General features: G+C 46.7%; 102 protein-coding genes and 2 pseudogenes. 59 read left to right on the forward strand and 45 right to left on the reverse strand.

Annotated features, from left to right (window positions below):
- Positions 1-329: 329 nt before the first annotated feature.
- Positions 330-527 (reverse strand): helix-turn-helix domain-containing protein, encoded by a 198-nt coding sequence (locus CRO03_RS15850; protein ID WP_097112616.1) that lies wholly within the window; start codon positions 525-527, stop codon positions 330-332.
- A gap of 149 nt (positions 528-676) precedes the next feature.
- Between CRO03_RS15850 and CRO03_RS15855 the strand changes: the two genes are divergently transcribed.
- The 4 genes from CRO03_RS15855 (at position 677) to CRO03_RS15870 (ending at position 3840) form a co-directional block, all read left to right on the forward strand.
- Positions 677-913, forward strand: a complete 237-nt coding sequence (locus CRO03_RS15855; protein WP_097112617.1) for a hypothetical protein — start codon at positions 677-679, stop codon at positions 911-913.
- Positions 906-2084 carry a site-specific integrase gene (locus CRO03_RS15860; protein ID WP_097112618.1) on the forward strand — a complete coding sequence of 393 codons (1179 nt, stop codon included), beginning with the start codon at positions 906-908 and terminating at the stop codon, positions 2082-2084. The genes CRO03_RS15855 and CRO03_RS15860 overlap by 8 nt, the downstream gene beginning before the upstream one ends.
- Positions 2081-2368 (forward strand): hypothetical protein, encoded by a 288-nt coding sequence (locus CRO03_RS15865; protein ID WP_097112619.1) that lies wholly within the window; start codon positions 2081-2083, stop codon positions 2366-2368. Before CRO03_RS15860 ends, CRO03_RS15865 begins: the two co-directional genes overlap by 4 nt.
- Positions 2369-2679: 311 nt before the next feature.
- Entirely contained in the window at positions 2680-3840 is a 1161-nt protein-coding gene (locus tag CRO03_RS15870) for a GGDEF domain-containing protein (RefSeq protein WP_097112620.1), read from the forward strand.
- A gap of 456 nt (positions 3841-4296) precedes the next feature.
- Here the strand turns inward: CRO03_RS15870 and CRO03_RS15875 are convergent, their stop codons facing one another.
- From CRO03_RS15875 to CRO03_RS15885, 3 genes are read right to left on the reverse strand one after another with little or no spacing between them, the layout of a single operon-like run.
- Positions 4297-4503: a hypothetical protein gene (locus CRO03_RS15875; RefSeq protein ID WP_141397759.1), complete on the reverse strand. Its 207-nt coding sequence runs from the start codon at positions 4501-4503 to the stop codon at positions 4297-4299.
- Between the two features lie 12 nt (positions 4504-4515).
- Positions 4516-5376 carry a hypothetical protein gene (locus tag CRO03_RS15880; RefSeq protein ID WP_097112622.1) on the reverse strand — a complete coding sequence of 287 codons (861 nt, stop codon included), beginning with the start codon at positions 5374-5376 and terminating at the stop codon, positions 4516-4518.
- Entirely contained in the window at positions 5352-6047 is a 696-nt protein-coding gene (locus CRO03_RS15885) for a hypothetical protein (RefSeq protein WP_097112623.1), read from the reverse strand. The genes CRO03_RS15880 and CRO03_RS15885 overlap by 25 nt, the downstream gene beginning before the upstream one ends.
- Positions 6048-6359: 312 nt before the next feature.
- On the opposite strand from CRO03_RS15885, the gene CRO03_RS15890 reads away from it, so the two are divergent.
- The 4 genes from CRO03_RS15890 (at position 6360) to CRO03_RS15905 (ending at position 8008) form a co-directional block, all read left to right on the forward strand.
- Positions 6360-6713, forward strand: coding sequence for a hypothetical protein (locus CRO03_RS15890; RefSeq protein ID WP_097112624.1), 354 nt, complete (start codon positions 6360-6362; stop codon positions 6711-6713).
- Positions 6713-7333 carry a hypothetical protein gene (locus tag CRO03_RS15895; protein WP_097112625.1) on the forward strand — a complete coding sequence of 207 codons (621 nt, stop codon included), beginning with the start codon at positions 6713-6715 and terminating at the stop codon, positions 7331-7333. Before CRO03_RS15890 ends, CRO03_RS15895 begins: the two co-directional genes overlap by 1 nt.
- Positions 7334-7505: 172 nt before the next feature.
- A complete protein-coding gene (locus tag CRO03_RS15900; RefSeq protein ID WP_170949038.1) occupies positions 7506-7796 on the forward strand; it encodes a hypothetical protein in 291 nt (96 codons plus the stop codon).
- Positions 7793-8008, forward strand: coding sequence for a hypothetical protein (locus CRO03_RS15905; protein ID WP_097112627.1), 216 nt, complete (start codon positions 7793-7795; stop codon positions 8006-8008). Before CRO03_RS15900 ends, CRO03_RS15905 begins: the two co-directional genes overlap by 4 nt.
- 289 nt (positions 8009-8297) lie before the next feature.
- Here CRO03_RS15905 and CRO03_RS15910 read toward each other — a convergent pair whose 3' ends face one another.
- The 5 genes from CRO03_RS15910 to CRO03_RS15930 form a co-directional block, all read right to left on the reverse strand.
- Positions 8298-11489 (reverse strand): site-specific integrase, encoded by a 3192-nt coding sequence (locus tag CRO03_RS15910; RefSeq protein WP_097112628.1) that lies wholly within the window; start codon positions 11487-11489, stop codon positions 8298-8300.
- Positions 11486-13906 carry a hypothetical protein gene (locus CRO03_RS15915; RefSeq protein ID WP_097112629.1) on the reverse strand — a complete coding sequence of 807 codons (2421 nt, stop codon included), beginning with the start codon at positions 13904-13906 and terminating at the stop codon, positions 11486-11488. Before CRO03_RS15915 ends, CRO03_RS15910 begins: the two co-directional genes overlap by 4 nt.
- Entirely contained in the window at positions 13881-14366 is a 486-nt protein-coding gene (locus tag CRO03_RS15920; RefSeq protein ID WP_097112630.1) for a hypothetical protein, read from the reverse strand. The genes CRO03_RS15915 and CRO03_RS15920 overlap by 26 nt, the downstream gene beginning before the upstream one ends.
- Positions 14367-14778: 412 nt before the next feature.
- Positions 14779-15180, reverse strand: a complete 402-nt coding sequence (locus CRO03_RS15925; RefSeq protein ID WP_212682439.1) for a HipA domain-containing protein — start codon at positions 15178-15180, stop codon at positions 14779-14781.
- Positions 15162-15416, reverse strand: coding sequence for a helix-turn-helix domain-containing protein (locus CRO03_RS15930; protein ID WP_097112631.1), 255 nt, complete (start codon positions 15414-15416; stop codon positions 15162-15164). Before CRO03_RS15930 ends, CRO03_RS15925 begins: the two co-directional genes overlap by 19 nt.
- Positions 15417-15901: 485 nt before the next feature.
- Here CRO03_RS15930 and CRO03_RS18705 point away from each other — a divergent pair, with 485 nt between their 5' ends.
- From CRO03_RS18705 to CRO03_RS15955, 5 genes are all read left to right on the forward strand, one after another.
- Positions 15902-16015 carry an AlpA family phage regulatory protein gene (locus CRO03_RS18705; RefSeq protein ID WP_097112632.1) on the forward strand — a complete coding sequence of 38 codons (114 nt, stop codon included), beginning with the start codon at positions 15902-15904 and terminating at the stop codon, positions 16013-16015.
- Between the two features lie 317 nt (positions 16016-16332).
- Complete coding sequence (locus tag CRO03_RS15940; protein WP_097112633.1) at positions 16333-17205, forward strand: ATP-binding cassette domain-containing protein; 873 nt, start codon at positions 16333-16335, stop codon at positions 17203-17205.
- Positions 17205-20408: a M1 family aminopeptidase gene (locus CRO03_RS15945; RefSeq protein WP_097112634.1), complete on the forward strand. Its 3204-nt coding sequence runs from the start codon at positions 17205-17207 to the stop codon at positions 20406-20408. Before CRO03_RS15940 ends, CRO03_RS15945 begins: the two co-directional genes overlap by 1 nt.
- Before the next feature lie 131 nt (positions 20409-20539).
- On the forward strand, positions 20540-21526 hold the full coding sequence (locus CRO03_RS15950) for a tetratricopeptide repeat protein (RefSeq protein ID WP_097112635.1): 987 nt from the start codon (positions 20540-20542) through the stop codon (positions 21524-21526).
- A 67-nt stretch (positions 21527-21593) separates the two neighbouring features.
- Positions 21594-23036: a family 14 glycosylhydrolase gene (locus tag CRO03_RS15955; protein ID WP_170949039.1), complete on the forward strand. Its 1443-nt coding sequence runs from the start codon at positions 21594-21596 to the stop codon at positions 23034-23036.
- Positions 23037-23094: 58 nt separating this feature from the next.
- Here the strand turns inward: CRO03_RS15955 and CRO03_RS15960 are convergent, their stop codons facing one another.
- Together CRO03_RS15960 and CRO03_RS15965 are read right to left on the reverse strand one after the other, a co-directional pair.
- Positions 23095-23502 carry a hypothetical protein gene (locus tag CRO03_RS15960; RefSeq protein WP_097112637.1) on the reverse strand — a complete coding sequence of 136 codons (408 nt, stop codon included), beginning with the start codon at positions 23500-23502 and terminating at the stop codon, positions 23095-23097.
- An 81-nt stretch (positions 23503-23583) separates the two neighbouring features.
- Entirely contained in the window at positions 23584-24000 is a 417-nt protein-coding gene (locus CRO03_RS15965; protein WP_170949040.1) for a VOC family protein, read from the reverse strand.
- A 298-nt stretch (positions 24001-24298) separates the two neighbouring features.
- On the opposite strand from CRO03_RS15965, the gene CRO03_RS15970 reads away from it, so the two are divergent.
- Positions 24299-25177: an NAD(P)-dependent alcohol dehydrogenase gene (locus CRO03_RS15970; RefSeq protein WP_170949041.1), complete on the forward strand. Its 879-nt coding sequence runs from the start codon at positions 24299-24301 to the stop codon at positions 25175-25177.
- Between the two features lie 120 nt (positions 25178-25297).
- Here CRO03_RS15970 and CRO03_RS15975 read toward each other — a convergent pair whose 3' ends face one another.
- From CRO03_RS15975 to CRO03_RS15990, 4 genes are all read right to left on the reverse strand, one after another.
- On the reverse strand, positions 25298-26497 hold the full coding sequence (locus CRO03_RS15975) for a sensor histidine kinase (RefSeq protein WP_170949042.1): 1200 nt from the start codon (positions 26495-26497) through the stop codon (positions 25298-25300).
- A gap of 37 nt (positions 26498-26534) precedes the next feature.
- Positions 26535-27227, reverse strand: a complete 693-nt coding sequence (locus CRO03_RS15980) for a response regulator transcription factor (protein WP_097112641.1) — start codon at positions 27225-27227, stop codon at positions 26535-26537.
- 64 nt (positions 27228-27291) lie between these two features.
- On the reverse strand, positions 27292-29727 hold the full coding sequence (locus CRO03_RS15985) for an ABC transporter permease (RefSeq protein ID WP_097112642.1): 2436 nt from the start codon (positions 29725-29727) through the stop codon (positions 27292-27294).
- A gap of 12 nt (positions 29728-29739) precedes the next feature.
- On the reverse strand, positions 29740-30429 hold the full coding sequence (locus CRO03_RS15990) for an ABC transporter ATP-binding protein (RefSeq protein ID WP_097112643.1): 690 nt from the start codon (positions 30427-30429) through the stop codon (positions 29740-29742).
- Positions 30430-30666: 237 nt separating this feature from the next.
- Here CRO03_RS15990 and CRO03_RS15995 point away from each other — a divergent pair, with 237 nt between their 5' ends.
- The 17 genes from CRO03_RS15995 to CRO03_RS16075 all read left to right on the forward strand — a co-directional run bounded on the left by CRO03_RS15995 (position 30667) and on the right by CRO03_RS16075 (position 47202).
- On the forward strand, positions 30667-31887 hold the full coding sequence (locus tag CRO03_RS15995) for an EAL domain-containing protein (protein WP_097112644.1): 1221 nt from the start codon (positions 30667-30669) through the stop codon (positions 31885-31887).
- 96 nt (positions 31888-31983) lie between these two features.
- Complete coding sequence (locus CRO03_RS16000) at positions 31984-32634, forward strand: DsbA family oxidoreductase (protein ID WP_097112645.1); 651 nt, start codon at positions 31984-31986, stop codon at positions 32632-32634.
- Positions 32631-33638, forward strand: coding sequence for a cyclase family protein (locus CRO03_RS16005; protein ID WP_097112646.1), 1008 nt, complete (start codon positions 32631-32633; stop codon positions 33636-33638). The genes CRO03_RS16000 and CRO03_RS16005 overlap by 4 nt, the downstream gene beginning before the upstream one ends.
- Positions 33635-34264 carry an NAD(P)H-dependent oxidoreductase gene (locus tag CRO03_RS16010; protein ID WP_097112647.1) on the forward strand — a complete coding sequence of 210 codons (630 nt, stop codon included), beginning with the start codon at positions 33635-33637 and terminating at the stop codon, positions 34262-34264. The genes CRO03_RS16005 and CRO03_RS16010 overlap by 4 nt, the downstream gene beginning before the upstream one ends.
- 2 nt (positions 34265-34266) lie before the next feature.
- The gene (locus CRO03_RS16015; protein WP_097112648.1) at positions 34267-34698 is read left to right on the forward strand and encodes a DMT family transporter; all 432 of its coding nucleotides are present in this window, start codon (positions 34267-34269) and stop codon (positions 34696-34698) included.
- Between the two features lie 4 nt (positions 34699-34702).
- A complete protein-coding gene (locus CRO03_RS16020; RefSeq protein ID WP_097112649.1) occupies positions 34703-35407 on the forward strand; it encodes a GNAT family N-acetyltransferase in 705 nt (234 codons plus the stop codon).
- Between the two features lie 12 nt (positions 35408-35419).
- Positions 35420-36307, forward strand: a complete 888-nt coding sequence (locus CRO03_RS16025; protein ID WP_097112650.1) for a LysR family transcriptional regulator — start codon at positions 35420-35422, stop codon at positions 36305-36307.
- Between the two features lie 172 nt (positions 36308-36479).
- The gene (gene yjeH / locus CRO03_RS16030) at positions 36480-37715 is read left to right on the forward strand and encodes an L-methionine/branched-chain amino acid transporter (protein WP_097112651.1); all 1236 of its coding nucleotides are present in this window, start codon (positions 36480-36482) and stop codon (positions 37713-37715) included.
- A complete protein-coding gene (locus CRO03_RS16035) occupies positions 37712-38302 on the forward strand; it encodes a flavodoxin family protein (protein ID WP_097112652.1) in 591 nt (196 codons plus the stop codon). The genes yjeH and CRO03_RS16035 overlap by 4 nt, the downstream gene beginning before the upstream one ends.
- Positions 38303-38514: 212 nt before the next feature.
- Complete coding sequence (locus CRO03_RS16040; protein ID WP_097112653.1) at positions 38515-39612, forward strand: alpha/beta hydrolase-fold protein; 1098 nt, start codon at positions 38515-38517, stop codon at positions 39610-39612.
- A 113-nt stretch (positions 39613-39725) separates the two neighbouring features.
- Positions 39726-40823, forward strand: a complete 1098-nt coding sequence (locus tag CRO03_RS16045) for a type 1 glutamine amidotransferase domain-containing protein (RefSeq protein ID WP_097112654.1) — start codon at positions 39726-39728, stop codon at positions 40821-40823.
- A complete protein-coding gene (locus CRO03_RS16050) occupies positions 40813-41514 on the forward strand; it encodes an ABC transporter ATP-binding protein (protein WP_097112655.1) in 702 nt (233 codons plus the stop codon). The genes CRO03_RS16045 and CRO03_RS16050 overlap by 11 nt, the downstream gene beginning before the upstream one ends.
- Positions 41511-42929: an FtsX-like permease family protein gene (locus CRO03_RS16055; protein ID WP_097112656.1), complete on the forward strand. Its 1419-nt coding sequence runs from the start codon at positions 41511-41513 to the stop codon at positions 42927-42929. Before CRO03_RS16050 ends, CRO03_RS16055 begins: the two co-directional genes overlap by 4 nt.
- A 21-nt stretch (positions 42930-42950) precedes the next feature.
- Positions 42951-44429 carry an FG-GAP repeat domain-containing protein gene (locus CRO03_RS16060; RefSeq protein WP_097112657.1) on the forward strand — a complete coding sequence of 493 codons (1479 nt, stop codon included), beginning with the start codon at positions 42951-42953 and terminating at the stop codon, positions 44427-44429.
- 38 nt (positions 44430-44467) lie between these two features.
- Positions 44468-45364, forward strand: a complete 897-nt coding sequence (locus CRO03_RS16065; protein WP_097112658.1) for an alpha/beta hydrolase — start codon at positions 44468-44470, stop codon at positions 45362-45364.
- Between the two features lie 126 nt (positions 45365-45490).
- Positions 45491-46561, forward strand: coding sequence for an alpha/beta hydrolase family protein (locus CRO03_RS16070; protein ID WP_097112659.1), 1071 nt, complete (start codon positions 45491-45493; stop codon positions 46559-46561).
- 134 nt (positions 46562-46695) lie between these two features.
- Entirely contained in the window at positions 46696-47202 is a 507-nt protein-coding gene (locus tag CRO03_RS16075) for a P-loop NTPase family protein (RefSeq protein WP_097112660.1), read from the forward strand.
- Positions 47203-47298: 96 nt separating this feature from the next.
- On the opposite strand, the pseudogene CRO03_RS18655 reads toward CRO03_RS16075, so the two are convergent.
- Together CRO03_RS18655 and CRO03_RS16085 are read right to left on the reverse strand one after the other, a co-directional pair.
- Positions 47299-47430, reverse strand: a pseudogene (locus CRO03_RS18655) (transposase); the annotation flags it as partial.
- Between the two features lie 194 nt (positions 47431-47624).
- Complete coding sequence (locus CRO03_RS16085; protein WP_097112661.1) at positions 47625-48266, reverse strand: peroxiredoxin; 642 nt, start codon at positions 48264-48266, stop codon at positions 47625-47627.
- A 279-nt stretch (positions 48267-48545) separates the two neighbouring features.
- On the opposite strand from CRO03_RS16085, the gene CRO03_RS16090 reads away from it, so the two are divergent.
- From CRO03_RS16090 to CRO03_RS16115, 6 genes are all read left to right on the forward strand, one after another.
- Entirely contained in the window at positions 48546-49829 is a 1284-nt protein-coding gene (locus CRO03_RS16090) for a sensor histidine kinase (RefSeq protein ID WP_097112662.1), read from the forward strand.
- Complete coding sequence (locus CRO03_RS16095; RefSeq protein WP_097112663.1) at positions 49826-50350, forward strand: response regulator transcription factor; 525 nt, start codon at positions 49826-49828, stop codon at positions 50348-50350. The genes CRO03_RS16090 and CRO03_RS16095 overlap by 4 nt, the downstream gene beginning before the upstream one ends.
- Positions 50351-50436: 86 nt before the next feature.
- Entirely contained in the window at positions 50437-52503 is a 2067-nt protein-coding gene (locus tag CRO03_RS16100; protein ID WP_097112664.1) for a TonB-dependent copper receptor, read from the forward strand.
- Between the two features lie 245 nt (positions 52504-52748).
- Complete coding sequence (locus CRO03_RS16105; protein ID WP_097112665.1) at positions 52749-54032, forward strand: NAD(P)/FAD-dependent oxidoreductase; 1284 nt, start codon at positions 52749-52751, stop codon at positions 54030-54032.
- A 39-nt stretch (positions 54033-54071) separates the two neighbouring features.
- On the forward strand, positions 54072-55112 hold the full coding sequence (locus CRO03_RS16110) for an efflux RND transporter periplasmic adaptor subunit (RefSeq protein WP_097112666.1): 1041 nt from the start codon (positions 54072-54074) through the stop codon (positions 55110-55112).
- A gap of 7 nt (positions 55113-55119) precedes the next feature.
- On the forward strand, positions 55120-58323 hold the full coding sequence (locus CRO03_RS16115) for an efflux RND transporter permease subunit (protein ID WP_097112667.1): 3204 nt from the start codon (positions 55120-55122) through the stop codon (positions 58321-58323).
- Between the two features lie 57 nt (positions 58324-58380).
- Here CRO03_RS16115 and CRO03_RS16120 read toward each other — a convergent pair whose 3' ends face one another.
- On the reverse strand, positions 58381-59712 hold the full coding sequence (locus CRO03_RS16120; RefSeq protein WP_170949043.1) for an NAD(P)/FAD-dependent oxidoreductase: 1332 nt from the start codon (positions 59710-59712) through the stop codon (positions 58381-58383).
- Positions 59713-59928: 216 nt separating this feature from the next.
- Here CRO03_RS16120 and CRO03_RS16125 point away from each other — a divergent pair, with 216 nt between their 5' ends.
- Positions 59929-61557 (forward strand): methyl-accepting chemotaxis protein, encoded by a 1629-nt coding sequence (locus tag CRO03_RS16125; RefSeq protein ID WP_097112669.1) that lies wholly within the window; start codon positions 59929-59931, stop codon positions 61555-61557.
- Positions 61558-61626: 69 nt separating this feature from the next.
- Here CRO03_RS16125 and CRO03_RS16130 read toward each other — a convergent pair whose 3' ends face one another.
- Complete coding sequence (locus tag CRO03_RS16130) at positions 61627-61812, reverse strand: YgaP family membrane protein (protein WP_097112670.1); 186 nt, start codon at positions 61810-61812, stop codon at positions 61627-61629.
- Between the two features lie 185 nt (positions 61813-61997).
- Between CRO03_RS16130 and CRO03_RS16135 the strand changes: the two genes are divergently transcribed.
- The 10 genes from CRO03_RS16135 (at position 61998) to CRO03_RS16180 (ending at position 74797) form a co-directional block, all read left to right on the forward strand.
- Complete coding sequence (locus CRO03_RS16135; protein ID WP_097112671.1) at positions 61998-63398, forward strand: cytochrome ubiquinol oxidase subunit I; 1401 nt, start codon at positions 61998-62000, stop codon at positions 63396-63398.
- Complete coding sequence (cydB, locus tag CRO03_RS16140) at positions 63398-64399, forward strand: cytochrome d ubiquinol oxidase subunit II (RefSeq protein WP_097112672.1); 1002 nt, start codon at positions 63398-63400, stop codon at positions 64397-64399. Before CRO03_RS16135 ends, cydB begins: the two co-directional genes overlap by 1 nt.
- A 23-nt stretch (positions 64400-64422) precedes the next feature.
- Positions 64423-66147 (forward strand): thiol reductant ABC exporter subunit CydD, encoded by a 1725-nt coding sequence (cydD, locus tag CRO03_RS16145; protein ID WP_097112724.1) that lies wholly within the window; start codon positions 64423-64425, stop codon positions 66145-66147.
- Complete coding sequence (locus tag CRO03_RS16150) at positions 66137-67867, forward strand: ATP-binding cassette domain-containing protein (protein ID WP_097112673.1); 1731 nt, start codon at positions 66137-66139, stop codon at positions 67865-67867. The genes cydD and CRO03_RS16150 overlap by 11 nt, the downstream gene beginning before the upstream one ends.
- A 53-nt stretch (positions 67868-67920) precedes the next feature.
- On the forward strand, positions 67921-68496 hold the full coding sequence (locus tag CRO03_RS16155) for a rhodanese-like domain-containing protein (RefSeq protein WP_097112674.1): 576 nt from the start codon (positions 67921-67923) through the stop codon (positions 68494-68496).
- A gap of 35 nt (positions 68497-68531) precedes the next feature.
- Positions 68532-68972, forward strand: coding sequence for a DsrE family protein (locus CRO03_RS16160; protein ID WP_097112675.1), 441 nt, complete (start codon positions 68532-68534; stop codon positions 68970-68972).
- A gap of 117 nt (positions 68973-69089) precedes the next feature.
- Positions 69090-69953, forward strand: a complete 864-nt coding sequence (locus tag CRO03_RS16165) for an MBL fold metallo-hydrolase (RefSeq protein WP_097112676.1) — start codon at positions 69090-69092, stop codon at positions 69951-69953.
- A gap of 121 nt (positions 69954-70074) precedes the next feature.
- A complete protein-coding gene (locus tag CRO03_RS16170) occupies positions 70075-72138 on the forward strand; it encodes a S9 family peptidase (RefSeq protein ID WP_097112677.1) in 2064 nt (687 codons plus the stop codon).
- Between the two features lie 163 nt (positions 72139-72301).
- Positions 72302-73903 carry a thymidine phosphorylase family protein gene (locus tag CRO03_RS16175; RefSeq protein WP_212682440.1) on the forward strand — a complete coding sequence of 534 codons (1602 nt, stop codon included), beginning with the start codon at positions 72302-72304 and terminating at the stop codon, positions 73901-73903.
- 3 nt (positions 73904-73906) lie between these two features.
- Positions 73907-74797: a ribose-phosphate diphosphokinase gene (locus CRO03_RS16180; protein ID WP_097112678.1), complete on the forward strand. Its 891-nt coding sequence runs from the start codon at positions 73907-73909 to the stop codon at positions 74795-74797.
- A 53-nt stretch (positions 74798-74850) separates the two neighbouring features.
- Here CRO03_RS16180 and CRO03_RS16185 read toward each other — a convergent pair whose 3' ends face one another.
- From CRO03_RS16185 to CRO03_RS16215, 8 genes and pseudogenes are all read right to left on the reverse strand, one after another.
- Positions 74851-75708, reverse strand: coding sequence for a DUF6544 family protein (locus tag CRO03_RS16185; protein ID WP_097112679.1), 858 nt, complete (start codon positions 75706-75708; stop codon positions 74851-74853).
- Positions 75709-75738: 30 nt separating this feature from the next.
- A complete protein-coding gene (locus CRO03_RS16190) occupies positions 75739-76158 on the reverse strand; it encodes a hypothetical protein (protein WP_097112680.1) in 420 nt (139 codons plus the stop codon).
- An 84-nt stretch (positions 76159-76242) separates the two neighbouring features.
- Entirely contained in the window at positions 76243-76680 is a 438-nt protein-coding gene (locus tag CRO03_RS16195) for an OsmC family protein (protein WP_097112681.1), read from the reverse strand.
- Positions 76681-76792: 112 nt separating this feature from the next.
- Positions 76793-77212, reverse strand: coding sequence for a hypothetical protein (locus tag CRO03_RS16200; protein ID WP_097112682.1), 420 nt, complete (start codon positions 77210-77212; stop codon positions 76793-76795).
- A gap of 84 nt (positions 77213-77296) precedes the next feature.
- Positions 77297-77854, reverse strand: a complete 558-nt coding sequence (locus CRO03_RS18710; RefSeq protein WP_425427027.1) for a methyl-accepting chemotaxis protein — start codon at positions 77852-77854, stop codon at positions 77297-77299.
- Positions 77828-78592: pseudogene (locus CRO03_RS18715) on the reverse strand (PAS domain-containing protein); the annotation flags it as partial. The gene CRO03_RS18710 and the pseudogene CRO03_RS18715, both read right to left, overlap by 27 nt.
- Positions 78593-78770: 178 nt before the next feature.
- A complete protein-coding gene (locus CRO03_RS16210; protein ID WP_097112684.1) occupies positions 78771-79052 on the reverse strand; it encodes a hypothetical protein in 282 nt (93 codons plus the stop codon).
- 277 nt (positions 79053-79329) lie between these two features.
- A complete protein-coding gene (locus CRO03_RS16215) occupies positions 79330-80124 on the reverse strand; it encodes a hypothetical protein (protein WP_097112685.1) in 795 nt (264 codons plus the stop codon).
- 235 nt (positions 80125-80359) lie between these two features.
- Between CRO03_RS16215 and dptF the strand changes: the two genes are divergently transcribed.
- The 7 genes from dptF (at position 80360) to CRO03_RS16250 (ending at position 91598) form a co-directional block, all read left to right on the forward strand.
- Positions 80360-81973, forward strand: a complete 1614-nt coding sequence (gene dptF / locus CRO03_RS16220) for a DNA phosphorothioation-dependent restriction protein DptF (protein ID WP_097112686.1) — start codon at positions 80360-80362, stop codon at positions 81971-81973.
- Between the two features lie 4 nt (positions 81974-81977).
- A complete protein-coding gene (gene dptG, locus CRO03_RS16225) occupies positions 81978-83288 on the forward strand; it encodes a DNA phosphorothioation-dependent restriction protein DptG (RefSeq protein WP_141397762.1) in 1311 nt (436 codons plus the stop codon).
- A complete protein-coding gene (dptH, locus tag CRO03_RS16230; RefSeq protein ID WP_097112688.1) occupies positions 83269-88344 on the forward strand; it encodes a DNA phosphorothioation-dependent restriction protein DptH in 5076 nt (1691 codons plus the stop codon). The genes dptG and dptH overlap by 20 nt, the downstream gene beginning before the upstream one ends.
- Positions 88341-89165 carry a restriction endonuclease gene (locus tag CRO03_RS16235; protein ID WP_097112689.1) on the forward strand — a complete coding sequence of 275 codons (825 nt, stop codon included), beginning with the start codon at positions 88341-88343 and terminating at the stop codon, positions 89163-89165. Before dptH ends, CRO03_RS16235 begins: the two co-directional genes overlap by 4 nt.
- A 104-nt stretch (positions 89166-89269) precedes the next feature.
- On the forward strand, positions 89270-89770 hold the full coding sequence (locus CRO03_RS16240; protein ID WP_097112690.1) for a hypothetical protein: 501 nt from the start codon (positions 89270-89272) through the stop codon (positions 89768-89770).
- Between the two features lie 15 nt (positions 89771-89785).
- Positions 89786-90289: a hypothetical protein gene (locus tag CRO03_RS16245; protein WP_097112691.1), complete on the forward strand. Its 504-nt coding sequence runs from the start codon at positions 89786-89788 to the stop codon at positions 90287-90289.
- Positions 90290-90296: 7 nt separating this feature from the next.
- Complete coding sequence (locus CRO03_RS16250) at positions 90297-91598, forward strand: DNA sulfur modification protein DndB (RefSeq protein ID WP_097112692.1); 1302 nt, start codon at positions 90297-90299, stop codon at positions 91596-91598.
- A 30-nt stretch (positions 91599-91628) separates the two neighbouring features.
- Here the strand turns inward: CRO03_RS16250 and CRO03_RS16255 are convergent, their stop codons facing one another.
- The 6 genes from CRO03_RS16255 to dndB all read right to left on the reverse strand — a co-directional run bounded on the left by CRO03_RS16255 (position 91629) and on the right by dndB (position 98274).
- On the reverse strand, positions 91629-92585 hold the full coding sequence (locus CRO03_RS16255; RefSeq protein ID WP_141397763.1) for a hypothetical protein: 957 nt from the start codon (positions 92583-92585) through the stop codon (positions 91629-91631).
- A 105-nt stretch (positions 92586-92690) separates the two neighbouring features.
- Entirely contained in the window at positions 92691-93203 is a 513-nt protein-coding gene (locus CRO03_RS16260; RefSeq protein WP_097112694.1) for a hypothetical protein, read from the reverse strand.
- 33 nt (positions 93204-93236) lie between these two features.
- On the reverse strand, positions 93237-93575 hold the full coding sequence (gene dndE / locus CRO03_RS16265; protein ID WP_170949044.1) for a DNA sulfur modification protein DndE: 339 nt from the start codon (positions 93573-93575) through the stop codon (positions 93237-93239).
- A gap of 2 nt (positions 93576-93577) precedes the next feature.
- The gene (dndD, locus tag CRO03_RS16270; RefSeq protein ID WP_097112696.1) at positions 93578-95536 is read right to left on the reverse strand and encodes a DNA sulfur modification protein DndD; all 1959 of its coding nucleotides are present in this window, start codon (positions 95534-95536) and stop codon (positions 93578-93580) included.
- Positions 95526-97193 carry a DNA phosphorothioation system sulfurtransferase DndC gene (gene dndC / locus CRO03_RS16275; RefSeq protein ID WP_097112697.1) on the reverse strand — a complete coding sequence of 556 codons (1668 nt, stop codon included), beginning with the start codon at positions 97191-97193 and terminating at the stop codon, positions 95526-95528. The genes dndD and dndC overlap by 11 nt, the downstream gene beginning before the upstream one ends.
- Positions 97183-98274, reverse strand: a complete 1092-nt coding sequence (gene dndB / locus CRO03_RS16280) for a DNA sulfur modification protein DndB (protein WP_097112698.1) — start codon at positions 98272-98274, stop codon at positions 97183-97185. The genes dndC and dndB overlap by 11 nt, the downstream gene beginning before the upstream one ends.
- Before the next feature lie 132 nt (positions 98275-98406).
- Here dndB and dndA point away from each other — a divergent pair, with 132 nt between their 5' ends.
- A complete protein-coding gene (gene dndA, locus CRO03_RS16285; protein WP_097112699.1) occupies positions 98407-99531 on the forward strand; it encodes a cysteine desulfurase DndA in 1125 nt (374 codons plus the stop codon).
- Between the two features lie 325 nt (positions 99532-99856).
- Here dndA and CRO03_RS16295 read toward each other — a convergent pair whose 3' ends face one another.
- Together CRO03_RS16295 and CRO03_RS16300 are read right to left on the reverse strand one after the other, a co-directional pair.
- Positions 99857-102673, reverse strand: a complete 2817-nt coding sequence (locus tag CRO03_RS16295) for a bifunctional diguanylate cyclase/phosphodiesterase (protein ID WP_097112701.1) — start codon at positions 102671-102673, stop codon at positions 99857-99859.
- Between the two features lies 1 nt (position 102674).
- On the reverse strand, positions 102675-104255 hold the full coding sequence (locus CRO03_RS16300; RefSeq protein ID WP_170949045.1) for a methyl-accepting chemotaxis protein: 1581 nt from the start codon (positions 104253-104255) through the stop codon (positions 102675-102677).
- 362 nt (positions 104256-104617) lie between these two features.
- Here CRO03_RS16300 and CRO03_RS16305 point away from each other — a divergent pair, with 362 nt between their 5' ends.
- Complete coding sequence (locus tag CRO03_RS16305; RefSeq protein WP_097112703.1) at positions 104618-105235, forward strand: DUF642 domain-containing protein; 618 nt, start codon at positions 104618-104620, stop codon at positions 105233-105235.
- A 121-nt stretch (positions 105236-105356) separates the two neighbouring features.
- On the opposite strand, the gene CRO03_RS16310 is transcribed toward CRO03_RS16305, so the two are convergent.
- On the reverse strand, positions 105357-106688 hold the full coding sequence (locus CRO03_RS16310; protein ID WP_097112704.1) for a choice-of-anchor F family protein: 1332 nt from the start codon (positions 106686-106688) through the stop codon (positions 105357-105359).
- A 439-nt stretch (positions 106689-107127) separates the two neighbouring features.
- Here CRO03_RS16310 and CRO03_RS16315 point away from each other — a divergent pair, with 439 nt between their 5' ends.
- Positions 107128-108900, forward strand: coding sequence for a GGDEF domain-containing protein (locus tag CRO03_RS16315; protein ID WP_097112705.1), 1773 nt, complete (start codon positions 107128-107130; stop codon positions 108898-108900).
- A 59-nt stretch (positions 108901-108959) separates the two neighbouring features.
- Here the strand turns inward: CRO03_RS16315 and CRO03_RS16320 are convergent, their stop codons facing one another.
- The 6 genes from CRO03_RS16320 to CRO03_RS16345 all read right to left on the reverse strand — a co-directional run bounded on the left by CRO03_RS16320 (position 108960) and on the right by CRO03_RS16345 (position 112189).
- Positions 108960-109256, reverse strand: a complete 297-nt coding sequence (locus CRO03_RS16320; RefSeq protein WP_170949035.1) for a hypothetical protein — start codon at positions 109254-109256, stop codon at positions 108960-108962.
- Complete coding sequence (locus tag CRO03_RS16325) at positions 109240-109719, reverse strand: polymorphic toxin type 46 domain-containing protein (RefSeq protein WP_097112707.1); 480 nt, start codon at positions 109717-109719, stop codon at positions 109240-109242. The genes CRO03_RS16320 and CRO03_RS16325 overlap by 17 nt, the downstream gene beginning before the upstream one ends.
- Before the next feature lie 211 nt (positions 109720-109930).
- Entirely contained in the window at positions 109931-110383 is a 453-nt protein-coding gene (locus CRO03_RS16330) for a hypothetical protein (protein WP_097112708.1), read from the reverse strand.
- A gap of 1 nt (position 110384) precedes the next feature.
- Positions 110385-110648, reverse strand: a complete 264-nt coding sequence (locus CRO03_RS16335) for a hypothetical protein (protein WP_097112709.1) — start codon at positions 110646-110648, stop codon at positions 110385-110387.
- 39 nt (positions 110649-110687) lie between these two features.
- Positions 110688-111008 (reverse strand): hypothetical protein, encoded by a 321-nt coding sequence (locus tag CRO03_RS16340; protein WP_097112710.1) that lies wholly within the window; start codon positions 111006-111008, stop codon positions 110688-110690.
- Positions 111009-111040: 32 nt separating this feature from the next.
- A complete protein-coding gene (locus tag CRO03_RS16345; RefSeq protein ID WP_097112711.1) occupies positions 111041-112189 on the reverse strand; it encodes a hypothetical protein in 1149 nt (382 codons plus the stop codon).
- 163 nt (positions 112190-112352) lie between these two features.
- Between CRO03_RS16345 and CRO03_RS16350 the strand changes: the two genes are divergently transcribed.
- The gene (locus tag CRO03_RS16350; RefSeq protein WP_097112712.1) at positions 112353-112793 is read left to right on the forward strand and encodes a CBS domain-containing protein; all 441 of its coding nucleotides are present in this window, start codon (positions 112353-112355) and stop codon (positions 112791-112793) included.
- 18 nt (positions 112794-112811) lie between these two features.
- Here the strand turns inward: CRO03_RS16350 and CRO03_RS16355 are convergent, their stop codons facing one another.
- The 3 genes from CRO03_RS16355 to CRO03_RS16365 form a co-directional block, all read right to left on the reverse strand.
- Entirely contained in the window at positions 112812-113210 is a 399-nt protein-coding gene (locus CRO03_RS16355) for a PAS domain-containing protein (RefSeq protein WP_097112713.1), read from the reverse strand.
- Positions 113211-113361: 151 nt separating this feature from the next.
- Positions 113362-114426, reverse strand: a complete 1065-nt coding sequence (locus CRO03_RS16360) for a DUF3083 family protein (RefSeq protein ID WP_097112714.1) — start codon at positions 114424-114426, stop codon at positions 113362-113364.
- Positions 114427-114577: 151 nt separating this feature from the next.
- On the reverse strand, positions 114578-115066 hold the full coding sequence (locus CRO03_RS16365; protein ID WP_097112715.1) for a TspO/MBR family protein: 489 nt from the start codon (positions 115064-115066) through the stop codon (positions 114578-114580).
- Positions 115067-115268: the final 202 nt, after the last annotated feature.

Raw genomic sequence — 115268 nt, forward strand, 5'->3', positions numbered from 1 at the left:
TAATTGCAGAGGATTGCCCTGCTAACCAAGCGCTGCTGTCGGACAAGTTCTCCGATGCGCTTCAAATTTAACGTAGAGTGCCTGCAGCCGGCCACAAGATTGCCGCAGTGTGGCGGGTTTCACAGGCACGTCTTGGTTGCAAGTCCAGTAACTGCGGGTGGTGTTCCAGATTCGTTTAGTAATGTTTCGATGATGCAGCGGCTTACCGGCGCCGTTGCAAAACACATGTTCATACTGGCCGGTAACTTCTTTTTGCGCTAGCTAATAGTGCAGTCAATTCCAGTTTAGACAGGGTTGCTGAGCGAATCAGACATGTCTACTCCTCAGATTCAAACCTTCTCAAACAGATCTTCCACTTTGCAATTAAACAAATCACACAGCTTTTCCATGGTTTCAAAGTCCACTCGAACTGCAGTTTCTTTGTATAGCAAAGTAATAGTATTGCGGTTAAGCCCGGTTTCACGGGCAACATCAACCACCTTTAATTTGTGCTCACCCATTAGTCTGGCTAAGTGACACTTAATCAAAATACACCTCAAATATCAAAATGCCATCTAAAATGGCAAAAAATGTTTGCAAATGTCATTTCTCGATGCTAAATTGCATTTAGGATGACATTTTGAGCTTTAGAATGTGATTCTGTTATCTAGACTAATTCAACATTGGAATTAATGCTATGAAAAACACAGCAACTTACCTCACTACCGATGAGCTATCTGAGCTCATCAAATATGACCCCAGGACAATCCGCGAAACGCTGAAAGATCGCGTCTTGTTAGAAGGAGTCCATTACATACGTCCTTTCGGCGGACGCAAAATTTTGTATATCTGGGAAGCCATTCAGAAAGACATCGGCAAACCACAAAACTCGATGTTAATTCCGATGGCGAATGGGGGGCACGCTCATGGCTAGTATCCGTAAACGAGAGGGTTCGCCTAACCTGTTGATTGACTTTAAATACATGGGCACACGCTGTCGCGAGCAGACAGCCTTGCCAGATACGGGGGCTAATCGCAAAACGCTGGAAAAACTTATCCAGAAAATTGAAGCAGAAATTTTGCTTGGCTCTTTTGTGTATAGCAATTATTTCCCTAGCAGCAAAATGGTTGCTCGGTTTGAGAAACAGCAACAACGTTTATTGGCTGGTAACCGGGCGACCAGGCTGCCAACTTTCGCAGAGTTTGCCAATATCTGGCTGGATGAAATGCAGGTTAGCTGGCGCGTGTCATACGAAAAAACGATGCGGTTAATAATTCAGAACCGCCTGAACCCATATTTTGGGGCAATGGAGGTCGACCACATCACCAAGGCTGATTTGATCCAATTCCGCGCCACACTCGGCAAAGTTCGTCGCGAAAACGGAGAGCAGATTTCAGCAGGTTATATTAACCGTCATCTGAAGGTTATCCAGATGATCCTTTGCGAAGCAGCCGACCGGTATCAGTTTACTGCGCCAGTGCGTTTAAAACCATTGAAAATGAAAAAAAGTGATGTGGATCCCTTTACCCTGGATGAGGTGGAACGCTTCCTGATTCAGGTTCCCGCAGCGTTTGTTGATTACTACATTGTGCGATTTTTTACCGGGATGCGCACCGGCGAAATCGATGGCTTGAAGTGGCGCTTTGTTGATTTCGACCGGGGTATCATTTTGGTGCGTGAAACCTGGGTTGGGGGTAGGGCGGAGTACACCAAAAATGACGGCTCTCAGCGTGAAATTATTATGTCGCAACCAGTGCGGGAATCACTGGAGCGGCAATTTGGGGCAACAGGGAAAGGTGAATTTGTATTTGCGACCCGCAACGGTACGCCATATAACCATCGCAATATTACTCAGCGGATATGGTATCCCACGTTAAAAGCCTGCGGACTTCGCGAGCGGGTTCCATATCAGACCCGACATACCGCTGCCACGCTCTGGCTGGGGGCGGGTGAAAACCCGGAATGGATTGCCCGGCAAATGGGCCATACCACGACAGAGATGCTGTTTCGGGTATATAGCCGCTTTGTGCCTAACTTAACTCGACAAGATGGTAGTGCCTTTGAAAGTCTCTTACTAAAATACTTAAAGCAGGGGGCCGCATGATTAATGTTGATACTTTACCTGCCATTCAGCAAATTCAGGCTGAGCGTGATTTAAGTCGGTTAGTCCGTAACCACACTGAAGTATTGTTATCGGTGTTTGAAATTGCTCCAGAGGGAACCGGGCTTATTTCGTTGTTTGGTAGTGGCATGGAATTCACAAATAAGGAAGCGCTGCGAGTATGGGTTCGAAAAACACTGCTGGATCACTCGCACTACGTAAGTTTGCCAACGCTACGTGATATGCTAGAGAAAAAGCTGATGTCTTTCTCAAAGGATTGGCTGTAAATTTGAGCTTAGTTGCCAGGGGAGTAGGTTTGTCATTTACTCCCTTTATTGCTCGGTCTTTGAAGGCCAAACCCAAATAGGTCAGAGTGTTGAAGCAGATTAGTAGGGAGATTCGGTATGTATATTTCTACACAAGTGATAGGTGCTATTTTTCTGGTATTGACCATCGCAACCTTGCTGATAGGCCTTTATTTAGTTAAGCATTATAACAATAAACACTGAGCGCATTTATTGCTCTTCCACAAAACCCGGTCAGTGAGCCTCGATTATTTACCCGGAACTTCATGAACTTCAATACAACGGAAAGTTAGATGCTTGAGCAAAATGCAGTTAACGTCACTGCTATCTTTATATTGTTTCAGTTTTTCTTTACCTGCCTGTTTTTTAGAGAAAAACACTGTGGAGTTAAAGGGATAAGTTCATTTGTGTTATCAGCGCTTATGCTGCTTCTGACGTCCATATTCACATTGATATATGCCAACACTCTGAACGAGTTTTACGCGATAGCTTTGATCGTCAGTTTTTCATCAATTTACTACTTCGTCATTCGCTCTTTTACAGAATTACTCAGTATCCGGACTAAACGCAAAACAGAGCGATATTATTTTCTCTTTGCTGTGGCTATCTCAATCGGGACATTGATTTTAACTGATGAAGTTGTCTACGGAATAAGTATTGGCATCTTAGCGTCTGCGGTAATCCCTTTGGTTTATCTGCTTAGACTAATTTCAAACAAAGTACGCTATTTAGATATTTTAGCAGAGCGTACGTTTTTATCTCACTGTATCAGTTTGATTTTAATAGGTTACCTCTTACTCCTCATTGTTATTTTTGTCAAAAAAGTTTTGCCAATTGGGATTTTGCAGTATTTGTCACTTGAACTAACTGAATCAGTGAATACAGCAAGCCTGTTTTGGGGGTTATGTGCACACATTTCATTGCTGATTGCGTTTCTAATTGTCATATATAAATTCAAGCAAGACGAACTTAAAAAGGTTGGTGAAACTGATTATCTAACTGGGGTTTACAATAGAAAGGCGTTTTTCGAGAGAGTGTCTGGCATTCACGATAGCAATGATACATACCTTATTTTGATCGATGCGGATTTTTTTAAAAAGATTAACGATCATTATGGACACATTGCTGGCGATGAAGCACTCAAACATATAGCAAAAGTTTTACAAGGTAATATTTCTAAAAGCGACTTGTTGGCCCGATATGGTGGTGAAGAATTTATTATTGCTGTAATAAATACTGACGAAAAGAAACTTAGAGTGATGGTTGAACGTTTACGTGCTCAAATGGAGAGCTCTCCTCTCGTTTTCAATGAGATCACCATACAAATCACTCTGAGTATTGGAGTTTCTAAATTCAGCAAACAGGATATTCTACAGGATATTGAACAAGCAGATAACATGCTATACCAAGCAAAAGCAAACGGACGAAATCAGGCGGTGTACAGCCTTACCTAGAGCAGAACGATTAAAATACTTTTTAACGCTGCTTCGCTTCTGAACCGTTTAGTTCATATTCAGGTTGCTAATGTCGTTTGACATTTCCACTCGCTCATTAAATAACGAGAATATTGACGCGCTGACGATTAATACCGCGCATAGCATATACAGTGTCAGGTTTCCCGTGGTGACAGCAGAAAAGAAACAGGGTAATAAAATAGCTAGCCAGACATAGAAAAATATTCTTGGATTAACGCGATATTTCATCGTTAATTTGGTTGTGCAATGCATACAACTAAAAGTTTTTTCTGGTGTTATATACAATAGCTTCTTGAAAAAAACATGGTTCAGACACTTTGGGCAATTCAAATGCTTTAAATTCATCTTTACGTTATTAGGTCGGTTTCCAGTCAGCGAATCTTATAACGCAACGGCAGTTATTGTAACTGATAACTTAGAAATGCCTTCGTCTTCTTACTTTGTCGCAATGATCAGCATTACATCATTGTGATGCTCTTCCGAACCGCCAGCAGAATAAGCGTCATAATGTACCTCAGTAAGCCGGTTTTTGGAAATCTGAGATTGATTAAATCCCCTTGCGATGAGTGAAGCTGTAGCCTGAGCAATTGCATCATCACTGCTGTTACCTGCCATATTAATAACTTTTATTTCCATTCTCATGGTATCTTTCTCCTATTTAAATGTCTCATTAACCAGAACATCAAATGGAGGCTCTTGACCATCCCGTGGGCTGACGTTAGCTAATCTTGTGACAATTGCTTTGATTTCGGTTTCTGTAGTCGCAGTTTCTAAATTTTTGGCCGAGCCAAGCCCCGGATATTTTTTAGTCAGCTCTTTAGAAACGGCGGTAACTTTCTCTTGGTTAACTGTTCCACTTGGTGCAAGCTTTTTCATAACCTCCTCGATAAGTACTTCTTTCCTATTTTGATTCTTTACTGCCATTTCTAATAGTTGCTTACTTTCTTCTGCACTTATATTCAGTTCATCCATTAGGTATTGCTGTGGGCTTTTTTGGGAAACTTCATTTCCACTTTGTATAGTTACAAGTGATGCCCCTCCTTCCTTAGCCAAGAGTTGCGCTGCCAATCCCGTAGCAAAGTATTGCGCAATACCACCAGATGCTTTACTTGAACCGTCAATGGAGGGGGCCCCGCCGGTATTAGATGGTTGGGGTGTTACATTTGTTTTTCCTTCCCCGCCAAACTCAGCACCAAAAGACGCCAATACAGAGTATGCATCTCGAGTTTCGGTTGAGTTAAATAAGCATGTCGCACCACTGCAGTCATTTGGTATCAGTTCTCCGTTAGAACTTTTTAAATTCGCTAACAACGGCAGCCAAACGGCCTCAGTGCGTTTGTAGCCTACAGTTAACTCAGGTGTTTGAGTTGTCGACGAGGTGCTTAGATCTATTGCGAACTTAGTTGAAGTGCCAAAGACCAACGTGTTGCTGTGCTCTGGCATTGAAGAGCATCCAGCGATTGCGACTGAAAAAACTAGCATTACTTTTCTTAATAGGGTGCTAAAGCTAGGCATATCTGCTCTCCTGGTAATTGTTCAAAGGTGTTTTTATAGTAATTAAAATTACTTTCGGTACTGGTTACCAAAAGAAGTTTGCAGTGATTGCCAGCTGCGACAACTGAGGATTTTCTATAACCAATTCCATTAATCTCGCCAAATCCGACTCCTATGAAACTATTTGAATAAGCCTTAACGTCTTGATTATTTGAGTAAGTTAGCGATTGTGTGAGGGTCGTTAAACCCACCTGAATTGATTCTTTCTGAAGAGGTAAATAGGGTTGGGGATTGACGAGAGAATCTTCTTTGTTTAATTGGCACAGCTTTCCGATGTCTAATCTGCTGATAAGCCTTACAACACTCTCGTGGTCTGTATTTTCACTGGTTAAAATTAGAGCCCGACAGCCTAGATGAATTTCACCTTTTTTATTTTTTTTATACCCAATCGTCAAATTACCGTCACTAAAAAAGCCAAGCATTGAAGCGTCTCTTAGGTCGATATAGTTTTGCTCTGGCTGACTTGATAGAACTTTCATGATACCAAAGTGGTTTACGTAAAGGCGGCCTTCAGAGTCGATACTTGACCTTGCAGTGCACCCTGAAAGAACTAAACCAAGCAGGATAAATGCAAAAACATGGAGCGTCCAAGAACGAGCGGAAATTAAAATATGGAACTGTGGATTATGCATTTGCCATCCCTAAGCAACGATTTAATTCTCTAATTCGCAACTCTTTCCGGAACAGCAAAAACCGGGTCATTTTTAAAATTAGTCTTATTTTAATTTTACGCAAGCGACATAAGTAAATATTGTAATAACAATGGTTAATTTATGATGATCGATAAGGATCATATTTCAAAAGCAGATCCATTGGATTGAGGCATGGATCGCCATTAGCTCCCCTGGCTCAGCTATTATGAGCCTCTACCACTAGCAGATCAGCTAAAAGAAGCTAATCTTAACCAGATTGTTAAATGTCTATGAGATTAGGTGAGGCCAAGTATGGAACTTGAAATTGGCGAAAGAGCCACTCTGATAATTGCATCCGGTCTAGTAATTACCTTCAAGTTAGTAGTTTTACTGTTGGCATATAAGACCATTAAGTTAGGTTATGATTTGTTACTTAGAGGTGTTAAAGGTGAGTTTCAGTTTTCAAGTGATATCGGCGGCCATAAAGCAGACCTGAGAAGTGCTTCACCCGGACTATTATTTGTGTTGCTTGGGTGCGCAGTCATGTATGTCTCTATAATAGAAAAATACCCTCAGGAGGTACTTAAAACTACTGAACAACGAAATGTTGAGGCTACAAATATTGAAAAGCCACCTTTAAAAAACAGCGACTGGAGCTTGGAGTGATGAAGATTACTTTAAAAATAATTCTTTTTTACTTAATAATTTGCTCAAGCTGTGCAACAGCAATTGAAGATGAAGATCAATACCAGAAGAATTTCCGTATTGGAATTGCCCTCTATAGTTCACGTGATTTTGAACAAGCAGATATTTTTTTTAGAAAGAGCTTCGCATTCAAGGAGCACTCTAAGACAGCTTACTTTATATCAGATTCTAATTTTGAGCTTGAAAGGCTTGTAGAGGCTAAAAAATTCGCAAAACTCGCCTTAAATAAACTTGAACCTGCTCTTGAAGATGACAAAAAAAAGTATTTAAAAGAACTTATGTCGAAAATTGATGACATTGCAATAAGTAATTATAAAAGCTTAACATCAACGACAAGATATAGGTTTATGATGTCGCATCAGAACCAAACTCCCTTAGATTCGTTGTCAAAACAAGCAATTCGTGAAATAAATGAAAAGAAAATTTCAGAGGCAAAGGAGTTGCTACTGAAATTAGGTATTGATCCTGTTGAGTTCGACAATCCATTTTCAATGCCTATACATGACAAGTGCGATCCAAATTATTCAGGTGTGAGAACACCAGAGATGATAAGTAATTGTCTAACTGAATTGTATCAATAAGCTAAATGACTGATTTTAGACACTCCTTGAAGATAGGCGTAAGCCTATCGCCTAATCAAAGGGTGTCCGTTGTAACGGAAACTATTACATAGCGACCCGTTTTGGCTATAATTGACAGACAACAAATCAAGAGCTCGCAACCATGCCTTATTGCCACACCGCATTTCAAATTGTGAAGCCAGAGCAGGTTGAAAGCCTGTTAACAGCTTTTGCTCAAGAGTGCTTCATCGGCGGGCATGCTGCTTATCAGCTAGACGATGGCAGTTTCTCGATTGACGCAGGGGAAAATGATGTTAGGGCTATCTATGATGAAGACAATACAGCCATAAAATTCTTCTGCCGCTACAAACGTGACATGAGATTTTACGATAACAAACTACAGACCTTTGCTGCCAAGCACGGAATTGATACAACACTCACTTGTTTACAACTTAATTCGAACAGCGGGGTGACTATATTGTGACCAAACAACTTGATGTTCTGGCCGTGGCTCAAGAAGTTGAGCGAGACTGTCAATCTGGCAAATTAAGCCGAGAGTTGCTAGGTCAGGGGCAAACACTATATGGTAAGAGTATTCAATATCCTGATTATCTCCAACGTATCACTCCTGATGGCAAAAAATCACTGGGTCACTGGCGAAGTGGTGTATTTGAAGAAGTAATAAGTCTGCTTTGAAACAAAGCTCGCCAGTGCAGTTTACACTGCGTGCTGGATGATTTGACGGTCGGAGAATTTGCTAAAGGATAGGAAAATCCTTGTGAAATTAAGCTCGAATAGAGCAGTGAGCGTCTGTTATCTTTTGCAGATTCATCAAGCCATTTATCCAGGCCTTCCTTAAGATGCGTATAGAGAGTTCAATGTAGATAAGACTGGCTCATGCCGAGGTACTTTGCGTTTTGATCTCACTAAAGACACGTTGTTCCATATTGATGACTAGGCGGTTTGTACGCTTGGCCCTCCCAGCTTAGATTGACACCATAAACAGCAAATATAACCCAAATCTGACACCATATTCGCTAGGTCTGCGGCGATATTGGAATTGACTCTTTCCTCGCGCTAACCTTTTTCGTTGCCGCGAGATGTCTGACCCTTTGTTCGCGACAAAATCAATCGCGAGATATCCTTCTGGGGCATACTCTTTATCCGTACGGTTATCCCTGAACGGCGTTTGCCAGCTATCCAGTAACCAGCTTTGCCACTGAAATTCGCGCTGTTCAGAATTAAGTGGTGCTCGTGAAACCAGCGTAAAGCGCATTCTTTGGGTCACAGCAAACGCTTTTTTGAAAACATGCATGGCATTGATAAAGCGATGCAATGACGTTACATCATAAAATCGAAAATGTGGCCAGATAACCGAGCAGGAAGTTACAGCGTAGTGGGCGGCCCACAAAATGTCGGCCTGCTCTTGTTCCGTCAATTGATTAAACTCTTTAGCCATGCGAAGGGCGATATTAAGGCTTTTGGCGCTAGCAGGTGGAGCAGGCAGCTTTGCGATAGCAGGGATGTTCATTCTGGTTTTGTCTTTGTAGATAAACCGTTTGTGATTGCGTGGGCGTTTTTTGTGTTCGAATTGTGATGTTTCATTAAACTGTTGACTGAAAAAATATGCTGCGTTACCACAAGCGAGTTTTAAACGACTGAGCTCGATGTTTGCCTCTTCTGCACATATCTCTTTGGGGATGCCATAGTTAATAGACCGAATTAAAGCACGATAAATATCCAGCTCCAGCACCTGATGGTTAACGAATAAATCCAAAGAGCCCGGACGGCGAGACGTTGTTTTTTGCCAATGTTCTAGCTGTATTGGGGCACACTGTTTTAACAATTTCCGTGCAGCGTAGCCTGCCATGCCCTGGTATGCCGGAACAGGGTTTGTTGTTTCGATACGAGCACGGGTTGCTGTGCGCACATCCACACCTGCAAGTACAGCTTCAGCATCACGGCTTATAATAGGTGTACTGTTATTTAATTCCATCCAGATAAGCCAGCTCGCACTATGAATGTAGTGAAATAGTGTCATGCCCGGCCCGGCATGACCGATCATGGCACTAATGGTGTGAAGCACTTTCCTGGTGGGTTGCCTTTCAGTAAGGTGTAAAAGTACTGACTTGGCTTTTTTCAGATGCACAAATTCAGGGGCGCTTTTTAGTGTGTCGATTGGCGGCGGGTACTCATCATATGGTTTTTCCTGCCAGTTCCATAGCATCCAGGTGGCAAATGAATGACGCAGATGATGAAAACGGAAACTATCATCTCCGGTAATACGTTTTAACAACATTGTTAGTGGTTCAAATAGTAATCCTTCTGGTACTAACGGCCGACCAGAGGAGCCTAATGGCGGTTGATCACCAAAATAAAATAAGTAAGGTGAGTGCTCGGTACCGAACTTTTGCCTTGTCTTGAGGTATTCAAAAAAAATAACCTTTTCCGCATCATTCAATAGTAACCCGAAAGGAATGCGCCGCTCCGCTGAAGTTGTCTTAAGAGAGCGCTGCTCATGCGGCGTGATATAAAGTGTTGCGTAGTCAGAGAGCCTATCTGATTTTGCATTTGTCGGGATTTCAATATCCTGCAGGCGCAAAAAGTATACTTCGCGCCGTCGCAGCCCGCAGCGAAAACCTAATATTAAAAGTAATATTACTGCTCTTGTTTGTAAATAACTGAGTCCTGACTGCTGCTCTGTACTGTTAAGTAAAAAGTCACAAGCGTGACGATATTCCCAAGGCATTAGAATATTGGCGTCAACCGTTAGTGCTTCAAGTCGCTGGCTTTTGGCAATGTATTGTTGAAACAGATGACAGGGTGATACCTGATATGTCATCTCCAGATAGATATGAAAATCCCTTAAAATACGGGCCCGTTTAGTTTGGGAAATTAAGCTGGTTCCTTCATCTATAACTTGCGTGTAAAGCTCTGATAGTTCATCGGGGGCGATATTGATCGGATTACGCTCAGCAAATGCCAACATCAAAGGGTTGGCAATGGTATCCAGATAGCTGGCTAAGGTGCTTGGAGATAGCTTACCTGACCAGCGGCTTTGTGATGTCAGGCGAACACTGGCCCAATGCAGCAGATAATGCAAACAAGGGGGTAAATAGGTGCTCGCTTTTAGTTTTGTTTGAATCTCCCCAGCCACGTTTGAGTGCAGTTGTTGACGGGATTGGTTTGATTTAGCTGGATCCCTTTTTAGTTGTCGTAAGAGAGCTTTAATCTCTTTTAAGCATGCCTGTGTCTGTCGATGATCGTACTGACGAGTATGGGACGCATAATCAAGCGGAGCAACATTCAACATTTTGTTGCTTTCATCGGGTGTGACGGATGTTTTGATTAGATCCAGTGGTGGCGATTGCTGGCTTATTAGCCGGTAAAATACCTGTGGTTTGAGCGTCAGGTTAGGTTGTGCCCCTGTCAAGATCGCCAATGAAAACGGTGAAATTTCCAGGCTGAGTCTGCTGTTGATCGCCTGCACCAGCCAGCTAAACCGTAATTTCGTTTTCAGTTTAAGCTTGGCACCTTGCAAATAGGTATGAAGGCATTTTAGCGTATCCAGCTCAGAAGATTTCTGTTCATGCTCCTGTTCGGAATACCAATGATTGATCAATTGAACCGTCATGTTATCCGGTTGCCAGATATGTGTTTCACCGGCAGCACCTTGCAGTTCAAACCAGAGCAGCTTTTTATAACACTGAGGTTGACCACTGAGTAGTAAAGTTTTGAGGCTGTTCAGGTAATCTTTTCGTAGCAGTCCACCATAGCGCATCGCACTGTAGAGTAGCCTGCCCAGATAAAATCGATACTGATCCTGGCTCTCCGTAAGGTTGCTATGAAAGAAGTCATCTAGCTTTTCAATAATGTGAATGTCGCTTAGGCTGCCTTGTTTTGCGGGTGGCGAGGGGCGCTTTAATTTAACCGGAGCCCGGATAGAGAACGATGCTGGATAAGCTGAACGATGAGCGGCAATATAATAATTTAGCTGCTCCACCAGATTAACTCCGGTGTCTTTAAAGCGTTGGCTCTGTTGTGTGTGCAGTAACTGCCAGAAAAGGTCGTTGTATTGCTGCTGCGTTAGGACCACAACTTCAGTGTCACTAAAGAACTGGTTGTTAAGACGCTGCAGCCGCAGCTGAATTTCTTCGTGCAACTCAAAGATATTCATGTGAATAGCCCTGCAATTGTCTTAATACCTAGCAGACGTGCAAACTCTGCCATATGCGGAACCAATTGCGTCCTGATATCCCGCATCGACAAAGTGGAATAGGTTCCCCAGTACTGTTCACCAATATTGGCGTGTCCCAGTGCAACATCGATGATCTCGTGTGATACACACTGCTCTTCCAAATAATTGCGCAACAGGCGCCGGTTCAGGTTAGGTGGCAGATTGATATAATGGTTTAACACCCGCTGATAGAGCAATGGCTGGAAGCGCTGCGGCTTGCCATTGACCTCGATGTAGAACAGTGTTGGTAAGGACGCCGGTTTGATATTTGTGCGCAACAATCGACTTTTTATGATCATGAGATGGCGTTCGTAGGCGCTAATCAACTCCAGTACCGTTTTGCATAGAGGAATGTGGCGGGTATTAAATTCATCTTCACGCGCTTTTTCTTTACGAATAAACACCCCGGCGGAGACAACCAGCTGTTCACGCTGTACTAGTGGTGTGGTAATGGGCCTCATGCCTGTCAGCAGTGACTGGCAAAATACCTGATAGGTTACATAAAGATTATGAAAATCAATCCACTTACCTGGCTCGGTTAACTTAGTCTGTAAGCGTGATAGGTCATATTGAATTTTCGTAATCGCTGCAGTAATTTGGTTCATTTCAGGGCGATATCGAGCACCAATCCAACCGTAAGATTCGGCAGGTGCTGCAGTGCTGGCTTTTCTTTCTACAGATGTAGCCAGAATATCCAACAATATCTTATAACGTTGCTGTAGGAGAGAGGTATGAAGCGAGGTGTAATAGCTTCGCGCCATGCTGCCCGGCGGCTCTCTATTAAATAAAAGTGCGGTTGTAGCCTGACCGAACACCGCGCAACCGATCACGAGCAGGTAATTGCTGATTCGTCCTTTCGTTAACGTACCTGGGCCAATGTCAGCTATATATTTGCTGAAATCATCTGACAAAATATTGGTTTTATTACATGGTTTTTCTGGTGTTTGAGACGGCGGCTTTAATTTTGCGAGCTTATCAAATTTAAATCTACAGAGTTCTGTAGCCGGCAATCGAAGCAGATTGGCGGCTTTTTGTGCCTCTGAAAAATCTCCCGTGGTTTTGTAGTTGAGGTTAAGAGCTGGAATGATCCAGCTATGGGTGCTGTACTCGTAGCCTATTTGAACCGGGGTGTCGTTATCATTAAACCTGGTAGCGAATAATACTTCTCGCGCACGCTCAAAGGGTGACGCAGTATAAAGCATGGTCAACAGGATTAGCTGTTTTATCAGGGTCTCCATGCTGATATTGACATGTTCATTGATAATAGCATCCAATATCAGTTGATATTCGTGGTGCGACAGCATTTGCAGTGACAAAGGTAGGTAATTGTTTTGGCGCGTTATACGATTAAGAATAGCGCTAGATACTCGTTTGCCATGAAATGCCTGGACATAAGACTCCAGTGGCTGCGATGTTTGAAATATGTAGACGTCCCCGACTTCCTGCTCCTGTTCGTCCTCGCCAGAATATAAGGCTTCGTAATCCACGGGCTCGGATGGACTTCCCCACAGTGCGTAAATTAGATCTTCGTCATCATGGATATCAGGGAGTGTCAGTTTAACTAGCATCTCACCCGTCAGGGCTGTATAGCCATCAATTTCAGGAGACTTATTTTGTCTTGAGCCTCCGTGCCGGCTCTTTACATTGTGACGTTTTTTTTCTATTCCCAAACCAAGTTGAAAAATTTGGATAAGAGTATTGAGCCGCGACAATAGCCGTGTTTTATTCTCATACACCTCGCTCTCAAGTAGTAAAGACAGTTGTTGGAGGAGTCGGATTATTTTTGATAATGAGTTGTACTTTTCACCCCTGATGTAGCCATACCAATCTGTTATAATGCTTTCCGTACTGAATTCTCGGAAAATTTCACATATCTGACGTTTTTCATACTCTTTTAAAAAAACATCAGGATTCTTAGCTGTTTGCTGTTCGATTAACGCAGGAAAAAACAGCAAAATCTGTTGCAAAGCATTGTAAAACGGTTGATTTTTATCACTGTTCATAAACAGCAAAACATAAATTGGATGCTTGGAAAGATAGCCCTGCATGGCTTTTTTGACATTAGTTTCCATCGGTCGGAAGAATTTAATCTTGTCTCGATGTAGCTGCAGTTTTTCGAGCAAGAAATATGCTGATGAACGGTATTTCATTGCTCGCTGAACTAATTTGGTATGTGGTGCGACGTCTCTGATGAGGGGTAATTCTAATGCCGCAGTAATGTTTTCGAGTACAGCGCCTAGGTAAATCAGGTCATCAGGTGCATCAATAAAGTCGAGAAAATCGACCAACTCCTCAGCATCTTTCCCTGTAATATTTATCAGCGCTAAAGAGCTAATCAGACGTTTTTTTCTGTCCACGGATACGCCTGATCGATTTAAGTTTTGGGAAAAGAAGTGATGCTCTGTGGCTAAATGACAGAGCTAAAGTCTGTAATTGCTGTACATATTTTGGCCCCAGAGAATGCATGATAGGGGAGCCGGCAATATCAATAATCGCGATATCCGAGAGTTCCTCCGATGCCAGACTTGTATGCAGAATGCAGGTGATTTGAGCTCCTTCGGATAGCCTTAAACATGCTAATTCATAACTCCTGAAACCTGCAATCACATACAGTTTGCCTTCTAGTTTGACAACATGAATAGGATGGATAACCAGTAAACAGTGAAGCGCAGGCTCCGAGTAGTCGTCCGGAGCTGATGCATAAATGAGGTTTGCAGTTGTCGCCACTGCGTTTTGGATAGCAGGATGTATGGCCTGAATATCGTTAAGGCGGACATCTATTAGCGAGCTGTTCTTTTTCTTTTTCGAATGGGTCATTTAGTAGTCATAATGGTAGCATTGAGTACAAGTGTCAAAAATATGATGTATTCAATGTGACACAAATTAAAATTTTTGTCTCGAATTTATGGTTTTAATAGGGGTTTATAGTCGGCTTTGGTAAAATGAATTTCCTTGCTGCAAGCCTTGATTTATATGAAATATAGCTTAAAATAAGGTATTAGGGGTAAGCATATTTTATAGAATGTCTTCATCCTCCGGAGGCAGAGGTCCCGCGTTCGAACACCAAAACATCAAAACCACCTTAGGGTGGTTTTCGTGTTTTTAGCACCTCGAAGGATGAGAACCTTTGTTCGACAAAACGGCAGGAGAGCCGTTTTGGACGTTGCTTTAGCAACGCCCGCAGGGCAAGGTACAGGAGGTACCGAGTCAATCCTCTCGGGTGCACCAATTAAAGCAAGCGCTGGCTGTACCTCCGCATCCCGTCAAAGATCGGCTCTGATATAAATGTCGGAAACCCCGTTGGCAATTCGCTTATAACCTTGTGGATCACTGACTCTGTCATACTTCCCATTTCATGCAGTATCCGCTCCATGCCCGATAATGGAAAGCCGACTTCATTAGCGGTGTTGAAAAAGTGTTTAGGGCCGATCAACCTGCATTCTGTTTTTCTTCCTTTGGAGCCTTTTAATGACATTGCCAAGCGTAAGTCTTTTTCGTGTAAACCTTTTTTAGAGATTGCAGGGAATGCGGACAAGATATCGTATAGCGGTGTTAGCCGATATAGATCTTGCCGTTCAGTTAAAATAAAAAAATTTTTCGCATGGCCATCGGTTACCAGCCCTCCTGCCATTTACTTTGGTCTGGTTCTGCAGATTTATCGCGGGGGGAGATATCCAGCTGTAGCTCTAATGCGGTAAGGATTTTGAAAAATGTGGCTAACTTGCAGGATTCAGGTTTGTTCTCAAAATCAGAAATCGTCGCGACCCGAAGACCGACCAGCTGAGCGATCTCTGCTTGCGTAACACCGTGCTTTTTGCGATATGCTTTTATCAGGGTGCTAAGTTGTTCTGGACGAGTGATCTGCATCAAACACACTCCACCTTATTAGATGTACTTTGTTATGAATATATACGCCTTACCGTAATTTTTGTCAATATACGCTGAAGCGTAAGTTGCATCCATATACGCTATAGCGTAATAAAAGAAGTTGAGCTTGGTGGTTCATGGCTTTAACATAGTGAGCATTTATAGCAGTTCAAATGCCAAAAACTATCTGAAAAGTGTCAGGGGCGCTTTTGAACAGCTTCAGCTGGCCCACCGGGGCGAGTATCAGGATGATACGAGTAACTAAGTCGGGAACGATTTTGAACAGCTTCAGCTGGCCCGCCAGGGTGAGGGCAGGACAGCCCGAATAATCCTCTCGGGTACAGCAACTAAATCACGGCTTAAGCTGAAAAGCAGGTTTTTTTTTATGCTCGGTGACCAAATGGTGACCAAGCTGTGACCGGAAGCACTTTTTCCTTGCTAAAGACAAGTATAAAACTGATCTTTGCTCTCTGTTCGGATTATTGATGAGGCTTATCAAAATCGCAGAAGTCATGAACAAAACAAGTATGGCTCATTCGACTATTTATAAATACATTGCTTTGGATTTGTTCCCCCGCCCTGTCAAAATTGGTAATTGAGTAATATATGTGTAGTCAACACTTAATACTCCAATTCAAAAAATCCAGTCCGTCAGAGGGATCAATCGTATCAACGGATCTCCAAGAATTGATCCTCTAACCGGCAGATCTAATTCTATGTTAGGCACCTCAATGTTCACTCAAAAGCGGTTTCACAGTATTTTCACGCTGGATAAGTTGTAGTTAGCCTTGGAGATTCAACTTAATAGGCTTGGCGGTATGTACCCTAAAAAATTTTTATCTGTAGCTGAAAAGAAATTAAGCACTTGTTCTCCTATTCAAATAAGAATTTGTCTTGCTTGGGTAAAGGGACGCATATGCTAAGTTTGAAAAACATTAATAAAACTTATGCCGATGGTACGCATGCATTAAAGCAAGTCTCAATGGACCTGGGCACAGGCATGGTTGGATTGTTGGGGCCAAATGGCGCTGGCAAATCAAGTTTGATGCGCACAATTGCCACAATACAAAATGTTGACAGTGGCTCATTTCACTTTGGCGACATCAATGTTCTTGATAGTCCGAAATTATTACGAGAGCAACTTGGATATTTACCCCAGCATTTTGGTGTCTATCCCAGAGTTTCATGCCGCGACTTACTAGAGCATCTGGCGATACTAAAAGGGCTTACCAACAAAGCGGAACGACATAAGCAAATTGACGAGCTGTTGCACTTAACCAATCTCAGTGATGTCGCTAACAAAAGTGTAATTGATTTTTCCGGAGGGATGTTACAGCGTTTCGGAGTTGCTCAGGCATTACTGGGTGACCCTAAAGTGTTAATTTTGGATGAACCTACCTCAGGTTTAGATCCTGCTGAAAGACTCCGTCTTCACAAAATTCTGCACGAAGTCGCCAAGACCAGAGTTTTGCTCCTTTCTACACATATAGTGGAGGATATAGAGCATCTGTGTGCCAATACCTATATTCTGATTTCAGGAAGTATCGTTGCAAGCGGGCCAACAACGTCACTATATCAGCTTTTAACGGGAAAAATTTGGCAGGGGCGAATTGATGGCTCTGAGTTACCAGATACGGCATATGTTCTGAGCGAAAGCTTACAATTTGGCGTGCCAATTTGCCGTGTTTATTCTGAAATGCCTTTACACCCGACAATGGAGCAAGTAACCCCTTGCTTGCAGGATCGCTATTTTATGCACCTCTATGGAAAATTCCAGGGAGGTATCTGATGTTTAAACAACAAATCTGCTCTGAGCTAAAGCTACAATGCTTCCATCCATTGTTTATCACCTTATTGATATTCGCACCGATATTCGGCTTCTTTGTCGGGCAAGGCGTCAGTGCCTCGCAAATTGAACTGTTTCAAGACCATCACTTACATAAGGTGACGGGGATCCTCAACATGCTGGCTCTCCCCTGGGCAGCCGTAATTCTGGCCGCGTCAGTGCTGTTTAGAGAGATAAAAACTGGCATCGCAGGGTTGATTAGTGCCTTACCACCAACCAAAGTACAGCATCAGTTTTTGGTAGTAATGGCTTTAATAATATCACTGAGCTTATTGTGTGTATTATCGGTATTCGGACTGTTTTTGGGCCTGCTTACACAGGCGTTAGCATTGCCAGACTTTAGTGTCTTGGTGATGACTTGTGTGGAAATGCTACGGCTACAATTTCTACTCAGCGTTCCTTCTATATTGTTTTTCGTGGCAATATTTTGGCTGCTTAAAAATATTGGCACACCGGTGATCGGGCTTTATTTGGTTACGCTAATTTTGTTCGCTTCTTATATGGCTTTGGCTAGTGCCAGTGGTTCACCTCTTATGACCAGCGAACATGCGCCGTCTCCGGTGCTGGTGCAGGTAATGAATTATCTGGATTGGTTTGGATTGACGGCGCTCGTTGTCAGGGACTTAAATTGGGATATCGTCTATCTCAATCGTCTGATTATTATTATTGCTTCGATACTAATAGCTTTTGCTGCTTGTTTGTCAGCGAACACACCCCAGAAAAAAAATAACGCTAAGCTGAAACTGACACAGCAAGTTTCAGCCAAAACACTTTCACAGGTTGCATTTACATTCAGGAACGTTTCGCCTGAATTTTTTGTTCAGTTCATATCTTCGCTTAGCTTTCATTTGAAGCAGTTTCTAATACATCCGGGAACACTCTTTATTTCAACTCTATGGTTCGGTGTTGTGGTAGCCGAGGTTTATCCTTCGCTGAATGTTGCTGAAACAGGCTCCGTATTAAAAAGTTTAAGTATGGATGCAGTTAATCGATTTATGTGGGATCTGGTGCCAATGTTCGGCTCAGTGCTTATTGTTTATCTCAGTTATACCTTTACCTGGCGAGATCAGCAGGCGAACTTTGACCTGATCACTAGATCGCTTCCCGTTTCATTCTCAACGATTTTTTTGTCACGTGTTATCTTGCTAAATATTGTTGTTTTTTTGTTCTTGCTCATAGCTTGCTTGGCTGGAGTTGTGGCTCAGTATCTGCGTAATAGCCCGGTTGACTTAGCGGAATATGTGCGGTTTATTTACTATGCCGGCTTGCCACTTATGGCTAAATCTATCGCCTTTATTGCTATTCAGTCTATTTTCAAGCAACGAATCCTTGCGACAACAATATGCATTTTTTTAGTAATACTCGAGCTGTCACCGTTAACATCAGTTATTGGCTTATCGCACCCAATTTACCGTCCATTCTCGACACCACTGGATAATATTGACTCTTTGTTAAATTACAGCCATGTCGACGCTGGTTTTTGGACATTTACGTTATTTTGGTTTGTTGTAGGTGCATTGCTCGCATACATGGCATTGCTGGTGAATAAAGTTAGCAGTGGCAAGCCATTTATTAAGCTAGCAGAGGCCGCACTGTTTGTACTCTTAACAGGTGCTGCGGCTCTCCAGTTACAGTTCATAAACCGCCAAATGCTAAAGGATGGCAAAGCTATCTCGATTTCCGCTCAAATCGAGCTTCTTGCAAACTATGAAAAAGAATATAAAAAGTTTCAGAATCTGCCTCAGCCAATAATCAACGACGTTAAAACAGCAGTTCATATTCACCCAAAAGAAAGTAAAGCCGTCATTCGTGGGAGTTATATTTTACTCAATCCACATGAGGTAACCATCGACAGTATCTTGCTGGGTGAGGACTGGCGAACCCCACTGCAAGAAGTGACGCTTTCACATCCGTCCAAGATGACTTACGACGCTGTGCAAGGCCAAAGAGTTTTCCAGTTAACGTCCTCATTAGCACCAGGACAGAAAGTCGAACTTCAGTTTTCCTTGGTGCTAGAGCAGAGTGGATATCAGAAAATCGCTAATCACAAAATCCTGACTCCTGATTTTGTTTATATAAGGGGGGTGCCGATTTTACCGGAGTTGGGATATCAGCCAATCAGAGAAATCTCTGATAACGACTGGCGTCAGAAATATGGTTTAGCCAAAGTTCATGACAAAGATTTTGATAAGTTGCTACGCAACAGAGATCGTGCAAGAGACACCTACCAGTGGGCCACACTTAGCACGATTATCTCGACGCCGGAAGATTATCAAAGCTTTAGTCAGGGAGAGCTAATTTCTGAAAATAAAAAAGATGGACGTGTGTTCAGACACTTTGAAACTCGTTCTGCGGTTAGGCGCTTACAAGCATTTGTCGCAGTGCCGGCGCAAATTTCTGAACGCAGGACTGGCGATGTGTTACTTCGTGTTGCTCATAAAGAAACGCACGAGCAAAATGTCGAAATGACCCTGGATGCTATGCAGCATACTGTAGAGTTTTTAACAGAACAACTTGGGCCATTTCCCGGAGAGTCATTAACGGTAATTGAAAAACCGGATTTTGGCCCCGGTGCCTATGCGCTGCCACAACTGATATTAGTTAGCAGTAAGATTGGATTTAGAGTGGATCAGAATAATGAGCATTCTTTCAATCATGTATACCGGCGTGCGGCGCACGAAACTGCACACCAGTGGTTTGGCCATTTAATTGGAAATGGTGTTTCGCAAGACAGTGCATTTTTAGTCGAATCCATGGCCAAATATATCGAGCTTATAATGTTAGAGAAGCATTATGGGCCCGATGCTATGCAGTCACTAATAGATTATGAAACCCGGCGTTATCTCAACGCTGAAAAACATAACCGCAACCTGCCCGCCAGCCTTATTGGTGCTGAAAGCGCTCACGACAAATATTCACGTGCCACACTGGCATTTGCAAAGTTACGGGCAGAAATCGGCGATAAGCCGATTATGGCAGCGTTGGCGGAGTTCACCGCAAGACATCGATTTCCTAACACACCTGCAAGTTCCTTAGACTTTGTTGAGATTTTGCTTACCAAAGCGCCAGCTCATACAGAACTCATTGAAACGCTATTACTGGAGCCAATACCTGCGACAACATGGCTAAAACAAGAGCTAAATTAGAGCTGGTATATATCACGCTGGGCTAACAGTCATCGACATTGCCGGTGGCTGTTAGCAGTTGCTTTTGTCATCAGCTCGCCAATGTTTCCGTTCAAGCCTGGCAGATACATCAAATGTAAAAGGTTAACCCCATGGTAAAGTCATTTTTGTCTTATCTGCTAATCGTGCTGCTATCAGCCACTAACTTCGGTTTTGCGAGTGAACAAGAGGCAGCGGAACATGCGCTATTACAAGGCGATGCCACCAAGACAAAAGCGTTGCTTGATAGCATTGAACAGCCCGCCAGCCCAAAGCATCTAGAGCTGGAGGTTATTTATCATCTGATGCTTGGTAACACTGAAAGTGCCATAAATCAGCTAAATGAATATGAAAAGCGATTTGGTGATAGAGCCGATACTCACGCTTTTGCTGCTGAAGCGTGGCGTAGAGTTGGGCATCAGGCAAATATATTTAGTAAACGTAAGTACTACAATAAAGCCTTAGCTTCAAAATGGCGTGCCGGAGAATTGGCTCCCGGGAATCCTAAATGGCTGGTGTTGCAGGCCTCTGCAGCTGCTCAACTGGACAAAAGAAACAAAATAAGTTCAGATGAATTTACGCTAACAAAACAGGTTATGTCTCTTGACGAAAAGTGGGGTTTTATTGCGCAAATAAACCTTGCACAAAATACTGACGATATTAAGCAAGGATTGATTCTGACGCAGCAGGCGCACGAGCGATTTCCAGATGATTTTTTTGTTCAGGAGCGGATAGCCCAGTTTTACTGGCGATTGGGTGAAAGGGCGCAATCTCAGCAGCACTTTTTTCAAGCCTGTAAAAACTATCCTCAAACTTCATGGTTTGATAAGTTGAAATGGTTGAATTCGTGCCTTCAAGTGGCTGTATTTGCTGATAAATATGGCTTAGGTCGTGAGGTTGGTGTACAAGCTCTCTCTGAGTTGTTGCGCTCCTTCAAGTTGCCGACGAAGGACAACCTGGACCTTGCAATTATGCTAACTCAATTAGCTCAGGGAGATGAAGCTCAACCGGCTTGGGATTTTCTCAACACCGTCATCCGAACGTCAAATGACCAAAACTTAGTAAAGGCGGCACAAAAAGCGCTGAGTAACCGCTCTTAATGTTTTTTGTCTTTATATTTTGTAGCACGTAAATAGCGTATCGAACATTCAACTAAAAGTGATGGTCATGCAGAAGTTTCACAGTATTTTCACGCTTTCAGGTGTCTATTTGCCTACAGCTAACTTATCAATGCGAATTAGAAATATGTACTATAAAGTGATTCTGTTTACATCGTTGTTCATTTTCAACGCATACGCAGCTACCAGCTATACCGTTATGGCGCCTTTGCTTGTTGAAGACCGGGATACTTTTCGATTGCAGCTTGCAGAGGCTAAAGCGATTGGTGTCGATTCAGTTTCGGTTGATGTTTGGTGGGGGCTGGTAGAGGCAAAAGCCGATCAAGCATTTAACTGGGGTTATTACGACAGCATTTTTGCTGATATCACCCAGGCTGGGCTGAAGGTTGTGCCTATCATGTCTTTTCATCAGTGTGGCGGCAATATCGGTGACGATTGCGACATCCCAATTCCCGGGTGGATCTGGCAGCATTATCAAGATAAGGGCTTAACTGAACAAGATCTTCAGTATAAAAGTGAATATGGTAACTACTCGGTAGAGACTGTATCGCTATGGGCAGACACTTATGTAGTAAGTGAGTACAAGGAGTTTATTCAGGCATTCTCGGAACACTTTGCCCATCTAACTGATTTTATCGCTGAAGTTAATATTTCGATGGGCGCGGCGGGGGAGTTGAGGTATCCATCTTACAACACTCACGACGGCAAACTTGCTGGCTATCCAACCCGGGGCAGCTTCCAGGCATATTCCTCTCTTGCGGTTAAAGACTTTCAGCAAACCATGCAGGCAAAATATGGCGAAATTAGTAAGCTCAATAGCAGCTGGCACACCACTTACACTAGCTTTGACCAGTTAAAACCACCATTTGACGGTAACGAATTTATTGCGATCGGCAGTTACCGCAGAACTGCCTATGGCAGAGATTTTATTGAGTGGTATCACCAATCGTTGATGGCGCATGGCAGGCGTATGTTAGACGCTGCACATGATGGATTGAACAGTTCGTTCGACAGCATTCCTGTTGGATACAAAGTACCGGGTATTCACTGGAAAATAGGCACTAATGACATTACGGCAAGAAGTGCAGAACTCGCCGCGGGATTGATTCACAGCGATTGGCCATATTCTGAAAGTAATGGCTATGGCTATAACAATATTGTTGCGCTTGCCAAGCACCTTGAGGGACAAAATCGACACGTTGTTTTGCACTTTACCGCATTGGAAATGGATGACAATCCAACACACCCGAGTTATTCGTATGCCAAAACCCTGGTGGGTTGGCTCGGTGGTGAAGCCAAAAAACAGGGCGTGGAGATTAAAGGTGAAAATGCTCTGGCCCAAGGTGTATGGCATGCCAGAGGCTGGCAAAACATAGAAGAGGCATTAACTAATCATCATTATTCCGGCTTAACCATTTTGCGTATAACCGAAGTTACAGTTGATACATTAGGTCGAAAAAAGCTCGAAAATATTATCAAAACTATTGAATAGCTTATATTTTAATAATTCTAGCTGGAGCGAGATTATAGAGATGCATCGCTTAAATTAACTAAGCGGTAGCGTCGATTTTTTGCGGTAAGTTTGAGCCGTCTATTTTTTTTAGCTTTTCTAATGTCTGCTCTAAAAGTGTGGTGTTTTTACCGATGCTCTGCTGAAAGCTAATTCTTTGTTCACCCTGACCCAGAAGATTGATACGGTGCTCGCCCACCAGTGCTGGGTCATAACCTTTCTGCTCAAGGATGTGAGGCGGTACAAAAGGCAGCACGTCTAAAAGTGCAGAGTTGCCAGATTTTATTAAAGAATTGATTTCACTTATCGATACATCACGTAAATTTAATTTAGCTGCATCTGTTGCCATATTATCTGAGGTAATCTGTGAGCCGTCGTTCTCTACTTTAGCTGTCGACTTGTTACCGGCTGGCGTGGAATAGTTTTGTGCTATTGCGGTGATTTTCATATAGCTCTCCGTAATGTCAAAATACTAAGGCAAACAGCTAAGTGCGGTGTTGCAACAGTTTGGGTTAGTTAAGTTAACGTTTTAATCCGTTAGTTCGCTGATCCCAATGACATTGCCAAATGGGTCTGTAACAACGGCTTCTTTTTTACCTGAGAAATTTATGGTTAGCGGTTTTTTTAATGTCGCGCCTAATTTAAGCAGACGCGCTAAATCTTGCTCCACATCTTCTACCTGCCAGTATATTACCGCGCTTTGTGGGGGGTATCTTTCAGATGATTTTGTGAAAACAAGCTCAACATCACCGACTTTAAATTTAACGGACTTATCGTCTTGGTCTTCAGGCTCCAGATGCAATACCTTTGCGTACCATAAAGATGCTTTTCCTAAGTCATTAACTGGGTTGGTTATTTTAGTCACACTAATAAAATATGAACCTTCTTTTTCATGAGCTGAAACACAACTACTTGTAAAAATTAAGATTAGAATGATAAGTCGCACTTTTCCCTCCGTTATTTCAGATATATATTTCAGTTAAGCGTGTTAGCCAACTATGTAGGGTTTACGGTGAAAATATTGTGAAACCGACTCCGGGCCAATTAATACCTGAAAGACGTCAACCTAAAAGCTGCAATCATTTATCTGAACGATTAATCACAAGTATTTCACATTAAGGCGTTTAGAATTCTTGCTATATAAAGGGCAGATATAGCGGAATATAAAATTGACAAGAACCTACCAACGTTGGACATACGCAAGTTATGGCAGTGCTGACAAGCTTGTATTGGAAAACTGCACTTTGCCTTCGCTCAAGCCGTCAGAAATATTAATAAAGGTAGAGTTTTCTGCGGTTAACTCCGCTGATATTAAAATGCTAAAAGGCAAACCCTGGTTAGTCAGGCTTTTTAACGGCTTAACAAAACCATCCCGAATTAAAACCTTAGGATTAGACTTTAGCGGCCGGGTAGTGGATGCAGGCGGTGAAGTTAAAGACTTTGCACCGGGCGACAGCGTATATGGCTTACGACCTGACACGTTCTCTACGCACAGCCAGTACCTTATTGTTGAGCGGGAGTCATTGTTGCAGCATGTCCCTTATGGTGTCAGTGCTGAGCATGCCTGTGCCGGGCTTTTTGGTGGCCTTAGCGCCCTCTATTTTTTAAAACGAATAGGTGTTCAGAACTCGATAAAAAAGGCCTTGGTATATGGCGCCGACTCATCAGTAGGCAATGCGGCATATCAAATATTGTCAGATAAAACCAATAGCCTGCTTAGGTTTCATGGGCCAATCATAAACGTTGATAGCATTAAAAAGTCAGGTTTTTTAGATGGGGTTGGTTCAGCGCAAAAATATGATCTTATTTTTGACGCTACGGGGAAATTGAACATTTTAAGCGCGGTAAAGGCGCTATCTGAGCACGGAGAGTTGATAACCACAGCAGTGTCGTTAAAGCTGTTTTTCATCAGTAAGGTTTTATCTTTAATGAGTAATAAAAGACTGATTATTGGCATAGCGCAAAACTCGCAGGAAGATTTGGCCAGGCTTAGTCAACTGCTGTCGGATGGTGTTTATATCCCTTTTATTGATTCAACATACCGCTATAACGACTATCGTGCAGCTTTTGAGAAAGTTATGCGGCAGGGGAAAGCCGGCGCGGTACTGATTAAGTTAGGGTAGTTGTATCAAGATAATCGCTTAAATGAACATGATATTTTTATGGCATAGCTAAAAATTAAATTCATTTTTATGAAGTCGCCCAGCGGTAGATTCACACCATGGCAGACATTTTTAAACACATCAGTCAAAGTAAACCGCGACTTTGGTGCCATGGTGCTGCTGCGCTGAACTAATACGAATGCGCAGTTTATAGGTATCGCATAAGCGCTGGACAATCGCCATGCCAACGCCATACCCACGACTTTGCCCGCCTTTTACAAAGGGCTGATTGATATTTACGCGGATTTCTTCAGGGATACCTATACCGGTATCGGTAACCGATAACACTGAGTTATGGAAATCTATCGACACACTACCGCGTTGAGTGTATTGAAAAGCGTTACTGATAAGGTTTGACAGCAAAATTTTAAAGGCACCACTTTGCATCAATACCCGCTCCGAAGGGTCGATGTCGACGTTAACTTGCACCTCTTTGCCTTCAAGCAAGTAGCAGTGTTGAATAACAAGGGTTTCCACTACTGCCAGCACATTAATGGCGCTGATGTCTTGTGGTGTATGGTTTTCCCGTGCCAGATGCAACAGAGTTGCAATGGTGTTTTCGGACTCAAAATTTGCATTTTGAATGCTGACCAACTTTGCTTTCATGCCGTCGTTAAACGTCGAATGTTGCAGCAGCTCTGAGATAATATTTTTGATGATAGCATTTGAGGTGCGAAGCTCATGGCTTACGTCACGGGTGAATTCATGCTCACGTTGAATGAAGGCTTCAATTCTCAGCGCTTTCGCCTCAAACACCCTGGCAAGTTGTCCTATTTCATCCTGGTTGTATTGCTCGGAAAACGCTTTCGGTAATGAATTAACATTAAACTGACACAGTGTTTTTAACAGGTTGCGGGCAGGGTGCAGAAATTTGTATATCAGATAAATTACGCCAGACATGAGAAGTAAAATAGAAGCTGCCAGCCACAATAACACCGTAACAGGTGTTGAGTAGTCGCTGAAGTCGCTATTTGCTTTGTTTACATCAATAATGAAAAATTGCTCTGATTGTCCGATGGAGTGCCCAACTAACCGGTGTTCAGCTGAATCATACACATAAAGCGTACCATCCTCTTCAGGGCAAGCTTTAACGCTGGCTTCAGGTAATTTTTCGAAGGGGCTGATTATTATCCATTCTGGTAACTTGCCTGGCAGAGATTCAGTGCTACCTTCAGCAGCTTGTTTCGCAAAATCATGACTGATCCCCGTCCAAAAATATTGATTGAATTTGCGGTGCTCGTAATGCCAGATCAGCGCCACCACCAGGCAGAGCGCTGCCATTGATGACAAATAAATGCAAGCCAACTTCGCTGGCAAGCTACGCTTTATTGACTGTAACATTTTCAAGTGTAAAGCCTACACTATGGACCGTTTTTAAAATTTGAAAACTAAAACGTTTATCCAGACAATTTCTCAGCTGATACATGTGTGATCTGAGCGAGTCTGATTCCGTTTCATCGTTTCCCCATAACTTCTGAATAAGCTCGGTTCGTGACACAACGCGTGGATAAGCCTCAGCCAGAATTTTCACAATGTTAAAGCCCATCCGGGTACATTTTACTTCAACACCTTCTCTCAGTAATTTGTGTCGCCGTCTGTCAACTACCAGAGGGCCGAGGTCAATAATATGATTTTGATGCAGCGCGTTTCGGCGTGACAAAGCAATAATTCGCACATATAACTCTTCCATTGCGAAGGGTTTGGTCAGATAGTCATCTGCGCCACTGTTAAATCCGGTAACGATATCATCGACCGAATCGCGTGCGGTAAGTAATAAAACCGGCATGGTCATTACAGGTTGTGTTTTTATAATATGACAAAGCTCCAGGCCGTTCATACCAGGCAAGGTTAGGTCGAGAATAGCTATATCAAATACCTGATTTTCGAGTAGTTTTAGCGCCAATTCTGCACTTGGCGCAAAATCGACCACATGCCCTTCAGTGGTAAAAAAATCGACGATGGTACCTGCCAGGGTAGTGTTGTCTTCAACCAGTAATATGGATAGTTTCATAGCAGTTGTATCTATTTCAAAGTTGAAAGCAGTATAAAAGCCATTATGTGAAAAGATGGTGAAATCATTTGTTCGATTCTTTATGGTTGTTCAAAATAGACTTCGCCCAAAGTAAAGACGATATCGATAGTACTGAACAAGTCACTGTTATAGTCAAAATACAACTTTTTATAATCACATCCCACGCCAAAGGTATAGCATATCGGTTCAGCCAGACATAACAGAAAGCAACCATCAACGGGCTGGCTGCCAGGCAGGCTTTCAGAATGAGGCTAATTAATTCGTAAAACAGTCGTTGTAACAATTGCAGATCTGTTGCGCCATTTATAGCGCGAAGCAAGAATTCTGGCTGGCGAACCAACATAACATAACTTTGAATGGCTAACATGCCAACAACGACCATGCCGAAACTCAGTAAACCGAAAATGGCGGTAAGTTGAAACGTTACCCACTCTTCAGAGTAAAGCGCTTTTAAAAGGGTGTGGAGTGACAAACTCGCCTCCTCGACATGGCCAAGATGCTTTTGGTAAAGCATATTGAGGCTTCGCAACTGAGCTGAGTCAGTCACTCTGACCAAAAGGTAGCGCCAGCGCTGGCTGTCAAAATCAAATATAACCGGTTTGCTTAATTCATAGGCAGACTGTAAAGCCAAATCCGTAACGACTTCTCTGGTCCGCACAAAGGATTCTCCGGAGTCGAAAGCAAATACCTTGAAACGAAGCCCCAACGCTTGTCCGGCATTTACAATACCAAACAGCTTTAACGCCGTGTTGGTAAGCACAACCTCTTCCTCAGAGAAGTCAATTTTGTCTATAGCGTGCTGAGATTGCAGAGACCTTATTCGGAAAAATTGAAAGAAGTTGGGTTCAACACTAATGTAATTTACAACCTGTTGCTCGCTCCTGGCCAATATAGTTGGCGAGTCGAGTAACTGATAAAGCTTGGAGTTTTCATTATCCATTGTTGGCGGCTCTGACACCCGGGTGTTTTCAATGGTCGGCGAATGTCCCCGCAGTTCCTGCACGAAGGCGTTTGGGTCGGCTAAAGGTTGCAGATCATAAATAACCACATTGTCGGTGTGGTAGCCTAATTCTCTGCTGAGCAAATGCTCGTACTGAAAATAGATAACTGATGCAGAGAAGAGCAATGAAAATGCAAGCGTGATTTGAAGCAACGAAAAATAACTCAAGCCAGCGATGAGTCGGTTTTTTGCGCTGGTAGGAATTGATTTAGCGGCATCCGCTATGCGAGTCCGCGATATAAAGTGACATGGATATGCGCTTAATACAGCGGCCCAGATAGCAGAAAAAAGACAAAGAACCAACAGCGTATAAAACCAGTTTTCTGTCACCCAACTATTATGAGGCAGAGTAAGAAGTTTTGAATTCAATGACATCAAGATAGTAGCAAGCGAAAGGGCTATCATGATGTGAAATAAACTGCGTATATACAGCAGCTTGAATAATTGCCTTCTGCTCATGCCATGACATCGTGCTGTAGTAATATGCAGAGCCACTTTAGAAAGTTTTGTAATGCTAAACACCACGCTATTGATGCTGCCTATCAACACAACGACAATTGCAGAAAATAAAATAAGATAAAACTGGATAATACTGCCCAGTGCCTTTTGATCACCAAGGTGGCCTGCAGCAGTCTTCGCGTGCAGGTAAATATCTGCCACGGGCATAAGGTTTAATGCGATGAGCTGATTAGCCTTGAAAGGTTTGTCTGGTTTGAGCACGCTATTTAAATTGTCTGCAATTGGGTTATCTTGTGAAAGCCAAATATTGATACTCTCTTGCAGTTTCTGAGCATCGCTAGCGTCATGCAATTTGATATAGCTGTACATGTTTACGTTAAGCCAGCTATCCAACAGGCCATTGTCATTGTCAAAGTCTGTCGGGTCGAGACTTACAATGCTGGTCAAATCCAGATGTGAATCAATATTGTCAGCTAAAATACCGGTGACGGTTAATAGCCTTTCTTCGCCTTTAAAGCAGCAGGCAGAGATGTTTCGTCCTATTACGTTTTGGCTTGCAAACAGTGTGTCGGCAAGCTCAGAGCTGATAATTATACTATTAGGTTGCTGTAATGCTGTCGTTATATCACCTTGTACTAAAGGTAGTGTAAATACCCTGGGGAACGATGCATCTACCAGCAGCATTTTGGTTTTTTTGCGCGCAAATTGCCCTGTTAAGGTAAGGTCCCAGTGAAATAAGCGGGTAGCTTCAGCAACCAGTTCAGGGTTGTGTCGTGAGATTGCCGGTGCAATATTGCCGGCTGAGCGTACGGTAAGAAACTCAGCCTGATCCGGCAGGCTATAGTGAGTATGCAGGCGAAATATGTTGTCGTACTCATTCAGCCATTTGTCGTATGATAATTGTTGAAATAGCTGAGCAAACAGAAACAGAGCCAACATAAAACTTAATGTCAAACCAGCAACTATCATTAAGTCTTCCTGACTTTTGTTAAGTAGCTGGTCCCACTTTAACGTTTTCATTAGTAAGCTCCGTTAATAAGAATCCATAATGATCCTACCGTCTTTCAGGCGTAAGGTTTGGGTAGCTAACTCTGCTTGCTTAGTACTTGAGGTGGAGTAAATGAGTGTGATTTTGCTTTTCTGCTGCACTGCATGTAGTAAATGTACAATTTCATCGCTATGCGAACTATCCAGTTCATTACCGGGTTCATCGGCTATCAGAATTGCCGGCTCTGATATCATGGCAGTTGCTAGAGATAACTGGTAACGTGCAAATAGTGTCAGATTTTCTGGTAGCGCATTTCGTTTATGCGCCAAATCAAACTCAACCAATATCTTGTTAATCTTATTTTCAATATGCTGATTTTTCGATGGTCTGTAGCGCAAACCAATAGCAACATTTTCTTCAACCGACAGATAAGGTATGGGTTTTAACTGGCTGTAGAAATAGCCAATATTCTCTCGTCTGAACGCCAATCGTTGTTCTCCGGAGTAGTTGGTTAGTTCTTCAGCGCCATACTTGATGACACCGCGGCTTGGAGATTCAAGCAGACCAATAAGGTTTAATAAAGTTGTCTTTCCGCTACTTCGCTGTCCCAGCACTGCCAGCGATTCTCCTGGCGCAATGGTCACAGATACGTCTCTGAGTGCATGAATACGCTCCGCACTGCTGCCATAGCTTTGCCAAATTTGCAAAAGTTCAAGCTTATTGGTTGAGCTCATGTGCTTCCTTTAAATAAAATCCTGGTATGGCAAATAGCTCATCATCAGGTAAATAGTAAACAACATTTTCGTTTTCGCATCAAAGCTTGGGTCATGATACCTGCTCTCATTAAAGCCAATTATTTGTGAAAGCAAAGTGAATTTTGCAGCTTTTGAGATTAAAGGGCTTTCTTCACTTTTATTTCACTGTCCCGGTATTACAAAAATACCGGAACAACAGCGATATGGCTCTGATAAATGGACGTGCAATGCTATTTAGACTTACATCATATTCAGGGTAGCGCTCTGGAAAATGGCTGTGCAGGCGTATTTTTGCGTTTTTATGGTGTCAATTACTTTGATTTTGCACTAAACGGCAAGTTAAGTGAGCTGCTGCGTGAACAGCTTGCAGAGTCTGTCAGCGATAGTCTGTCAGTTAAAAATTTATACTACCTTGGTAAAGGTGATTTTTATCTGCTCCTTAATGTTACGCAGTGCCCGGAAAGGTTAGCCAAACAGTTGCAACTTGTGCTCAACAGCGTTTCTGACGAGCTTTGTCATACCAGCTATTGGTGTATTTTGTACCAGGAACAAGGTTTGCATTTAAGCATTGCCAGGCAAGTACTGGCGGCAGCACTAAGTATTGATAAAGACTTGGCGCTGCCATTGATGATTACGCCGCTAACCCCAGGCATTTTGCTCGATTTTGAACGGAGTTTGGAACACTTATTTAATTTCCCCAACGCTATTGCGTGTAATGAAATAGTGTTTGATTATCAGCCAATTTACGACCTGAAACAGGGAAATATCAAATCATTGGAGGCGCTGGCGCGCTGGCGGGTAGATGGTGATGAAATCAAACCAGATGATTTTATTCCGGTATTGCAGTCGTCCCAATATGCCAGAGCGTTTGACTTGCACCTCGTCCGTTCAATTTGTCAAAACCTGCAGAAGCTGAAAGCGCATTATGGTGATGTCAGTATCTCGATGAACTTGTCCGGTGAAGCCATAGCCGATAACAACTTCATTGAGCTGATGCTGGCTGAATTTACCAAAGCCGACATTAACAACAGTCGGATCATTGTTGAAATTACCGAGTTAAGCCCGGTAACGGTTGGTAGTCGATGCTGGCATAACCTCGCTGAGCTTAAAAAGGCCGGCATCAAATTGGCACTTGATGACTTCGGTCAGGGCTATTCATGTTTTAGCAATCTGCGAAACTTACCGATAGAAATTCTGAAAATAGATAGAATGCTCACGGCTGGCATTATCAGCAATACCGGTGATCTTGAGCTGATGCGGCTCATTCTGGAGTACTGCAGTCATCATAATTTAACCGTAGTGATCGAAGGCGTCGAAACTGTCGACCAGCATAATGTGTTGCAACAGCTGGGTGCTGAACTTGTGCAGGGCTTTTTTTACGGCCGGCCGCAAAGGTTTGACCGTTTGCATGTCAGGACCAAAGCTGCTTACGGCTAATATAACTTTCATCTATCAGTATCCAAGAATTTCATCATTATTTTTATACCTGCTGTCGTCGTAGACTTTTCGAATTGAATAACGTTAGAGGTTTATATGATTCAAATCGAATTTTTTCATGACGCGGTTTGTGGCTGGTGTTATGTCTTGTCTCCCCGCTTGCGCAAGATGGCGGCGAAATATCCGGTTAAAGTGATTCATCGTGCCTTTGTTTTGCAGCGCAACGATGAGGAAATGGTGGCCAGGTTTGGTTCCATGGAACTGGCAAAGCAGGAGATTTTGCAGCATTGGCAGAGTTGTAAATCGTTTGCTGACGAGCCTGAAAGCATCAATATCGAAGGCATGCGCAGAGCAGGTTTCAATTATCCAAACGGTTATTTAGCTGCGCTCTATGCCAAGGCGGTAGAGCATATTGCAGGGCAGGATGCGCATTGGGATTTTTTTGACGCAGTACAAAAAGTACATCTTTATCACAACCAAAATATTGCGGAGGCAGCGGTTCTGGACGTTGTTGTGCAAAAGTTAGGACTGCCGCTGGAAAGCATCCATGCCATCTTGCACTCAGCAGACAATGCCAACGCATTGGAAGTGGATCGTGCCCGAGCGGCTGATTTCGTCATTAAAAGTATCCCGACATTACTCATCAATGGGCGCAACCTTATTTCACAGTCATTAAGTTTGACTCAGCTAGAGCATTTGGTTGTAACAGAGCTTGCTTTAGCCAGCAAACAGGAGGTTATATCATGAAAACTAAGTTTAGTGTTGCCGCTTTAACCGCAGTAAGTGTAATGCTATCTGGCTACAACTATGCGGCTGATTTTCCTAAGCAGACTGTTGGCGCCAGCCCGTGGGGCGAGCATGATGAGATTGGTCGGCTGAACATGATGACGGCAGAATCGCAGGCCCGCATTATGACAAAAATCGACGCCACTAAAGTGTTTGATTTAGCCGTTGAGTATTTTGTTGGCATGCCCAGCTGGCAGGCGGCGGGTGATCCACATTATCAATTCTGGATGACGCATACCCCGCGCGGAGCTGTGGTTGATAACGTGCTTAATATGGGGCATGACGTCAACCAGCACGTTAGCTACTCGGGTAGTGCCTTTTCTATGTACAGCCATACCGGTACCCATATAGACATGTTTAGTCATTTTGGCCTGGATGGCAAAATTTATAACCATTTCTCGGCGGATCAACATCTGGGTGATAAGGGTTGGCAACGTAGTGGTGCTGAAACCGTGCCACCAATTGTTGCCAGAGGGGTTTTACTGGATTTACCCAAAGCGAAGAACATCAACATGTTGCCTGATAACTACCGGGTAACACCAGATGATATCAAAGCAGCCTTAGCTCATCAGAACATGAAGCTGCTGCCGGGCGATGTGGTGTTAATCCGAACCGGCCGTATGCAAAACTTTAATGATGCACAGGCATATATGAACAACTCCCCTGGCCTTGGCATGGCTGCCGCTACTTATCTTGCTGATCAGGCGCAAGCCATGATTATCGGTGCTGACAACTTAAGCTTTGAAGCTTTTCCTTCAGAAGTTAGCGGCAATTATGTGCCAGTGCATACCTACTTATTAACGCAAATGGGTGTGCCCATTCTGGAATTGGTGGATCTGGAATCCCTATCACAGGCCGGAGTTTATGAGTTTGCCTTTGTCGCGGCATCTATCAAGCTGCGTGGTGCTGATGCTGCGCCCATGAGGCCAATTGCCTTTCCTATTAAAGCAACTGAGGATAAATGATGAACACACTTGACGCTTTAAACTGGCGCTATGCAGTGCGCCAGTTCAATAACGATACCCTTAGCAACGCACAGATTAACGAACTGGCAGAAGCGACGCGTTTAACGGCTTCGTCTTATGGCTTACAGCCCTATCGGTTGTTAGTTATTAGCTCAAAAGAGCTGCGTGAAAAATTATTGCCGCACGCTATGGGACAAAACAAAGTAAGGGATTGCTCACATTTGTTCGTGTTAGCGGTTAAAACCAATATTGATGCTGATTATATCGATAAGCACTTCACGATGGCGGAGCAACAGCAAAATTTAGCGCCCGGTGCATTAGCTGGCTTTGCAAGCCATGTAAAAGACGTAATGTGTTCAATGACAACTGAACAACTAGCAAGCTGGGCAGACAATCAGGCGCATATTGCGTTGGGGAATCTGCTGACAGCTGCAGCGATCACCGGGGTTGATGCATGCCCTATGGCTGGTTTTGATAAAGCTGGTTTTGACGAAGTGTTAAACCTTGAGGCACAGCAGCTAAGTGTCAGCGTTATTTGTGCGCTTGGTAAACGCTGTGATTCAGATAGCAGTGCAGAAAAGCCAAAGGTCAGAATACCTGCGGCTGAGTTTGTGGTTGAGATTTAACCATGGCCATACTACTTGCCTTTTTCGCCGGCGGTTTAATTGCTGTTCAGGCGGGCATTAATAGCCAACTTGGTATCATGTTGCGAAATCCGATGTTTGCAACCGTCGTCGCCTTTGTTATGAGTGCTTTGGTGAGTAGTGTGGCAATCGCATTTATGGCACCAGCTTGGCCGACAAAGTCGTTGATTAAAACGATCCCTTTATTTCTCTGGTTTGGCGGTGTGCTTAGCGCCGTCGGGGTCGGCCTTTTTTATTATCTTATCCCTAAGATGGGCGTCGGTAGCATGATGTCTTTTGCTTTAACCGGGCAGTTGTTGCTCTCTGTACTGATCAGCCATTACGGTTTATTCGGTTTGCCGCAAATAGCTATAACACCCATTAAACTGGCGGGCATCGTGTCGATGATCGCAGGCCTGATTTTATTAAATAGGTGACAGCATGACGCTTGACGTTAGCCACAATATACAAAATATGCTCTCGCTGTGGCATCTGTATGGAGCCCACAGCAAAGAAAAATTATGGCACTCTACTAGCTGGCCGCACCGGGTATGGCATGATTCACTTGAGCCTGGTGTTACCATTGCCGCGCTTGCACATACCTCACTGGCAAAAGAGCAAAAAGTTGTCATGCTCAAAGATCAGCGGCAACTACCGCCAGCCTGGTTAGCGCGCTATCAAACCGATGGCGGCTTGCAATTGATGAACATAGATTTAACCACGTCGACATTTGCCCGTTGTGATAAAACACAGTTAGTGCCGGTATCCAGCGAATCGATTAGCCAAATAAATGAATTTTCAGCGCTTTGTAGTAAAGGCTTTGGTTACGAGATAGATACTGCGGTATTAGAGACGGTAGCCAAAATCAACTCTGTTAAGTTGATGCTGCTGGCTGCAGATGGCAACAGTGTGGCTACCGCTTTGCTGCACGAAACTGAGCGTGTGCTTGGTATCTATCAGATTGCGGTACCTGGCGAACATCGGGGTAAAGGCTATGCAACCTCAATTATGTTACACATACTAAACTATGCGCAGCAAAAGGGGGTTAAGCATGCGTGCCTGCAAGCCTCGGAAATGGGGCAAAACCTATACTTAAAACTTGGCTTCAATGTCTGCGGTCAGCTGCTGATTTATCAACCAAAATAAACGGAGGATGCGATGCACAAAATTTCACTGGAGCAGTGGCGGGCTTTTATCGCCGTTGTGGACTACGGTGGTTTTGCTCAAGCTGGCGATGCACTGTTTAAAACACAACCTACTATTAGCCACAGTATAAAGAAGTTAGAGCTAGTCGTTGGCAAACCGCTATTTGATGTGGTGGGTAGAAAAGCGGTTCTCACCGCTTATGGCGCCAGCCTGTTAGCTGCGGCAAGAACCCTGGTAACGCAGGCTGATAGCCTTGAACATGAAGCGATCTCGCAAAAGTCAAAAATCCAACAATCGCTTAAAATAGCGGTCGACACTTTGTTTCCCCGGCCTGTGCTAGGGAAAATCTTAACCGAGCTCAATTCTCTGTTTCCACAGTTGAATATTCAATTACATGAAACCACCTTATCGCGCTGTGCAGAAATATTAGAAGACGGCACTGTTGATGTCGGTATCGCCAGCCTTATTCCACGCGGTTATACCGGCAACTTAGCAACGACGGTTGAGCTTTATGCGGTTGCACATCAATCTCACCCGATAATGCAGCAAAGTGATTTGCAGCTACAGATATTAGCGCCTTACAAGCAGGTCGTTATTCGCGATGCCGGCCTCAGAACCAATATTAATTCTGGTTGGTTAGGCAGTGAAAGTCGCTTGACGGTATCAACGCTGTCTGAGGCGGTATTTTGCGTTAAACATCAACTGGGTTTTGCCTGGTTGCCTGATTGGTTACTGCAACTACCCGACAATAACGACCTGGTAAAACTGCCTTTGCAACATGGCTTAATGCGCACCGTTGCCCTGCAAACGGCAATACGGCAAACCATGGCCGAAGAGCCGGCTATTAAAGCGCTGGAACAACTATTTTCACTTTATCTTGAGAAGACTAAGCAGGTGTAGCGTGTTCGCGCTCATTGAAATGCCGAACTGGCCACGTTTACCGGATTTCACAAGCGCTTCACTTTATCGACCTTAAAGTCAAAACATCGTTGATAGCCCGGCTGTCGTCAAAAACGCAAACCTGGACATAGGCTTGCGGCTGGCAACAAGTCAATTAATCGGACACTAAAACATGAAACACAAAATTTCCCGTTGGCAAGGCGCAGGTTTGGTAGCAACAACCTTACTTGGCACCGGCGTGTTTATTTTGCCGCAGCTAACGATAAGTAGCGCCGGGGCAGATAGTGTAATGGTTTGGTTGTTGCTCACCTTGATGATTATTCCTGTCGCACTGGTTATGGGCAAGCTGGCGGCAACCTATCCCCATGCCGCGGGGCCTGCGCATTTTGTTGAGCAGGCGTTTGGCATGCAGTGGGGGCGCAGTTTAGGGTTGTTGTTTTTGTTTGTGGTACCTTTTGGGGCTCCGGCCGCGATGATCATAACCTTTACGTTCTTCAGCGGCTTGACAGGCATTTCCGGCGGCTATTTATTGCTATCTGAGCTGGCAGCACTGGTTTTGCTGTTTTTATTAAATCGTCGTGGTCTTAAGTTATCTGCCTTAGTGCAGCTCTTTATCGCTGTGGCGGTGGTGACACTGATTAGCGTGCTGCTATTTGTGCCGTCATCACAGGCTGTGTCGCCCTGGGTACAACCTAATGTTAATCTGCAACCCATACTAACCGGCATCGGCATCGCATTCTGGAGCTTCCTCGGGTTAGAGGCCATTACCCATTTAGCCGATGACTTTCGCAAACCGGCTCGCGACATTGTGCCGGCAATGGTTATTGGCTGTCTGATAGTTGGCGGTATTTATATCGCAACCACAGGGCTTATTTTACACACCCCAACAGAGGCTGATGTTGCCATTATGGGCGTGGCAGAGTCGAAGTTGGGTAATTGGGGCGCTCTGGCAATAGGTATTTTGGGGGTGGCTGGCGGGCTGGCAACTGTAAATGTATACGTGGCAAGCATATCACGTTTATTAGCCAGCTTTGCAGGGCAGGGGATCCTGCCAACAGTATTAGCAAGACGAAATGCGCAGGACGTACCCACGGCTGCCATTATGTTTATTCTGCTTATTAACGCCGTAATGCTGTTGCTGACTTTTGTTTTAAATCTTGATTTAGAAGCATTAATCACTGCGGCAAATGGCGTCTTTGTGCTTATTTATATCGCCACATTAGCGTCAGCCTGGCGTTTACTGAACGCTAAATACAGGCCTCTGGTTGTTACCGGGTTATTGCTGTTATGCGGAATTATGGGGGGGATAGGCCTTAAGATGGTTTATGCATTGCTGTGTCTGGTAGCCATTTGGGCGGTGTTAACACTACGAGAGCGGCAACGTTTAGCGACAGCGGAGCAATTATGACTAAGGTAGGCATCGTTTATTTCAGCGCAACTGGCGCAACTGACCTATTAGCGCATGAGATTGAACAGGGGGTGTGTTCAGTTGACGGCGTAAGCGTTGAGCGTTTTCGTATCACCAAACATCAGCTTGCGGGCGGACGCTTTACTGATGAGGCAGTATTAACGCGTCTCGGTGGCTGTGACGCTATCATATTTGGCTCGCCAACTTATATGGGCGGGGCGGCCAGTCAATTTAAGGCCTTTGCCGATGCCACCAGCGAGCTATGGTGCCAACAGCTTTGGGCCGACAAGCTGGCAGCCGGCTTCACCTGTGGCAGCGCACCTAATGGCGACCAATCCAGCACGTTACACTACTTTTTTACCCTGGCATGTCAACATGGCATGTTGTGGGTAAGCATCGATGCGGCGCATGGTTATACCAGCGATGAGGTAAACCGGTTAGGCAGTCAGGTTGGCGTCATTGCGCATGTTGTAGGAGGGCATGTGCATCAAACCGATAGAAAAACTGCAAAATATCTGGGCAGACGCGTTGCGATTTTGTGTAGAGACACTTTTGGCTACGCAACATCAAAAAATCAGTACTATTAATCGAGTTAGATCGATGTGCTAAATGAAGAGAATGGCATATGCCATTTTTGTCCCATATAACGGTCTGCTTGTCACTATCAACTTCTGATTGTCATTTATCAGTGTAAGAAGCAATTCATTAATTTAAAAACGTTTTTTCCCGCATTCTTGCTTTCGCATTTATTTCACATTTGTTTTGCTAGTTTTCATGCAAAAGAAGAGCTGGCAAATGCGTGTTAATTTGTTTCTCTGTGAATGAACTCCTGATGCGGGTTGCTAGTTTATTGCCCAAGGATAAATCGATGCTAAAAGCCTTAATAAGATTGCCACTGTATTTATTATTGTTAGTTCTTCCCGGTGTTCAAACGATAGCCAGCGAAGTTGATAGCAAACCGACGTTGAACATCGCTACAGAGGTGATTACACCTGCTTTATACGATAAAAATGTCGGGCAAAAATATCCGGTGGTGTATTTATTCGATAGCTCGCCATTTTATTTAGGCAGTTATTTTGCCGAGGCCAAATTAGCGCTGGAGCAGTTAGCTGCACAGCATAGCTTTCCGGAAGTTATTATCGTTAACGTTAAAATTGCGTCTTTATATACCGCTGTTAATGCTAAACGAGATAACTTGATGGCTTGGTTTCAGTCTGAATTGCAACCAGAGATTAAAGCTAACTACCGAACACTGAACAAACAGGTTGCTGTTGGTTTTTCCTACACCGGAGGCTGGGTTGCTGCTGAGCTAGGGTTACATGCAACAGACCTCACGGACGTACTGAGTTTATCGCCGGTGTTTGATAACACCAATTATGTCGTTAAACCCGACGAGATTGCAGCGTCATTACCCAAGTTGCGTATCTATTTTGGTGATGAGCAGCGACGACTTGAGTCTCAATTCGTCTCTGTTTGGGCAGAGAAAAAGCTCTCTGAAAAGCTGCAAGTTGCGCAATTATCTGGCGAAACACATCAATCATCTTTTATACCATCATTGCGACATGGCTTGCTGGCCGTGTTTTCTGACTACCGGGCTGTAGCCTATACAGAAATGAGTGAATCACATTGGACCACGGCGAACGTAGAGCAATTTTTTAAACAGCGGCAACAGCTATACAGCGTCAGGGCTTCTGCTGAAGAGAAATCTGATCTACATACCGCATTCGCTAAGGCCTACACCTATGCAGGAAAGCTTGAACTAGCCTCTGAGCACTGGTTAAAAAGCTCGTCAGAGTACAAAGGCTACTTTATATCCCAAATTGCCGGCGAAGTTGAACTTGCGGGTAATGCTGAATTAGCAATAAAAATTAGAACACAGTTAAAAAGCCTGCTCTAGAGACTCTGTATCCAAACCTGAGATCCCCCCTTTTTGTACTTACCCAATTCACATTCATTTCACGCCGGTGGCGATATAGTCGCTGTACTACGTATTTCAATGAAGAGGCTTTTATGCTGAAAAAGATACTTATTGGTGTAGCTACTTTACTGTTGCTTTGCATGGGAGCAATAGCAATATTTGCAAGCTATCTAAACTGGTCCACCCCTGAAAACCTAACCAAAACAACTTATGCACAGTTGCCTTACCTGGCGGATAAGCCCGCGGTTAAAGGAAAGGTACTGGCTATTGTTACCAGTACACCGTCTATGCAAGTGCCGACTAAAGATGGCTTTAAAACCAAAGAAGCCGGTTTTGAGTTAACAGAGCTTGCCAGGGCTTATGCCGTATTTATCGCAAATGGTTACGATGTTGACGTTGCTAGTCCGCTAGGGGGCGCCGCAACATACGTGCAGGATGAAGATGATATGGGAGCCTATGACTATGCTTTTTTAAATGATAGCCAAGCGATGAATAAGGTTCGTAACACGCTGAAAATAAGTAACGTGTCAGTGGAAGATTATGCTGCCCTTTATCTGGTTGGCGGTAAGGGCACTATGTTTGACTTTCGTAATAACACCAGCCTGCAACGCCTTATCTCTGAAAGCTGGAGCAAGGGGGCCGTAGTATCGGCGGTTTGTCATGGCCCTGCCGCGTTGTTGGGGGTGGAGTTAGCTGATGGTAGTCAGCTTCTGGCTGGCAAACAGATAACAGGGTTCTCTAACGCCGAAGAGTTGCTGTTGATCCCGAAAGCAGAACAAGTGTTTGGCTCACTGCTTGAGGATGAATTACGTAATGCTGGAGCAAAAGTAGTTGTTGGTCCGGACTATTTAGAACAAATTGCCATCGACGGCCGCTTAATCAGCGGGCAAAACCCCTGGTCTGTCTGGGCTCTGGCTGATGCTGTGGTAGCAGCCTTAGGTGAGACGCCGGCCCCGCGCGAGCTTACAGGTGAGGAGTTGGCAGTCAACGTAATGGGTATTTACCAACGACAAGGCCTGGAGCAGGCAGTCTCTGCATTGCAAGCATTATCTGCTGATGAGAAAACAAGCTTAGCGCGTAATTTGATTGCTATACACATCTTCGTTTCAGCAAAGAAAGGCCAATGGTCAGAAGCGTTAGACCTGTTTGAATTGTTACGTGTTGCTTCAAGGTTGGCAGATGTTGGCTAAATTAGAGGCAAAAACAAAGCGTATGGGAACTTCGGTACATCTTGAAAATATGAGTCATCAGCTTGCATCGCATGCCGCGGAACCACGCCAGTTGTTTCGGCAGTTGTCAATGCAGATTGAGCCGGAAGAGCGTTTGGCGATTGTTGGAAACTCAGGCAGTGGAAAGTCGACGCTGATATCTATATTAGCCGGGTTGCAAAAGCCGTCTGATGGCAAGGTGACTTTTATCTGTAGTAAAAGTGGGCAGGCGTTAGATGTTGCCAGGTTCCGTCAGCGCTGTAGTTTTATTTTTCAGCAGCTTTATCTGCTGCCAGAGCTTGATGTGATGCACAACGTCGCGTTACCACTCACCCTGAGGGGTGATAGCAAAGCATTAAACAAGTCTCTTGTCTGGTTAGATAAGGTCGGTTTGGCGCACGTTGCCCGGGTGCCAGTAACGTCACTTAGCAATGGCGAGCAGCAGAGAGTCGCCATTGCCAGGGCTTTGATATCCTCACCAGAAATACTATTTGCAGACGAACCGGTCAGTCATCTTGACAGGGACAACGCAGTGCAAATGTTTGACTTGATAAATGAATTCTGTAAAGCGTCGGCAACGAGTCTTGTTCTTGCAACACGTGATATTGATTTGGCGAAACAGGTTGAACGATACGTTACATTGGCTGCAACTAGCGAGGCATCAGCGGCGTGAGTGCGTTACGGGGCCTTTGGCATTTATTCAAAATCCAACTTAAAAACAGGGATACGCTATTTTTATTCCTGACCCTGTTTTCAATTGCTTACTTTCTTGCTGTTATCAGTTTATCTGCCACTCCTGCTAAGCAGTTGCTACAGGATAATTTGTCGCTTTTATTTGCAGCACAGGAGGAAGGTCATCCACTAGCTGATGCCGTTCAAATGGCAAAGGCCTTTATTGATTTGATCGCGCTGTCGTTGTTCGTATTGGGAGGGATAACCTTAACCTTTATCGGTTCAAGATTAGCTGTTTCGAATAGATACCTGTTTACGGTTTGTTTAGTCAATGGTGTTTCAAAACGGCGATGTGTGGTCTTCCACGTTGTGATACTTACTTTTATTGGTACTGTCGCGTTAATGCTTGCTGCTTTACTTAGCGTCATTAGCTGGAAGGTTTTGTGCGCGGCGGCTAATGCTTTTAGCTTTCCTTTATCGAGTCATTATGAATGGCGTTATCTGCTTGATGTTTTAGTGATGTGCTTTATTGCCTATGCAGTTACCCAACTCCCTAATGTTATTTTTTTTCTAAAGCTACAGCATAGCAACCTGGTTAATGCCAACGTTAACCATGGAGAATCAACATGGGGATTATATGTATTTGTTATTTCAGGCTTATTGTTGTGTGCAGGTTTTTATAGCGGCAACTGGCAGATCACATCGTTTCTTATCGGATTGACGCTCGTTTGCTTGTTGTTGTTATTTGTAACGACAAGGCTTTTTTTAATTGTCGCTAAAAGGAAATTTCTTAGTAAATGGAGGTTGTTCTTTCTATCCGTTGATATGGTAAGCAAGCGTATCGGCGTCAATGTGCCCTATATCATTATTGTTGGCCTGAGCGTTACTATCTTAATTCTGTCGCTACGCTTAACAGATGACATCTTACACCTGCTAAATCCAGCGTTAGCTTTTGTCGATTCCGAATTAAGCCAAATAAATAGCCGCCTTGCAGAGCAAGAGAACAAGCTGCAGGAGTTCGGCTATCTTGCTTTAGCTATCGTATTGATTTTTAGCGCTTTTATCAGCTTGTTGTCTGCATCGCTCATTACAACCCTGATGAATAGCTCGGCACAAGATGTTCAGTATAGAAACGGGTTAATGCTTAGCTTAGGTCTGAGTAATAAAGATGTTTGGTATCTGATGAGTTTTGAGTGGCTAGTAATTTCATTTATTACTTTTTTTCCGGCTGCTGTGTGCTCTCACTACCTGATCCGTGAAGTGTATCAAGCTCAACTTGGTATTGCTTATCAGGCTGATTGGACCTGGCTATCAGTAAATATTGTTATGGCAACGCTTGGTACGGCCATATCTGCCATATGGCTAAGCGGCAGCCAAGCGAAAAAGTCGATCACTGTGTTATTGCAAAATAGTTAGGAAGAGAAGATGGGGACTAGTATGTTTAAGGTTTTTGGTAAGTCGATAACTTATTTATCGTTTAGTTTTATTTTTTTCAGTGCAGCAACTTACGCAAATCTGGAAAGACCGATTCCTTTGCCCCTGGCAAGTGATGGCCAAATAGCCGTGTTAGCAGGTATTGAACCTATTCTCGTCGTCGGCGGCATGTTGCATGGCTCAGCCGAGCCGCATCTCACTTTGGTTAATACAAATGCGGCTCGTGTGGTGGGTAGTTACAAATTGCCGTCTGCATTTTATCAGGGGTTTAATGTAGCAAATTTAGCAGGGCAGCCTGCTACAGAGCCCCGCTCGCAATTAGTGCTGCTAGGGCGTGATGGGCTATATCAATTTCAAGATGGCAACATAACTAAGTTGATTGAGTGCAATCATGTTTACGCCAGAATTGACTCAAACAACTTCAGTGTTTTGCCTGTGGTATTCGATGTCAATGAAGATGGACTCTCCGATTTTTTGATCCCCGGCTTTTTGCAGCATTGCCTGGCTGTGCAACAAAAAGACGGCAGTTTTCACAATCAAACACTCGACTTTGCGCTTGATATGCACATTCAGCCGCAAGAGTTTGATAGCACTGAACTGAAATTTGGCTTACCAGAAGATATTAAGATTTTTGACGTCAATGGTGATGAGCGATCCGATATTGTGATAGCCGGAAAAACCAGAATTGATACCTTTTTGCAGAAAAGCGACGGCAGCTACCACAGTAAATCAGCGCCATTGCTATTGCCGTTGATGCTGTCAGAGCAAAGGGGGACGCAGTTAACCGCATCGACAGCCTATCAATTCCATCGGTTCGAGGATCTTAATCTTGACGGCTTGCCTGACCTGCTGTTGTTTGAAAAGCAATATGGCGAAAGTAAGACGGCAAGTAGCAATGGCATTCGGGTGTTGTATGCTCAGCGGGATAAAGAACAAGGTTTAGGATTTTCTACCACTCAGGGTTTTATAAAGAAACCAGGGGAAATGGTGACTTTACTGTTTGCAGACTTTAACGGTGATAAATTACGTGATGCGACGTTGCTCAGCGGTGAGCTTGGAGCCGGAAGTTTTATGTCGGTTGTTATGGGCGGCGGAGTGGATATGGATATTTCAATTTACCCGCAGCAGGCTTCAGGATTATATGCGGACAAACCTGTCGTAAAACGGGAAACCGAGTTTAAGCTGGATATTCACAATTTAAATTATGGTGTTTTTATCAGTGCCGGTAATTTCAACGGCGATAGTTTTGATGATTTGTTATACGTAAATCATAAGAATAAGTTGGAGTTAGCTGCGGGTAGCAAAAAAGGGTGGCTCAAGGGGCGGTCTATCAAGGTAGCCGCAGATCTGCCCGCAGATCCTGATTTACTTAATGTTCTGGATTTAAATCAGGATGGCATTCTGGAATTACTCATCCGCACGCCACAACCCAAAGGAGGTTATGACCTTAGAATTGTTAGCTTTCTCAGCGATAGAGAGTGAATAAATTACTTTATCCGATTAAATAACGAGGTTCATTAGTGATTCTGATAACGATTGGGCTGGTTGTTCTTGTGATTGCCGCTAGCTGGTATCTAATCTATAGGCTTAAACCCTACCACGTTAGTACTCAAGACGTCAGTAAACGATATAGTTATGTGCAACCGGATCCAATTGATTTGGTGCTGAGTCAAATGGATAGTTGCCGCTATTCATTTACCTACAAAAGTTTTGATGGTGAAAACGTAAATGGCCAGCTCCATTTCCCGGCAGACGTTAAGAACACTGCTGAGCCTGTTCCCGTCCTCATTGGAATGCATGCTATGGGACGAAGCCATGAGCGTTGGTTTCAAGATAACATCGGTGGCAGAAAGACTGTCGAAAATACGCATAAAATCACCGAACTTGCACTCGAAAAGGGCTATGCAGTTGTTGCTATTGATGCCCGGAAACATGGTAAACGTAAGGATCCCAAGCAATCGGTAAACAACATTATCAGCGACATGCATCGATGGGGCAAACGGGAGCCATATGAAAACATGCTTGTTGATACAGTGAAAGACCTCAGGGTGTTGATTGACTGTTTGCAGAGCCGGCCGGAGTTCGACAATACTAAAATCCAAATCGCAGGCTACAGTATGGGCGCCCATATCTGCCTGTTGTTAGCAGCCGTAGATCCTCGCGTATCGAAAGTTGCTGCTATTGCCCCTCCGTTCGCCGGAGATAAAACCGCTATCGTATCGCCTAAAAATATTATGCCTAATTTGGCACAGTGCGTATTTTGGCTCTTTTCTTCTGATAATGATGAATATGCTTCAAAAAAAGAAAACGAATTACTATTTGCAGCGTTACCGGGCTATGACAAGCGTCACTTTACATTTGATAGCAACCATATTCTGCCTGAAAGTTATGTCGATAACTTAAATATGTGGTTGTAATTCCGCTTAGCTGCCGCCAACGCATTTCACATATATTTCATTGCCAGAACATCACAATAGAAAGCCTATAAGTCAAACCCCTTGCTAACGCCAAGGGGGCAAATTTACTTTTCCAAGGTAGCTTTAATGATGCGATATAAATATGTATTACCGGCACTGTTCATAGTTGCTTTTTCCTGGGTTACCTTTGGTGTGTCGGCGAACCAGCGGGGCGAGCACGAACTTATTATTCAACATAACGACTTGGTTATTGCTGGCACCCTGGCCTTGCCGGAATCTAAGTCGACTGATGCACTGGTCATTTTGTTGTCGGGTAGTGGCCCCCAGGACAGAGATGAAACGCTGGAAGGGTTTAAGGTATTTAAAGCGCTATCGACACAGCTGCAGGCTGCTGGGATCTCCAGCTTTCGTTTCGATGACAGGGGCGTGAATGGCAGCAGCGGCAACTTCGGCCAATCCACGCTGAATGATCATGTGTCGGATGTGCTTCACATCATCGAGTTTTTTAAACAGCATCAAAAGCACCGCTTTAAAAACTTCATATTACTTGGCCATAGCCAGGGCGGCATCGTTGCAGCGAATGTGGCAACCAAAAGCGATGATATTAAAAAGCTGGTGTTGATGGCAGGGCCGTCAGTCCCTATTATCGATATTTTACTTTATCAGGTACGGCAGGAATATTTCGCTGACACTTTGGCACCGTCATTACGTGAAGCGGCAGTTCAAGCCCATAACGGCCTGCTATGGGCCATTAATCAAGGTAAGGATTTATCTTCTGCTCTGACAAAATTTGAACAGGCCACACACAATGCGTTGCTGGCGCAATCAAAAGATGAAAAAGGCGATAAAATTGATGCCATGGTGAGTGAAATAGCGGCAGAGCATAAAATCATTTATGCCTTACCTTCTCTTACTTCGTTCTTATATCACGACACAGCTAAAGACCTGGAAAAACTCGACATACCCGTGCTGGCATTGTTTGGCGGAAAAGACTTACAGGTCACTATCGCGCAAAACAAAGATGTGATGGACAGGGCGTTACTTAGATCCGGAACGCACTTTGAATTTGAAACCTTTGATAATGCCAACCATTTTTTTCAAGCGGCGGTAACCGGACAAAGAGCAGAATATCCCCAGTTAGAGAAAAGTTTTGTCCCCAGGTTTGCCGAAAGTATAAGTTCCTGGATTTTACAGTAGTGAAATCGTTATCTCGTCGACAACTTATTTGCGGCGCAGAGGCTGTCGGGAGTTAGTTTGTACTCGGCTGTATCGTCAAATAGCCCAAACGCTAACATTTGCAGCTTTAACTCAGCATTTCATAAGGTAGAAAAATGAAGAAAGTAGCAGTATTCGGTAAACCCGGAAGCGGGAAATCAACATTAAGCAAACTGCTTGCTGATAAAACCGGCTTACCTCTTTATCAACTTGACTCAATGCTTTACACCAAAGATGGAGCCTTTGTTGACCGGAAGGAATTCGATGCTAAGCATGAAGAAGTTTTAAAATCCGATTGTTGGATTATGGATGGCTTTGGTCCTATTGGCGCTTTTTATAAGCGCTTAGAGGAAGCTGATACCTTGATTTACATTGACCTCCCTTATATTACCAGTTACTGGTTTGTGACTAAACGGCTACTGAAAAGCGTTTTTGTAAAGCCAGAAGGTTGGCCGGATGGTAGCTCTGCCATTAAAGGAACTTTGGCAAGTTATAAAGTCTTGAAGCTTTGCCCGAAATTTTGGAATAAAGAATTTTCTGAAAAGTTGCAATTAATGTCTGCCGCTAAATCCGTGCATATTATTAAATCAGTCAATGAATTAAGCCGCGTCGAGTTTTTATAACCCGTTGTTTGGGGAATGTCGTGACTTTGAATAGCCATATATCTGTATTAAGTGGCTTTAGGTAATCAAAGGAGTAATAAGTTCTGAAAATGAATTATTTTGTTGTTGGGTAATGACTGGGTCTGGGTCTGTTGCTTGTTTATGCTGCTTGAGCCAGTTATAAAGGCTGTTATCTGACACGCCCAAGCGCTCTGAAACATCCTTAACGGAATAGCCGCGCTCAGTGATTTATTTTATTGCTTCGGCTTTGAATTCTGGTGTAAAACGTTGTTTGTCATGATGCTCTCCTAAAGTTGTATTTTAACCTAAGGAGTGTCTAGTGTTTTAGGGGAAGTCCACAGCTCCGCTGGCCCGAGTATTCTTTCCGGCTACACCAAAACAAAAAGGGGCCTTGCGGCCCCTTACGTCGGTTCGGCTAATGCTTACAGCGATTTGGTGCTGTAGTACCAGTCGATGTAGTTGTAGCCCTGATCTTTGCGTACTTCAGCATCGGCTGAGGTGGCGGGCGGTGGTACGATAACGTCGTCACCTGGCTGCCAGTTTTCCGGGGTTGCTACTTTATGCTCGTCGCTGGTTTGCAATGCTCTTAATACCCGCAAGAACTCATCAATGCTACGACCGTTGCTCATCGGGTAGTACACCATGGCGCGCAGTATGCCTTCCGGGTCAATGATAAAAGTGGCCCGTACCGCGGCGGTATCGCTGGCGCCTGGCTGGATCATGCCATAGGCTTTCGCCACTTCCATTGATAAGTCAGCGATGATAGGGAAGGTGATTTTCACCCCGAAGTTTTGTTCAATACTGCGGGCCCAGGCAATGTGTGAGTGGACGCTGTCGATAGACAGACCCAGCAATTCACAGTTTAGCGCAGCAAACTGATCGGCGCGGGTAGCAAAGCCCATAAACTCAGTAGTACATACCGGAGTAAAGTCAGCCGGGTGTGAAAACAACACCAGCCATTTGCCTTTGTAGTCTGCCAGGGTTTTCATGCCATGGGTAGTTTTGGCATTAAAAGCCGGCGCTGGTTTGTTCAGTTGTGGAAAAGTTACAGTAGTATCAGTCATGGTTTTATCCTCAGTAGATTAGGTTTGTCTTACTTACGTATTCCATAATAGAATAAGCTTATAACTAAAGGAAATAAATAAATTAGATTGTGCTAATCCATTTTCCAGATGACAATAAGTAAAAGCAGGTCAGGCTTTGGCAGAGTGCGACAAAATGCCGCATCGTCTGGCCAGGGAAATTGACGTAAAGTTAGCGGGTGGACAGAACGACGCTTCCGCTGTCGCTTCTTTACTACATTTGCAACGGCTGCCTGGCAGCCGTCTTTTTTTGGGTTTGGTATGTCTAAAGCCGTTATTATTTCCGCCGCGTTAACCCCGGCACATCAGCTGCGGCAGATGGTTAAGCTGCGATGGGGCATTATTAGTATCGAGTGCCTGGTAGCCGCAATTGGCTGGCTGCTGGATTATGCCGTCACCAGCTGGGCTATCGTGTTGCTGGTGTTAATAACCCATACCCTGACAAATATCGTGTTACAGCGGCTACCCCGGCCGGTTGCTTCCCTCAAACCTGTTTTTTTACTGATTTCTACCATTGATTTACTGGTGCTAAGTGCGTTACTCGCGGTATCTGGTGGGGCCAGTAATGGCTTTGTGGCATTACTGCTGTTGCCAGTTGCGGTAGTGTCGGTACTGCTACCGGCGCTGGCCAGCTATCTGTTCGCCATCGCGGCGGTACTGGCTTACAGTGTGTTGCTGTGGCTGGGCGACTTAACGGTAGTGGTGACGCCCGCCGCCGGTTCAGATCATGTAATGCATGGCGCCGTGATGCGACCTTTCAGCCGGCATATGTGGCAAATGTGGTGGGCGTTTGCTATCTCGGCCATATTAATCAGTTGGTTTATCAGCAGTCAGGCTGCGCTTATTCGCGAAAAATCAACCAAACTTAATCAGTTACAACAACAGCAGATACGGCAGGAGCAGGCTTTGGCAATTGCCACTTATGCTGCCAATGCTGCACATGATTTAGCGTCACCCATTCAGAATCTGGTATTGCTGACTGAAGAGTTGCAGTCTTGTGCCACTGAGCAGCCTGCGCTGCAGGAAATAAAACAGCAGTTGCAGCGTTGCCAGCAAATCGTTGCTGATTTACGAACCAATGCCAGTCAGTGGCGGGAGCAGCAGCCGGCAGAATTACTGCCGGTCATTCAGCAAAGTTTACAATCCTGGATAGTTACCCGGCCAGAAATCAGTTTAAAGTTAAATCTGCAGGGCGAAACCTCGGGTTGCAGAATTAAAGAAGCAGCAAGTTTGTCCTCTGCCCTGTTTCAAATTCTGGACAATGCCGCCGATGCCAGCCTTGCCAATGGCAAACCGCAGCTCGACATAGAGGTAACACTGCTGCAGGGCAGGTTAACCCTGCGGATTATTGATTTTGGCGAGGGGTTGTCAGAGCAGCGCCTGGCGGAACTGGGCCAACTGCCACAACAAAGTGAAAGTGGCCTGGGGCTGGGGCAGTTTCTGGCTAACGTATCGGTAGAGCGATTAGGCGGCAGCATCAACCGGCGCAACCTGGCACAGGGTGGTATGGAGACTCTGATACGCTTTGAGGATCAGGCTGCATGACCAAACTGGTGGTGGTAGATGATGATGAAGCGTTGCTGCGAACGTTAATACGCCGGTTCAGTATGCAGGGCTGGCAGGTCAGCGGGCATAGTCAGCCGGTAACGTCCGGGCAATTAATCGCCGAGCAGGCAGCGGCTTACTTGCTGGATTTACGCTTTGCCCGGCAATCGGGTATTAGTTTTATTGCTGATATCCGAAAGGCTTTACCACAAAGCCGGATAGTGATGATGACAGGCTATGCCAGTATCAGCACTGCAGTGCTGGCAGTGAAGTGTGGTGCCGATGACTATCTTACCAAGCCGGTTGATTTTAATGCCATGCAGCAGGCGCTGACGGGTAATGCCCTGCCGGCAACAGATAATCCGGCAGAGGGAGCGGTATTGTCTGCCGATCAACTGCAGTGGGAGCACATTCAGCGGGTGCTGGCACAGCATAACGGCAACATCTCGCAAACTGCCCGCAGCCTCGGTATGCACCGGCGTACCTTGCAGCGTAAACTACTAAAACACCGCCCGGCTTAACCGCTGCGACAATATGTCGCATCGTGCTTACTGCCGGCTATCGCTATCATTGCTGCTTAGTCAATTGGCGGTAGTAAGGGTTTGAAATGGCAGCGGTTAAAACAGGTTATCTGATTATTGCCGGTATCATCTGGCTGGTGGTGCCGTTATCGGCCACGCTGGCATCCACACTTAATGTGGATGATGATAACAGCGAAATTGAGCATATCGTGGTGACTACGGTCGCCATGCAGGACCCACTTATTGTCGTTACCGACCCCAAAAAGCCACGCCAGCCTTTGCCCGCCCATGATGGTGCCGACTATCTGCGCAGTATCACCGGCTTTAGCGCAATTCGTAAAGGTGGTGCCAGTAGTGACCCGCTGTTTCGGGGAATGGCCGGCTCCAGACTAAATATTCTGACTGATGGTGATATGTTGCTGGGCGGCTGTGGCAGCCGGATGGACCCGCCCACCGCCTACATTGCGCCGCAAGCTTACGATAAACTGACCATTATTAAAGGCCCGCAAACGGTCATTTACGGCCCCGGCAGCAGTGCTGCCACCGTGTTATTTGAGCGGGATAACGCCCGTCTTACTCAGCCTGGCGTCAGCGGTAGTGTCAATACTACCGGCGCCAGTGCCGGCCGCTTTGACAGTGCGCTTGATGTCACTGGCGGTAATAGCAGCGGTTTTGCCAGAGCAATTGCAACTGTCGCCCGCTCTGATGATTACCGGGATGGCAGTGGCCAGCGCATTCATTCGGCCTATCAGCGTTGGAGTTCCCAGTTAGAGCTGGGCTATACACCATCCGATGACAACACCCTACTGCTTAAATTTGGCCGTAGTGATGGTGAAGCGGCTTACGCCGACCGGTTAATGGACGGTAGTGTATTTAAGCGGCAAAACCTTGGTTTGAAATGGTCGCTGAGCGCACTTAACCGCTATCTGCAGCGCCTGGATGTGCAGTGGTATTACAATTACATCGACCATGTTATGGACAACTTCAGTTTGCGCACCTTTACTCCCGGCATGATGATGGCCAACCCCAGCGCCAGCAACCCGGACCGCCGCACCCTTGGCGGGCGATTATTTACCGAATGGCAGCTGCATCAGGACATCAGCTGGCAATTAGGGCTGGATGCTGCCCGCAATATTCATCGAATTCGCAATAGTATGAACCAGCAAATGATGCCCTATCAGCAACAGCCAAGGCAGCAAGATATCCGCTTCACTCAGCTTGGGTTGTTCAGCGAGCTGGAGTATCAGCTTAACGATAGTGGCCAGCTGATCGCCGGTGCCCGGCTGGATTACTGGCAGGCTACTGATAGCCGGCCGTTACTTGGCAGCATGGCGCAACAGCAGCCTAACCCCAGTTTTGGTCAGCAACGGGATGATTATCTGAAGGCGGGGTTTATCCGCTATCAGCAGCAGCTGGCTAACTGGCAATGGTATCTGGGGCTGGGCTACAACGAACGTTTTCCTGATTACTGGGAGCTGGCCGGCGCCGGCAGAGCCGCAGAGCAAAGTATCAGTGCATTTTATATTAAACCTGAACTCACCACGCAACTGGACCTGGGGCTGATTTATCAGCATCGTGCCTGGCAACTGGGCTTATCGCTATTTGCCAATACTATCGACGATTATCTGTTGTCGCAGCAAAACTGGCCACTGGGCATGCAACGTTTAACGGTCAGCCGTAATATCGATGCCCGTTCTGTTGGCGCAGAGCTGGATCTGAGTTACCGCTTTAACAACCAATGGCATAGTAGCCTGGCACTGGCTTACGTCAGGGGAAAAAATTATACCGACAACCTGCCACTGGCACAGCAGCCACCGCTGGAAGCAAAACTGGCAGTAAATTATGACCAGCAAAACTGGTACTCAGGTGTGTTATGGCGTCTGGTTGCAGCGCAGCATAGGGTAGCGCCAGGTCAGGGTAATATTGTGGGTACAGATATTGCGCCAAGCCCCGGTTTTGGCGTGTTATCCTGGCATGCCGGCTGGCGCTACAGCAGCACGTTCACCCTGGTGGCCGGCATTGACAACCTGACTGATCAGCAGTACCACGAACATCTTAGTAAAGCAGGAGCCATGGTCAGCGGCTTCCTGCCAGTCGCCCAGATCAATGAAGCCGGCCGCACCTTATGGCTGAATATGAACTGGCAGTTTTAACCAGCAAAGGTCAACACGCCCTAACTTAATCATCAAAGTTACAACTGGGCTTGGTATGGCGTTGGGGGTATTGCTGCAATTCAGTGCTGCCATCCGCCAGGGTATGTTTAAAAGTAGCTGTTTTGCTGACAAGACAAAAGTTTGTGCTGGAACAAGCTTTCTTCTGATAAAGCCGCTTATCTCCACAATTAAGCTAAACTTACCGATGTATACAAGTAAATTCTAATTTTGCCGGGGTAGATAATATGAAACGTACTATTGTCGTTGGCGCAGGTTTAGGTGGTATGTCAGTGGTTTACGAACTGCGGCAAAAACTGGCTAAAGATCATGAAGTGATGTTAATTGGCGAAGGTGTTGAGTTTCAGTTTGTGCCGTCTAACCCCTGGGTCGCACTGGGTGAGCGCACGCGGGATAAGGTGGTATTGGATATTACGCCTTATGCTGAAAAGTATCAGATCCCGTTTAACAGTAGTGGTGTGGATCAGATTGATGCTGGCAATAATAACCTGACCAGCGGTGATGGCCAGCAGTGGCAATATGACTATCTGGTATTGTGTACAGGTCCCCGCCTGGCGTTTGATCTGGTACCTGGTGCTGGTCCTGAACAGTTTACTCAGTCCATTTGCCACGTTGATCATGCAGTAAAGGCTTATGATGCCTATCTAAAACTGCTTGAATCACCCGGCCCGGTTCTGGTGGGAGCCATGCAGGGTGCAAGCTGCTTTGGCCCGGCTTACGAATATGTATTAACGCTGGAACATTTGTTGCGTAAAAAGAAAATCCGCGACAGGGTACCTATTACCTTTGTTACCAGCGAGCCTTATATCGGCCATATGGGCCTGGGTGGTGTGGGCGATTCGAAATCATTGATGGAAAGCGAGTTCCGCCAGCGCGACATCAAATGGATCTGCAATGCCCGCATTAACCAATTTGAACAGCATCAGGCTTCGGTTGATGAAATCAGCCGCAAAGGCGAGGTCGACTTCAGCCATCAGTTGCCGTTTAAGCTGGCTATGTTTATACCGTCATTCCGTGGCTCAGAGGCAATTGCTGCAGTACCGGGGCTGTGCAACGAAAAAGGCTTTGTGCTTACCGACGAGTTCCAGTGCAGTAAAGCCTACCGCAATATTTTTGCTGCCGGCGTTTGTGTAGCCATACCACCACTTGAAGTGACGCCAGTTCCGGTAGGCGCGCCGAAAACCGGTTTTATGATTGAATCGATGACCACCAGTATCGTCGAAAATATTCTCAGTCTGGAGCAGGACCAGCCGATGGCGACCCGGCCAACTCTGAATGCTATTTGCCTGGCCGACATGGGCGACAAAGGTGCTGCCTTTGTGGCACTGCCGCAAAATCCGCCCCGTAATACCAGCTGGACGTCGATGGGCAAGTGGGTGAATGTGGCGAAAGTAGCGTTTGAGAAGTACTTTTTATACAAAGTGAAACACGGTACCAGCGAGCCCATTTACGAAAAATATGTGCTGAGCGCCATTGGCATTCACCGCACTAAAGACAAAGATAAAGACTAAGCAAACCTTGGCTATAGTGTTGCTGCGACGGAGAAAAAAATGAAATGGTTGTCCCGGTTTTTATTAGCTGCCCTGGTGTATACCAGCCAGGTTGCTGCCGCCGAATGGTTGATGCTGAGCGAGGAGGCCGCGCCACAGTGGCTTGAGCTGCCGGTCACTGTTGAGGCCATTGCTGCCTCCACAGTGTCAGCGCAAACCAGTGGCCGTATTATCGAACTTCCCTACGACGTGAACGATTTAGTGCCGCAGGGGGCGGTGATTGTGCGTTTTAGCGACAGCGAGCAGCGCGCCCGGTTGCAACAAGCCGAGGCTGGGGTGGCTGAAGCGTTAAGCCGGCAGGGCGAAACCGGGAAAGAACTACACCGAGTCAAAGCGCTGAACGAGCAGGGGCTGGTAGCTAAAGCCGCCCTGGATCAGGCCATGGCCAATGCCGCTGCAGCCGAAGCCCGCACTAAACAGGCGTTAGCCAGTGTCGCGCAAGCTAAAGAGTTATTGGAGCAAACTGTCGTGCGGGCGCCCTACAGCGGCATAGTGCAGCAACGTTTTGTTGAACTGGGCGAGCTGGCCATGCCGGGTAAAGCCTTGTTGCGGGGTTTAAGTCTGGAGCATTTGCGGCTTAGCGGGCAAATAACGCAGCGGCAGCTTGCTGCGGCGCAACAAAGCAGTGCGGCGCAGTTGCAGCTGTCAGATGGCCGTATCATTGAGTTGGGTGAGCCGAAACTTACCATAGCACCAGAGGCCAGCAACGGCGGCCATAGTTATTTACTGCGCCTGACATTGCCAGAGGCTGACTACAGCCAGTACAGCATTTACCCCGGTAGCTGGCAGCGCTTAAAGCTACAGGTAGCAACGCAGTCAGTGCTGCGGTTGCCGCTATCTGCAGTGATCTGGCGTGGAGAAGTCAGCGCTGTCTGGCAAAAACTGCCTGAAGGTGTGGTATTGCAACAGGTGCGGCTGCAACAACTGGATGTGAACTCGGTACGGGTGTTGTCGGGCTTAACCGCCGGTGCAGTAGTGGCTGCCGATGCGACGGCTTATGCCAGCAGGTTTAGCCAGCAACGTCGTGCGGTGCAGGAGTAATGGCACTATGAGCAAGCATTTAGGGGTGTCTGGCGGCCTGGCAGACCGTTTTAAAATTAACCAAATCACGCCATTGCTGGCGTTGGTCGGTTTTTTACTTGGCCTGTTTGCTGTATTGGTGACGCCGCGCGAAGAAGAGCCACAAATCGAAGTGACCTTTGCCAATGTGTTTATTCCCTACACCGGTGCCAGCGCAGCTATGGTAGAGAAGCAGGTGGCGATAGCAGCGGAGAAAATTGTTGCAGAAATTGCCGGCATAGAGCATGTGTATTCGGTATCTGAAGCTGGCATGGCTATTTTAACAGTGCAGTTTAAAGTGGGTGAGCCGCGCACCGAGGCACTGGTGCGATTGTACAACGCTTTCTACGCCAATGCGGACTGGCAACCGGCCGACAGTCAAATTGGCCCGGTGTTGATAAAACCCAAGGGCATAGACGATGTACCAATTTATGCGGTAACCCTTTGGAGCGACAATCCGGCAGTTAGCCGCGCCGCGCTTAGTGCTGCCGCCAAAGGGTTGGAAGAACAACTGCAGCAGATAGCCGGCACCCGTGATATTTATACCTTAGGTGCAACACCGGAGCAGATCCTGGTGCGTTTTGACGTTAGCCGACTGGCTGCGTATAAGCTGGATTTAGCGCGGGTACAGGCTGCACTGCAACAAAATAATGGTATCTCTCAGCAGATGGCGATGCTGGTACCGCACACAGAAATTCTGCTGGAGTCCGGGGTTGCGCTGCACAGTGTCGACGATGTCGCTCAGCTGATTATCAGCGTGCAGCAAACCGGGCAGGGGCCGCAGCCGGTATACCTGGCTGATGTCGCCGATATCAGAGCGCAAAGCGCCAAACCTGACAGCTATGTACAGCATGTTGAACGTATAGCCGGCACCGTGCAGCAAAACCCGGCCGTGACGTTGTATGTGGCGAAGCAACCCGGCCAGAATGCAGTGGATGTTACCCGGTCTATCCAGCGCAAACTGGATAACCTGTCGCAATATTATTTAAGTCAGGATATCAAGCTGACCGAGAGCCGTAACTACGGTGATACCGCCAAAGACAAAGCCGACACCCTGATTAAAAAACTGCTGTTTGCTACCTTGTCTGTGGTGCTGCTGGTTGGTTTTGCCCTGGGCTGGCGCGAAGCGTTTGTGGTGGGGATGGCGGTTATTATTACCCTGGCTATTACCTTATTTGCCTCCTGGGCCTATGGTTTTACCTTAAACCGGGTATCGCTGTTTGCGCTGATTTTCTCCATCGGTATTCTGGTCGATGACGCCATAGTGGTAGTAGAAAACTTGCACCGCCACTGGCTGGACGGCAAACAAAGCTTACTTGAGGCCATTCCTTCTGCGGTGGAGGAAGTGGGTGCGCCAACAATTTTAGCTACTTTTACCGTGGTGGCGGCCTTGCTGCCAATGGCCTTTGTCAGTGGTTTGATGGGCCCTTATATGAGCCCCATTCCGATTAACGCCAGCATGGGTATGCTTATTTCCTTGCTGGTTGCTTTTATTTTTACTCCCTGGTTATTTTACCGGGTGTTTGCTAACCGCACCCCAGCCGCTGGCCACCACGCGCAACACGGCGGTAAAGCTGAGCGCTTATTCAATCGGGTGATGCTGCCGTTTCTGCGCGCCCGCGCTGGCCGCACAAACCGTATCTGGCTGTTATTGGGCTTATTAGTGGCGATTGCCGGCTCGGTGCTACTGGTGCAGCAGCAGGTGGTGACATTAAAAATGTTGCCGTTTGATAACAAATCAGAATTTCAGGTGGTGGTCGATTTACCTGAGGGCAGCACCCTGGAGCAAACTCAGGCGGTGTTGAACCGCATCAGCCTGGCATTGCTGCAACAACCGGAAGTGCTGCACGTGCAAAGTTATGCCGGTACCGCCGCACCGATTAACTTTAACGGTCTGGTGCGGCAGTATTACCTGCGCCGTTATCCGTGGCAGGGAGATGTCCAGGTTAATCTGGCCGGCCGGCTGGCACGCGATGAGCAAAGCCATGCTATTGCGCTTCGGGTGCGGCCAGCACTTGCGCAACTGGCGCTGGAAAGCGGCGCCAGCATTAAACTGGTTGAAGTGCCGCCCGGACCGCCGGTGATGGCGCCGCTGGTGGCAGAGGTGTATGGCCCGGATTATGCCAGTCAGTTAACAGCGGCGGCGCAAATCAGTCAGGTATTCGCTCAGGCTGAACACGTTACCGACATCGACAGCACTATTGAAGCGGCACAACCCCGCTGGCAGCTGTTGGTCGACCAGCATCAAGCCGCGTTACATGGCGTGTCGGTAGCAGCGATAAATCAGGCGCTGCAAATTGCCCTGTCCGGCCAGAATGGTGGTTATCTGCGCAGCGAACAGCGTTATAACTTAACACCAATTCAACTGAAACTGACCGAGCAAAGCCTGGCTGACTGGCAACAACTGCAACGCTTGCCGATCCCCAGTATGCACGGCGGCACCGTGCCCTTGTCCGAGCTGGTAATGAAGCAGCAAGGCCAGCGGCAAAACGCTATTTACCGCAAAGACCTGCGCCCGGTCGTGTTTGTTACTGCCGATTTAGCCGGTGGTAGCGACAGCCCGCTATACGGTATGCTGGATATCCGTGCCCGGCTCAACCAGCAAATGCCGACGATGGTACAGCAGTTAATCAGTGCGCCGGATGATACTGACGCGGTAAGCATTAAGTGGGATGGTGAGTGGCAAATAACCTATGAGACCTTCCGCGATATGGGCCTGGCCTATGGCGTGGGGTTAATTATGATTTATCTGCTGGTGGTGGCACAGTTTAAATCCTATGGTGTGCCGCTGATTATTATGGCGCCGATCCCGCTGACCCTGATTGGCATTATGCCGGGGCACTGGTTAATGCAGGCACAGTTTACCGCTACCTCGATGATCGGCATGATAGCGCTGGCGGGTATTATTGTCCGCAACTCTATTTTGCTGGTCGATTATATCCAGCAGCAACTGGCTCAGGGCGTGGCATTGCAGCAGGCAGTGATCCATGCTTCAGCCGTGCGGGCGCGGCCCATTATTTTAACCGGGCTGGCTGCTATGCTGGGGGCGTTTTTTATCCTGGATGACCCTATCTTCGGTGGTCTGGCGGTAGCGCTGATCTTCGGTATCCTGGTGTCTACGTTGCTTACCCTGGTGGTGATCCCGGTGGTGTATTATGCCTACCATTATGCTGATACAGAGCAGCCAGGTTGAAATGACCTGATCTGTGTCAGGCTAAACAACAACAGATAGATAATATGACGCATTTTTTCATTCTCGTTTAACTAAAGGGTCAACATTGCCGGTAGCGATGTCAGCGCCTGACCTGGTATGGCGGTCTGTTGGCAGATTGTCCGGATAAAGCGGCGCAGCGAGCCATTCCCGGCCTTTCAGCATAGCGTGCCAGTATAGTGGTGGTAGCATTTTTTCTTTTAACAGCCAGGATAACCTTGATGGCCTGGTACCATCGATAAACCACTTTGGAAAGGTAGGCTCTACTTTACCGCCGTACACAAATTCGGCCAGGACAATTTTGCCACGTTCTACGGTTAACGGGCAGGAGCCGTAACCATCATAAATAGCGCGCAACTTCTGATTGTTCAGCAGGCCAAGCAGGTTTTCAGCCACTACCGGCGCTTGTTTCCGCACAGCTGCGGCTGTTTTGGCATTAGGGGTATTGCTGCAGTCTCCCAGTGCAAACACATTAGCAAAGGTTTTATGTTGTAAGGTGTCGGGGTAAACATCTACCCAGCCAGCGTTGTCAGCTAACGGGCTTTGTCTGATCACATCAGGGGCAACCTGCGGCGGGGTAACGTGCAGCATATCAAACTGTTTTTGTTGCAGTTCAGTGCTGCCATCCGCCAGGGTACGCTTAAAGGTAGCTGTTTTGCTGGCAGCATCAACAGCTTGCAGGTTCGTTTGCAGGTTAAGTTTAATCTGGTACTTTGCAATATACTGCTGTAGTGCCGGGACATAGTCGGCCACCCCAAACAAGGCGGCACCGGCACTGCAAAACTCAACATTTATGTTACTCAGTTGCTGCTGCCGTAACCAGTGGTCGCAAGACAAATACATCGCTTTTTGTGGTGCGCCGGCACATTTAATCGGCATGGCTGGCTGGGTGAAAATAGCCGTGCCACGGCCCAGTTGTTGCACCAGTTGCCAGGTGTAAGGCGCCATCCCTGGCTGATAGTTTGAGGTTATGCCCTGAGTGCCAAGGCTCTCTGTTAACCCGGGTATCGCCTGCCAATCCAGCTTTAGTCCGGTGGCCACTACCAGGCTGCGGTAGCTCAGCTGCGTGTTATCAGCCAGTAACAGGGTATTTTGCTGTGGTGAGAAGCCTGCGGCAGCATGTTGAAACCAGCTGACATTTTTTGGGATAAGATCAGCCATTGGTTTGACGGTGCTGGCCTGACTGAATACGCCACCGCCTACTAAGGTCCAGCCAGGCTGATAATAGTGTTGGCTGGCGGGTTCAACCAGGGCAATGCTTAAGTCTGGCTGGCGTTTTTGTAAGCTGGCAATTGCTGCTAACCCTGCGGCGCCGCCACCTACTACCACCACATCATAAATGGGTGATGCTACCGTCGTGTCTGTATTCACAAGTCCTCCTGTCAGCCTGGCATATTAATAATTTATATTCTTTACTGTTATATCGTTATATTAATAAAGAATAAACTAATTTAGGCCTTGCTGGCAGGTTTCGCAAGTGAAAACTGAATTTTTGTTAGAACATTGCGTTAAAACAAATTACTAAATATGAAATTTTGCTAATATGCAGGGTTAAAAGTATCTGATAACGCTGATTCAGGAATAGTTATGGTCAATATACGAGCGGCAAACTCCTCTTTATCTGTTGGCAAAAAGCTTTTTATCAGCTTCGGCGTATTAAGCGTGCTGATGCTGGTGGTGGCCGTTGTTGTGCAGCTGGCGCAGCTGGCAATGAACGATGCCAGGGCTGCCGCGGCAGCAAAAAGAAACCTGGCGGTGTTGCAGCTGGAAAAAGAAATTGATCATTTAGTGTGGGTTAATCAGCTGGCCAACAGTTTATTGCTGAACCAGCCTTTTCCGGGTCAGCTAGATCCCCATCAATGTGCATTTGGCCGCTGGTATGATGATTTTATGCTGTCTGACACCTATAAAAACGGCAGCACTGAGCTGCGCCAGGCACTGGATGCTATCGCCTTACCTCATCAGCAACTGCACCAGAGTGCCCGGCAAATAAGCGCTGGCCAGGACGCGCAACGTTTCAGTGTTTATCAGCAGGATACATTGCCGGCCCTTGGCAAGGTGCAACAGTCTTTGCAGACAGTGCATGCTATTTTTCAACAAGAGCGCAATGCCATCATCGCCAGAGCCGAAGTGACAGATCGTAATGCTATGCGCCTGGTCTGGGCGGCGATGGTGCTGACAATCATTGCTGCAATTTTATCCGGTTTGTGGTTGCGCCGGGTTGTGTCATTGCCAATGAAAGCACTTACGCAGCATGCGGAGCAGATTGCTGCTGGTAACCTTGCACAGCCTCCATTAACCGTAAACAGCACCGACGAGGTCGGGTTAGCGTCATCTGCCTTTAATACCATGCAACAGCAACTACATAACCTGATCCGGAATTTGCTGGATAAATCAGACAAAGTGGCGGAGAGCTCGGCGCGGGTATCCGATATCACCAGCCGTACCGATATTGATTTGCAACGCCAGGCGGCAGAAATAGAGCAACTGGCGACAGCAATGAATGAAATGGCGGCGACAATTGCAGAGGTCGCCAGGCATGCCCAGAATACCTCAGATGCGACCGGACAGTCTGAGCAGTATGCCCAGCAAGGACAATTGAAAGTGCGTTCGGTTATAAATGCCATTAACGAGATTGCCAGAGAGGTGGATAATGCTTCCGGTACTATTCAGACCGTCCAGCAGGAAAGCCAGAATATTGGTGCCATCCTGGACACTATTCAGGCTATTGCCGAGCAAACAAACTTACTGGCACTCAATGCTGCAATAGAAGCGGCCAGAGCCGGTGAGCAGGGGCGGGGTTTTGCCGTGGTAGCAGATGAAGTGCGTACCCTTGCTGCCAGAACACAAACCTCTACTACTGAGATCAAAAATCTGATTGATCGACTGCAGCAAAGTGCGGCAAATGCGGTAAAAACCATGGATGCTGGCGTCGACAAAGCGAAGCGGGGTGTGGCGATGGCAGATGAGGCCGGCGAGGCGCTAACCGATATTATGCAATCGGTAAGTACAATCAGTGATATGACGCTGCAAATTGCCAGTGCCACTGAAGAGCAAAGTAGCGTAGTGAAAGAAATGGACCAGAATCTGTTGCGGGTAAACAGTTTAACCGTAGAAACCAAGCAGCGTTCACAGGAAGCCGACGCCACATCAGCTGAGTTAGAGCGAATGGCTGAGCAATTACGTGATGAAAGCCGTCGTTTTCGGATCAGTTAATTTTTTATGCTAAAACCGTTACTCAGGGCCGGCCACTTAGCCGGACCCTGAGCAATCAACATATTGCGCTTATATTTTACAGGTCTTCATCCCCAGCACGCTATACAGCGGGCAAAAGTTAAATAAGCCTGTCAGCAAAGGCACTACGCCTATCCAGCCCCATAAACCAACAGTACCGGTTGCTGCCAGGGCAATTAACACTACGCCGGCAATAATCCGCACCACTTTATCGATCCCACCAACATTTTTTTTCATATGCTACCCTATAAATTAGTTACTCCTTATTGAGGATAGTCGGGCTTACGCTTAATAGCGACTATGCAATTGGTACTAAAGCTGATCTGCGTCAATATGTCGCATTGTTATATAAGAAAATTATAAATTACTATTGTTATACTATCACTACCAATTATTGGTTATTGCTTTATTCAGGAGTAGATATGGAACTCGACCCGCTATTGCTCTCACGCATTCAGTTTGCGTTTGTGGTGTGTTTTCACGCCATTTTTCCGGTTTTTACCATTGGCCTGGCCAGCTTTATTGCTGTGCTGGAGGCGCTGTCGTTTAAAACCGGTAACCCTTTATGGCAAAAATTATCGAAATTCTGGATCCAGGTGTTTGCCGTGGTATTCGGTATGGGCGTGGTATCGGGCATCGTAATGTCATTCCAGTTTGGTACTAACTGGAGTAACTTTTCTTATGCAACCGCTAACTTCCTGGGGCCGGTACTCAGTTATGAAGTGGTAACGGCGTTTTTCCTGGAAGCGGCATTTTTAGGAGTGCTGCTGTTTGGCCGCGATAAAGTGCCGCAGGGTGTGCACTTATTTGCTGCCATTATGGTGGCGCTGGGTACCTTTATTTCCTCCTTCTGGATTTTGTCGGCTAACTCGTTAATGCAAACCCCGGATGGCCTGGAGTTGCGTAACGGCATGTATCATGTGGTGTCATGGGCCGATGCGCTGTTTACCGCGTCGTTTGCCTACCGCTTTATTCATATGGCGCTGGCATCATTTTTAACGGCAGCCCTGGTAGTTGCCGGGGTAAGTGCCTGGTTTATCCTGCAAAAACGTGAATTCGCCACTAACCGCAAAGCCTTGTCGATTGCGCTGTGGATGTTGTTAATTCTGGCGCCGTTGCAGGTGGTCGTCGGTGATTTTCACGGTTTAAATACCTTAAAACATCAGCCGATGAAAGTAGCGGCAATGGAAGGTAACTGGGAAACAGGTACTGGTGTGCCACTTATCCTGTTTGCTATTCCGGATCAGCAGGCGCAAACCAATCATTTTGAACTGTCAGTACCAAAGCTGGCCAGCTATGTGCTAACCCACGACTGGGACGGCGAAGTGCCGGGCTTAAACGAAGTGGCGCCAGAGATGCAACCGCCGGTGTTTATTGTGTTCTGGTCGTTCCGCATTATGGTAGCCATGGGGCTATTAATGGTGGTGTTTGCTATCTGGGGCTTGCTGTTGCGTTACAAAGGCAAATATCAGCATAGCCGCAGCTTTTTACAAGGCCTGCGCCTGATGAGCTTAAGCCCCTTTATTGCGGTGCTGGCAGGATGGGTGGTAACAGAATCAGGCCGGGCGCCCTGGTTAATTTACGAGCAGATGACCCACGCCGAGGGCTTAACGCCGTCCCTGACCGGCGGTATGGCGTTGTTTACCCTGATTGGCTACATCGTGGTATATGCGCTGGTATTCAGTGCCGGGGTGTATTACCTGCTGAAAGTATTTCGCGGTGGTATTGAAAAAGCCAACCGACCGCACGAGCAGCAAGAGTTTGAACGTCCGAAGCGGCCTTTTTCTGCCGCCCATGCCAGCCTGGAAGAGGGAGACAACTAATGGAACAGCCATTTGATTTAACGTTAATCTGGGCCGGTATTATTGCCTTTGGGGTAATGATGTATGTGCTAATGGATGGTTTCGATTTGGGCCAGGGCATCTTGTTCCCGTTTGCCCCGGACGAGCATCACCGCGATGTCATGATGAATTCGGTCGCGCCGGTATGGGACGGCAATGAAACCTGGTTGGTGCTCGGTGGTGCCGGCCTGCTGGCGGCCTTCCCGCTGGTGTACTCAGTGTTTTTACCGGCCTTGTACATCGGGGTGTTTTTACTGCTGGCGGGCTTGATTTTCCGCGGTGTCGCGTTTGAGTTTCGCTTTAAAGCGAAAACCTCAAAGTACCTGTGGAACTGGGCCTTTGCCGGCGGCTCGACTGTGGCTGCTTTTGCCCAGGGCGCCGTTGTTGGTGCTTACATTCAGGGCTTTGAGACCGAGAACTTCCGTTATGTTGGTGGGGCGCTGGACTGGTTAACCCCGTTTACCGTGATCACCGGGCTGGGGCTGGTAGCCGGTTACGCGCTGTTAGGCGCCACCTGGCTGATTATGAAATCAGAAGGTGAAGTGCAGCAGTGGGCATACAAGCTGGCGCCACGTTTATTGTTAATGGTGCTGGTGGTGTTTGCCATTATCAGTGTCTACACCCCCTTTGTTGACCCCTATGTCAAAGAACGCTGGTTCAGCGGCTTCAGTGCCATCTGGTTATTGCCGGTGCTGGCGTTGTATTGTGCTTTCACTATTTTCAAATCCTTGCGAAAAGGCCAGGAAGGCATGCCGTTTGTCGCCACCATGGGTTTGTTTCTGTTTACTTACTTAGGTTTGTTAGCCAGCAAATGGCCTTATATGGTGCCGCCAAATTACACGCTGTACGATGCCGCATCAGCATTTGAATCGCAGTTATTCCTGCTGCTGGGCTTCCTGTTTGTGATACCAATAGTGCTGGCCTATACCGCCTGGACTTACTGGATTTTCAGAGGCAAGGTTAAAGCAGGTGGTTATCATTAACTGTTATGCCTGGTATGGCCGCTATGGCTGCTGAATTCAGCAGTGGGCCAGAGCTGCTGCGCTTTCTCAGCCAGCAGCAACAGCACAGGCTGCGGCTGGCCGTAGCCTGCGGTGCCCTGGCGACAGCATGCTTAATTGCGCAGTGGTATTTGCTGTGTACCTTGCTGTTTCAGGGGCTGCTGGCCACACCGGGTTTAACGCTATCGCCTGTGCTGCTGGCGGCGTTAGTGGCCGTGATGTTACTGCGCTTGGGGTTGCTGCGCGCCCAGGAGGTACTGGCCAGCAATGCCAGCACCACTGGCCGTCAGGCGCTGCGCCGGGCCTTGCTGCAAAGCTGGCAGCATCGTCCGGTGTATCAGCTGGCACAGCAATCACCTGCCGCACTGGCCAGCCAGTGGCTAGAAGATGTTGACGCCTTCGATGGCTACTTAGCCCGTTACTGGCCACAGCAATATTTAACGGTGCTGGCGCCGTTGCTGATCCTGCTGGCGGTACTTTATACCGATTGGCTGGCCGGCTTGCTGTTGCTATGCAGTGCGCCGTTGATCCCGTTGTTTATGGCACTGGTTGGCATGGGGGCTGAACAGCTTAATCAGCGGCATTTCTTATTGCGCCAGCGTCTGGCCGGCCATTTTTTAGACCGGATTCGCCAGCTTGCCACCATTAAACGGCTGCAGGCTGTGGCCGCCAGCCGGGCTGAAGTGGCCAGCCGCAGTGATCAGTACCGCCAGGTGGTGATGCGCACCCTTAAAGTGGCGTTTTTATCCTCAGCGGTGCTGGAGTTTTTCAGCAGCGTGGCCATTGCCAGTGTTGCGCTGTATATCGGCTTTGGTTTGTTAGGGGCAATTAACTGGGGCCCGGCGGCGGGGCTAACCTTGTTTTCCGGCTTATTTATTCTGTTGCTGGCGCCGGAATTTTTTCAGCCGCTGCGCAGTTTTGCCCAGTTTTATCATGACAAAGCATCTGCGCTGGCCGCGGCTAACCAGTTAGCGCCACTGCTTAGCCGCAGTGACTTTCAACCTGCTGCAGCAGATACGGCAACCACCACAACACCGGCAGCACCAGTTGTTCAGCAACTGCTGATTAGTCAGCTAGCCGTTGGCTATCCGGGGGCGGCCCGGCTGCAGGCCGGTTTAAACGCCAGGCTGCACACCGGCCAGTGTTTACTGATCAGTGGCAGCTCGGGGCTGGGTAAAACCACTATTTTGCAGACGCTGGCAGGCCTGTTGCCTGCCTGCAGCGGCAGTGCCCGCTTAAACCAGCAGCCGCTGGCGACTCAGGTTATGGCTTACCTGCCACAGCAGCCGTGGCTGATTGCCGGCAGCTGGGCTGATAACCTGCGCTTGCTGGCGCCGGAGGCAACAGAGCCGCAAATGCGCCAGGTGCTCAGTGAGCTTGGCCTGGCTGAGCTGGTAGCAGAAAGCGGTTTATACCGCCAGATAGGCGAGCAGGGCCAGGGGCTATCCGGTGGCCAGCTGCAACGGGTGCAACTGGCCAGAGTGTTATTAGCACCAACGGCGGTGGTATTGCTGGATGAACCTACTGCCAGCTTAGATAACCAGAGCCGGGATATTGTCATTAATGTGCTGCGCCAGCTAAAGCCGAAAACCATGCTGATTATCGTCAGCCACGATCCGGCGCTGCAGGCGCTGGCTGATCAACATTGGCAGCTTACTGCTGCAACCAAAGACGCCACGCCCGGATTAACTGCAGCGCCAGCATTAGAGCAGGTGCAGCATGAAGCCTGAAGTCGTAACCAACAATTCAGCCACTGCCAAGCGTCAGACCAAAGCTGGTGCGCTGGCCTTCTGGAGTAAAAAACTGCTATGGCAGCAGCGCCGGCGCATAGGCATCGGTGCACTGCTGGCCTTTGCCACGGCTGCTTTTGGCCTGGCATTGCTGGGCTTGTCGGGCTGGTTTATTACCGCGACCGCGCTGGCCGGGATCAGTGTCGCGGCAGGGGCGATGCTGGCGCTGGATGTGTATTTGCCCGGCAGTGGTATCCGCTTTTTCGCGCTGGGCCGCACCGTCAGCCGGTATCTGGAGCGGCTGTACAATCACGATTCAGTGCTGCGGCAACTGGCACTGGTGCGCCAGCAGTTGTTTCAGGGGCTGGCCAGCCTCAGCCCGACGGCAATGGCCCGGCAAACCAATGCCGACTGGCTCAGCCGGCTGACAGCAGATCTGGAAAGCCTGGATAACCTGCTATTGCGCTTGCTGTTACCGCCGCTGTCCGCGCTACTGAGCTTACTGCTGCTAAGCGCCGTGATCAGTATCTGGTCCGGGCCGGCGGCCTTGTTATTGCTGCTGTTATGCCTGGTCGGCTGTGGCATTATCTTTAGCTTGTTAATCCGCTATCAGCAGCCGCTTAGTCAGCAACTGGCGGCAGAGTTTAATCAGGCCAGGCTTGCGGTCATTAACTATTTGCAGGGGCTGCCTGAGTTAACCGCGGCCCGCTTGCAGGCGCATCAGCAGCAGGCATTGCTGCAGTTCAGCCACACACTTGGCCAGCTGCAGCAGCAGATCGCCCGCCAGCAGGCTAATGCCCAGCTGGCGGTGAATGCTCTGCACAGTGTGCAGGTGGTATTGGCAGCATTGCTGGCTTTAGCGGGCTTTAACGCGGGTTTGCTAAATGCGCCGGTCGCCGTGATGCTGGTGCTGGCGGTATTTGCCCTGGGCGAATTATTGCAGTTACTGCCCGGCCAGCTAAGCCAGCTGGGTAAAACCCGGTTTGCCGCCGGCCGGCTTTATCCGCTGGCGCAGCAGCTACCAGCCGTTGCTGCGCCCGTGGCTTTGCCCGCAACGCCCTGGCATCATCTGCAATTAACAGTGGCGGCACATCCCCGGCTGCCGGCCAGTCAGGCCGTGCCATTGCAACTGGATTTCAGCACTGAGCAACCCTGGTGGCTGGTTAGTGGCCGCTCGGGAAGTGGTAAATCGACCCTGGCCGGCTTGCTGCTGGCCGAAACCCTGGCAGAGGCGGCAAGCGCTGGCGCCCGTTGTCACTACAGTATCGATCAGCAGCAGGTAACGGCAGCGGCTGAGTCAGCCATGCAGCAACATAGTGTCTGCCTTAGCCAACAGAATAGTGTACTGGCCGACAGCCTGTATGCCAATTTAACCCTGGGGCTGGCTGATATCAGCGATGCGCGGCTGTGGCAGGTACTGGCACAGGTTGAACTGGCTGACTGGGCCCTGGGTTTACCACAGGGCCTGGATAGCTGGCTGGGCGACACCGGCCAGCAGCTGTCGGGCGGCCAGGCCAGACGGCTGTGTCTGGCCCGGTTATTATTGCGCTCACCACAACTGGTGGTGCTGGACGAACCTTTTAATGGCCTCGATGACGCCATGGCAGCGCGTCTATGGGCCAATATCCAGCCGTGGCTGGCCGGTAAATTTGTTTTAGTGTTATTGCACCAGGCCCCGGCTTTTCTCAGCAGCCGGCAGTGGCAGCAGCTAACACTTTAAGAGCCTGGCCTGGCTAAAAGCTGATATCGCTAAATTAGAGAAGGAGTGCCACTATGAAGAAACTATTGATGGCCGGTTTACTGGCAGCCAGTTGCTTTACTGGCATCACAGCGTGGGCGCAGGATTTAACCAAAAGTAAATTAGGGCTCTATGTTAACGCAGTTGAAGCCTACCAGATGCTGCAGCAACAGCCCGATGCCATTCTGGTCGATGTGCGCGACCCGGTCGAAATTAAATTCACCGGTTTTGCCACCCCGACCAAAATTCATGTGCCCTGGCAGCTTACCGATACCGGGAACTGGAGTGAGCAAAGCCAAAGCTGGCCAATGCGGCCGAACCCGGATTTTGACCAGCAGCTGCTTAGCCGCCTGGCCGCCCTGGGCGCCGGTAAAAATACCCCCATTATCATCATGTGCCGCAGCGGTGCCACCCGCAGTGCGCCGGCTGTCGACCGATTAGCCGAATATGGTTACAGCAATGTCTGGTCTGTCACTGACGGCTTTGAAGGTAACACCCTGAAACAAGGGCCGTCGCAAGGCGTACGGGCAGTAGATGGCTGGCGCAACTCCGGCCTGCCCTGGAGTTACCGGGTGCCGGCCGCCGTGGCCTGGCAAGCCCCTGCTAACTAACCTTAAAATTTTGTTATCAACCGGAGTGAATCACTATGCTTAATCGTTTAACTGGCATTAAAAAACTGGCTGTTGTTTTGGTCAGCCTGGGGGCAACCTATAGCGCAGCGGCGCAGGCGGAACAACAGGTGCTGATTAATCTGGCCAGCGGCTCAGCACAGACTCAGGGCATGGCGATGGTGCTGGCCGGTCAGATGCAACAGCAGGGCGCCAAAGTGTCGGTGTTGTTGTGTGACAGTGCCGCCGATCTGGCATTGCAACAGCCGTCTGGTGAGCTGTTAAAACCGATGAACGCCACACCGGCGCAGTTACTGGCCAAGTTGCGCCAGGGCGGTGCTAAGGTGCAGGTCTGTGCCTTGTATCTGCCCAATAAAGGGCTGCCGGCAACCAGCCTGGCCGAAGGTATCAGCGCGGCGCGGCCTGATGATATTGCCGGCCTGATGTTATCGCCTGAGGTAAAGGTTTTCAGCTTTTAAGTGGTTTTATTGATGAACTTAATCAGTTAAAGTTATTTCAAATCGTTATAAGCTTATACTATATTAGTATACACTTATTTTTAGGTGATTTAGTAACACATTTGGGGAGCAACCATTATGAGCTATCAGGTAAAGGCATTTTTAGATAACGACAGTGAAACCTTCAGTTATGTGGTTACCGATAACGCTACCAGCAAAGCGGTGATCATTGATCCGGTGCTGGACTTTGACTACAAAGCCGGCCGCACCAGTACTGACAGTGCAGAGCAAATACTGGCGTATGTTAAGCAGCACAATTTGCAGGTGGAATGGCTGCTGGAAACCCACGCCCATGCTGATCATTTATCAGCGGCGCCGTTTTTACGCAGTAAGCTGGGGGCAAAGGTGGCTATTGGTGCTGAAATTACCCAGGTACAGACCATTTTTAAAGACGTGTTTAACCTGGAAAAAGAATTTCTGCCCAATGGCTCGCAGTTCGACCATTTGTTTGCCGATGGCGACACCCTGCAGGTAGGCGAAATGACTATCCGGGCGCTGCACCTGCCGGGCCATACCCCGGCCGATCTGGCTTACATTATTAACGAGCAGGCTGCCTTTGTGGGCGACACCCTGTTTATGCCGGATGTTGGCACCGCCCGCTGTGATTTCCCCGGTGGCAGTGCCGAAACGTTATTCGACTCTATTCAGAAACTGCTGGCGCTGCCCGATAATACTGAAATGTATATCTGCCATGACTACCCACCAGAGGGACGACAGCATGAATACCTGACCAGTGTTGGCAAGCAAAAGCAGCATAATATTCATGTTGGTGGCGGGGTCAGTAAAGCTGATTTTGTTAAGCGCCGCGAAGCACGTGACGCCACCCTGGCCATGCCACGGTTAATTTTGCCATCGGTACAGGTGAATATCCGGGCTGGCCAGCTACCGCCAGCGGAAGACAATGGCGCGACCTACTTAAAAGTCCCGATCAACCTGTTGTAACGGTTAATCTGTCGCTGAAATTCCCCTGTTCTTCGCTAACAACAGCCAGTATTTTACTGGCTGTGCTATTTTTATTACCAGCAAACGTCAACACCCTGATAACCCCCAAGGAGTCTCTTCGATGAGAACAGTGTATTTAATGCTGGTGCTGTGCCTGCTGCCAGGCATGCTATTGGCCAGTGAAAACAACAACGACGATACCCGCCTTAGCGTCGAGCGCTTATGGCAGATGCAGCGCATTGGCTCGCCTGTGGTGTCAGACGATGGCAACTATATCGTGGCACCGGTCACCCGTTACGATGTAAAAGAAGACAAGGCGCAAACCCGTTTATGGTTGTTCAGTGCCGATGGCAAACAGCAGCGGCCGTTAACTGCGGACGGCCTGCGGGCCAGTGAGCCGGTGTTTTCACCCGATGGTAAAACCCTGGCCTTTATCAGCCAGCGCGATAAAGACGAAGCCGGTCAGATATACCTGCTGGCCATGGATAAGCCAGGTGAAGCGCAGCGCCTGAGCGAAGTCCCTACCGGGGTGTCTGGCCTGAAGTGGCGGGGCAAACATCTGTATTTTATCAGCCGGGTATGGCCTGATAAAAGCTGGGATGAGATGAGCGCCCAGCTGAAGGCCGATAAAGACAAAAAACTGTCGGCTATGCAGTGGAATGCGCTGCCATACTCGTCTTTCGACCGCTATCTGGATGAAAACCGCCAGGCGCATCTGTTCCGGATTGCCGCTACTGCTTCTGCAACAAACAGTGGTGATATCCAACCGCTAACCCAGCCGCTGGGTCAGCAGCTGCCGCGCGCTAATCAAAGTGCCTCCAGCTATGACGTGGACAGCAAAGAGCAATACCTGGCATTTAATGCCAATGGCTGGGATAACCAGGTCGATGCCAAAATTGATATTTTCTTAAGCCAGCTGGGCAGCGCTAATCTGGAACAGCAAACCGTCGAAAACCTGACCAAAGACAATCAGGCGCCGGACAGTAACCCGCAATTCAGCCCCGACGGCAAAAGCCTGGCCTTTAGCCGCCAGCTGATCCATGGTTTTTATGCCGATACCGCCCGCTTAGTGATCTACGACATCGCAAAGCAAAGCAGCCGGGTCGTTACCAGTGACTGGGATCGCTCAGTCAGTAGTTTTCGCTGGGCCAATGATGGCCGCGGTTTTTACGCCAGCATCGACGATGCGGCTACCCGCCGCTTGTACCATATCGACGCCCGCAGTGGTAAGCCGCGTGCCATTACTAAAGCGACCAGTTTTGGCCAGCCGGTGCAGGCCGGCAACAGCCTGTTCGCCACCAACGACAGTTTTTTATATCCGGCGCGGCTGGTAAAAGTAGACCCACGCAACGGCAATACCCGCCGGCTTGACAGTTTTAACGACGACATTCTGAGCCAGGTAGAGCTGGGAACCTTTGAGTCAGTAAATTATAAAGGTGCCGATGGCAAAGATATTCAGATGTGGGTGCATTACCCGCCGGGCTTCGATAGCAGCAAAAAATACCCGTTGTTAATGCTTATTCATGGCGGGCCGCACAATGCCTTTACCGACAGCTTCAGCTATCGCTGGAACTCGCAAACCTTTGCCTCCTGGGGTTATGTCACCGCCTGGCCCAACTTTCACGGCTCCAGTGGCTTTGGCCAGGACTTTGCCGACGCCATTAATCCTGACTGGCGCACCAAGCCGCTGGCCGATATTCAGGCCGCGACTAACTGGTTTGAAAACCAGAGCTGGATTGACACCGAACGGATGGTCGCCGGTGGTGCCAGCTATGGCGGCTATCTAACCTCAATATTGCTGGGTACCGAGCATCCGTTTAAAGCGCTGTTAATTCATGCCGCGGTGTATAACATGTACTCGCAAATGGCCGCCGATTTTGCGGTGCATTCCACCCGCTTTGGCAGCTTCTGGGACACCCCGGAAATTTATAAAAGTATTTCGCCGCATTACGCTGCCGGCAACTTTACTACCCCAACCCTGGTCATTCATGGCCAGCAGGACTTACGGGTCCCGGTAGGGCAGGGCTTCGAGTTGTTCCGTACCCTGCAAAGCCGAGGCGTCGAGTCACGGATGATTTACTTCCCCGACGAAAACCACTGGATCTTAAAGCCGAATAATTCTATTTACTGGTACCACGAAGTAAAAGACTGGTTCAACCGCTTTGCCGAGCCTGGGGCCAGATAAGCCTGCTGCACATTCTCTGAACAAGGCGTGGTGTCTGGCACCGCGCCTTTTTTATGCGGCGGATAAGCTGATCTGTCGCAAAGCGGCAGCAGATAATCGGTAAAGTGCTTGGCACAGCGGCCGTTGGCGGCTAGATTAACTAAAAGCCTTTTGAGACAGCAGTATGACAGCGTCAGGCAAAGCAGACACCAGTAAAGCAGACACTAGCAAAGCAGATAGCAGTAAAAGCATGCAGCTTACGGTAAAGCGGGTGGGGATCGACACCTACCGCGAAAATGTCGCTTATCTGCACCGCGAATGCGAAATATACCGGGCTGAAGGTTTTCAGGCGCTGGCAAAAATAGAAGTGCAGGCCAGGGGCAAGAAAATCCTGGCCAGCCTGAATGTGGTAGACGACACCAATATTGTTGGTTGTCAGCAGCTGGGGTTATCGGAAGAAGCCTTTGCTATTTTAGCGGTGCCCGATGGCGAAGCGGTCACAGTATCGCCGGCTGAACCGGCCCGCTCTATTCCGGCGCTGCACCGTAAAATCGCCGGTGAGCGGCTCAGCGCCGACGATTTTAGCCGTATTGTCCGCGATATTGCCGGCCACCGTTATTCAAAAATTGAGCTGACCGCCTTTGTGGTGGCCTGTAATCAGGGTGAGCTCGACCGCGAAGAAGTATTCTTTTTAAGCGACGCCATGAGCAAAGTGGGCCGCAAACTCGACTGGCACGAACACCCGGTAGTCGATAAGCATTGCATTGGCGGCATTCCCGGTAACCGCACCTCTATGCTGGTGGTGCCTATTGTGGCGGCGCACGGCATGCTCTGCCCGAAAACCTCATCGCGGGCTATTACCTCACCGGCCGGCACTGCCGACACCATGGAATTGCTGGCCCGGGTGGAAATGCCCTTTGAGTTACTGACCGAGATCGTCCACCGTCATCGCGGTTGTTTAGCCTGGGGCGGTAGCAGCGATTTATCGCCGGCCGATGATGTGTTGATCTCAGTTGAACGGCCGCTGTCTATCGATTCACCGGGGCAAATGGTGGCCTCAATTCTGTCGAAAAAAGTCGCGGCCGGTTCCAGCCATTTAGTGCTGGATATTCCGATTGGCCCCACCGCCAAGGTGCGCTCGATGCCGGAGGCACAGCGGCTGCGAAAACTGTTTGAATTTGTCGCCAAACGCATGGGCATTACCATCGACGTCGTGGTAACCGACGGCCGCCAGCCGATTGGTAACGGCATAGGGCCGGCGCTGGAAGCGCGCGACGTGATGCAGGTGCTGCAAAACCATGCCAATGCGCCAATGGACTTGCGCCAGAAGGCGCTGCGTTTAGCCGGGCGCATGCTGGAATTTGCACCTGACGTGCGCGGTGGTGATGGTTTTGGTATTGCCCGCGATATTCTCGACTCAGGCAGGGCACTGGCAAAAATGCAGGATATTATTGCCGCCCAGGGTAAAAAAGAGTTCGATCCCGAGCAGCCGCCGTTGTCGGCACTCAGTTTCGAGATTAAAGCGCCGGTCAGTGGTACCGTGGTAGCCATAGATAACTTGCAAATCGCCCGGATTGCCCGCTCGGCGGGTGCGCCGCGGGCCAAAGGCTCGGGGGTAGACTTGTTGGCCAAGCTGGGTACCCAGGTCAGCCAGGGCCAATTGCTGTACCGGGTGTACGCTGCCTACCCCACTGAACTGGCGTTTGCCCGTCAGGCCTGCGAGCGCAGCATAGGTTATATTATTGGCCCGGCTGAAGCATTACAGCCCTTATTTGTTGAGTATTAACAGATGTCGATATTACTGATTTGCAGCCAGGACGAGCAAGCCGCGGCACAGCGCCTGGCCGATGCGGCCGGCTTGCCGCTGGCACTTTATCAGCAGCACCGCTTTCCGGATCAGGAGCTGAAGCTAACCCTGCCATTTGCCGGGGCAGTACCAGAGCAACTGGTACTGTACCGCAGCCTCAATAATCCCAACGATAAACTGGTTGAACTGTTGCTGCTTGCCCGCCATGCCCGCACGGTTGGGGTAAAACGGTTATGGCTGGTGGCGCCGTATCTGGCGTATATGCGCCAGGATATCGCGTTTAATGCCGGCGAAATTGTCAGCCAGCAGATCATTGGTCAGTTTTTAGCAGAGTTATTCGATGGTGTGATCACCGTCGACCCGCATCTGCACCGGATCGATAGCTTAAGCCAGGCCATCCCACAGGGTGAGGCAATAGCACTAAGCGGCGCCCCCCGGCTGGCCGAGCTGATTAGCCGCGAGCGCAGCAAACCGCTGCTGATAGGGCCCGATGCGGAATCAGAGCAATGGGTAGCGCTGGCAGCGGCACAAATTGGATGTGATTACGGTGTTTGCACTAAACAACGCTTTGGTGATACCGAGGTGCAAATTCAACTGCCGTCAATAAGCGTTAATGGCCGGCAAGTGGTGCTGATGGACGATGTAGCCAGCTCGGGCCGTACGCTGGCCGGTGCCTGTAGTTTGCTGTTGCAGGCCGGGGCCGCCTCGGTCGATGTGGCGCTAACTCACGCTCTGTTTGCCGGTGATGCCTTAAGTGTGATTAAAGCCGCCGGGGTAGGCGAAGTATGGAGCACCGATTGCATTGCTCACTCCAGCAATGCCATTAGCATGGCACCCTTACTGGCCCGGGCCCTAAAGCCACTGCTGGTTTAGGTGTCACTAACCAACCGTTAAGCCAGGCTGCGCACCAGGTTGCCGCTATGGTTTTAGTTGTGGTGCCGCGGCCAGCGGATTTGCTGAATGTCGGCGACAAAAAAAGCAAAATAGTCAGCGGTACCAAAGTGATTACCGGCTTCAACATGAGTCGGTAGCCGGAAACCCGCAAAGTCGCGAAAGCCGGATAAATAGCCACCAAAAGGCTGCAGCGTATAGCGTCGCTGCGGGTTGGCATTACTCCAGCGCATAAAGCTGACGTGCAGTGGCTGGCCATTGTCGGCTACCGTTAAGTCTACCGATTGCTCCAGCCCCAGATACTTTACTGTCAGGCGGGCACTGTTTTCACTCAGGTGGCTCCATGTAATACCCGTGCCGGACAAAACGGCGGCCGGGGTCCAGAACAGCGACTCTGCGACATAGCGGCCAAAAGCAGAACGGCGCTGATCCGGGCTGGCACCCTGGCGCGCCACCGGCAGCAACTCGTACAGCCAGAACCGGGTCCAGCTGGCGCTGTCTGAACCTGATATTCTAAGCAGGCTGCGTCTGGCCTGCATTTGCCAGATAAAGCCGTCTGGCGGCGCCAGTATTTGTCTGGCCTGCATGTTCAGGTAGTCTGGCCGCCTGCTGTTGCCCATCCCAAACCGGCCGGTCATGCCAATGTCGGCTACCGTATAAAGCGGGGTGCCCGGCGCTATGCTGAACAGGAAAAAACGCTTGGCGGCGTCGGGCAAGCCGTGCAGCAATAACGGGTCAAACTGGTCGGGCTGCTGCGGTTGCTGTGCTATCAGCCTTTGCACCATTTGTTTATCTGTCTGGTAATCAAGTAACCGCAGGCAAAGCAAACCGGCAATCAGTAGTATTAAAACCACTGCGGTAATACTGATAATAAGAGCAATGATGTCTGTCATAGCAGCGTGTTCCAACCCACTAAAAAAGGCTTAATCAACCGCTAACTTCTGCTGGTTGTCAGTATTAAAACCATGCGTTTCCAGCCAGTCGAAAGCCTGTTGTGGCTGCTTAAATTTTTGCAATTCAAAGCGGCTGTTTACATCCTGCACCATCTTATCAAGCTGAAACTCTTTAACCGTGCTGGGCCAGTAAACATGGGCGGAATAACGCAAGCCACGCGCAATCTTCCATCGAACCAGGTCTTTAATAACAGGTTCAATGCCAGGCACCCCTAAGTGCCAGTTATCTAACAGCATAACACTAGCCCAGTCATCACCCAGCAATGGGGTAACAACCGCTTTAAACTCCTGGGCAAAATCTTCTGCATCCTGTTGGCTCCAGCTGCCTTTTACCATGGCGATTAATACGTTGTTGTCGAGCCAGATTTTAAACTTAGGGTTATATCTCATCGCAACTGCCTTTTATGTTCAAGCCAGTTACAGCGTAGCAGACCAGAGTTAACCCGGCGCAGTTTTGGCTGGTTTTAACCCGGTTTACCCCAAACTATGCACCACGGCACTGGTATGGCTTAAGTTATCGTGCAGCGGGCAGCGCTGGCATACCTCGCCCAGAAACTGCAGCTTCTGCTCGTCGGTTAAGTCGGCATCAATTACCGCGCTAATCCGTATTTCGGTAAACCCTACCCGGTCTTCGCTGGCTTTGCCCAGCAAACCGGCCGGGTTGTAATCGCCTTCAACCTTTACCTGCATGCCACGTAAATCAATTTTTTGCTGAAAAGCGGCGATCCGGCCGATGGTGCCAATACAACCAGCAATCGCAAACAACAGCATTTGCAGTGGGGTAGGCCCGGTGCCTGTGCCTTTGGCTGCGACGGGTTGGTCAATCATTACTGTATGGCCATCAATCTCGCCACTAATGGCAAAGCCTTCCGCCATACTGGCATTTACCGACACTGTTTTTAAATTGCTCATTACCGTTGGCCTCTATTGAATTAGGTTAAACTAATTTAAGGTGGCAGCTTAACGGTTTTACGCGTTGCAATGGCTGCGCTGGATCAATATTTTTATGGATTACGCGATGTGACTAACCGGCGCGGCTCAGGTCCTGACACTGGCTGTTGAAACCCAGACTTGCCAGCCAGGCAAAGGCGTCCTGCTGGTTGGGATACACCCGCTTTTCAAACCCGCTGGTGCTGTCAATTATCATCCGGTTCAGCTGATACTGCTTTATCATACTCGGGCAATACACCTGAGCGGTGTAACGCAGGCCGTGGCGCAAACACCAGTTTACTAAGTCTTTTACCACGGGTTCAATGTCTGGCGCGCCCAGTTGCCAGTTATCTAAATAGACAATATGGGCCCAGTTCTCGCCTGCCAGCGGCATGGCCAGGGCTTTAAACTGGCTGGCATAGTCTTCAGCAGTAAACCGGTTCCAGCTGCCATTAGCTTTCGCCAGAATAATGTTGCCGTCACGCCATAAGGTAAATTTAGAGTAGGGGGCCATACGCGGTTGCCGCTATATAACAGGAGACTTAACTATAGCAGCAGTCAGCAACGTCAGCTTGATCCAGCGCAGGAATTACCAAGGTTACTGTTTTAATTTCAAAATCAATTCCGCAACATCGGCAACACCCAGTTTAACTTCATTCAGGCCAGTACTTACGCCTGAAATTTTCTGCTGGCCTAACTCAGATGCTTGCTGAATTTTGCTCATCTGCTGGTAAATCTGGCTAATTAAGCCTGAATTACTTTCAATAACAGTCGCTATTTTATTGGTGGCTTCACTGGTCCGAGCCGCCAAAGTGCGCACTTCATCTGCTACCACAGCAAAACCCCGGCCCGACTCACCCGCTCTGGCTGCTTCAATCGCCGCATTTAATGCCAGTAAGTTGGTCTGGTCGGCGATGGCTCTGATTGTTGCGACGATTTCCTGAATACTATTTGATTGCTCGTTCAGCTGTTTACTGACAGTACTGGCAGCATTAACTTCTCTGGCGATCAGGCCGGATGTTTCTACAGCTTCTTCAAGTGCCGATGTTGCTTGTGCCGTAATCTGTGCGGTTTGCTCTGAAGTGGTGGCTGCCTGATCAGCGGCAGCATACGCATGGTTAATCCGCTGAGTAATATCCGAGGCTAATTTAATGATTTTTATGACTTTCTTTTGCTTATTAAAAATCGGGTTATAGCTTGCTTCCAGCCATACTGACTTGCCAAGCTTATTTTTACGTTCAAATAATCCCGAAAACGACTTGCCGGCCGCCATTTCTTGCCAGAAACGCGGGTGTTGTTTATAAAAATCGGGATAACAAAACATTTCATGGTGCTTACCAACAATCTCGTTTTTCTGGTAGCCCATGGCATTCAGGAAAAGTTGATTAGCGTTCTCTATCACGCCTTCCGGCGTAAATTCAATCATAGCGGTAGTGTGGTCAAATGCTTCAAATATGGCACTTTGAAGATCAAGTTGTTGCTGGTTCTTAGTCACATCGCGGGCAATTTTAATAATTTTAGTGACGTGGCCAGATGGGTCTTTTACCGGGAAATAAGTAGCATCTAACAGCAATATTTCGGCATTTTTGGTTCTGCGCTCAAACACCCCGCTATGGCTTTTACCTGCTGCCAGCTCGCGCCAGAAATTTTTATAGTCAGCTGTAGCAATATATTCTTTGTCGCAAAACAGCCGGTGGTGCTGACCAATTACTTCGTTTTCCGAATAACCGGCCGCTTGCAAAAATAAGGGGTTTACCTGAGTTACTATGCCGTCTGGAGTAAATTCAATATAGGCGACATTGCCATGAATGGCGGCAAGGGCGGCATTTGTTTCATCCAGTTGCCGCTGACACGCAGCCAGAGCTTGTGAATTGTCTTGTTTACTCCAAAGCATAGTGACTCCAGAAAACTCTTAAAAGTAAGAATAATTAAGACAGATAAACTAACCTACAGTATTTATGAATAAAAAATAGTACACGTGATAAAAAAAGTTACAAAGCTTTTAATAGGACGGCTAAGGCAATAGATAATATTTTTCAGCAGGTTTAACGTGCTGTTTGAATATCTGGCAGTCAGCCGAAATTCCAGCTTAAACCGTGCTGGGCGAACAGGGCAGAGTCTTTATTAAACCACTGCTTAAAAGGTGACACATCAAAGCCGTGCAACTGGGCCAGGTAGGCATAGCGCAGCGAGGTGCTCAACAAATCGGGGTAGCGCCATATTTTGCCGTAGGCCACCACGCAAAGCGTTGGCTGTTCGGCCAGGATCTCAATCGCTTGCATTACCTGGTGTAAGTAGCGTAGCTCGGCAGTTAGCGCTGGGCTAATAGGTGGAGGTGGTGGGGTGTGGTGCATAAGCCGGCCTTGTAAGGTTGTTCTGTGCTTAATTTAGGGTATCGGCCGGGGCATTGATAGGTTTAGTCAGTTATCGTCAGTTTGATGTGTACTTATAAAGTACATGTCCGGTAATCAAGGCTGAACCGGTTTACCCACGCCGACACGCCGTAAACCCATCCATGGGGGCTCGTTTCCGCCCGTCCGGGGCTTCAACGGTCGGCTTAGGGTAAACCGATTCTGCCAGGCGGAATCTTTGTTTACTCAAAAAGCACATTGTTTAACTTCACCTGTCAGGCTAACCGGGGCGACTCAGCGGCTTAATTCTGGTTTGGTACAGGTGCTCCAGCGCTTCGCTAATGGTCATATCGTCGTTTTCACTTAGGTAACGCTCTACCTGCTTATGCACGAAAATAACTGCTTGTTTATGCTGTTTGGCAAAGGCCGCGCATTGCTGCTTTAGCTGCTGGTTAAACTCTTTTTCCGCTACTTGTTTGTGCACCGCCTGAATCGCCAGCTCAAAGTTATTGTCGTTATCGGCAAAGTATTCTTTTAAGGTATTTTTCGGTATCCGGTAGGCTTTACTGGCAAACTCCAGCGCTTCCCGAAAGCTAGTAAACTGCTCGCCAAATACCTCAAAGTAAATCGGCGCCTGCGCTTCGACATTGTGCTGCAGCCCGGCGGCTTCATAGGCAAACCCCGGGTAAGCCAGCCGCTCGGTGGTTTCTGCGCCCAGCTTTAACCCGGCTTCAATACTATGGCGCAGACTAAAATCCAGTGATGCTAACTCGGCTTCGGTCCACATTTCATAAATGGTTAGCGCTTTGGCATATTTCTTCGCCAGTTTGTCTTTAGCAAACTTGCACCGCTCATCCAGCGTGCCGGCCTTGCAGGCTTTTAAGTGGTCATGGCATTCAGTACAGCAAGGCACCTGTAAAAACTCACTGGGCTCGCGGGTCGCCAGGTAAAACTCCAGGTATTGCCGCGGTGGCGCATAGTCATGCGCGCTGGCAATACAACCGCAGTAAAAGCAGGTGTTAAAGTCATCGCGGTAGGTGGGTACCAGCAGGTGGTAATCTGTAGCGGCGGTCATGGTGCCTTCTTGAGTTTGGAAATAGAAGAAAAGTGGGCAGTATAACGAAATTGGTGGTGAGTGTTGGAGGTTTAGTGGTGGAGTTGTTGTAACAAGCGGTGTGAAACGACTAATTGTTGCTTAATTATCAAAATATTATCGATTGCCCATTGTTTCTATTGTGGTAAAGTAATTTCAGATTGTTTACCAAGGAGCGGTAGAAAAGCCGCTTTATTTCAACAAGGTAGCTAAACATATGCGGCTTAGAGAAGTTCTCGGAGTACTTTCTAAATCCTCGCCTTATGCAGTTAAAACTGAACGCGAATTAGCGTTAGCAAACAGTTTAGATGCAGTCAAAAATTACCTATATGTTGCAACAGACATCGAGGCTGATTTTCATAATCATTTGAAATCAATTAGCTACGGCGATAAGAAAATTGTCTTTTTATGTGGCAGCAGCGGTGATGGTAAGTCCGAAATACTTACCCGCTACTCGAAGCAGTATCAGCACAAAGCGCATTTCCACCTTGATGCGACTCACAGCTTTAGTCCAAAAGAAACTGCGATTGAACGACTTGACCAAGTGTTTGCGGACTACGAGTCAGGCAGTAAGGCACTGGTTGTTGGTATTAATACCGGTATGCTGGGCAATTATTCGGAAGAGGGAGCAAACGATAAAATCAAGCAAGCCATTAAAGGCTTCTTGCAAAAACGACCGTTGAATAACGAATTCGTGTTTCTCGATTTTGAGCAGTACCCCAAATTCAAGTTGGAAACGCACCGCTATAGCTCCAAATTTACCGAGCAGCTTTTAAAGCGAATTACAGCCCAAGATGACAACATTATCCGTCAGTACTTTGATAAAGAGCGTTCGCTACCTGAAGCAGAAAGAGATAGTGTTCTATGTCAAAACTATGAATTGCTGTCGATCCCATCAGTGCAGCGCATAGTCGTTGAGTCGTTGTTTAAAGCAAGGTTAATGAAAGACCAGTTCTTAACCGCAAGGGCACTGCTTGATTTTGTTTATCACTTATTCTCAGGTGATAACTACTTGTCTGAAAATTTATTTACCTGCAGTGAAAGTGAGATAGTCGCCAAGATTGCTGATTTTGACCCAGCGCTGTTGCGGACAAAATTGATTGACCAGTTTGTGTTAAGTCACAAGCTCAACATTGAAGAGCCAGAGTTTGAAGAATTTAAGCCGGTCTTAAGAACCAAAGGCTTTGATTTGAGGAAGTTACGCTCGCCGGAGAGTATTATTCGGCTGTTTTATTTGCTGCAATATGAAGATATCGGTAACAACTATCATCATCGGTTTAAAGCTGATTTTAATGATAGCCTGCTGGATAAATACGCCACTATTTGGCGGCTTCACAACACACCAGACCAGGCTGAAGCTAAGCAAGAATTAAAACAGTTTTACCGCGAAGTGCTGCTTACTGCAATCAGTAAGTACAACAACCGAAATGCACCACAGTTAGGAAAAGATGAACTCTTGCTCACTACTCGCGGCGGTTTTCATATTGCAGCTCAGGTTGATGTGAAGCAGGACAATACTGCTATTAAGTTGGAAGCTGCTGCCGAATCTGAGCATGTCGGTTACTTCCATGCTTGTTTAAAGGTTGATGAACAACCGTTGCAGAAAATGGCGGTCAACATCAATTTACTTGGTTTGTTATACCGCATTTGTGAAGGTTATCAGCCTAATAAACATGATAAAAATGCTGTGGTGTTACTTGATGAACTGGTTGAAGAGTTACACGACATCGCCAGTAAAGCTAAAACGCTTTACATACTGCGAGGCTCAAGCCGTTACCGGCTATATAACGCCGAAGGCAATGGCAGTGAACTTGAAGTAAGTGGAGGCTAAACAGGTGAATTTAAGCACAAAATTGGAAGTTTCAAAAAATCGCCTGAATACGTTTTTCCCACTGAGAACCAAAGATGAGCGTAAAGAGCTTGATTGGGACAGCATTCTTGGCAATGTGATTTCAGAAGTTTATCGCAAGCAGTTGGCGGTAGAAAATTTGACTGACTTTCAAGCGATGTGTGAGCAAGAGCTGAAACAGCGATTGGATGATGATGCCTTTTGGCCGGTTTTGAAAGCAATGTACTTTGACAGCTCAGATGTATTAAAAATTGCACCTGAGTTTCTGCTGTTTCGCTCTGAAGAGGCCGAAGACAATAAGCATAACCAGCGTATTGGTGACATGTTCGTCAATTTGATGGGAGGCAAAACCTTACTTAATTTGTCACCCATGCGGTTAAATTTTGTCGAGCAAATCTTGTTCGATGTGCTTGAGAATAAAGCACTAAAACCTGAAGCGAAAATGAAAAAACGGGTGTTTAAAGAGCAACCTTATTTACCTTTTTTGGCACAGTGCTTTAAAGATGATTTGGCCTTTCTGGGTTCTAAGCCGCGGTATCTGTTGGACAGCTTTCAAGACTTTTTACGTTTATATGGTTTTTTGTACACCAGTCAGCTGGCGCATAACCTGGTTAATTGGTCAGAGGGCGAACCAAAACCCTGTCCGAACTATTTGATACTCGACACGGAAAAAGCCAGTGCAGAGCGAAAGCAGCTAAAAGAGTCGGGTTATCAGCAGTTGTACAATCATGTGCTACGAATTTTCCCTTATTTGACGATGGCTGAAATGCTGCAAGCCGGGCGTGACGAAGTTCGCCCATTATGGCTGCTGGCTGACAGCATTCGCAACTTTGACCCCGCTACCGCGTTGTTGAATGATTTTGCTCAGTCTTTTAAAGACGAACGGCAGCTGATAAAAGTGCAGGTCAATGCACAGCCAGACAGTATTTCGGCTTTGCGGCAGGTGCTGCAGTTATCTCGTGATCAGTTTAAAACCGGTAATAAAGATAAAGACGACATCAACACTAATTTTGCTAAAGCGACGATTAAACACTTATGTGCTGATTTTATTCAGCAGCGCGGCGCGGCAGGTTCGGTATTGGTGATGAATCAGGATTACCTGTTACTGCTAACTAACCTGGTGATTGGTAGCAACGAATCATTACGATTGAACGAGTTAATTAAGGGCTTTAATCAGCGCGGTGTGTTTTTTGATAAACAAAGTCAGGCTGAAATTGTGCAATTTTATGAGCGCATCGGCAATGTAGAGCGCATGAGTGATAGTGGAGACGCAGTATATGTCAGAAAAACAGTTTGAGAGCTTTTTGGTTGAGCAATTAATCAACCGTTGCCAAAGCGAACTCAAAGCCGGTTTTCGCTATCAATTTAAATCGCCGGATGGGCAAAACAGTCGTCTATTAACTGATGAATTGTTAGCACATCAAACAGCTTCTATTACCGACATTGCAACAGAGTTGCCGTTTATCCAAATTGGTTCAGTAAAGCTAATTCCAGTGCTCCACGCTGATAATGAGCAAGGCTTTACGGAAAACTATATCTCACGTTTACGCGATATGGTGGCAGGCCAGCAAGGTGATTTTGCTCAGACAGCCCTGCTAATTGTGCACAACAGCATGTTAGATACTCTGATTAATTCCGCGGAAGACTTGGCTCAGCCGGGTAAAGTTTGGCACCCCTATACATTAAAAGAACAGTTAAAAATCTTAATTAACCCGCTGGATAAGCAACGAACTGTGTCTGAAACCTTGCTTGATTTGGTGTATGAGCAAATTGTAGACAATGGCGGCACAGCTTTTGGTTTCAACAAGCTTTATAGTGCAATTTTAGACGGCGATCTCAGGTTTGATGAATTAGACCTTTTGCAAGACAGCGAGCTAAAAAGACCCACAGAAAACAAAGAACAGATTAAAAACCGAGTCGCTGAAAACCAGAGATTACACGACCGTATTGCTCAAATTACCGAGCGTTTCCCTGGCGAGCTAGTTGAAAAACTTGGCGAACTGGATTTTGGTGAAAAGTTTATCGAAGAGCACTTCTCTGAACCCGGTAAGTGGCGTGAAACACTGGAACTGGGCGCGTGTTTTGAAGAGCAAAAGAAAAACCGTAAAGCCGGTTTAAGCCTTGAAACCGAAGAGTCTGGTTTAACGGTTGATTTAACCGGCAGAGATAAAGCAGCCACCAAAGCCGGCAAACGCGAGCGGCATTTAATTTTGGCATTGCATCAAGGCGAGATAAACGCTGACTTTGAGCTGGTGTTTATCGGTGATGCGGTTGACAAAGATCAAATAGACATTAAAGATGCTTCTGAAGACAAAATTAAGCTGTCAGGCATTAATAATGCAGGCGGTAAGCGCAGCAGGGTAAAATTTAGTTGTAACGATATTACCGCACCAGTGTTTTGTTTTATCCGCTTAAATCGCGAGAACACCGGCGAGCGTTACAGTTTTAAGATTGTGATCTTACCGGCATCCGATTTCCCGCTGGAAAACATAGCGCATAATTTCCTGGTGCAGGTAAAGCAGAAAAAATTACTACTACAGACTGACGAAAATAAGCTGCGGATCTCTGATTATTCTGCGACTGCAGAGCTTGAGCAACCAGGGCAGGTTTTTGCGTGCGCTGACATTGGCGTAATAGACTTTGAAACAATGGCGAATGAATCGGCCGAGATTGGTTTTACTGTTAAAACCAATAGCTACAACCTGGATTTCGAGGTTGAAGGTGCCGTTGCTTCAGACGCACTGAGTTTGCCATTGCTGCTGGATACCGAGCGTTATCCACGTTTATTCGATGCCGGTTACTTTGGCGTATTTAACAAAAGCAAAAACAAAATTATCCTCGATAATCAGGAAGTCGCACCCAAGGGGCGGCGATTAACAATATTGCAGTGGGAACATCAGCTGGTAAGTGAACAACTGCTGTACCGGCATGATGAGCCCGATCGCAACTTAACTGCAGCTGCCTTTAAGCTCTATCCGCCACTTGAACAATCCTATACTGCTTTGCTGACTGAACTGCACAAACGCAAATGCTTGCCGTCTTTATCGGGTTGGGATGCGCAGTATATCGAGCTGGTGCGCCAGGTGGTAAATGCCTTTACCCAAGCAACAGCCGATATCGCTGAGAATGATGTGCTGAGTAAAGAGCAAAGGCAGTTGATGCAAATTGGTTTTGCCCAGTTTGATGGTGCTGAATATGTTACGCCGTTACACCCTATTGTGCTGGCGTACTATTTGTACCTTGCTGAGCAAATGCTGGCCGACAAACAACAAGCTCAAAGCTTTGCAGATTTACCCCGTATAACCAAAGAGCGTTTGAATCCGCAGGGGTTAATGCCGTATTTGTATCACCCGAAGTATGAATTTAGCTATGTGCAGGCAGAGCGTGATAACAGTTTTTGGCTGCAGTTGGTGCCGCAGAAAGACACCAGCTTTAGCTACGTCCGTAAACTGGTGCTGGAAAAAGCCACCGAATTTCAGGCCGCTTTTAGCATGTTATTTAGCTGCGGCCCCAGAGCAAAGCTGCTGATTAACTCAGTCAACAACCATGACAATACTGATCTGTTTATGGGGTTGGTGGATTTGGTTAAAGATCTGAAAGACAAAGTACCCTATATCCATGTGTGTTTGTACGACGACGAGCTGATGTATAACGAGTTCGACCGTTTTGCTGATATGGGCAAACATGAAGAGTTAAAGCAGCGCTACGAATTAACTAAAGGCAAAGCCAAAGAATACGCTGATTTAGTGGTGGACTTGCTGCGCACCCGGCTGACTTACAGCAAGTTTGAAAATGCTAATGTGGCCGAGCAGCAATATGCGCATATTAGCTTTTTCCGTAACAACCAGCGGGTAGAGCGCACTGATGTTGACCCCGCTCAGGAGCTTAGCGGCGTGGTGTGTCACGGCCTAATTGCCGGCGAAGCTGCGGCCAATAAACAAGATAGCTACTTTACTGCCTTTGGTTTAAGAGGGGTGGATACAACCAACTTGCCACATTTGCAGTTAGCGCAACAGTATAACCGCTTAGTGAAGCCGGCTTACAAAGCCAATGAGCAACATGGTAAAGCCAAATCTACCGCTCTTGCGGTGAACGACAGTTTCCGCAGCCTGTTAGAACGCTCGTATGACTCGTCTATCTGGACCTGCATTATTGACCCTAAAGTCACGCTGGACTTTTTTGAGTCGTCCAAAGATGTGGTGCTTATTCACTACTCAGACAACTACACCAATTCCACTAATTACGATGCCATCACGCTAACTAAGCAAACCGACTTATACCGCAAGGTATTAGAGCGTGATGAAAAAGGCGGCCATATTGAAGAGTTCAACGCCTTCAACGGCGAATGGCTGCTAAAAATGATTACCGACAACGCCAATGAACGTAAAGCCAAGCGCGGCATCATTGGTGCATATAAGTATGTTAACTGCTTGCTGGCGCACTCAGACATTACCTGGGTGCCGCTATCGGTAGCGGAGATGATCCGCGTCGCTGGCAATATCGGCCTTAAAATTAGCGAATCAGATTTCTCGCGTACCGTGCAGGGCTATAAACAAGGCGCAATTTCGGACGATGTGCTGTTTGCTGGCTTTAAAGGCGACAAACTGTATTTGCTACCGGTAGAGGTTAAAACCGGTAAGCGGCAAACCCACAGCAAAGGCTTCTTACAAGCGCTGGAGTTAAAGCGCTACCTGACAGAAGACTTACTGGGCAAGCAAGACCTTGCAGGGCTTTTGTACCGTGGTTTGTTTGCCCGCCAGGTATTAATGCAGGTAGAGAAGTACAAGCTGTATAACCTGTATGACGAGAACTACTTTGACGAACTAACAGCCAAGCGCGAATGGTGGCTTCAAGGTGAATACCAGCTTGGCGAACTGACTGATTACCCGAAAGGCTTTTTGTTTGTTAATGTCGAAGATGGCACCTTCTTTGATGCATGCTACAGCGAAGAGCAAGATATTCTGAAGATTGAATTACCCAGTGGTTGGCTGGGCGATTTAATCCGCCAGCCGCTGAAGAATATGCTCGCGAGTGCAAGCAGTGAAACCTTATTCAGGGTACCAGCGCCGTACTTACTGCAACCACAAACCGAAGTTGCTGTTACTCAGCCATACCCGGCACATACTGAAACAGAATTCAGGCAAGCAGCAGAGCAGCCAATCAGTGCGACTGAACAAGAAGTTGCTACTGAACCGGCAAGTGCAGAGCCTGCCAAAACCAGCGACGTCCCGTTAAAAGTATTGTTTGGTAATGACGCCAGAACTGAGCAACCGCTGTATTGGGAACCTACCAATACCGCCCGTTTTATGAATACCAACACCGGCATTATCGGCACTATGGGTACCGGTAAAACCCAGTTCACCAAAGCGATGATTACGCAGTTGTATCGCAACCAGCATAACAACGTAAACAGTGCGCCAATAGGCATGCTGATTTTTGACTACAAATCAGATTATGTTGACGATGCGTTTATTAGCGCTACGGATGCAAAAAAGTACAAGCTATTTAAGCTGCCATATAACCCGCTAAGCCTGTTTGGCGATACGCCAATGCTGCCTATTCACACGGCAGCAGGCTTTTCTGAAACTATGGCAAAAGCCTATGGTTTGGGGCCAAAGCAGCAGTTAAAGCTGGAAAACTTAATTCTTGAAGCGTACACGGCGGCAGGCATCACGCCTGAAGATGCGTCTACCTGGCACAAACCTGCACCGACCATTGAAGATATCTGGGCGTTATTTATTGCGCAGGAAAAAGTCGAGGAAGACTCGCTATATGCTGCTTTGTCTAAACTGGCGCGGTTTAAAATATTCGAGTCTATCCCGGAGAATATGACCAGCCTGTACGAGCTAACCACCGGTATTACGGTTATTGAGTTAGCGGGTTATCCGTCAGAAATCCAAAACTTGGTGGTGGCGTTAACGCTTGATCTGTTCTATTCGCAAATGCAAAAGCGCGGCAAGCCAGATGTGCAGGGCGATTATCGGCAAATTACCAAGATGATATTGGTAGATGAAGCTGACAACTTTATGTCACAAAACTTCAGTAGCCTTCGCAGAATTTTAAAAGAAGGCCGCGAATACGGTGTGGGTGTGGTGCTATCCACGCAGGATATTACTCACTTTAAAACTGGCGAGAATAACTACGCTTCGTACATTCTCACTTGGGTAATCCACCGCGTAGCCGAGATCCGAAACGCTGATATCAAAGCAATTTTTAACGTCGATGATAAAAGCGAGCAAGAGAATTTAATGGAAACCATACGCAAGCTGGAAAAGCATTACAGCTTGTATATCGATGGTAAAAAGACACTAACAAAAATGCGTGACAAGGCTTTTTGGGAGTTGTTGAAATGACAATAGTAGAAGCCATAAAAACTGTCCTAAGTAAATTTAAAGACGGATTACCATATACAGAAATTTATAAGAAGATTGTAGAACAAAAGCTTTATGAGTTCGGGGCGAAAGATCCTCAAGCAATAGTAAGAGCTAAGCTAAGGCAGCACTGCTATGGCGTTGAATACCCATCTGCGAGCCCTACTAAACACTTTATTTCCGATGGTGGGAGAGGAAACAAAGCGTTATATAGAATATGGGATGGTCAGGAAAAATTAAGTCCGAAAGTCGCAAATAAAAAAGCATCAGGAAACGAGCTGCCGGAAGAGCTGATACACCAACTTCATATTGATCATATAAATAACATTAAAAACCAAATGATGGACGCGATTTACAATTCTGATCCAGGCTTTTTTGAAAAGCTCGTACTGAAATTACTCAGCCGAATGGGATTCGGCTGGGACAAGGACAAGTCGGCTTTTCATGTTGGTGGACCGAATGATAGAGGGATAGATGGTGTTATCTTCGAAGACCAACTTGGTCTTGATAGGGTCTATATTCAGGCTAAACGGTATGGAAAGAATAACGGGGTTGGAAGCTCAGACGTGCATCGTTTTATTGGAGCGATGAATACTAAAAATGCAAACAAAGGAGTGTTCATAACGTCATCTTACTTTACAGATGGTGCAATGTACGAAGCGCGGGATGCAAGGAATATAAGTTTGGTTTTGATTGACGGAGAAAGGCTAAGTAAGCATCTTCTTGAAAATGGGTTAGGAGTGTCGGTAGCTGAAAGTTATAAAATTTACACCATCGACTCGGATGCTTTTAAAGATAGCTGAATTGCTCGATGTTAGTCATTAATAATGATTAAAGAAATTTTTTAAATTTTCATGTGTAGCTGAATTTAAAATAGCGCATAGCTAGGCGTACTAGGAGTTGTAGGTTGAATCAAAATTTTTTAAGTATTATTTTGGGTATCCCAAGCGGGATATTCTCTGCATTATTCATTTGGCTTTTTTTTGTAATTTATCAAAAGCAATTTAAGCCTTGGTTTCAGGAGCTTGTGTATAGAGGAGTAGAAATTGAAGGTATTTGGCAGAATGATGATCAGAACGGCAGCTCTGATGGCACTAGTGAAACTCCAACTGTTACTTCAATACTTAATATATCTTTACAGCAGGGGCACACGATAAAAGGAACATTTTCACAGCAGTTTGTTAGTGTAAATGAGAAGCGTTATGGCGCGTTCAAAGCAGAAGGTCACATTATCGACGGCGTTGTCATACTTACGTTAATGCCTGAAAGCAGAAGTAAATCAACTTATGGTACTTTGGTTTTGAATTTGGGGTCAGCCTCTTTATCACTGGAAGGGATTTTTACTTATAAAGGTGCGATAAGTAATAATGTTACACACCAAAATGTAAAGCTAATGAAAAAGCCATAGTAAAGGGCATTTGTAATGGGATTAATAAGCTGTTCGTTGTCGGAAGAATATTTAAGTGATCGGTCATATGTTGCCTCACTTAAAAGCGAAGTTGCTGCACTTGGCTCAGGTTGGCAAGAGTTAGAACTTCTGGCTTGTAATTTAGATGCAGTACCGGAACAGACCGGAGTTTTTTTATTGCTTTTCAAGGATTCTATTTCAAATAATGATACGCCAATATATACAAAAAATATAATTTTCATTGGTGGTGATGAGGGGAGAAGTCTTCGATATTGTTTTTCAGAACTGCTGTCCATTTTCGAAAGTAAATCTATTACTGGCAATGCATATGCAATTGACATTTTGAAATTTGATGTGCGTCGCCAAGACGGAGATTTATTGTTTATCTTCATGCGAACAGAATCGATAAGTGGCGAGCTCGTCAAAGTCATAACCAAGTTAAGGCGATCGTATTCGCCGATTGGGAATAGGGTCCCAACTGGGACACTAGACCATTCAAAAATTGAACCAGCATTTTGAGGATATTATGTCGAACAAAACTTTAATACCTGCGTTAAAGGCGAAAGTAGGTGATTGGAATTACTACATCTGCGTGATGAAGTACGCTCAAGTTGCAAAGGAGTGCTCATTCGCATACGAGCTGGGCGGAAATCCAGAGCTCAATGAGTTGCTTCAAAGAGGGATTTCGGATAGAACGCAAGGCATAGTTGAGTACTTAATAAAATCCGAACACAGGTTTTTGGGCTCGTTGATCGTCGCGGCTTGGGGTGGGCATCCAAATTATATACCAGTAAAAATGGACGAAAGTGATGATCTAATAAAAGGTCTAGATAGCGGTTTTGGCGTTCTGACATTTGACGGCTCACAGCAGTATTTTGCTTTGGACGGTCAACATAGGTTGAGAGCTATTAAAGATGCTATTAAAAGAAAGCCTGAATTAGGTAATGAAGAAATTAGTGTGATTCTTGTTAGTCACTTTAATACTCCAGAAGGTCAGGAGAGAACTCGTCGTTTGTTTTCGAATATTAATAAAAATGCGAAATCCACTACATCTACTGAGAATATTGTTTTAGATGAAGATGATGGTTACGCTGTTATTAACAGGCGCTTGATAAATGAACATACGATATTGTCCGATAATGGCGTTGTGTCTATTTATAGACGTCAGAATAGCGAAGGCGGTCTCTCCATTTCAACGAGTGTGTCTAACTCAGATAGAAAAGCTATAACGTCTATAAAGCAACTTTATGAGATGGTTAAAGCACTTTCAGTAGGTACAGGGATAGATGGTCACAACATCAATATCAGACCTACAGATGACGATCTAGAACGAAGTTACAATCAGATCTCTGAGAGAATTACTAAACTTTTTGAAGCTTGTGGCGACGTTCTTAGCCTTTCTCAGAAAGACGACATCAGAGTCTTCAGAAAGAATAAGATAGATTCTGGAAAAGAACACGCCTTTTTAAAAGGAGTGATCCAGCGTGTTGTTACGGATGTCATATCTCAACTTATCAGAGAAGGTCGAATCACTTGGGAGCAGGCATTTGACAAGCTGAGCAAGCTAGATTGGAATGTTAAATCTTCACCTTGGAATTGCGTTTGCAATATCTCGGAGAACCCTTCCGAGGCTAGCAAAATGCTAACCAGTAGAGATTTCACTGCGCTGTTAGAAGATATGTTGAAAGTTCATATCGCGCCCAAAACACGAGCTGATATCAAAAAAGCGCGAAAAGCGTTCTTGGATTTAAGAGGATTTCACTATCCTGTTAGCGAAGATGTCCTTTCAGTTAATCTTGAGCAGCAAGCTAGCTCTATAGGCAGCTAAAGAGCGAAAATTTTATGAAAGATGTGCTTGTTAATCCTCAAGCATATCTTTCCTCCACTCCCAGTGTGAACACTCATTCAAACCGAAACTTTGCTTAATATGTAAATGGTTTAAGTATTTTCCAGCTTTAAAAATTTTCTTAAATTCTTCTCCAGTATCAGGATCCTCTGAAAAGTAGTAATAGCTGTCCGATCTAAATTCTTTGCGTGAAAAGCTCAGTATGACCTGAATATTCATTGCCGCTAACCTTGAGGCTCTTAAAAGCAAAGTCAAAACTAATCGTTTAACTCTAGGATCATCAAAATCACCAGTAAATTCTGGGTTTTCCAATATAGGAAAATTAGCATGGGCGATTTGATTTCTCATATTCCTAATAACTGAGAAACCTCTTGAAATTATTTTATCTTCGTCAAAATCCATATCAAAACTGACTTTAAATTTATCCCTGTACAGCTTTGAAAGCTCTATCACGCCGGTGACCTTATGAAAGTAATTTTCAGGCATATCTAATGACGTGAATACTTCATCTAACAGCCAAGTTGCCTGAGTTGAATAACTTCGTTGCCGTTCTAACTTGCTACCCGAGGTTAATAACTTTGAATATTCTTCTTCATAAATATGGCTAGATAGCCTATAAGCTTCTTCAAGAGCATTTGAAATAAACATAAATCGGGTGATTTGTGTAGCAATAGAAGAGTCATGTTTTGCATTTGAATTAAGCTCATCTGCTACAGGTTCACAGTAAATATGCGCCATCTCATATTTAAAAGTGTTCATTTCTACTGATTCAAGTTGACTAGCTAAGCGAAGCCACTTTGCAATACTCGTCGTCTTTGCAGTACCGCATTTTTCGACTTTTCTTTTGACCTGCTTGTGGACAACTTTTTCTTCATTCAGTATTTCACAAAATATAGCTAGCTCATGAAGATGCAGAGGCAGCTCTCTAAATTGGCTACAAATTGAGCAAAAGGGTTTTTGAGTACTCAAATTTCGTCCTCTTTGGGATAACATTTTCTAGTTCATGGTTATATTCAAGTCAAAAAATTCCGTAGATGCCGGCGCCGGGGCGCCGGAATAAAATATAGCAAATTGTTAGAAGCTGTTTGAGTAAACTTTGTAACTTACGTCTCTGCTAGGATTCACTGACATATAGTAAGAACGAAATTTCCCACGTACTATATGCTCTCTAAATCGATTTTGTTTTATCAAATCTTGCCAAGGATACAACCACATTCCGGAGACAACATAATCCTCATTAAGATGTACAAACATTAAATGCGTTGGAATATCTTTACCTTCAATTTTTGGAATAGCACTGCTCCTGACCCAGCCACTATTGCTTCCTCTGCGAGTTTTAACAGATATCTTCATACCAGAAGTTGTTTCAACGTCATGCTCAAAGCTATCGTCTACGAGAAAACCGCCTAAAGCTATCTTGGTTAAAATCTCCCCCAACCAACCGACAAGCTCATCGCCTTTTAGTACTTTCCCATCAGAATATTCGGCAAGAAGCTCACGTATTTTTCTTTGCGTCATTGATAAGGTAACAAAGAGACTGGAAAAGTCTTTCTCAATTCTGTCCATTGAATCAAAGTCGAAGTTCATTATGATCTTAATCTCATCATGAGGATGTATTTCTTATAGAGATTTACTGTAAAGGTTTATACCTCTATTCAAATGAATTTTCACGAAAGTTGATAGTTCTGTATCACCATCGGTTTTAGCAAACTTGCGGTAGGCTTCTTTTAAGAGTGTTAAATACAGTTCAGAGAACTCACCCGAAAACGTCTTCCACGTCATTTCAACATTACTATCTGAAGGAATATCTTCCTTCGGTGGTACTGTTGGGTCGGCCAGTGACATGCATAGCGCCCAACGGCAGAGCACATTCCAGTTTTCAATGCCGGTTTTACGCTTCAGAATAATCAGCTGCTGCTTTTGCTTTTCTGATAAACGAATAATGTCGATGCTTTGCATAATCAGAAGTACCCTTGGTTAAAACCGGATGTTTTAGCTGGTTCGTTGTAGCTGATATGAAACTCGCGGGCGATATAGGGTTTTAGCTGTTTGTAGTAATCGCCGACAATCTCTTCGTCCGTAGACAGCAAAATGACCTGTTGCCCCGCTTTGGGGAAGTAGTTATTCACCAGGTTACTGCGGTGAATACCGTCTAAACGCCCCAGCGGGGTATCAATAACTGTCGGTAGCTCTTTACCCGACGCCTCTGCCAAACCCCAAAGAATAGCGATAGCCAAAAGCTGGCGCTCACCGGCTGACAATTTAGCTGGCTCTAAGGCGTTGCCCGACATGTCATATAGCGTAATGGCAAAGTTGGTAGGGCAAATCTTTAAATCGCTAATAAGCTGTGACTTACGCCCCAGCGCATCAAACTTTTGCTTAACCAACGTTTGTAAGCGATCAATATTCTCGCTGATAAGCTGCTCAGCAAAGCCCTGTAAAGTGGCTTTAAGCTTTTTAATATGCTCACTTACCTGAATAGTGCGCTTTTGCTCAAAGGTGTCTTTGTTTTGTTGTGCCAGCAGGTTGGTATAGCGCTGTGATAATACATTGCTTCTGGCGGTAGCTTGATCTAATAACTGTTGCTTCCGATCTTTTAGCGTGCGTAGGTTTTTTAACGTAGCCTCGTATTCTGCCAATTCAGCAATCACGTGCTGTACTGAGTCATAAGCCGGTATGGTATCCAGCTGTTTTTGCAGCAAGGCTTGCTGCTCTAGTAACTTTGCTTCATCTTTTTTCAGGCGCTCACGCTGTTTTTCTTCTTCAGTTATGCGCGCATCTAAACCATTAAAAATACCCAGGTCAGTATTCAGGTAGCATTCTACGCTGGCCAGTTGTTGGCGTGCTTTGGCTTGTTCGGCCATGGTTTGGTTGACATGCGCAAGGGTTTGTTCTGGTGCAGCACTGGAGTTTAATGCGGCCAGGATTTTCTCATCATAAGCGCTTATGGCTTCGTCCAGTACCTTGGCTTGTTTGGCGTCGGTTTCCAGCCTAATTTGGGTTTTGGTTTGCGCTATTAAATCTTTAACCAGAGCCAGAGGGCCAACACCTGCGGCCAGCTTTATTTGCTCGGCTTTATTTAGCTTTAACTTGGCTTCAACGGCACCCAGGTCAAACTTTAACTCGTCGCGCTTTTCAATCAAATGAGCACCGGTATTGCGCACAGCTTGCCGGGCTTTGTTAATGGCGATATTGGTATCGCTGAGCTGCTGTTCTATATCGGCCAGTTCTTTTTTCAGATCTGACATAACCACATTGTGATCGCCCATTTCATCTTCACAGGCGGACACTTTCGCCATAACGCTTTGGTCGACGTTACCGGCGCGGCGTTTTTTATCTACTTGTGCCAGGTCGATTTGTAGTTGAGACAGCAAGTCCAGCCCCAGCAAACTTTCGATGCCGGTTTTTACCAGTTCAGACGAACGCTGCGGGTGGGCCAGGTTTTCGATTTTTTCACCGTCGAAAAAGAACAGGTCGGATAAACTAAGCGGGATAAATTCATTAACAAAGTCATCCCAGTACTGGCTTAGATGCTCGTCAAATTGATAATCAACTAACACTCTGACTTTGTCTTTGGCTTCGAGGTTTTTAACCTGCCAGCTTCGCTCAATATCGTAACGCTTAATCTTGTTGTCGGCTCTATGTAGAAAGGACAAACTGAGCATTACTTCAGCATCTTTAGGTGCAAAACGGTTTTTACAACTGGCTAAAAAGCTACCGTAAGCGGTACCTGCACGATTAGAACATTTAGCATGCTTGCCGTACAGCACTAGCTGAATAGCATCTAAAAAGGTTGTTTTGCCGCCACCATTTAATGCACCTAGCAAAATGACTGGCTTGCCGTCAGTAACTTCCAGATTAATGCTGTGATCACCCTGGTAAATGCCAAAGTTTTTTATTTGTAGTTCGTTAAATATCATCGCTGACGACCTCGGTTTCAATCAGCAATGAGCTGTAGCCTTTTTCTTTAATCGAGCGGGTAATAATGGTTATTTGCTCCGCCATGTTAGCTTTCTCTTCATCTGAGAAATTCGGTGAATTTTCGTACTGAATTTGCAGCTCATGTCGCTTGCGCTCCAGTGCAAAAATCTTCGCTTCTTCTAATGATGAAAACGCGCCTTTTTCCAGGCTGTCATCTAATTCAGCAGCTAAGTTGGCACGGCGCAGCTGATGCTTGTGCTTATTGGCAATCGCCATTACCGCACGCACTTGTTGATACATTAAGCCGTCGCCATCGTTATGTTCCGTGCAGTAGCTTTTTAATTTATCCAGTACCGTTTTATTAAGTACTGGATGGTAAGCGCGCTTTTCACCAGGATAAGGCTTTTTAATAACTTTCTCGTAGATAGCGGGCAGGCTATCTTCTACTTCCAGCTTTTCTTCCAGCCAGATGCGGCGGATTTCTTCCAGTTCTTCCAGTGGTAATAGCTCGAGATTTTCAACTTCGGGCGGCCCCATTTGCTGAACGGCAACTTGAGCCTCCAGCACTTTCTGCAGTAATTCTTGCCGGAAGCTTTGGATGTAAGGGCCAGGCACTATGTCTGCACCATGTTTAGAGATATGCACGGTGAGGGTGCCGTTCATACGTCGAAAATCACGCCGTGCTTTATCGCGGCGCAGCTTATCCAGCTTTTTATCACGGTTGGCGTCGTTAACATCGATTTCGTTACGAAGCGCCAGCAATGGCAACATCCAATCCTTTTCGTCGTCATTGGCGATCATGGCTGTCATGGATTTATCTTCAGACACCATGGTGCATACATAACAGCCAAAACGACTATCACCACAGCTTTGTGTGCTTTTATCAACTACAAGTGGGCATTCTCCGCCCTCAGTTGCGCCTTGATACATGCCCATCAAATCCTGATTGGGGAAGTTCCAAGGGTTGGGCACGGAGTTAAGATAAACCCAGACATCGTCATTGGTCCAATCGGCAATTGGGGTATATACCCAAACGCGTTCAAGCGAGCCATTTTCTGTTAAACCTAATGCTTTCCGTGTATTTGTGGTTGAGCTTTCGAACCTATCCATGCTTGCTGCTCGAGCTGTACTTTCTGCTTTGCGAGTGCCAAGTACGAGAATTGCTTCTCCGTTCTTATTAGCTAAATTTTGAATAAATGTATTAGACGGGGAAATTTTTAATCGGTCAGTGCACCAGCGAAACTTATAGCGTGGAGCAGGGTAGCCTTTGCCAATTAAGTTAACCCAAAAGCGATCTTTGACCGCTGGGGTTAAGCGATGAGGGATAATCGGCAAGCCTTGTTTGGCGGTAGTTTCCTTCATCCGCTCCAGCGATTTCTCTACCCACATGGCAACGAACGGGTTTTCAACCAAGGTATCGGTGCTGATAACATGCACGTCTTTATGGCATTTACCTTCCGCTTTTAAGTCAATCAGCGCATACCAAATAAGCTGCAGAATAGCTGTGGAGTCTTTACCACCGCTATAACCTATGACCCATGGAATTTCGTCAGATAAATACAGTTGTTTTACATGTGCTTTGGCCGTTTCAAGCGTTTGCTTTAGACCTTTTGCGCCAAATGCTGAGTAAGTATTTACGGCTTGGTTACTGCTCATGGCGGATACCTGTTAATTTGGTTTCATCTTGTTGCTCTTTAGGGCTGAGCTCTAATCCAATTATTGTCTTAATCCTTGTTGCGGTAGCTTTGGCACGACTGGAGTTATTACTCATTTCACCGTTAATCATGCAACGACCTTCCCAGTCGGCTTTGTTGCTGCGGTCCCAGTTTATTTGTTTAAGTTTTTTCAGGTATTGTTTCCACTTAGGTGTTTTCAAAAGCTGGCGGCCAACTATTCCTAGTGCTTGTAAGGTGACTGAATGCACATTTACTGAATGTTTTCTGGCATCACCTGCGGACAACTTATCTTCATAGACAAACTGCCATTCCGTCATGTTTTCATAAACGGTTTGCCAATACTGTGTAGCAATAACGCTAAGTTCGAGATAGTTATCGGCGGTAACCTTGTCGAACAGCTCTCGGGTCGCTCTGTTAAATGCGCTATGAGTAAGTAATTTTTTAGAGCGCGGGCTTAAGCTGTTTTTCTCTAAATCAATGAGCTTTTGCAAGACAGGGTTGTTGTAAATCAGTTCCTTTGACAACAAGGCGCAAGGCGAATTGTCGTAGGTAATACCTAAAGAGCGGTCAGCTTTTTTCGGGTAAAGGTTCAAATCTTTAAAGATTTTTTGCCTGTCTTCCAGCGTTTTATCGGCAAAAAACACCACCGAAATACTCTCTTCCGCCAGGGTAGGATCTTGTTTTAAAGCCTCTGCAATAGCGGCATTGCGGTGTTGACCGTCGGTTATATAAACCTCAGCATCGGCATCAATGGTTAAGGTGCCGATATTGGTTTCGTGGGCGCCGGTTCCAATGGCCGTAAAAATGCTGGCACCTTCGATACAGGCGGTAATGGCAGAGAATGCATATTCTTCGCGCTGAGACAGAATGTAATTCGTTATTTGCGGTATGCGCTCTGTATTAAGAGTGCGCTGTGCCCGGGCTTCTACTGGTAAGGAGCTTTCATCGAACGTAAAAACCTTACGCAGCCTTTTTAACGGACACATTACAATGTAGTATTCACTACCTGCCTGTACACCACGAATAGCTGGAAACGAAGTCCCTGACGATATACTGTTCACACGAAGACCTATAAATCAGAATGAATAATGTTTGTACAAAATGTTGTCTTGTTTGTACAAACAGGGGCATTATACTAACAGTTAGGCACTGGCTTGTCTCCCATTTAAACTAAAAAAACGTCGGCGAATTTTATGACTATATACCTCGATTTTAGCGCTACAACCCCCGTATTGCCTGAAGTTGCTGATTTTGTTTATAAACTTATGGTTGAAGAATATGGCAATGCCGGAAGTCGCACGCATGAATATGGCGTGGCAGCTAAACGTGCGGTGGAAGCAGCCCGTGCACAGGTAGCAGAAATTGCTAAAGCAGACAAAACGGAAGTGATTTTTACCAGTGGAGCGACAGAGAGTAACAATATCGCGATTTTGGGGTTGCGAGAGTATGCCGAGCAAAATGGTAAGAAGCACATTATTACCAGCAAGCTGGAGCATAAAGCTGTACTTGAACCTATAGAACACCTCGAGCAGCAAGGCTTTGAAGTTACTTACCTGGATGCAACAGGTGATGGGCAAGTAGATATTGAGCAGCTTAAAACTGCGCTGCGAAACGATACACTGCTGGTTTCAATAATGCACATCAACAACGAAACTGGAGCAATTCAACCTATTGGTGAAATCTGTCAGTTGCTGTCAGAGCATGATGCCTATTTGCATGTTGATGCAGCGCAGAGCTTCGGCAAATACCCTTATGATCTCGATAATCTTCGTATCGACTTTATCAGTGTCAGTGGCCACAAGCTTTACGCACCAAAAGGCATTGGGGCTTTGATCATGCGCCGCCGTGGTTTTACCAAGCCACCGTTAAAGCCAATTTACTTTGGAGGCGGGCAGGAGAAAGGACTGCGCCCTGGTACACTGGCGATTCCACTAATTGCTGGTTTGGGGTTGGCCTGTGAACTGGCTGCAAAGAATGCTGAAAAGTGGTTGGCACATGTCAGCGAGTTAAAAACTAATTTTACTGATGCGCTAAGTGAGCTTGGCGCCGAAGTAAATGGCAAAAATGCCTCGCCATATGTCGTTAACTTTTCCGTTCCTGGTATCAACTCTGAGGCGGCGATGGTAAAGCTAAAGGGTATTATTGCGGTATCAAATGGGTCTGCTTGTACATCAAGTAGCTATAAACCATCACATGTGCTGACAGCAATGGGCTTGGATTCAGAACGTATTGCTGGGGCTATTCGGGTCTCATTTGGTGTGACTACACAGAACATACCCTATGAAGATATAAAGACAGCGCTAGGCGCTTTACTCTGACTCAGGGGCTATTTGGTATAAAAAAGCATTGCCCTGCTTTTTGTAGCTTAACTTGCTGGATACCCGAAGGTGCATTAGCTCACAACTGGACACCTTCAACACCTTTTTAGCTTCCTTGCTAGTAAGCCAGCCGTCATCATTTTTCTCTGTTTTTACTGGCTTGGTCGGCAAAGCAGCCCCCTTAGCAATCGGGAATGCAAATTATCTTATCAGCTTTTGACTGCTTGTCGATTTTCTGGAAGCTATTGTTCACGCCCTGCAATTCCAGGTAATTGGCGTAAAACAGCGACTGCAGGTGGCAGAGTGGTAGGGCGAACCTCTTATCTCAGGTCATCGCATCAGGATAAGCCTGCTGATTCCGGGTAATGTCCGATGCCGGTATCGGCTTGGAAATATAATAACCCTGCACCATATCGACGCCGAGCTGTTTTAAGCACTGATAAATATCGGCAGTACTGACAAACTCGGCAATGGTTTTAATGCCTAAGTTTTTTGCCATATCGATAATACTTTTGGTGACCAGCCGGCTATTCTTGTTGTCTACTACGCCTTTAATAATTGAACCGTCAATTTTGATAAATTCAGGCTTGATATCAACCAGGTAGGCAAAGTTAGAGTAGCCGCTGCCAAAGTCGTCAATGGCAATCTGGGCACCGTAAGATCTTACTTTTCTGATAAATTCGGCAACGCTGGAGAATTCGCGGATTGCCTCTGATTCGGTAATTTCAAAAATAATCTGCTGGCCGTTATGCCCTTGCAGGTTGCTGAAAATAAACTCAGTGGTTTGGCTGTCCAGAATATCCTGAATGGAGATATTAACTGAGACTTTGCATTTAAACCTGTTGGCAGTGGCAACAGCGATAGCCACGACTTCACGGGTTAAGGCGCCGTATAGCCTGGTTTTTTTTATATAATCGAGAAACACGCCCGGTGCGGTAACTTCGCCGTTGCCCTGATCTATCCTGACCAGGGCTTCAAATTTGTCGCAATCCTGGCTGGTTCTATTAACAGGTGCCAGCCGCTGGAACCAGGCTGTCAGCCGTTTGTCGTTCAGCGCCTCCCGTACTTGCTCAATATAATGGTAGGCGTTATCACCTGCTATCTGCTGTTCGGTTTTGATGACTAACGAGGTGGAGTAATAAGTTTTGGCCTCGGCCAGGGCGCTTTCCGCCAGCGCTATTGCCCTGGTGCCTGATACGCCGATGCCAATACTCAGGTTAATATCAAACACATGGTCATTAAAATCCAGGGTGGCGGCTTCCACTTCGGTTCTCAGTTGTTCGCATTTGGCCGAAAACTGTTGCAGTGACATCTGGCTAAGCGGTCTTAGCGCAAAGCTTGCCCCGTGAAACTTGTAGGTTTGTAATTGCAGCGAACTGGCGGCGCTGACAAAATGCTGCGCCAGTTGTCTGATGGCTTTGTCGCCCTGCTCAATGCCCCAGTAGTCGTTCAGCAGTTTAAAATTCCGGGTATCAAACACCGCCAGCAACACAATGTTGCTATTTTTGAGATCGGTACTGAGCCGGGTGCGGTTTGGCAAGCCGGTAAGCGCGTCGGTATTCTGAATTCTGATGGTTTGTCTGGCTTTAACAATGTCGGTAACGTCGTTGCGAATACTTAAAAAACGGCTGATGTTTTGGTGTTCGTCCAGAATGGGCACGATGACGGTTTTAACATAATAGTGCGAGCCATCTTTCTTTCTATTAAGGATAAGGCCCTGCCAGGTGCGTTTGCTGTTAATGGTTTGCCATAAGTTTTGATAAACCTTGGCCGGCATGGCCGGGTGTTTAATCAGCTGATGGGTGTTGCCGATTAGTTCTGGTGCGCTGTAGCCGCTGATATCTTCAAACTTTTTATTAACGTAAACAATAATGCCGTCAGCATCGGTGATGGAGACGATAGAGCTTTGATTAACCGCATGCTGATGCTGTCGCAGAAAAGTTAAAGCATCGTTCAGCTCTTTGCCGGTGGCGGTTGCCAGCCGGGCCAGGGTGTACAGCGATGACGGTATTATTGGCTGTTTATCGGTGTCGGCAAACGGCAGGGCAGGGGGCAGTTGCTGCTCTGATAACACCAGCAGCGTGGTTGACAGATTCAGTAAATCAAACTGCTGGCCGGCCGAGCAATACTCGCCATAGAAAAAGCCGCCGGCGGCATGATTGTTAGCGCCCAGCTTGTGCATTTCCGGGTGGATATGCTGGCCTAAATAGGCTTTCCTGGCGGCGCAGGAGTATATCACCAGCGCTGCCTGGTTTAGCGCTGTCAGGGTTTTCACTTCATGCATTAACAACTGAATATCAGCAAAAGAGAACGTGACACTGTCGCCAATATTAATATCACCGGCGAGAATAATACCGCTGCCGTCCTGCGTGACACCAATTGGTGAGCGGAGAATAATTTTTTCGCCGTGCTGCACCCTGAACGGAAACGCCATTGCCGTATTGGGCAGGCCGCTGACAACGTCGTTACCCAGATATTTTTTATACACCTCCAGCACCGGCAGATCATTAAGCCGGTACAGCACATTATTGGCAGCGGCGGTAACGGTAAATGCCTGGCCAATGGCATGCCAGCCGGTAAATTTGTGCTGCATTGCCTGCAGCGTGTCACTGTGCAATGCCACACCGACCAGGCCTTTGCGGTATACCTCTGTTTCCAGCAGCGTATAGGTGCCGGTAAAGCTGGCGTTATCAGCCGCATTGCCGCCGGCAAAAATGCAGGCGGGCATCTCCTGATGTAACACTTTTAGTAAAGACTCAGGGCTGGTTTCTAACGCATTAGTGAAAAAAATAATAACTTTAGGCGGCGCCGGAAACAGGGTGCGGATAGTGTTCCGCAAACCCTGGCCGGGTTGCAGGCTCAGGCTGAAGGGCTGGGCGCGGAACGTTTTTTCGAAGATCAGAAAGTTCAGGATAACGGCCTGTTCAAGACAATCGCCGTTATAAATCTCACCGGCGGTTGACGCGCCAATCAGCACAAACTGCGGTAGCTGCCGTTTCAGGTCCAGCTGCAGCCGGGTTGTCTGTTCAAGGCTGGCCCCGGAAAATACCTGCACCACCCCCTGGCAGCTGGTTAAACCCTGCTCTGTGATAAATTCACGTAAACTGGCAGCGGTTAAATACTGATATGACAAATGCCGCATTTTAGGTTCCCTGTTGCGATTGCCAGAACTGATTGCTGAGCTGATCCAGTTTGCGGGTAATCAGCATGGTTTCATCAGCCACTTTACTGCTGAGTGTTACCGCCTGCAGATTTTCCTGGGCATTCGCTTTAATGCTGACCACACTTTCACATATCGTATCAGCGACCTGAGTTTGCTCAGTGACGGCCTGGGCAATCTGCTCACTCATTTGCGACATAGTATTTATGGCCTGCAATATCTGCTCGAGCGAGGTGGCGGTTTGCTGACTTCGCACTACGCAGTCTTCTGCTGCATGCTCGCCGGCCGTCATGGCTGCTACCGCTTGCTTAACCCCACTTTGCAGCTTTTCAATAACGCTGTTAATTTCTTTGGTGGAATTCTGAGTCCGGTTGGCAAGAGAGCGAACTTCGTCTGCTACCACGGCAAAACCCCGTCCCAGTTCACCTGCCCGTGCTGCCTCGATGGCCGCGTTTAACGCCAGCAAATTGGTTTGATTGGCTATAGCCAGTATTACTTCAAGAATTTTTTCAATTTCGTCGCTGCTAGCGGCCACCTGATGAATAATGCTGGCGGCAGAATTAATCAGGGTTTTTAACTCAGAGATGGTCTGCACATTTTGATCGACAACCTGTTTACTGCTGCTGGTAACGTTTAAACCGGCAGCAGAGGCCACCGAGGTTTGCTGGGCATTGCTTGCCACAGTGGCAATGCTGGCTGTCATTTGCTCCATGGCAGTGGCAACCTGCTCGGTTTGTTCAAACTGGCGCAAGGTACCATTTTCGCTCTGGCTTACCGCTGTGCTTAAGCTCTGGGCACTGGCACTGAGCATTGAAGACATGTCGTTAATTCTGCCAATGAGTGCCGCATTTTCAGATTCTAATTTCTTGATTGCTAATAACAGCATGCCGGCTTCATCAGCGCGGCCGGTATAGATAAACCGGGCAACTTTATCGGCAGAAATGCGTTGCAGTTGTTGTAGTGCCTTTCGCAGGGGCTCAGATAAGATAAACAGGGCGGCAATTGATCCTGAGGTCGCGAGCAGCGAAGCGGCAATAAAAAGGTAGACAGAGTTGGAAAACATAGCGGTTAACAGCGGCAACAGGGCAGTAAGTAATATCACCATTGCTATTTTGGTCCATAGCGGTATGGCGTCAGTTAGCTGGCGTAAGGTTTTGCCGGCCAGCAGGCTTGAATAAACCTTTTCAGCACGCTGTACCGCCTCGGGGTGCGCTTTGCGACGAACCGATTGAAATTCCTCTACCTGGCCGGCTTTTTTTATTGGCGTGGCAAAAGCATCCACCCAGTAATGGTCGCCATTTTTGCAGCGGTTTTTAACAATGCCCATCCAGGATTTTTCAGCACGCAAATCAGACCAGAACATTTTGAATACGGCGGGCGGCATGTCAGGGTGGCGAACGATATGATGATTCTCACCAATAAGCTCAGCTTTGCTAAAGCCACTAATCTGAATAAAATCCTGGTTGATATAGGTTATTTTTCCGTCCAGGTTGGTGGTCGATAAAATATTAGCGCCGGGGTGAAAGGTTTTCTCTATCCTGGTAACCGGTAAATTTTTCTTCATGTATGCACCTCGTTGTCCTTGTCGGGTCCTGATGTTTGTATTGCTATGCATAACGTCAATCAATATATGAAGTTATTAACCCTACATGTAGTGTGGTTAAAGTGATGGTAAATTAGACGGACCTGAAATGGAAAGGCTTTTTTCTCAAATTTTTGTTTCAAAATGTTTTTATGCGTACAACCAGGCTGACAAGCTATGGCTTGTTGCAGCAACACGACTACCCTTGGCCGGGTGGTAGTGTGCAAAAAAGCACACCACTTAAAAATAAATCTCTTAACACATGTTCCTAATATTCAAAAGCACTGGTATGATGTGCAGGTTTTTTAACCAATAGTCGTAATCAGAATGTTTGAGGGATCAAGATGTCATTAGTTTCTGTTCGCACCTTGTTAGGTGCTGCCGCCATACTGGCTGCCAGTTTCAGTAGCCATGCAACGTTAATCGTTAACGGCGATTTTGAAGAAAACTTTGTTGCCAGCAACAAATGGTCTGTGTTTAACAGCGCTGATGTTGCCGGTTGGCAGGGTAGCAATGTCGAAATATGGAATGCCTTAAATGGTGTTGTTGCTGCCAGCGGCAATAACTTTATCGAATTAAATTCTCATGGCAGCAATGCCGGTGCCTGGTCAATTTTCCAGACCTTTGCTACCGAAGTTGGTCGTCAGTACGAGCTGAGCTTTTACTACCGCGCCCGTAATAATAACAACGAAGCGTTTGAAGTAAGCTTTGCTGGTTTATCTCAGCAATTAACTGACCATACCAAAGCAGGCTGGACCTTATTCACCAGCATTTTTACCGCGACTGACAGCAGCTCAACCCTGAGTTTTACCTCGTTAAACAGCGGTACTCAGGGTAACCTGATTGATAACGTGAACGTAACTGCAGTACCTGAGCCAGCTACTCTGGCGGCATTTGGTGCCGGCTTGTTAGCGTTAGTAGGCGGCCGTCGTTTACGTCGCAACAAAGCTAAAGCCAGCTAAGCGCTGCCCATGCTTAACTAAAACGCCAACCCCCGGGTTGGCGTTTTGCTTTCTTTACTATCATTTGTATTTTCGCCGAACATTGGTTACAGGCAATGCCCGTAACCAATACAGGCTAACGCTATACTTGTGCCGAATTACCCTTAATATATTCTTTGATGCGCCGCTGCGAGAGCAGGATCAGACCTACCAGCAGTAAAGTCAGAACTCCCGGCTCTGGCACATCTACTACCCGGGCAGTAATGCGCAGGGTAAAGGTTGCCATGTCCCGATAAGCTGTATAAGCCAGATCGTTGTCGACAAAGGAGTCTGCAAAGCTGAATGCCTGTGGATTGGTAAAATATGTCACATTAAATTTTGCTAAATCTTCAATGGTACCGACGCCTGCAAGACAGGCGACAGGTGGCACTGCGCCGTTAATGCAAGCAGCAAGATTCAGATTCGCAGCCTGCAAGATCAGTTCATTCTCGACGTCCATCTGTGTCGCAAAGGCTACACCTTCATTACCCTCTGCTATTGTCAGGACATTGCCATCGGCATCTAATGCTCGGTTCATAATCCACTGCCCGCTTGCTTTATCATAGTGTGCCATCAGGATGGCTTCTGTCAGCGGATCACCATCGTCATCATAAAAATAGCCATCTGGCACCATGGAGTAGGATAACCAGTTGCTGAATAACGCTTCATAGCCGAATGCTCCTCCAAACAGACCTGTGGTCTGAAACAGATCCTCAGTCACCATTGCCAGGTCGAAGCCACTGCGCTCAGCACTGAAGTAACCCTGCAGACGGTCTCGTCGGGTGTCTGTTCCAAATAATCCCTGAGAGAACAGCGAGCTGAATTCACTTTCCTTCGGGTTAAAACCAAAGTCGATGAAACTAAGGCCGTCGTCAGCGCCCGAGGCTATAAAGTCGTCACCAATACCAAACCCAAGGCCAATGGTGTAACCGCCCAAAACTACGCCAGTATTATTACCGTATTTCTGGAACATTCGGTAAAAGCCATCGTTATCGGTAGCGAAGGTTGAACCGTCCAGATTAAATACCAGATCTATCGGATCAAAGGCTGTCTGGTCCAGCTTAAAGCGTTTGCCACTTTGAAATTCACCATTACAACTCGAGGGGCCTGCGGCCATAATGCAGTTGTCGACAGGATTACCCGGTGCCGGGTCTAATTCATCAGGATTAGGCAGAGCGTTGTTTACTACTTTGAGACCGGGTGCGGCTCCTTCGAGCAGTGTATAACTGATATAGCCGCTGGTGTTGGCATTACTGCCGTCACTGGTTGGCTTGTTGTAGATAGTGCTGACATAAACTCCGCTGCCATTGGGCCCCGAGTTGACCACGTTGCCCTGATTCCAATCAGTAATGATAGCGGCAATTGCTGAACCAGTGGTAAAGCCAGCGATGGTGATTGCCAGTGCCGAAAATATTAAATGAGGTTGCACTTTCATTGTGAATATCCTTCTCATCTTTTCAACAGTCTGGAGGATAGTAGATCCATCTCCTTCGCTGTTACCGATAGTGAGCATATTACGTACCAAGTAAGGTTTAAAAAGCGGAACATTTATTATATATAAGAAAATCCTTAATTTAGGAGTTCATTATTTAAAATTTACCTCCCGCGAAGCGCCGCTGACAAGGAAGGTTGTGTAAAGTTTTCTGACAGCGTGGACTGCGTTAAAGTGTCAGCTGTGCTCCTGACGTCTTAAAAATGGGTCAGAGTGATTTACCTAATTGAACCCATGCTCAGAAGTGAAAGCGGGGTTGGAAGGATGCATTGCTGTCATACGGGTGCAACATTTTCTACTTATTCTGGCCAGCTGCAGGGATGTAGTAACGGCCAGGGAGTGTGTTGGCTAACGTTGTAAGCTAACTGAATGAGTAATCAGCTTGGGTTTAAGTGACTATCATCGTGACGAGCTGCGCCATATTCTGGCCAATAAACGCCTGACCCCATTGTTTCAACCGATAGTGCGGTTGAGCGATGGTAAAAACCTCGGGTTTGAAGCGCTGATCCGCGGGCCGTCGAACAGTGCGCTGCACTCGCCCGGCAATTTATTTAAAACCGCCATAAGCTACAACCTGCTGGAGCCACTGGAGCTGCTGTGCCGCGAGCTGAGTATTAATGCCTTTGCCAAAGCCGGTACCGACGGCCTGCTGTTTTTAAATGTAAACCCGCTGCTGCTGTTAACCTCTGATCACCCCTCTGGCCTGACTAAAAAAATGATTGAAGCCGCTGGCTTAGCGCCAGAGCAAATTGTTATTGAGCTGTCTGAGCAATTTCAGGTGGAGGACACCGAGTTATTTATTAATGCGGTAAAACACTACCGCGAATTCGGCTTTAAAATTGCGATTGATGATTTAGGCAGCGGCTTTTCCGGGCTGCGGCTGTGGTCGGAGTTGCGGCCGGATATTGTGAAAATAGACCGTTATTTTATCGACCAGCTGCACCAGGACCCGATTAAAAAAGCCTTTGTTAAAAACATTATTGAAATAGCCAAAGATACCGGCTCCAGCATTATTGCTGAGGGCATTGAAACCAGTGAAGAGCTGCAAATGTGCCGTGAACTGGGTGCAGAATATGGTCAGGGCTATTTGCTGGGGCGGCCACAGGCTGAAATGCAGGACAGCCCGACCGCGCTGGCCCCGCTGTTAGTCAGCAGCCAGCTGAAGCTGAACCAGGCGCTGGACCCGGTAGTTATCGCCACCCCGGCGGTGCTGCAAACCACTCCGGCAGCAGAAGTGGCCGAGTTGTTTGCCAACGATAAAAGCCTGGCTTGCATGGCAGTGGTCGACAACCAGCAACGGCCGGTTGGGGTGGTGAGTCGCAGCGTGCTTAACGAAAAATTCTCCCATACCTTTGGCCGGGCGCTGTATCAGCGCAAATCTATTAGTTATTGCATGGAAAAAGCGCCGTTAGTGGTGGAAAAAAGCATGTCGATAGACGATGTCAGCAGCCTGATCAGCGAGGACGCCGATGACGCCGGCCTGTATTTTCTGGTTACTGACAACGGCAGCTACTATGGCTTAGGCTCGGTCCGCAAAGTGCTGAAACAAATTAGCGAAAACAAAGTATTTTTTGCCCGCTATACCAACCCGCTGACCTTATTGCCGGGTAACGTGCCGCTGAACCTGCATATCGATACCTTATTACGCCAGGGCAGTAACTTCAGCGTGGCCTATATCGATATTGATTATTTTAAGCCATACAACGACATTTATGGTTACAGCAAAGGCGATTTGGTTATCGAGCTGCTGGCAAAAATTATTCAGACCGAAGTGCCGGCCGGTGAGGGCTATATTTACCATATTGGTGGCGACGACTTTCTTGTGGTGTTTACCGGCGATAGCACCATGGCGGTGCTGGCGCAAATTCAGTCGCGTTTTAACGACCGGATAAAACACTATTACAGCGAGGCGCATCTGGCAGATGGTGGCTGCAGTGCCGTCGACCGGCTGGGCCAGCCGCTGTTTTACCCGCTTATTTCGCTGTCAATCGGGGTGGTAGAGCCCGATCCGCAGCTGTGTGTCAGCCAGCACGATGTGTCGGAACTAGCCAGCAGTGCCAAACGCGAAGCCAAAAAAACCAGCGGCCCCAGTATTTTCCACAGCCGGCGCCGCGGCCCGGCGCAAAAATTCAGCCCGGAAAATGGGTCAGAGTGATTTTTCGCTTCCCCCTATAGCAAAGGGGGATTGAGGGGGATTTAGCTACTGTACTGTTTTTATCTTTTGATCAGAATACTGGTGACTTTGTCTATCAAATCTTGCAGCGCCATCTCTTCCGGGCTGGCCAGTTCCCGTGACGCCAGAACGGCATAAGTAAACTTGGCTCCCGACGATAGCTCTGTCGATGGGTTTTTGCCTGCTGCGGCATTATCACGAATAAATACCATCTGATTTTTAATCGATGTCAGTACATCGGCAGAAGTGTGTTTTGGAGCGTTATTATCGATGAAGGCAATAACATCACTTGCTGCTGCCTGAAGTGCTTTGTAATCCATTTTACGTTCCAATTTCATTTAAAGTAATAACAGCTTTTTTCGTTTCATCATTTACAAACAATTGCTTACCACCACCAGCTGTATTAACTGGGTTGGCTGGGTTTGTCCAGTCATCAATAATAGGTTTTGAATGGGACTGCAGGCCATTGCCCGGCGGCACTCGAAACGAAGTTAAAGTGCGGCCTTCACCGCTTAATCCTAACTCATCAGGAGTTTGACTACTTGTAGGATCGAACCAATTACCCGGGAAACCATGAGATTTAACATATTGGGTCATTTCATCAGGTGGAGGAAAGTGTATTACCTCTAAGGGTTTCGTTAAGTCGACTCCACCTTCAATTTTTGCCTCTTCATCTCCTATAGCATTTGCAATTTGGCTTTCTGAGAAGCCATGCTGCTCTAAAAAATAGCGTGAAACTTTTTCTCTAGCTTGCAGATGTGAACTAGTGGTGCCTTCCGTGTTTACCGGCGACAACACCATGGCGGTGCTGGCGCAAATTCAGTCGCGTTTTAGCGACCGGATAAAACATTATTACAGTGCAGCGCATTTAGCGGATGGTGGCTGCAGTGCCGTCGATAGGCTGGGGCAGCCGCTGTTTTACCCGCTAATTTCGCTGTCGATAGGGGTGGTAGAACCCGACCCCCAGCATTTTCCACAGCCGCGGCCCGGCCCAGCGCATCAGCGACACGCTTTAGTTAAATTGAGCCAGTATGGGCAGCAACACCTGCTCCACCCGCTCATCAGTGATCTGAAATTGTTGTGGACGAGACGCCATAATATGCGATGTGCGGCTTTTATTGACAATTTTAAAGCCAGGTTTGGCGTAGTCATCCGCGTTCATACTGCGGCCCAGCAAAATTTCTTCACCACTAAAAGTGGCTGAAACACTATGCTGATCTTTTGGTAAACCGCCTGCCGATGGCTGACGCCAGAAGCCGTTAATAATAGTGTCTTTCAGCCAGGGCAATGCAGTAAGGGGCAGTTCCAGCTGATTTTCTGTATCGTAATTTTTACCTTTGCTGATGCGGTAAATAATCAGCAGTTTATCGTCAGTAAAATACTGAACCAGTTTGTTAGCAGCATTATCCAGCTGCTCGTCCGTCAGATGACGGTAAGTCGTATTTCGTAAAGAAATATTTGGCAACTCAGGGTAGCTCCGTGAAAAGTTTCTCCAGCCAGAGCTGCAAATCTTGCTGGGAATCGAAGTCCTCATCGGTTAGCTCTTCATACTCTTCAGGTGTAATCAGCTGATTATCAATAGCCTCACGCAACTGCGCTTTTACCAGGATGATATCGTACGGGAACCCGTGGCCAATAATAACTGCTTCCCGAATCAGTTGCGGGTTATAGCATTCGACATGGCAGAATTTTCTTAATACGGTTTTAAGTGGTTCTTTAATTTTAGTCATTGAGACGTATTGATTACGAGATTGGAAGGTAAGATAAATTTATTCCGGGAAAAGTGAGTGCATGCTTTCCCGACATTCCAGTATCCGATTTTTTATCCATGTGTCCTCAATCAAGTCTGTCTGGCATTTTTTATCAAGTATAAGTTGTCTAATATTAACAAATTGCTCAAACTCGCCTTGTTGATGAACTTTTTTCATTGATTTTAAACTGGCTTCAACGTCTTTAACATAAATCCATTCGTCATTTGACCAAATGGTGTTTTTAGTTTTATAAGCCTCTGAAATTCTATTCACGGCTTCAGTTTTACCATCAATATAGTCAAGCAGCAGGTCTAGTAAATTGGTCTTTGATATTTTCATACATGTAACCTATTTGGCGTCACTTACTTAGCTTACGGTTTCTTCGCTGTTATTTTTACTGCTTTAGGAATCTGCTCATAAACCTTTCCATTAATTTCTGCACTTCCATATTTTCTAATTTCAACATTGATATCGCTATAACCAATTTTCTCTCTAGAGGCCCCGAACGATATTTTCTTCACAGCCATATTTGCTATTTCATTATCTGATAACTCCGGGTTAGCTTCCTTAGCTTTTAAGAATTCTTTCTGAAAATTCTCTAAATTCTTTTTAATAATTGTACCGTTCAAGAATGTTGGGGGCATGCCGTTGTTTTCCTGGTATTTTTCTACTGACCTTCGAAGCACTTCATCAGTCAGCGAGAAACCGTTACCTTTAAGCACATAGCCACGATTAAAGTTATTATTAATGTAGAATTCTATATTACTATTTTCTGCATCAACATTTGCTTCAGCAAACTCTAATTCGCCATCTGGTCCATCAATGTAGAATTCATAAGCTTGACCATCCCACAACTCTTTACACTTTATATCAGATTTTTCAAAGTAAATGATGTTTTGACCATCGCTAGTCTTGCTCGGGAGCGGGGCTGTAACATCAATTGGAGTAGCAGATCTCGTCTGCTTGCTCTCTGATAACTCTGGTCTGTTACTGACCACCTCATGCCCCGCTGTTTTCGCAGCTACCGGCTGAGTGGTAGTGGCACCGCCGCCTCTGGGTTTGCTGGCTTTGCCGGTGCTGGTAGGGCCAGCGCTGACACTGCCGCCGGCCACCCCTGTGCTGCCGGCTGCCACGTAAGGGCTATTGCCGGGGGTCTCGGGTGGCCTGACCCAGCCGTCGGTAAGTTGCCATACCCGCAGCTCGTCCTGCTGAAATAAATGTAACAATTCGGCTATTAATTGCTGGCTGTCGAGACCGGATAAGTCGGTCGCCCAGGGCTTGGCGTAGCGGTATAAATCGCGCAGAATGCTGTCGCGCTGCCAGGCAGGCTCGATGTCCTGCAGAAAATAGCGGCCATAAACAGAGTCGTTAACTGCCGCAACGGCCGGGGTGCTGGCCATATCGGTGTAACTGAGCCGGTTTTTACTGACAAAATAAATCTGGCCCCATTTGCCGTAAAATAACTGGCCGTCGAACAATAGCGGCTTTAAGTCCGCGGGGATTTCCGTTTCCGTGATCATTTCCGCTTCCGTTATCGTGCTTATTAACGTTTAATTAATTATTGGTAGCATTTTGTTTTCTTAATGGCGGCTTGTCAATGCCAAGGTGGCCAGATAAGCGGCTGAATTTCAAAAAAGCGGCCAGTGCGCTAAGCTACAACAAATAGCCTGTGGAGCTTGTAACATGGTTAGCCTGATCCAATTGATGAGTAAAAAACCGGTTAGCGTATCACCTGATGATAGCCTGGCGGTGGTAAAAGAGATTTTTGACCATGTAAAGTTTCATCATGTGCTGGTAGTGGAAAACAATAGCTTGCTGGGGGTGATATCTGACCGTGATTTGTTTAAAGCCCTGAGCCCTAATATTGGTACTGCTGCTGAAACCGCCCGTGATCTGGCCACCTTAAATAAAAAGGTGCATCAGGTTATGCGCCGCAAGCCGGTGACCCTGCGCGAGCATGCCAAGGTGATGGATGCGATTCATCTGCTGAATACTGAAGGGGTGTCGTGTATTCCGGTGGTTAACAGCGCCAACCAGCCGTTGGGTATTTTAAGCTGGCGCGATATTATCAAAGCACTGGATCGCCAGGCAAACGCCGATAGCAGTGAACGCGAACAAAGGTAAACACCCACAACAAACGCCCTAAAATAGCGGTGGCGCCGGCTTTTGCTGGCTGATGTCATTAAAAAAGGCCGCATAGGCACAAACCTGCTGCTGCTCGTTATAAATGGCGTTAATGGTCAGACGCTGCGGGTATATCTCGCCGTTTTTGCGTTTATTCCATATTTCACCCTGCCAGAAACCATACTGCAGTAGCGGTTGCCACATTGCCTGATAAAAGTGTTGGCTATGCACACCCGAGCTGAGTATTTTGGGCGTTTTACCAATGGCTTCGCTGGCACTGTAGCCAGTGAGCGCGCTAAACCGCGGATTTACCCACTGAATAATGCCCTGACAATCGGTAACCATCACCGCATCCAGCGCAGGATTAAGTAGCTCTGGAGCGTACCGGGAAATTAGCGGGGGCGTGTTATCCTGCATTAGGTTTAGCCTGGGTTGGCACTGTAATGTGCCGGTACTGTAACCGACCAGTACTACCACAGGTTTGATCTGCCGCAAGGCCGGAATTAAAAACCCGGGCCCGGGACATAAAAAAGGCCGGTATCAACCAGCCCTTTTTAGTTAGCAACGGTTAGCTGTTGTAGCTGATATGCTGATGAAACCGTACCGTCAAATCCTGTTTTTCCGGGTTAACCGCCAGCGTATCGGCAAAACTACGCAATGCAGCTTCTACCTGATTCATAAAGCGGCCATAGCCGGTTTCAGTCATGTCATCGTTGCCGGCAACAATCAGAATATGCACTGCTTCTACCAGGTTATCGCCTTGCCAGTCGCTGATAAACTGGGCTACATTATTGGCCGGGTCAAAGCCCAGCAGTTGCAGCTCGGCGGTAATTTCCGGTTTATCAAACTTACTGTTACGGACCAGTGGGGTTAAGCCATTACCAATAATAGCAACCCGATTTAACTCTTTTGCCTGGATAACGTTTTTCAGATGCTGCTCCAGCTGCTGATAAAGTGGGCTGTAATCCAGACTGTCATTGGCGACATATTGCTGTTTCAGAGCGCGGCTAAGTGGCAGAGTAAGGTGCACATACGTCAAAGCGCTGTGCTCTGGCAGGCTAAGCTGGCGGTTAGCATAGCGGCCGGCAATGGCCCGTAACTTATAACCGTAGCTTTCGCGGTTGCCTTTGTTTTTCGCCAGTAAATCGTAAGATAGATGCTGGTGATCCCGGATTTTGATCTTCAGGTTCTGCTCGGGCAGTTGCGGCTGCAGTTTTTGTAGTAGCTGCAATACCCGCTGATGAAAGTCAGCGGCATTGGCGCGGATATCATTACCGGTAGCTAAAAACAGCAGGCGGATTTTCCGGGCCTGATAACCTGGCTGACTGAACAGGTTTTGTGCTTCGTGATAGGCCGGGTTGTAGAAAAACAGAATTTGCTCAGCAGTCTGGAATACGTGAGCTTCAGTATGAAAACGCACTACCGGCAGTTTATCTGTCGCAATTAAATGCACGTTGTGTAAGTTCAGGCCGTCGGCCAGGCTGAACAGCTGCTGGCTGATTTGTTGATAACACGCCTGCTCACTGCTGTAATGCTGGTATAGCTCTGGGGTAGCTTTAATTTCAGCCAGAATATACTGGTTCGATTTTGCGCTGGCCGGAAGATAAACTTTATGTTGGGTACTGATTGGCATGAGAACTCCTGTTTGGTCTGCTGCGCGCATTGTATCCTGTTGCGCGCTTTCTCGCCGGAAATTAGCCCACTATACAGCTTATTTCTTGCCACAGATCAAACCCTGTTCTCATCTGTGGCAAAGACAGCCGCAGTGATAGTGGAGCTACGTGCTACAACAGGCCAGGATTGAGCTGCCAGATGCTGAAGTTCAGCACTGCGGCAAAGCTGACCCACAGCAGGTAGGGGACCAGCAGCAGGCCGGCAAGTTTATTGTGGCGCCAGAAGCACAGCGCAGTGGCAATAATCAACGGCAGTAACAGCATAATATTAAGAAAAGCCAGTGCGCCCTGATACCAGGCGAAAAACAACCAGCTCCACAAGGCATTCACCACCAGCTGGCCAAAGTACAGCCATAGTGCCGTCTGGTATTGTTTAGTGCTGCGCCAGACCAGCCAGGCGGCAACTGCCATTAAGGTGTAGAGCAGGGTCCAGACCGGACCAAATAACCAGGCGGGCGGGGCAAAACCCGGTAGCTGCAAATCACGGTAAAAACCGGCGGCGTTAATTGAACCCAGCGCGCCAATACCCGCGGCCAGATAAGTCAGCGCCAGTAAGGTCAACAGCATCAGGCCCTGGCGTAACAGTATTGTCAGATGCATAGTCATTCCATTCTCAAAGCGTTATTGCCAGATGTACGGTGTCATTACAGTTTAGATCATGACAGCTTAGATCAGGCCAGGTTAGCGCAAAAAATTGGGGTCAGATACTGAGGGATCCCCACAAAATCTTGTTCTCATATAATGCTGTAACTCGTGGTGTCGAGTAAATGAATGCAATGCTTCAGCGTGTCTCGCCACTGTT

Source organism: Arsukibacterium tuosuense (assembly GCF_900215315.1).
GTDB classification, from domain to species: domain Bacteria; phylum Pseudomonadota; class Gammaproteobacteria; order Enterobacterales; family Alteromonadaceae; genus Alishewanella; species Alishewanella tuosuense.

Bases quoted from the DNA above. Each gene is read 5' to 3' on its own strand.
- CRO03_RS16320 (WP_170949035.1), bottom strand. From the start codon at position 109,256: ATGAAATTGGAACGTAAAATGGATTACAAAGCACTTCAGGCAGCAGCA.
- CRO03_RS16085 (WP_097112661.1), bottom strand. From the start codon at position 48,266: ATGACTGATACTACTGTAACTTTTCCACAACTGAACAAACCAGCGCCG.
- CRO03_RS16160 (WP_097112675.1), top strand. From the start codon at position 68,532: ATGCTTAATCGTTTAACTGGCATTAAAAAACTGGCTGTTGTTTTGGTC.
- CRO03_RS15895 (WP_097112625.1), top strand. From the start codon at position 6,713: ATGAAGATTACTTTAAAAATAATTCTTTTTTACTTAATAATTTGCTCA.
- CRO03_RS16095 (WP_097112663.1), top strand. From the start codon at position 49,826: ATGACCAAACTGGTGGTGGTAGATGATGATGAAGCGTTGCTGCGAACG.
- CRO03_RS16025 (WP_097112650.1), top strand. From the start codon at position 35,420: ATGCACAAAATTTCACTGGAGCAGTGGCGGGCTTTTATCGCCGTTGTG.
- CRO03_RS16110 (WP_097112666.1), top strand. From the start codon at position 54,072: ATGAAATGGTTGTCCCGGTTTTTATTAGCTGCCCTGGTGTATACCAGC.
- CRO03_RS16300 (WP_170949045.1), bottom strand. From the start codon at position 104,255: ATGAAGAAAAATTTACCGGTTACCAGGATAGAGAAAACCTTTCACCCC.
- CRO03_RS16245 (WP_097112691.1), top strand. From the start codon at position 89,786: ATGGGATTAATAAGCTGTTCGTTGTCGGAAGAATATTTAAGTGATCGG.
- CRO03_RS15855 (WP_097112617.1), top strand. From the start codon at position 677: ATGAAAAACACAGCAACTTACCTCACTACCGATGAGCTATCTGAGCTC.
- dndA (WP_097112699.1), top strand. From the start codon at position 98,407: ATGACTATATACCTCGATTTTAGCGCTACAACCCCCGTATTGCCTGAA.
- CRO03_RS15875 (WP_141397759.1), bottom strand. From the start codon at position 4,503: ATGAGAATGGAAATAAAAGTTATTAATATGGCAGGTAACAGCAGTGAT.
- CRO03_RS15880 (WP_097112622.1), bottom strand. From the start codon at position 5,376: ATGCCTAGCTTTAGCACCCTATTAAGAAAAGTAATGCTAGTTTTTTCA.
- dptH (WP_097112688.1), top strand. From the start codon at position 83,269: ATGTCAGAAAAACAGTTTGAGAGCTTTTTGGTTGAGCAATTAATCAAC.
- CRO03_RS16195 (WP_097112681.1), bottom strand. From the start codon at position 76,680: ATGAGCAATTTAAAAACAGTGTCGGTAAATGCCAGTATGGCGGAAGGC.
- CRO03_RS16100 (WP_097112664.1), top strand. From the start codon at position 50,437: ATGGCAGCGGTTAAAACAGGTTATCTGATTATTGCCGGTATCATCTGG.
- CRO03_RS16015 (WP_097112648.1), top strand. From the start codon at position 34,267: ATGGCCATACTACTTGCCTTTTTCGCCGGCGGTTTAATTGCTGTTCAG.
- CRO03_RS16250 (WP_097112692.1), top strand. From the start codon at position 90,297: ATGTCGAACAAAACTTTAATACCTGCGTTAAAGGCGAAAGTAGGTGAT.
- dndC (WP_097112697.1), bottom strand. From the start codon at position 97,193: ATGAGCAGTAACCAAGCCGTAAATACTTACTCAGCATTTGGCGCAAAA.
- CRO03_RS16295 (WP_097112701.1), bottom strand. From the start codon at position 102,673: ATGCGGCATTTGTCATATCAGTATTTAACCGCTGCCAGTTTACGTGAA.
- cydB (WP_097112672.1), top strand. From the start codon at position 63,398: ATGGAACAGCCATTTGATTTAACGTTAATCTGGGCCGGTATTATTGCC.
- CRO03_RS16360 (WP_097112714.1), bottom strand. From the start codon at position 114,426: ATGCCAATCAGTACCCAACATAAAGTTTATCTTCCGGCCAGCGCAAAA.
- CRO03_RS15980 (WP_097112641.1), bottom strand. From the start codon at position 27,227: ATGAAACTATCCATATTACTGGTTGAAGACAACACTACCCTGGCAGGT.
- CRO03_RS16005 (WP_097112646.1), top strand. From the start codon at position 32,631: ATGAAAACTAAGTTTAGTGTTGCCGCTTTAACCGCAGTAAGTGTAATG.
- CRO03_RS16335 (WP_097112709.1), bottom strand. From the start codon at position 110,648: ATGACTAAAATTAAAGAACCACTTAAAACCGTATTAAGAAAATTCTGC.
- CRO03_RS16150 (WP_097112673.1), top strand. From the start codon at position 66,137: ATGAAGCCTGAAGTCGTAACCAACAATTCAGCCACTGCCAAGCGTCAG.
- CRO03_RS15885 (WP_097112623.1), bottom strand. From the start codon at position 6,047: ATGCATAATCCACAGTTCCATATTTTAATTTCCGCTCGTTCTTGGACG.
- CRO03_RS16165 (WP_097112676.1), top strand. From the start codon at position 69,090: ATGAGCTATCAGGTAAAGGCATTTTTAGATAACGACAGTGAAACCTTC.
- CRO03_RS15930 (WP_097112631.1), bottom strand. From the start codon at position 15,416: ATGCAGATCACTCGTCCAGAACAACTTAGCACCCTGATAAAAGCATAT.
- CRO03_RS16170 (WP_097112677.1), top strand. From the start codon at position 70,075: ATGAGAACAGTGTATTTAATGCTGGTGCTGTGCCTGCTGCCAGGCATG.
- CRO03_RS16215 (WP_097112685.1), bottom strand. From the start codon at position 80,124: ATGACCGCCGCTACAGATTACCACCTGCTGGTACCCACCTACCGCGAT.
- CRO03_RS16090 (WP_097112662.1), top strand. From the start codon at position 48,546: ATGTCTAAAGCCGTTATTATTTCCGCCGCGTTAACCCCGGCACATCAG.
- CRO03_RS16340 (WP_097112710.1), bottom strand. From the start codon at position 111,008: ATGAAAATATCAAAGACCAATTTACTAGACCTGCTGCTTGACTATATT.
- CRO03_RS15890 (WP_097112624.1), top strand. From the start codon at position 6,360: ATGGAACTTGAAATTGGCGAAAGAGCCACTCTGATAATTGCATCCGGT.
- CRO03_RS16070 (WP_097112659.1), top strand. From the start codon at position 45,491: ATGATGCGATATAAATATGTATTACCGGCACTGTTCATAGTTGCTTTT.
- CRO03_RS15870 (WP_097112620.1), top strand. From the start codon at position 2,680: ATGCTTGAGCAAAATGCAGTTAACGTCACTGCTATCTTTATATTGTTT.
- dndD (WP_097112696.1), bottom strand. From the start codon at position 95,536: ATGATATTTAACGAACTACAAATAAAAAACTTTGGCATTTACCAGGGT.
- cydD (WP_097112724.1), top strand. From the start codon at position 64,423: ATGGCTGCTGAATTCAGCAGTGGGCCAGAGCTGCTGCGCTTTCTCAGC.
- CRO03_RS16210 (WP_097112684.1), bottom strand. From the start codon at position 79,052: ATGCACCACACCCCACCACCTCCACCTATTAGCCCAGCGCTAACTGCC.
- CRO03_RS16105 (WP_097112665.1), top strand. From the start codon at position 52,749: ATGAAACGTACTATTGTCGTTGGCGCAGGTTTAGGTGGTATGTCAGTG.
- CRO03_RS16185 (WP_097112679.1), bottom strand. From the start codon at position 75,708: ATGACAGACATCATTGCTCTTATTATCAGTATTACCGCAGTGGTTTTA.
- dndE (WP_170949044.1), bottom strand. From the start codon at position 93,575: ATGCAAAGCATCGACATTATTCGTTTATCAGAAAAGCAAAAGCAGCAG.
- CRO03_RS15975 (WP_170949042.1), bottom strand. From the start codon at position 26,497: ATGGCAGCGCTCTGCCTGGTGGTGGCGCTGATCTGGCATTACGAGCAC.
- CRO03_RS15920 (WP_097112630.1), bottom strand. From the start codon at position 14,366: ATGACCCATTCGAAAAAGAAAAAGAACAGCTCGCTAATAGATGTCCGC.
- CRO03_RS16045 (WP_097112654.1), top strand. From the start codon at position 39,726: ATGCTGAAAAAGATACTTATTGGTGTAGCTACTTTACTGTTGCTTTGC.
- CRO03_RS16190 (WP_097112680.1), bottom strand. From the start codon at position 76,158: ATGAGATATAACCCTAAGTTTAAAATCTGGCTCGACAACAACGTATTA.
- CRO03_RS16010 (WP_097112647.1), top strand. From the start codon at position 33,635: ATGATGAACACACTTGACGCTTTAAACTGGCGCTATGCAGTGCGCCAG.
- CRO03_RS16260 (WP_097112694.1), bottom strand. From the start codon at position 93,203: ATGAACTTCGACTTTGATTCAATGGACAGAATTGAGAAAGACTTTTCC.
- CRO03_RS15865 (WP_097112619.1), top strand. From the start codon at position 2,081: ATGATTAATGTTGATACTTTACCTGCCATTCAGCAAATTCAGGCTGAG.
- CRO03_RS15945 (WP_097112634.1), top strand. From the start codon at position 17,205: ATGTTTAAACAACAAATCTGCTCTGAGCTAAAGCTACAATGCTTCCAT.
- CRO03_RS16310 (WP_097112704.1), bottom strand. From the start codon at position 106,688: ATGAAAGTGCAACCTCATTTAATATTTTCGGCACTGGCAATCACCATC.
- CRO03_RS15995 (WP_097112644.1), top strand. From the start codon at position 30,667: ATGGACGTGCAATGCTATTTAGACTTACATCATATTCAGGGTAGCGCT.
- CRO03_RS15910 (WP_097112628.1), bottom strand. From the start codon at position 11,489: ATGAATATCTTTGAGTTGCACGAAGAAATTCAGCTGCGGCTGCAGCGT.
- CRO03_RS16345 (WP_097112711.1), bottom strand. From the start codon at position 112,189: ATGATCACGGAAACGGAAATCCCCGCGGACTTAAAGCCGCTATTGTTC.
- CRO03_RS16365 (WP_097112715.1), bottom strand. From the start codon at position 115,066: ATGCATCTGACAATACTGTTACGCCAGGGCCTGATGCTGTTGACCTTA.
- CRO03_RS18705 (WP_097112632.1), top strand. From the start codon at position 15,902: ATGAGGCTTATCAAAATCGCAGAAGTCATGAACAAAACAAGTATGGCT.
- CRO03_RS16135 (WP_097112671.1), top strand. From the start codon at position 61,998: ATGGAACTCGACCCGCTATTGCTCTCACGCATTCAGTTTGCGTTTGTG.
- CRO03_RS16200 (WP_097112682.1), bottom strand. From the start codon at position 77,212: ATGGCCCCCTACTCTAAATTTACCTTATGGCGTGACGGCAACATTATT.
- CRO03_RS16235 (WP_097112689.1), top strand. From the start codon at position 88,341: ATGACAATAGTAGAAGCCATAAAAACTGTCCTAAGTAAATTTAAAGAC.
- CRO03_RS16130 (WP_097112670.1), bottom strand. From the start codon at position 61,812: ATGAAAAAAAATGTTGGTGGGATCGATAAAGTGGTGCGGATTATTGCC.
- CRO03_RS16180 (WP_097112678.1), top strand. From the start codon at position 73,907: ATGTCGATATTACTGATTTGCAGCCAGGACGAGCAAGCCGCGGCACAG.
- CRO03_RS16175 (WP_212682440.1), top strand. From the start codon at position 72,302: ATGACAGCGTCAGGCAAAGCAGACACCAGTAAAGCAGACACTAGCAAA.
- CRO03_RS16035 (WP_097112652.1), top strand. From the start codon at position 37,712: ATGACTAAGGTAGGCATCGTTTATTTCAGCGCAACTGGCGCAACTGAC.
- CRO03_RS16350 (WP_097112712.1), top strand. From the start codon at position 112,353: ATGGTTAGCCTGATCCAATTGATGAGTAAAAAACCGGTTAGCGTATCA.
- CRO03_RS16305 (WP_097112703.1), top strand. From the start codon at position 104,618: ATGTCATTAGTTTCTGTTCGCACCTTGTTAGGTGCTGCCGCCATACTG.
- CRO03_RS15925 (WP_212682439.1), bottom strand. From the start codon at position 15,180: ATGGCAGGAGGGCTGGTAACCGATGGCCATGCGAAAAATTTTTTTATT.
- CRO03_RS15955 (WP_170949039.1), top strand. From the start codon at position 21,594: ATGCAGAAGTTTCACAGTATTTTCACGCTTTCAGGTGTCTATTTGCCT.
- CRO03_RS15860 (WP_097112618.1), top strand. From the start codon at position 906: ATGGCTAGTATCCGTAAACGAGAGGGTTCGCCTAACCTGTTGATTGAC.
- CRO03_RS15950 (WP_097112635.1), top strand. From the start codon at position 20,540: ATGGTAAAGTCATTTTTGTCTTATCTGCTAATCGTGCTGCTATCAGCC.
- CRO03_RS15940 (WP_097112633.1), top strand. From the start codon at position 16,333: ATGCTAAGTTTGAAAAACATTAATAAAACTTATGCCGATGGTACGCAT.
- CRO03_RS15960 (WP_097112637.1), bottom strand. From the start codon at position 23,502: ATGAAAATCACCGCAATAGCACAAAACTATTCCACGCCAGCCGGTAAC.
- CRO03_RS16355 (WP_097112713.1), bottom strand. From the start codon at position 113,210: ATGCAGGATAACACGCCCCCGCTAATTTCCCGGTACGCTCCAGAGCTA.
- CRO03_RS16060 (WP_097112657.1), top strand. From the start codon at position 42,951: ATGTTTAAGGTTTTTGGTAAGTCGATAACTTATTTATCGTTTAGTTTT.
- CRO03_RS16020 (WP_097112649.1), top strand. From the start codon at position 34,703: ATGACGCTTGACGTTAGCCACAATATACAAAATATGCTCTCGCTGTGG.
- CRO03_RS15990 (WP_097112643.1), bottom strand. From the start codon at position 30,429: ATGAGCTCAACCAATAAGCTTGAACTTTTGCAAATTTGGCAAAGCTAT.
- yjeH (WP_097112651.1), top strand. From the start codon at position 36,480: ATGAAACACAAAATTTCCCGTTGGCAAGGCGCAGGTTTGGTAGCAACA.
- CRO03_RS16155 (WP_097112674.1), top strand. From the start codon at position 67,921: ATGAAGAAACTATTGATGGCCGGTTTACTGGCAGCCAGTTGCTTTACT.
- CRO03_RS16000 (WP_097112645.1), top strand. From the start codon at position 31,984: ATGATTCAAATCGAATTTTTTCATGACGCGGTTTGTGGCTGGTGTTAT.
- CRO03_RS16325 (WP_097112707.1), bottom strand. From the start codon at position 109,719: ATGGTGTTGTCGCCGGTAAACACGGAAGGCACCACTAGTTCACATCTG.
- CRO03_RS16115 (WP_097112667.1), top strand. From the start codon at position 55,120: ATGAGCAAGCATTTAGGGGTGTCTGGCGGCCTGGCAGACCGTTTTAAA.
- CRO03_RS16050 (WP_097112655.1), top strand. From the start codon at position 40,813: ATGTTGGCTAAATTAGAGGCAAAAACAAAGCGTATGGGAACTTCGGTA.
- CRO03_RS16075 (WP_097112660.1), top strand. From the start codon at position 46,696: ATGAAGAAAGTAGCAGTATTCGGTAAACCCGGAAGCGGGAAATCAACA.
- CRO03_RS15985 (WP_097112642.1), bottom strand. From the start codon at position 29,727: ATGAAAACGTTAAAGTGGGACCAGCTACTTAACAAAAGTCAGGAAGAC.
- CRO03_RS16125 (WP_097112669.1), top strand. From the start codon at position 59,929: ATGGTCAATATACGAGCGGCAAACTCCTCTTTATCTGTTGGCAAAAAG.
- dptF (WP_097112686.1), top strand. From the start codon at position 80,360: ATGCGGCTTAGAGAAGTTCTCGGAGTACTTTCTAAATCCTCGCCTTAT.